The organism is Aureimonas fodinaquatilis, assembly GCF_008369445.1.
Classification (GTDB): domain Bacteria; phylum Pseudomonadota; class Alphaproteobacteria; order Rhizobiales; family Rhizobiaceae; genus Aureimonas; species Aureimonas fodinaquatilis.
The window spans coordinates 115,343-230,685 of sequence record NZ_VTWH01000004.1 but is presented as its reverse complement, the minus strand read 5'-3'; the positions used below and the strand labels follow the sequence as shown (position 1 = coordinate 230,685).

At 56.7% G+C, this 115,343-nt stretch carries 100 protein-coding genes and 2 tRNA genes (2 of these 102 running past the window's edge); 47 read left to right on the top strand and 55 right to left on the bottom strand.

Annotated elements, in window-relative coordinates:
* Positions 1–2,876, bottom strand: the 5' portion of a protein-coding gene (carB, locus tag FPY71_RS15925) for a carbamoyl-phosphate synthase large subunit (RefSeq protein WP_149301306.1). The gene continues 556 nt to the left of window position 1, outside the view; 2,876 of the gene's 3,432 nt are visible here — the first part of the coding sequence; it begins with the start codon at positions 2,874–2,876; the stop codon falls past the left edge of the window.
* 196 nt (positions 2,877–3,072) lie between these two features.
* Complete coding sequence (carA, locus tag FPY71_RS15920) at positions 3,073–4,251, bottom strand: glutamine-hydrolyzing carbamoyl-phosphate synthase small subunit (RefSeq protein ID WP_149301305.1); 1,179 nt, start codon at positions 4,249–4,251, stop codon at positions 3,073–3,075.
* Between the two features lie 239 nt (positions 4,252–4,490).
* Here carA and FPY71_RS15915 point away from each other — a divergent pair, with 239 nt between their 5' ends.
* The 4 genes from FPY71_RS15915 to FPY71_RS15900 all read left to right on the top strand — a co-directional run bounded on the left by FPY71_RS15915 (position 4,491) and on the right by FPY71_RS15900 (position 9,789).
* Entirely contained in the window at positions 4,491–4,940 is a 450-nt protein-coding gene (locus FPY71_RS15915; RefSeq protein ID WP_188052382.1) for a GatB/YqeY domain-containing protein, read from the top strand.
* Between the two features lie 99 nt (positions 4,941–5,039).
* Positions 5,040–6,965: a DNA primase gene (dnaG, locus tag FPY71_RS15910; protein WP_149301303.1), complete on the top strand. Its 1,926-nt coding sequence runs from the start codon at positions 5,040–5,042 to the stop codon at positions 6,963–6,965.
* 264 nt (positions 6,966–7,229) lie between these two features.
* Positions 7,230–9,200 carry an RNA polymerase sigma factor RpoD gene (gene rpoD / locus FPY71_RS15905; protein ID WP_149301302.1) on the top strand — a complete coding sequence of 657 codons (1,971 nt, stop codon included), beginning with the start codon at positions 7,230–7,232 and terminating at the stop codon, positions 9,198–9,200.
* Between the two features lie 214 nt (positions 9,201–9,414).
* Complete coding sequence (locus FPY71_RS15900) at positions 9,415–9,789, top strand: hypothetical protein (RefSeq protein WP_149301301.1); 375 nt, start codon at positions 9,415–9,417, stop codon at positions 9,787–9,789.
* A gap of 77 nt (positions 9,790–9,866) precedes the next feature.
* Here the strand turns inward: FPY71_RS15900 and FPY71_RS15895 are convergent, their stop codons facing one another.
* Positions 9,867–10,622: an SIMPL domain-containing protein gene (locus FPY71_RS15895; protein WP_149301300.1), complete on the bottom strand. Its 756-nt coding sequence runs from the start codon at positions 10,620–10,622 to the stop codon at positions 9,867–9,869.
* 131 nt (positions 10,623–10,753) lie between these two features.
* Between FPY71_RS15895 and FPY71_RS15890 the strand changes: the two genes are divergently transcribed.
* A tRNA-Ile gene (locus FPY71_RS15890) sits at positions 10,754–10,829 on the top strand.
* A 335-nt stretch (positions 10,830–11,164) separates the two neighbouring features.
* The gene (locus FPY71_RS15885) at positions 11,165–11,767 is read left to right on the top strand and encodes a hypothetical protein (protein ID WP_149301299.1); all 603 of its coding nucleotides are present in this window, start codon (positions 11,165–11,167) and stop codon (positions 11,765–11,767) included.
* A 216-nt stretch (positions 11,768–11,983) separates the two neighbouring features.
* Here the strand turns inward: FPY71_RS15885 and FPY71_RS15880 are convergent, their stop codons facing one another.
* The gene (locus FPY71_RS15880; RefSeq protein WP_281287504.1) at positions 11,984–12,691 is read right to left on the bottom strand and encodes a glyoxalase superfamily protein; all 708 of its coding nucleotides are present in this window, start codon (positions 12,689–12,691) and stop codon (positions 11,984–11,986) included.
* Positions 12,692–12,955: 264 nt separating this feature from the next.
* On the opposite strand from FPY71_RS15880, the gene FPY71_RS15875 reads away from it, so the two are divergent.
* Together FPY71_RS15875 and map are read left to right on the top strand one after the other, a co-directional pair.
* Complete coding sequence (locus tag FPY71_RS15875) at positions 12,956–13,162, top strand: ParD-like family protein (RefSeq protein WP_149301297.1); 207 nt, start codon at positions 12,956–12,958, stop codon at positions 13,160–13,162.
* 1 nt (position 13,163) lies between these two features.
* The gene (map, locus tag FPY71_RS15870) at positions 13,164–13,931 is read left to right on the top strand and encodes a type I methionyl aminopeptidase (RefSeq protein ID WP_149301296.1); all 768 of its coding nucleotides are present in this window, start codon (positions 13,164–13,166) and stop codon (positions 13,929–13,931) included.
* 59 nt (positions 13,932–13,990) lie between these two features.
* Here map and FPY71_RS15865 read toward each other — a convergent pair whose 3' ends face one another.
* Positions 13,991–14,545 (bottom strand): hypothetical protein, encoded by a 555-nt coding sequence (locus tag FPY71_RS15865; protein WP_149301295.1) that lies wholly within the window; start codon positions 14,543–14,545, stop codon positions 13,991–13,993.
* Between the two features lie 58 nt (positions 14,546–14,603).
* On the bottom strand, positions 14,604–15,629 hold the full coding sequence (locus tag FPY71_RS15860; RefSeq protein ID WP_188052381.1) for a LacI family DNA-binding transcriptional regulator: 1,026 nt from the start codon (positions 15,627–15,629) through the stop codon (positions 14,604–14,606).
* Positions 15,630–15,743: 114 nt separating this feature from the next.
* On the opposite strand from FPY71_RS15860, the gene FPY71_RS15855 reads away from it, so the two are divergent.
* From FPY71_RS15855 to FPY71_RS15835, 5 genes are all read left to right on the top strand, one after another.
* Positions 15,744–16,886, top strand: a complete 1,143-nt coding sequence (locus FPY71_RS15855; protein ID WP_149301293.1) for a mandelate racemase/muconate lactonizing enzyme family protein — start codon at positions 15,744–15,746, stop codon at positions 16,884–16,886.
* A 36-nt stretch (positions 16,887–16,922) separates the two neighbouring features.
* Positions 16,923–18,188 carry an ABC transporter substrate-binding protein gene (locus FPY71_RS15850; RefSeq protein ID WP_149301292.1) on the top strand — a complete coding sequence of 422 codons (1,266 nt, stop codon included), beginning with the start codon at positions 16,923–16,925 and terminating at the stop codon, positions 18,186–18,188.
* 77 nt (positions 18,189–18,265) lie between these two features.
* Positions 18,266–19,180 carry a carbohydrate ABC transporter permease gene (locus FPY71_RS15845; RefSeq protein WP_188052380.1) on the top strand — a complete coding sequence of 305 codons (915 nt, stop codon included), beginning with the start codon at positions 18,266–18,268 and terminating at the stop codon, positions 19,178–19,180.
* Positions 19,180–20,010, top strand: a complete 831-nt coding sequence (locus FPY71_RS15840; protein ID WP_149301290.1) for a carbohydrate ABC transporter permease — start codon at positions 19,180–19,182, stop codon at positions 20,008–20,010. The genes FPY71_RS15845 and FPY71_RS15840 overlap by 1 nt, the downstream gene beginning before the upstream one ends.
* 91 nt (positions 20,011–20,101) lie before the next feature.
* On the top strand, positions 20,102–21,181 hold the full coding sequence (locus FPY71_RS15835) for an ABC transporter ATP-binding protein (RefSeq protein WP_149301289.1): 1,080 nt from the start codon (positions 20,102–20,104) through the stop codon (positions 21,179–21,181).
* A gap of 39 nt (positions 21,182–21,220) precedes the next feature.
* Here the strand turns inward: FPY71_RS15835 and FPY71_RS15830 are convergent, their stop codons facing one another.
* From FPY71_RS15830 to FPY71_RS15800, 7 genes are all read right to left on the bottom strand, one after another.
* A complete protein-coding gene (locus tag FPY71_RS15830; RefSeq protein WP_149301288.1) occupies positions 21,221–22,294 on the bottom strand; it encodes an acyltransferase family protein in 1,074 nt (357 codons plus the stop codon).
* Positions 22,295–22,549: 255 nt separating this feature from the next.
* A complete protein-coding gene (locus FPY71_RS15825; RefSeq protein WP_149301287.1) occupies positions 22,550–23,572 on the bottom strand; it encodes an ABC transporter substrate-binding protein in 1,023 nt (340 codons plus the stop codon).
* Between the two features lie 42 nt (positions 23,573–23,614).
* Positions 23,615–24,448 (bottom strand): ABC transporter permease, encoded by an 834-nt coding sequence (locus FPY71_RS15820; protein WP_149301286.1) that lies wholly within the window; start codon positions 24,446–24,448, stop codon positions 23,615–23,617.
* Positions 24,448–25,305: an ABC transporter ATP-binding protein gene (locus FPY71_RS15815; protein ID WP_149301285.1), complete on the bottom strand. Its 858-nt coding sequence runs from the start codon at positions 25,303–25,305 to the stop codon at positions 24,448–24,450. Before FPY71_RS15815 ends, FPY71_RS15820 begins: the two co-directional genes overlap by 1 nt.
* 77 nt (positions 25,306–25,382) lie before the next feature.
* Entirely contained in the window at positions 25,383–26,240 is an 858-nt protein-coding gene (locus FPY71_RS15810) for an alpha/beta hydrolase (RefSeq protein ID WP_149301284.1), read from the bottom strand.
* Between the two features lie 374 nt (positions 26,241–26,614).
* Complete coding sequence (locus FPY71_RS15805) at positions 26,615–27,751, bottom strand: alginate O-acetyltransferase AlgX-related protein (RefSeq protein WP_149301283.1); 1,137 nt, start codon at positions 27,749–27,751, stop codon at positions 26,615–26,617.
* 3 nt (positions 27,752–27,754) lie between these two features.
* Positions 27,755–29,185, bottom strand: a complete 1,431-nt coding sequence (locus FPY71_RS15800) for an MBOAT family O-acyltransferase (RefSeq protein WP_149301282.1) — start codon at positions 29,183–29,185, stop codon at positions 27,755–27,757.
* Positions 29,186–29,347: 162 nt separating this feature from the next.
* Between FPY71_RS15800 and FPY71_RS15795 the strand changes: the two genes are divergently transcribed.
* A complete protein-coding gene (locus FPY71_RS15795; RefSeq protein WP_149301281.1) occupies positions 29,348–30,082 on the top strand; it encodes a glycosyltransferase in 735 nt (244 codons plus the stop codon).
* Here FPY71_RS15795 and FPY71_RS15790 read toward each other — a convergent pair whose 3' ends face one another.
* Positions 30,083–31,894, bottom strand: coding sequence for a glycosyltransferase family protein (locus FPY71_RS15790; protein ID WP_246160614.1), 1,812 nt, complete (start codon positions 31,892–31,894; stop codon positions 30,083–30,085).
* A 228-nt stretch (positions 31,895–32,122) separates the two neighbouring features.
* Here FPY71_RS15790 and FPY71_RS15785 point away from each other — a divergent pair, with 228 nt between their 5' ends.
* Complete coding sequence (locus FPY71_RS15785) at positions 32,123–33,121, top strand: NAD-dependent epimerase/dehydratase family protein (RefSeq protein WP_149301280.1); 999 nt, start codon at positions 32,123–32,125, stop codon at positions 33,119–33,121.
* Positions 33,122–33,180: 59 nt separating this feature from the next.
* Here the strand turns inward: FPY71_RS15785 and FPY71_RS15780 are convergent, their stop codons facing one another.
* The gene (locus FPY71_RS15780) at positions 33,181–34,503 is read right to left on the bottom strand and encodes a UDP-glucose dehydrogenase family protein (protein WP_149301279.1); all 1,323 of its coding nucleotides are present in this window, start codon (positions 34,501–34,503) and stop codon (positions 33,181–33,183) included.
* Positions 34,504–34,661: 158 nt separating this feature from the next.
* On the opposite strand from FPY71_RS15780, the gene FPY71_RS15775 reads away from it, so the two are divergent.
* From FPY71_RS15775 to FPY71_RS15750, 6 genes are all read left to right on the top strand, one after another.
* Entirely contained in the window at positions 34,662–35,420 is a 759-nt protein-coding gene (locus tag FPY71_RS15775; RefSeq protein WP_149301278.1) for a polysaccharide deacetylase family protein, read from the top strand.
* Positions 35,417–36,277, top strand: a complete 861-nt coding sequence (locus FPY71_RS15770; RefSeq protein ID WP_149301277.1) for a GNAT family N-acetyltransferase — start codon at positions 35,417–35,419, stop codon at positions 36,275–36,277. Before FPY71_RS15775 ends, FPY71_RS15770 begins: the two co-directional genes overlap by 4 nt.
* A gap of 28 nt (positions 36,278–36,305) precedes the next feature.
* Positions 36,306–38,162 carry a dipeptide ABC transporter ATP-binding protein gene (locus FPY71_RS15765; RefSeq protein ID WP_149301276.1) on the top strand — a complete coding sequence of 619 codons (1,857 nt, stop codon included), beginning with the start codon at positions 36,306–36,308 and terminating at the stop codon, positions 38,160–38,162.
* Between the two features lie 67 nt (positions 38,163–38,229).
* Positions 38,230–40,155, top strand: a complete 1,926-nt coding sequence (locus tag FPY71_RS15760) for an ABC transporter substrate-binding protein (RefSeq protein ID WP_210246312.1) — start codon at positions 38,230–38,232, stop codon at positions 40,153–40,155.
* 2 nt (positions 40,156–40,157) lie between these two features.
* On the top strand, positions 40,158–41,153 hold the full coding sequence (locus tag FPY71_RS15755) for an ABC transporter permease (protein ID WP_149301368.1): 996 nt from the start codon (positions 40,158–40,160) through the stop codon (positions 41,151–41,153).
* Positions 41,150–42,301 carry an ABC transporter permease gene (locus FPY71_RS15750; protein WP_149301275.1) on the top strand — a complete coding sequence of 384 codons (1,152 nt, stop codon included), beginning with the start codon at positions 41,150–41,152 and terminating at the stop codon, positions 42,299–42,301. Before FPY71_RS15755 ends, FPY71_RS15750 begins: the two co-directional genes overlap by 4 nt.
* A 6-nt stretch (positions 42,302–42,307) precedes the next feature.
* Here the strand turns inward: FPY71_RS15750 and FPY71_RS15745 are convergent, their stop codons facing one another.
* The 4 genes from FPY71_RS15745 to FPY71_RS15730 are packed head-to-tail and all read right to left on the bottom strand — an operon-like array spanning position 42,308 to position 47,603.
* Positions 42,308–43,531, bottom strand: coding sequence for an adenylate/guanylate cyclase domain-containing protein (locus FPY71_RS15745; RefSeq protein ID WP_149301274.1), 1,224 nt, complete (start codon positions 43,529–43,531; stop codon positions 42,308–42,310).
* Positions 43,528–44,376 carry an MBL fold metallo-hydrolase gene (locus FPY71_RS15740; RefSeq protein WP_149301273.1) on the bottom strand — a complete coding sequence of 283 codons (849 nt, stop codon included), beginning with the start codon at positions 44,374–44,376 and terminating at the stop codon, positions 43,528–43,530. Before FPY71_RS15740 ends, FPY71_RS15745 begins: the two co-directional genes overlap by 4 nt.
* A gap of 14 nt (positions 44,377–44,390) precedes the next feature.
* Complete coding sequence (locus tag FPY71_RS15735) at positions 44,391–44,858, bottom strand: cyclic nucleotide-binding domain-containing protein (RefSeq protein ID WP_149301272.1); 468 nt, start codon at positions 44,856–44,858, stop codon at positions 44,391–44,393.
* Positions 44,859–44,876: 18 nt separating this feature from the next.
* The gene (locus tag FPY71_RS15730; protein WP_149301271.1) at positions 44,877–47,603 is read right to left on the bottom strand and encodes an ABC transporter transmembrane domain-containing protein; all 2,727 of its coding nucleotides are present in this window, start codon (positions 47,601–47,603) and stop codon (positions 44,877–44,879) included.
* A gap of 147 nt (positions 47,604–47,750) precedes the next feature.
* On the opposite strand from FPY71_RS15730, the gene FPY71_RS15725 reads away from it, so the two are divergent.
* The 3 genes from FPY71_RS15725 to FPY71_RS15715 are packed head-to-tail and all read left to right on the top strand — an operon-like array spanning position 47,751 to position 52,083.
* Entirely contained in the window at positions 47,751–48,866 is a 1,116-nt protein-coding gene (locus FPY71_RS15725) for a glycosyltransferase family 4 protein (protein WP_210246311.1), read from the top strand.
* Positions 48,867–48,868: 2 nt separating this feature from the next.
* A complete protein-coding gene (locus FPY71_RS15720) occupies positions 48,869–50,758 on the top strand; it encodes a glycosyltransferase (RefSeq protein WP_149301269.1) in 1,890 nt (629 codons plus the stop codon).
* A gap of 2 nt (positions 50,759–50,760) precedes the next feature.
* Positions 50,761–52,083 carry a nucleotide sugar dehydrogenase gene (locus FPY71_RS15715; RefSeq protein WP_149301268.1) on the top strand — a complete coding sequence of 441 codons (1,323 nt, stop codon included), beginning with the start codon at positions 50,761–50,763 and terminating at the stop codon, positions 52,081–52,083.
* On the opposite strand, the gene FPY71_RS15710 is transcribed toward FPY71_RS15715, so the two are convergent.
* The 4 genes from FPY71_RS15710 to alr form a co-directional block, all read right to left on the bottom strand.
* Positions 52,073–53,332: a glycosyltransferase family 4 protein gene (locus FPY71_RS15710; protein WP_246160612.1), complete on the bottom strand. Its 1,260-nt coding sequence runs from the start codon at positions 53,330–53,332 to the stop codon at positions 52,073–52,075. The genes FPY71_RS15715 and FPY71_RS15710 overlap by 11 nt on opposite strands.
* A 15-nt stretch (positions 53,333–53,347) precedes the next feature.
* Positions 53,348–54,583 carry a glycosyltransferase family protein gene (locus FPY71_RS15705; protein ID WP_246160611.1) on the bottom strand — a complete coding sequence of 412 codons (1,236 nt, stop codon included), beginning with the start codon at positions 54,581–54,583 and terminating at the stop codon, positions 53,348–53,350.
* Between the two features lie 229 nt (positions 54,584–54,812).
* Positions 54,813–56,072, bottom strand: a complete 1,260-nt coding sequence (locus FPY71_RS15700) for a D-amino acid dehydrogenase (protein WP_149301266.1) — start codon at positions 56,070–56,072, stop codon at positions 54,813–54,815.
* Between the two features lie 3 nt (positions 56,073–56,075).
* Positions 56,076–57,233, bottom strand: coding sequence for an alanine racemase (alr, locus tag FPY71_RS15695; RefSeq protein WP_149301265.1), 1,158 nt, complete (start codon positions 57,231–57,233; stop codon positions 56,076–56,078).
* Between the two features lie 134 nt (positions 57,234–57,367).
* Here alr and FPY71_RS15690 point away from each other — a divergent pair, with 134 nt between their 5' ends.
* Positions 57,368–57,808, top strand: a complete 441-nt coding sequence (locus tag FPY71_RS15690) for an Lrp/AsnC family transcriptional regulator (RefSeq protein ID WP_149301264.1) — start codon at positions 57,368–57,370, stop codon at positions 57,806–57,808.
* Between the two features lie 80 nt (positions 57,809–57,888).
* Here FPY71_RS15690 and FPY71_RS15685 read toward each other — a convergent pair whose 3' ends face one another.
* The 7 genes from FPY71_RS15685 to FPY71_RS15655 form a co-directional block, all read right to left on the bottom strand.
* Positions 57,889–58,734 (bottom strand): carbohydrate ABC transporter permease, encoded by an 846-nt coding sequence (locus tag FPY71_RS15685; protein WP_425457906.1) that lies wholly within the window; start codon positions 58,732–58,734, stop codon positions 57,889–57,891.
* Between the two features lie 65 nt (positions 58,735–58,799).
* Positions 58,800–59,732, bottom strand: a complete 933-nt coding sequence (locus FPY71_RS15680; RefSeq protein ID WP_149301262.1) for a carbohydrate ABC transporter permease — start codon at positions 59,730–59,732, stop codon at positions 58,800–58,802.
* Positions 59,733–59,820: 88 nt separating this feature from the next.
* Entirely contained in the window at positions 59,821–61,140 is a 1,320-nt protein-coding gene (locus FPY71_RS15675; protein ID WP_149301261.1) for an ABC transporter substrate-binding protein, read from the bottom strand.
* Positions 61,141–61,249: 109 nt separating this feature from the next.
* The gene (locus tag FPY71_RS15670) at positions 61,250–62,317 is read right to left on the bottom strand and encodes an ABC transporter ATP-binding protein (protein ID WP_149301260.1); all 1,068 of its coding nucleotides are present in this window, start codon (positions 62,315–62,317) and stop codon (positions 61,250–61,252) included.
* Between the two features lie 176 nt (positions 62,318–62,493).
* The gene (locus tag FPY71_RS15665) at positions 62,494–63,261 is read right to left on the bottom strand and encodes an SDR family oxidoreductase (protein ID WP_149301259.1); all 768 of its coding nucleotides are present in this window, start codon (positions 63,259–63,261) and stop codon (positions 62,494–62,496) included.
* Between the two features lie 27 nt (positions 63,262–63,288).
* The gene (gene denD, locus FPY71_RS15660; RefSeq protein ID WP_149301258.1) at positions 63,289–64,278 is read right to left on the bottom strand and encodes a D-erythronate dehydrogenase; all 990 of its coding nucleotides are present in this window, start codon (positions 64,276–64,278) and stop codon (positions 63,289–63,291) included.
* A gap of 222 nt (positions 64,279–64,500) precedes the next feature.
* Positions 64,501–64,680: a hypothetical protein gene (locus FPY71_RS15655; RefSeq protein ID WP_149301257.1), complete on the bottom strand. Its 180-nt coding sequence runs from the start codon at positions 64,678–64,680 to the stop codon at positions 64,501–64,503.
* A gap of 233 nt (positions 64,681–64,913) precedes the next feature.
* On the opposite strand from FPY71_RS15655, the gene FPY71_RS15650 reads away from it, so the two are divergent.
* Positions 64,914–65,540, top strand: coding sequence for a hypothetical protein (locus FPY71_RS15650; RefSeq protein ID WP_149301256.1), 627 nt, complete (start codon positions 64,914–64,916; stop codon positions 65,538–65,540).
* Between the two features lie 40 nt (positions 65,541–65,580).
* On the opposite strand, the gene hemN is transcribed toward FPY71_RS15650, so the two are convergent.
* Both hemN and FPY71_RS15640 read right to left on the bottom strand, forming a co-directional pair.
* Positions 65,581–66,909, bottom strand: a complete 1,329-nt coding sequence (gene hemN / locus FPY71_RS15645) for an oxygen-independent coproporphyrinogen III oxidase (protein WP_149301255.1) — start codon at positions 66,907–66,909, stop codon at positions 65,581–65,583.
* Between the two features lie 152 nt (positions 66,910–67,061).
* Complete coding sequence (locus tag FPY71_RS15640; protein ID WP_149301254.1) at positions 67,062–67,808, bottom strand: Crp/Fnr family transcriptional regulator; 747 nt, start codon at positions 67,806–67,808, stop codon at positions 67,062–67,064.
* A 502-nt stretch (positions 67,809–68,310) separates the two neighbouring features.
* Here FPY71_RS15640 and FPY71_RS15635 point away from each other — a divergent pair.
* The 4 genes from FPY71_RS15635 (at position 68,311) to FPY71_RS15620 (ending at position 71,830) form a co-directional block, all read left to right on the top strand.
* Positions 68,311–69,072 carry an outer membrane protein gene (locus tag FPY71_RS15635; RefSeq protein WP_149301253.1) on the top strand — a complete coding sequence of 254 codons (762 nt, stop codon included), beginning with the start codon at positions 68,311–68,313 and terminating at the stop codon, positions 69,070–69,072.
* A 167-nt stretch (positions 69,073–69,239) separates the two neighbouring features.
* Positions 69,240–69,830, top strand: coding sequence for a biotin transporter BioY (locus FPY71_RS15630; RefSeq protein ID WP_425457902.1), 591 nt, complete (start codon positions 69,240–69,242; stop codon positions 69,828–69,830).
* Complete coding sequence (locus tag FPY71_RS15625) at positions 69,827–70,270, top strand: DUF1284 domain-containing protein (RefSeq protein WP_149301252.1); 444 nt, start codon at positions 69,827–69,829, stop codon at positions 70,268–70,270. Before FPY71_RS15630 ends, FPY71_RS15625 begins: the two co-directional genes overlap by 4 nt.
* Before the next feature lie 159 nt (positions 70,271–70,429).
* Complete coding sequence (locus FPY71_RS15620) at positions 70,430–71,830, top strand: sensor histidine kinase (protein ID WP_149301251.1); 1,401 nt, start codon at positions 70,430–70,432, stop codon at positions 71,828–71,830.
* Positions 71,831–71,834: 4 nt separating this feature from the next.
* Here FPY71_RS15620 and FPY71_RS15615 read toward each other — a convergent pair whose 3' ends face one another.
* The 5 genes from FPY71_RS15615 to phnD all read right to left on the bottom strand — a co-directional run bounded on the left by FPY71_RS15615 (position 71,835) and on the right by phnD (position 76,550).
* Positions 71,835–72,920, bottom strand: coding sequence for an HPP family protein (locus tag FPY71_RS15615; RefSeq protein ID WP_149301365.1), 1,086 nt, complete (start codon positions 72,918–72,920; stop codon positions 71,835–71,837).
* Between the two features lie 132 nt (positions 72,921–73,052).
* On the bottom strand, positions 73,053–73,868 hold the full coding sequence (gene phnE / locus FPY71_RS15610; RefSeq protein WP_149301250.1) for a phosphonate ABC transporter, permease protein PhnE: 816 nt from the start codon (positions 73,866–73,868) through the stop codon (positions 73,053–73,055).
* Positions 73,868–74,671 carry a phosphonate ABC transporter, permease protein PhnE gene (phnE, locus tag FPY71_RS15605; RefSeq protein ID WP_149301249.1) on the bottom strand — a complete coding sequence of 268 codons (804 nt, stop codon included), beginning with the start codon at positions 74,669–74,671 and terminating at the stop codon, positions 73,868–73,870. Before phnE (FPY71_RS15605) ends, phnE (FPY71_RS15610) begins: the two co-directional genes overlap by 1 nt.
* Positions 74,671–75,498 carry a phosphonate ABC transporter ATP-binding protein gene (gene phnC, locus FPY71_RS15600; RefSeq protein WP_149301248.1) on the bottom strand — a complete coding sequence of 276 codons (828 nt, stop codon included), beginning with the start codon at positions 75,496–75,498 and terminating at the stop codon, positions 74,671–74,673. Before phnC ends, phnE (FPY71_RS15605) begins: the two co-directional genes overlap by 1 nt.
* A gap of 98 nt (positions 75,499–75,596) precedes the next feature.
* The gene (phnD, locus tag FPY71_RS15595) at positions 75,597–76,550 is read right to left on the bottom strand and encodes a phosphate/phosphite/phosphonate ABC transporter substrate-binding protein (protein ID WP_149301247.1); all 954 of its coding nucleotides are present in this window, start codon (positions 76,548–76,550) and stop codon (positions 75,597–75,599) included.
* A 382-nt stretch (positions 76,551–76,932) separates the two neighbouring features.
* Here phnD and FPY71_RS15590 point away from each other — a divergent pair, with 382 nt between their 5' ends.
* Positions 76,933–78,015: a sensor histidine kinase gene (locus FPY71_RS15590; protein ID WP_149301246.1), complete on the top strand. Its 1,083-nt coding sequence runs from the start codon at positions 76,933–76,935 to the stop codon at positions 78,013–78,015.
* A 24-nt stretch (positions 78,016–78,039) separates the two neighbouring features.
* On the opposite strand, the gene FPY71_RS15585 is transcribed toward FPY71_RS15590, so the two are convergent.
* Positions 78,040–80,022 (bottom strand): BCCT family transporter, encoded by a 1,983-nt coding sequence (locus FPY71_RS15585; RefSeq protein ID WP_149301245.1) that lies wholly within the window; start codon positions 80,020–80,022, stop codon positions 78,040–78,042.
* Positions 80,023–80,251: 229 nt separating this feature from the next.
* Here FPY71_RS15585 and FPY71_RS15580 point away from each other — a divergent pair, with 229 nt between their 5' ends.
* Together FPY71_RS15580 and FPY71_RS15575 are read left to right on the top strand one after the other, a co-directional pair.
* A complete protein-coding gene (locus FPY71_RS15580; protein ID WP_149301244.1) occupies positions 80,252–80,542 on the top strand; it encodes a DUF4287 domain-containing protein in 291 nt (96 codons plus the stop codon).
* Between the two features lie 384 nt (positions 80,543–80,926).
* Positions 80,927–81,274, top strand: a complete 348-nt coding sequence (locus tag FPY71_RS15575) for a hypothetical protein (protein WP_149301243.1) — start codon at positions 80,927–80,929, stop codon at positions 81,272–81,274.
* A gap of 3 nt (positions 81,275–81,277) precedes the next feature.
* Here the strand turns inward: FPY71_RS15575 and FPY71_RS15570 are convergent.
* Positions 81,278–81,354, bottom strand: a tRNA-Arg gene (locus FPY71_RS15570).
* A gap of 112 nt (positions 81,355–81,466) precedes the next feature.
* On the bottom strand, positions 81,467–82,963 hold the full coding sequence (locus FPY71_RS15565) for a sensor histidine kinase (RefSeq protein ID WP_210246310.1): 1,497 nt from the start codon (positions 82,961–82,963) through the stop codon (positions 81,467–81,469).
* Positions 82,964–83,251: 288 nt separating this feature from the next.
* Here FPY71_RS15565 and rpmH point away from each other — a divergent pair, with 288 nt between their 5' ends.
* Genes rpmH through yihA form a run of 4 tightly spaced genes read left to right on the top strand, consistent with a single transcriptional unit; the run spans position 83,252 to position 86,250 of the window.
* Positions 83,252–83,386 (top strand): 50S ribosomal protein L34, encoded by a 135-nt coding sequence (gene rpmH / locus FPY71_RS15560; protein WP_149301241.1) that lies wholly within the window; start codon positions 83,252–83,254, stop codon positions 83,384–83,386.
* A 28-nt stretch (positions 83,387–83,414) separates the two neighbouring features.
* On the top strand, positions 83,415–83,798 hold the full coding sequence (rnpA, locus tag FPY71_RS15555; protein WP_149301240.1) for a ribonuclease P protein component: 384 nt from the start codon (positions 83,415–83,417) through the stop codon (positions 83,796–83,798).
* Positions 83,798–85,591 (top strand): membrane protein insertase YidC, encoded by a 1,794-nt coding sequence (yidC, locus tag FPY71_RS15550; protein WP_149301239.1) that lies wholly within the window; start codon positions 83,798–83,800, stop codon positions 85,589–85,591. The genes rnpA and yidC overlap by 1 nt, the downstream gene beginning before the upstream one ends.
* A complete protein-coding gene (gene yihA, locus FPY71_RS15545; RefSeq protein WP_149301238.1) occupies positions 85,588–86,250 on the top strand; it encodes a ribosome biogenesis GTP-binding protein YihA/YsxC in 663 nt (220 codons plus the stop codon). Before yidC ends, yihA begins: the two co-directional genes overlap by 4 nt.
* A 13-nt stretch (positions 86,251–86,263) precedes the next feature.
* Here yihA and FPY71_RS15540 read toward each other — a convergent pair whose 3' ends face one another.
* The 4 genes from FPY71_RS15540 to FPY71_RS15525 are packed head-to-tail and all read right to left on the bottom strand — an operon-like array spanning position 86,264 to position 88,997.
* Positions 86,264–86,701, bottom strand: a complete 438-nt coding sequence (locus FPY71_RS15540; protein ID WP_425457899.1) for an arsenate-mycothiol transferase ArsC — start codon at positions 86,699–86,701, stop codon at positions 86,264–86,266.
* Positions 86,702–86,706: 5 nt separating this feature from the next.
* Positions 86,707–87,186 (bottom strand): UPF0262 family protein, encoded by a 480-nt coding sequence (locus FPY71_RS15535; RefSeq protein ID WP_149301237.1) that lies wholly within the window; start codon positions 87,184–87,186, stop codon positions 86,707–86,709.
* An 11-nt stretch (positions 87,187–87,197) separates the two neighbouring features.
* Positions 87,198–88,493: a histidinol dehydrogenase gene (gene hisD / locus FPY71_RS15530; RefSeq protein ID WP_149301236.1), complete on the bottom strand. Its 1,296-nt coding sequence runs from the start codon at positions 88,491–88,493 to the stop codon at positions 87,198–87,200.
* A 30-nt stretch (positions 88,494–88,523) separates the two neighbouring features.
* Positions 88,524–88,997 carry a DUF2948 family protein gene (locus FPY71_RS15525; protein WP_149301235.1) on the bottom strand — a complete coding sequence of 158 codons (474 nt, stop codon included), beginning with the start codon at positions 88,995–88,997 and terminating at the stop codon, positions 88,524–88,526.
* 170 nt (positions 88,998–89,167) lie between these two features.
* On the opposite strand from FPY71_RS15525, the gene FPY71_RS15520 reads away from it, so the two are divergent.
* A complete protein-coding gene (locus FPY71_RS15520) occupies positions 89,168–90,787 on the top strand; it encodes a GumC domain-containing protein (protein WP_149301234.1) in 1,620 nt (539 codons plus the stop codon).
* Between the two features lie 23 nt (positions 90,788–90,810).
* Here FPY71_RS15520 and FPY71_RS15515 read toward each other — a convergent pair whose 3' ends face one another.
* The 4 genes from FPY71_RS15515 to zwf all read right to left on the bottom strand — a co-directional run bounded on the left by FPY71_RS15515 (position 90,811) and on the right by zwf (position 96,943).
* On the bottom strand, positions 90,811–92,775 hold the full coding sequence (locus FPY71_RS15515) for a polysaccharide biosynthesis protein (protein ID WP_149301233.1): 1,965 nt from the start codon (positions 92,773–92,775) through the stop codon (positions 90,811–90,813).
* Between the two features lie 108 nt (positions 92,776–92,883).
* Positions 92,884–94,731, bottom strand: coding sequence for a phosphogluconate dehydratase (gene edd / locus FPY71_RS15510; protein ID WP_149301363.1), 1,848 nt, complete (start codon positions 94,729–94,731; stop codon positions 92,884–92,886).
* Between the two features lie 26 nt (positions 94,732–94,757).
* A complete protein-coding gene (pgl, locus tag FPY71_RS15505; protein ID WP_149301362.1) occupies positions 94,758–95,459 on the bottom strand; it encodes a 6-phosphogluconolactonase in 702 nt (233 codons plus the stop codon).
* A gap of 8 nt (positions 95,460–95,467) precedes the next feature.
* Complete coding sequence (gene zwf / locus FPY71_RS15500) at positions 95,468–96,943, bottom strand: glucose-6-phosphate dehydrogenase (RefSeq protein WP_149301232.1); 1,476 nt, start codon at positions 96,941–96,943, stop codon at positions 95,468–95,470.
* Positions 96,944–97,304: 361 nt separating this feature from the next.
* On the opposite strand from zwf, the gene FPY71_RS15495 reads away from it, so the two are divergent.
* The 9 genes from FPY71_RS15495 to FPY71_RS15460 all read left to right on the top strand — a co-directional run bounded on the left by FPY71_RS15495 (position 97,305) and on the right by FPY71_RS15460 (position 104,355).
* Complete coding sequence (locus FPY71_RS15495; RefSeq protein WP_149301231.1) at positions 97,305–98,018, top strand: GntR family transcriptional regulator; 714 nt, start codon at positions 97,305–97,307, stop codon at positions 98,016–98,018.
* 30 nt (positions 98,019–98,048) lie between these two features.
* Complete coding sequence (locus FPY71_RS15490; RefSeq protein ID WP_149301230.1) at positions 98,049–99,041, top strand: KpsF/GutQ family sugar-phosphate isomerase; 993 nt, start codon at positions 98,049–98,051, stop codon at positions 99,039–99,041.
* A 131-nt stretch (positions 99,042–99,172) separates the two neighbouring features.
* On the top strand, positions 99,173–99,904 hold the full coding sequence (minC, locus tag FPY71_RS15485) for a septum site-determining protein MinC (RefSeq protein ID WP_149301229.1): 732 nt from the start codon (positions 99,173–99,175) through the stop codon (positions 99,902–99,904).
* 17 nt (positions 99,905–99,921) lie between these two features.
* Positions 99,922–100,737, top strand: coding sequence for a septum site-determining protein MinD (gene minD / locus FPY71_RS15480; RefSeq protein ID WP_149301228.1), 816 nt, complete (start codon positions 99,922–99,924; stop codon positions 100,735–100,737).
* Complete coding sequence (gene minE / locus FPY71_RS15475) at positions 100,734–101,015, top strand: cell division topological specificity factor MinE (RefSeq protein WP_149301227.1); 282 nt, start codon at positions 100,734–100,736, stop codon at positions 101,013–101,015. The genes minD and minE overlap by 4 nt, the downstream gene beginning before the upstream one ends.
* Positions 101,016–101,050: 35 nt before the next feature.
* The gene (locus FPY71_RS18540; protein ID WP_188052378.1) at positions 101,051–101,215 is read left to right on the top strand and encodes a hypothetical protein; all 165 of its coding nucleotides are present in this window, start codon (positions 101,051–101,053) and stop codon (positions 101,213–101,215) included.
* Positions 101,216–101,530: 315 nt separating this feature from the next.
* The gene (locus FPY71_RS15470) at positions 101,531–102,481 is read left to right on the top strand and encodes a 1-phosphofructokinase family hexose kinase (RefSeq protein WP_188052377.1); all 951 of its coding nucleotides are present in this window, start codon (positions 101,531–101,533) and stop codon (positions 102,479–102,481) included.
* Entirely contained in the window at positions 102,478–103,293 is an 816-nt protein-coding gene (locus FPY71_RS15465; RefSeq protein WP_149301225.1) for an inositol monophosphatase family protein, read from the top strand. The genes FPY71_RS15470 and FPY71_RS15465 overlap by 4 nt, the downstream gene beginning before the upstream one ends.
* 183 nt (positions 103,294–103,476) lie before the next feature.
* Positions 103,477–104,355 carry a DMT family transporter gene (locus FPY71_RS15460; protein WP_246160609.1) on the top strand — a complete coding sequence of 293 codons (879 nt, stop codon included), beginning with the start codon at positions 103,477–103,479 and terminating at the stop codon, positions 104,353–104,355.
* Between the two features lie 65 nt (positions 104,356–104,420).
* Here FPY71_RS15460 and FPY71_RS15455 read toward each other — a convergent pair whose 3' ends face one another.
* The 7 genes from FPY71_RS15455 to FPY71_RS15425 all read right to left on the bottom strand — a co-directional run.
* Positions 104,421–105,152: an SDR family oxidoreductase gene (locus FPY71_RS15455; RefSeq protein WP_149301224.1), complete on the bottom strand. Its 732-nt coding sequence runs from the start codon at positions 105,150–105,152 to the stop codon at positions 104,421–104,423.
* A gap of 172 nt (positions 105,153–105,324) precedes the next feature.
* Positions 105,325–105,750 carry a GlcG/HbpS family heme-binding protein gene (locus tag FPY71_RS15450; RefSeq protein WP_149301223.1) on the bottom strand — a complete coding sequence of 142 codons (426 nt, stop codon included), beginning with the start codon at positions 105,748–105,750 and terminating at the stop codon, positions 105,325–105,327.
* A gap of 39 nt (positions 105,751–105,789) precedes the next feature.
* Positions 105,790–107,046, bottom strand: coding sequence for an Hsp70 family protein (locus FPY71_RS15445; protein ID WP_149301222.1), 1,257 nt, complete (start codon positions 107,044–107,046; stop codon positions 105,790–105,792).
* A 3-nt stretch (positions 107,047–107,049) separates the two neighbouring features.
* The gene (lepA, locus tag FPY71_RS15440; RefSeq protein ID WP_149301221.1) at positions 107,050–108,861 is read right to left on the bottom strand and encodes a translation elongation factor 4; all 1,812 of its coding nucleotides are present in this window, start codon (positions 108,859–108,861) and stop codon (positions 107,050–107,052) included.
* 101 nt (positions 108,862–108,962) lie between these two features.
* Positions 108,963–109,868: a transglutaminase family protein gene (locus tag FPY71_RS15435; protein ID WP_246160607.1), complete on the bottom strand. Its 906-nt coding sequence runs from the start codon at positions 109,866–109,868 to the stop codon at positions 108,963–108,965.
* Entirely contained in the window at positions 109,865–112,129 is a 2,265-nt protein-coding gene (locus FPY71_RS15430; RefSeq protein WP_246160606.1) for a circularly permuted type 2 ATP-grasp protein, read from the bottom strand. The genes FPY71_RS15435 and FPY71_RS15430 overlap by 4 nt, the downstream gene beginning before the upstream one ends.
* A 1-nt stretch (position 112,130) precedes the next feature.
* Positions 112,131–115,343, bottom strand: the 3' portion of a protein-coding gene (locus FPY71_RS15425) for a transglutaminase family protein (protein WP_149301220.1). 111 nt of this gene lie beyond the right edge of the window; the window shows 3,213 of its 3,324 coding nt (coding positions 112–3,324); its start codon lies beyond the right edge, outside the window — the gene reads right to left on this strand; its stop codon occupies positions 112,131–112,133.

The window sequence follows — 115,343 nt, the reverse complement described above, 5'->3', positions numbered from 1 at the left end:
ACCGCAATGTGCTTGAGATTTTTCACATCCGGCTTTCCGCCATAGGCCGCGAAGGCTGCCTCCAGTGTTTCGCCCGCCATGATGCGCGCTGCAACCTTGGCCACCGGGGTGCCGATGGTCTTGGCCACAAATGGCACCGTGCGCGAGGCACGTGGATTGACCTCCAGCACATAAATCTCGTCGCCCTTGATAGCGAACTGCACATTCATCAGGCCGCCAACCTTGAGAGCAATTGCCATGTCGCGTGTCTGGCGCTCCAGCTCCTGCGTAATAGTGGGGCTCAACGAATGCACCGGCAAGGAACAGGCAGAGTCGCCAGAGTGGATGCCCGCCTCTTCAATATGTTCCATGATCCCGGCGACAAAGGTGTCTTTGCCGTCAGAAAGGCAGTCGACGTCCACCTCAATGGCATCGGAAAGATAGCTGTCGATCAGCACCGGCGATTTGCCGGACACAACGACCGCTTCCTTCATGTAGCGTTCAAACTGACTGTCACCGCGGACAATTTCCATTGCCCGACCGCCCAGCACGTAGGATGGGCGAATGACCACGGGATAGCCAATGCGCTCGACAATGGCGCGCGCTTCTTCAACCGAGCGTGCAATGCCGTTGTTGGGCTGCCGCAGTTCCAGTTCGTGCAGCAGCTTCTGGAAACGGTCGCGGTCCTCGGCAAGATCAATGGCATCTGGCGAGGTGCCGAGAATGGGAATTCCTGCTTCCTCCAGCGCATTGGCCAGCTTGAGAGGCGTCTGACCGCCAAACTGCACGATAACGCCCAGCAATTCGCCCGAAGCCTGCTCTGCCCGCAGAATCTCCAACACATCTTCCGCCGTCAGAGGCTCAAAATACAACCGGTCCGATGTGTCGTAGTCCGTCGACACCGTTTCCGGATTGCAGTTGATCATGATGGCTTCAAGCCCGGCGTCCTTGAGCGCAAAAGCCGCGTGGCAGCAGCAATAGTCAAACTCGATGCCCTGACCAATCCGGTTCGGGCCACCGCCCAGAATCACCACCTTGCGGCGGCTGGAAACTTCAGCTTCCGAACGCACCGCGCCGGCAAAGGGCCGCTCATAGGTGGAGTACATGTATGGCGTTGGCGAGGCGAATTCGGCAGCGCAAGTGTCAATGCGCTTGAACACCGGATGGACATCGAGCTCATTGCGCAGCTTTGAAACCGTTGCCTCGTCAACGCGTGCCAGCGTTGCCAGCCGTGCGTCGGAAAAGCCCATGCTTTTCAGATCGCGCAGATTTTCTGCATCCTGTGGCAGGCCATGCGTGCGCACCTTGGATTCCATATCCACAATTTCCTGGAACCGGTCCAGGAACCACGGATCGATTTTGCAGGACTGATAGACCTGTTCTTTCGTCATGCCCATGCGCAATGCCTGAGCCACCATCAGCAGCCGGTCGGGCGTCGGCCGCCCAAGCGCTTCCAGCACGGCATTCTTGTCTTCGCCTTCGCCAAGGCCCGGAATGGCAATCTCGTCCAGCCCGTCCAGCCCGGTTTCAAGGCCGCGCAGCGCCTTTTGCAGCGATTCTGCAAATGTGCGGCCAATTGCCATAACTTCACCCACCGACTTCATGGCCGTGGTGAGCGTTGGTTCAGCACCGGGGAATTTTTCAAATGCAAAGCGCGGAATTTTGGTGACGACATAGTCGATCGACGGTTCAAAGCTGGCTGGTGTTGCGCCGCCGGTGATGTCGTTCTGCAATTCATCCAGCGTGTAACCCACCGCCAGCTTGGCGGCGATTTTGGCAATCGGGAAGCCGGTTGCTTTGGAGGCAAGGGCCGAAGACCGCGACACGCGCGGGTTCATTTCGATAACAACCAGACGGCCATCGGCCGGGTTGACGGCGAACTGAACGTTGGAGCCACCGGTTTCAACACCGATTTCCCGCAGCACCGCAATCGAGGCATTGCGCATGACCTGATATTCCTTGTCGGTCAGCGTCAATGCAGGCGCTACGGTGATTGAGTCGCCGGTGTGCACACCCATCGGGTCAATATTTTCAATGGAACAGACAATGATGCAATTGTCGGCCCGGTCGCGAACGACCTCCATTTCATATTCTTTCCAGCCGAGCACTGATTCCTCGATCAGCACTTCAGTGGTGGGCGAGGCATCCAGCCCGCCCTCGACAATTTCAAAAAACTCCGAGCGGTTGTAGGCGATGCCGCCGCCGGTGCCGCCCATGGTGAAAGACGGGCGGATAATGGCCGGCAGGCCCACATGCTCCAGCCCTTCTGCCGCAGCGCCCAGCGCCCGCGCCATATAGCGTTGCTTGCGGTCGCTCTCGCCCAGGTTCCAGTCATTCTCAAGCTTGGTCAGGGCCGCTTCGCGCGCTGCGCCTGCCTCAATCGAGCGAATGATATCGCCACGCTTTTCTTCATGTTCCAAACGGTCGGCATGCTTGGCCTCAGTTGCATTGGCCAGAAATGAGCGCGGCGTTGCCAGGCCAATGCGGGCCATGGCCTCGCGGAAGAGCGCGCGGTCTTCCGCCATGTCAATCGCGGCTGCATCCGCACCGATCATCTCGACATTGTATTTTTCCAGAACGCCCATGCGCTTGAGCGACAAGGCTGTGTTCAGCGCAGTCTGCCCGCCCATGGTTGGCAGAATTGCATCGGGCCGTTCCTTGGCAATGATCTTGGCAACGATTTCCGGGGTGATCGGCTCAATATATGTGGCGTCGGCCAGATCCGGGTCGGTCATGATCGTGGCCGGGTTGGAGTTGACCAGAACGATCCGGTAGCCTTCTTCCCGCAAAGCCTTGCAGGCCTGCGTGCCGGAATAATCAAACTCACATGCCTGCCCGATAATAATCGGGCCGGCACCGATGATGAGGATGGTTTTCAAATCGGTGCGTTTGGGCATAGGACATCCGTCTTTTGTTCGTGCGTGATGAAACCCCGGGCGGAAGGCGACCGGGTTTCGGGAACATTATTTCAATGGCTAAGGCTGCCTTATAGGCGAGCGCCGCATGGGATGAAAGCGTAAATATCCGGCAGCGGCCCATGATTCAGAAGCAATTTTGCCTGAATGGGCCGCCGCGGCCATGTGGTATGCCTGTTCAGGCTGCCTTGCGGTGCGCGTCGATCAGGCCAAAGAACCGCGCAAACAAATAGTGCGAATCCTGTGGGCCGGGCGATGCTTCCGGGTGATGCTGCACTGAAAACACCGGAGCATCTTTCAACCGGATGCCGCAATTGCTGCCGTCAAACAGCGAAATGTGGGTTTCCTCGACATTTTCAGGCAGCGAATCACGATCCACAGCAAAGCCATGGTTCATGGAGACAATCTCGACCTTTCCGGTGGTGAAATCCTTGACCGGATGGTTGGCGCCATGGTGCCCCTGATGCATTTTCAGAGTTTTGCCGCCAAGCGCCAGCGCCAGAAGCTGATGGCCAAGGCAGATGCCGAACATGGGAATGCCCGTGGCAGACAAATCGCGGATTGTCGCGCTGGCGTAATCTGCCGTTGCCGCAGGATCGCCCGGGCCATTGGACAGGAAAATACCGTCAGGCTTGTGCGAGAGAACATCGGCTGCCGTTGCCGTGGCTGGCAGAATAACCACGCGCGCACCATGGCCGGACATCAGGCGCAGAATGTTGCGCTTGGCGCCGTAGTCGATGGCAACGATTGTGTAGGCCGGTTCGCCATTGTCGGCGTAGCCGGCGTTCCATTCCCAGGGACCCTGTGTCCAGACCTCGGCCTGTGCGGTCGCTGCGTCCTTCGCAAGGTCCAGCCCTACAAGCCCGCTCCATTCGGCGGCCTTTTGCTTCAACGCCTCAATGTCAAATTCGCCATTCGGATTGTGGGCAATCACCGCATTGGCCATGCCCTTGTCGCGGATCAGCGCGGTGAGGGCACGTGTGTCAATGCCTGTCATGGCCACAACGCCGCGCGCCTTCAGCCATTCATCCAGCCCACCGGTCGAGCGGTAGTTGGAAGGGGCGGAAATTTCGGCCCGGAAAATTGCGCCGACGGCGCCAACGGAGTTTTCCGGAACCAGATCTTCCAGATCCTCGGCATTGGAGCCAACATTGCCAATGTGGGGAAAGGTGAAAGTGACAATCTGGCGCGCATAGGACGGGTCTGTCAGGATTTCCTGATATCCTGTCAAAGCGGTGTTGAAACAAACCTCGCCCAGAGCCTCACCCGTAGCACCGGCACCCTGTCCTTCAACCACCGTTCCATCCGCCAGCACCAGAAGGGCTGTTGGTTTCCTGCGTATCCAGCCATCGCTCATCGCAAGCTTCCTTGATTTCGTGGCACAGCGCGCGGGCCGCGCACCATCATCCGGCGTCAGCCCCTATCGATCTTTGCCCATCGTTTCGGTTGAGCCATGCATATCGCGCGTAGCAGCCTTCTGCGCAACCCCTCTTGCAGTGCACAATGGGCAGTATTAATCATTATGGCAATGAGATGGCAGCAGACGTGCCTTTTATGCACCGCCTGCGGGCCGCAATATTGTACCGGAATTTCACTATGCGTGAACGCATTAACGCAGCGTTGCAGGAAGCCCAGAGTGGCGACAACCCGCAACGGTTGTGTTCTCTTAGACTGATTGTTGCCGCTATCAAGGATCGGGACATTTCCTTGCAGGCGCGCGGGCAGGCACGGATGGCTGACGACCACATCTGCAATCTGTTGCAGACATTGGCACAGCAACATGAGGCGCAGGCAGTGCAGTGTGAACTGCACGCAGATATGGCGGGTGCCGCTAGGGAGCGCCGCCAGCTTGATGTTGTGGCCGAGTTTTTGCCGCGAGCGCTGGATTCCGGCTCGGTTCTGGCCGCATGTCGTGCTGCCGTGGAAGAAACGGGGTCCAATGGCCTGCGGGATATTGGCCGCTGCATGTCGTTTCTGAAGCAGCGCTATGGCGCTGAACTGAATGTTACAGCAGCCGGGGCGGTGGTTAAAAATCTGCTGCAATAGGCGGGCAGGGCCTGTGGATTGCTGTGGAGAGCGGGCGGCACGGCAATGAAACCGCGCTCATGGCTGGCGCGAAGGGCTCTGAACGCCGATATAGGTGACATGAGATTTCCCCCGCATTTTCTTGAAGAGATTAAAAGCCGCATTCCGATTTCCGATGTTGTCGGACGTCGCGTGACGTGGGACCGCCGGAAAACCCAGGCTGGCCGGGGAGATTTCTGGGCCTGCTGCCCGTTTCACGGCGAAAAGACACCTTCCTTTCACTGCGAAGACAGCAAAGGTCGCTACCATTGCTTTGGCTGTGGCGTTTCCGGTGACCATTTCCGGTTTCTGACCGAGCTGGATGGCATGAGTTTTCCTGAGGCGGTGGAGCGGCTTGCCTCTGAAGCGGGTGTGCCAATGCCCGAACGCGACCTGCAGGCAGAAAAACGGGAAGAGGCGCGTGGTACGATTCTGGATGCGCTGGCGGCGGCGGGCCAGTTTTTTCGGCAGTCGCTGCAAGAGTCCGAAGGTGCAAAGGCCCGCGCTTATCTGCGCGATCGCGGACTCAGCAGTGCCGTGCAGGCCGAGTTTGGAATTGGCTATGCACCCGATTCCAGAGCACGGTTGAAGGAATTTCTTGTCGGGCGTGGCATAGGCAAAGCGGAAATCGAGGCTGCCGGGCTTGTGGTGCATGGGCCCGACATTCCAGTTTCCTACGACCGTTTCCGCGAACGGATCATGTTTCCGATCAGCGACACGCGAGAAAAGATCATTGCTTTTGGTGGCCGGGCTCTTTCACCCGGGGTGCCTGCCAAATACCTCAATTCGCCTGAAACCGACGTGTTTCACAAAGGCTCGACACTGTACAATATTGCCAGGGCCAGGCGCGCCGCGCGCGAGGCCGGCACGTTGGTTGTTGTTGAAGGCTATGTGGACGTTATCGCCCTGCATCAGGCCGGGATAGCCCATGCAGTGGCGCCGCTGGGAACTGCACTGACGGATCGCCAGCTTGATTTGCTGTGGCGCAGCGTTGCCGAGCCGGTGCTGTGCTTTGACGGTGATGCCGCCGGCATCAAGGCGGCACAGCGGGCTGCGGATGTTGCGCTGACCCTGTTGAAGCCCGGTCGTTCTTTGCGATTCGCACTTCTACCGGAGGGCAAAGACCCCGATGATCTGGTGCGTGAAGGTGGCGCTGGCGCCTTTGGAGAAATTTTGCAGAGCGCCCGCCCGCTGGCGGATATGATCTGGGCGCGGGAAACCGCGGGCGGCGTCTTTGACACGCCGGAGAGACGCGCCGAGCTGGAAACCCGAATCAAGGCACTGACCCGGCAGATCGCCGATGAAAGTGTGCGCCGACATTATCAGCAGGATATGCAGGAGCGACTGTCTGCCTTCTTCAAGCCGGGCATCAGCAGTGGCCAGAGGCATGAGCGAAGAGGTTCCAGGGGCGGGGGTGCGCGGTCGGGTGCTGCTACAAAACGCTCTGCGGTGTCCGACAGACTGATTCGCTCTGGCCTGACATCATCCGCCGGACGGGCTTCGCCCCCAACCATGCGTGAAATTGGCATTGTGGTTGGTTTCATCAACCATCCGCTGCTTCTGGGCGAGGCATTCGACTATTTTGCCGAGCTGGAACTGCCGGACGGCGACATATCAAAACTTCGCTCCACCGTTTTGGATGTGGCTGCGCATGATCCGTCTTTTGACAGGGCTGCCATCATGCAAGCCTTGGAAAAGCTTGGTCTTCTGCCGGTTTTCGACGCGTTTGAGGAAAAAGTGCGCCTCCACCGGGACTGGATGTTTCTGGCACATGCGGCGGTAGAGGATGCACGGGAAGCTTTGCGGCAGGCGCTTCACTTGCAGCATCGGCAACGCTTCCTACATAGGGAGTTGCGGAATGCGGAAGCCGCCTTCGCCGTTGAACAGACAGAGGCGGCCTATGTGCAGATTATCGAGATCAAGCGTGAGATAGACAATCTGGCAGGAACGGAGGCGCTGATCGACGGATTTGGGCTGCTTTCGGGCCGGCCAGCGCGAAGCTTTTGAGGTCGGCGGCTTATTTTTTCACGTAGAGCCTTGACTCCTAAGGCCGAAATGGAAAGACACGGATGCCAGAAGCGGCATCGCTAAATGAGTTTGGTATAATATACCGGTGTCGAGCGGCTCAGCCGGGCTATCGGCACGGAGAGATTGGGCGCGCAGTGCCGGTTTTCGGCCTCCGGCAGGATTCATTGAGAATTTACCCCTTTGCTTTATCGAGCACAGAGCGGTTTGCCGGGCACGACCGACGCGAATTGGAGAGATACGCGAATGGCGACTAGGGTCAAGGAAAGCGAAGCGGCCGTCGAGGAGCGTCCAGAGACGCCGGACAGTCCTCTGCTGGACCTGTCGGATGACGCCGTCAAAAAGATGATCAAGGCCGCTAAAAAACGCGGTTTTGTGACAATGGAGAAATTGAACTCCGTTCTCACTGCGGACGATGTCACATCCGAGCAGATCGAAGACACGATGGCCATGCTGAACGACATGGGTATCAACGTCGTTGAAGACGATGAAGCCGAAGACGGGGAAGAAAAGGACGAGGAAGCCACTGGCACTGATGTTGCCGAAGTGGGTTCCGGTGCCGTTGCAACAACCCCAAAGCGCGAGGCGGGCGACCGCACCGATGATCCTGTGCGCATGTACTTGCGCGAAATGGGCTCGGTGGAACTGCTTTCCCGCGAGGGCGAAATTGCGATTGCCAAGCGGATCGAAGCTGGCCGCGAAACCATGATCGCCGGGCTGTGCGAAAGCCCGCTGACCTTTCAGGCCATCATCATCTGGCGTGACGAACTGAACGACGGCAACATCATGCTGCGTGAAGTTGTTGACCTGGAAGCCACTTATGCCGGACCGGAAGCGCGCATGCCTGCGGCTCCGCCGGTGGAAGAGGGCAGCGAGCCGGAAAAGGCCCTCGACGCAGACATGCGTGAAGAGGACGACGACGAAGACGAGGACGACCTCGAGAACAATCTGTCGCTGGCCGCCATGGAAGCCGAAATCCGGCCCTTGGTCATGGCAACGTTCGATCTGGTTGCCGACAATTACAAGCGTTTGCGCAAGTTGCAGGACCAGCAGGTTGAAAACCGGCTGGCTGCACAGGGCACCTTGTCGCCTTCTCAGGAGCGCAGCTATCGCAAGCTGAAAGAAGACCTCATCACGTCGATGAAGTCGCTTTCCCTGAACCAGAATCGCATCGATGCGCTGGTTGCCCAGCTTTACGACATCAACAAGCGGCTTGTGGGTAATGAAGGCCGGTTGCTGCGCTTGGCGGAAAGCCACGGCGTCAAGCGCGAAGAATTTCTGAAAAGCTACCACGGCGCTGAGCTGGATCCCAATTGGACCCGGCACATCGGCAATCTTTCCGGCAAGGGCTGGGCAAAGTTTGCGCAGGGCGAAAAGGAAGCAATCAAGATCCTTCGGCAGGAAATCCAGAATCTGGCAACCGAAACGGGTCTGGAAATCACCGAATTCCGCCGCATTGTGCACATGGTGCAAAAGGGTGAGCGGGAAGCGCGTCAGGCCAAGAAGGAAATGGTGGAGGCCAACCTTCGACTGGTTATCTCCATCGCCAAGAAATACACCAATCGCGGCTTGCAGTTCCTGGACCTGATTCAGGAAGGCAATATCGGCCTGATGAAGGCGGTGGACAAGTTTGAATACCGCCGCGGGTACAAGTTCTCGACCTATGCAACATGGTGGATAAGGCAGGCGATCACCCGGTCGATTGCCGATCAGGCGCGCACGATTCGCATTCCGGTGCACATGATTGAGACGATCAACAAGATCGTGCGCACCAGCCGGCAGATGCTGCATGAAATCGGCCGCGAGCCGACGCCGGAAGAACTGGCCGAAAAGCTTGCCATGCCGCTGGAAAAAGTGCGCAAGGTGCTGAAAATCGCCAAGGAGCCGATCAGCCTTGAAACGCCGGTTGGCGACGAGGAAGATTCGCATCTGGGCGACTTCATTGAGGACAAGAACGCGATTCTGCCGATTGATGCTGCCATTCAGGCCAATCTGCGGGAAACGACAACGCGGGTTCTTGCATCTCTGACGCCACGTGAGGAGCGGGTTCTGCGCATGCGCTTTGGCATTGGCATGAACACCGACCACACGCTGGAAGAAGTTGGCCAGCAGTTTTCGGTAACGCGTGAACGCATTCGCCAGATCGAGGCGAAGGCCTTGCGCAAGCTCAAGCATCCGTCCCGCTCGCGCAAGCTGCGCAGTTTCCTGGACAGTTGATCCGCCTCAAAACAATCGCAAAAAAGCCGGGCCAAAAGCCCGGCTTTTTCAATGGGAAATCCTTCGCCCGAAAATCTTAAGCCTCTCGTCTCTTTTGTCTGGCGGCCTGAACGCAATCTGAATGCCGGCTTCCGGATCGGTTCAGTTGCCGAGGGCTAGGTTGTCTTTAACGAGCCGGACAATTCGGTTTGCAGAAGATTTCTGGAGGTATCTCATGTTTGGTAAATGGACCCGCACCGCCCTAATCGTTGCCACTTTGACCGCCGGTCTGGGCGGGTTCGCTGCAACGGGTGCGCAGGCACAGGAATTGCGCATCGGCATTCAAAACGGTCAGCCATCGGTTCAGATGATCGATCACCGCCAGGATCGCTGGCGGGGCAATGACCGTCACAACCGTTGGGAAGACCGCCGCGACCGTGGATGCGATGCACGGCAGGCAGTTCGCAAGGCCAGCCATATGGGTGTGCGCCGGGCGCAGATCGTGGATACCAATCGCCGCAGCCTGACGGTTGCAGGTCGTGATCGTGGCGGCCGCACCATGATCCGCTTTGCCAATGCGCGGGGCTGCCCGGTGATCGGCCAGCGCTAAGACAGGCTGCCGCCTGGAAGCAGACATAAAAATGCCGCCGGAGACATCCGGCGGCATTTTTTCATTTTCGAAGCTGGCTATTCGGTATCTGGCAACAATTCATAAACAACGCGTACGCTGGCAAACACGCTGTTCTCGCCGGCTTCAATGGATACGCTTTCATCGGTGGAAGCGGTCATCCGCATGGCAGCGCCCATCGGCATTGGCGGGCGAGGGCTTAGTCCGCCATCTTCCGACATGCTGATAATCTGGCCGAGTTTCACCCCGGCGGCTTCTGTCAGTGTTTCGGCTGTGGCTTGTGCCTTTGCCACGGCGTCGCGGCGTGCATCATTTTGCAAGGCGGCGGAATCCTCGAACTGGAAGGAAATGTCTCCACCTTGGTTCACGCCAAGCTTGATCGACTGGTCCAGGAGATCGCCAAGCTTTGAAATATCGCGCACGCGCACTGTCAGCGAATTGCGCACTTCATAGCCGACAATCTTGGGCGGATTGCCCGGACGTCCATCCTGCGGATTGTCAAACTGGTATTGCGGATTGATTGAGAAGCCGGCGGTTTGCAGATCGCGATCGGCAATTCCAAGTTCCCGAAGGGCAGCGCTGACGGCATTGGACGCGGTGTTGGCTTCTGCCAGGGCTTCAGCCGCAGTTTCGGCAGTTCTTAAAACTGTGAGCGATGTTACGGCAAGATTTGGCGCAGCGTTTGCCCGGCCTTCGCCCACAACTGTGAGGGTTCGTTGTGCGCGGTCTGCTTCCTGGGGGGATTGCGCCATTGCGGCTAGTGGAGTTGCGATGAAGAGGGCAGCGAGCGGCAAGGCCAGAGTTTTTAGATGCATAGTGACGTATCCCCGTAGGTTGCTCTGCATTTGGGTTTGGCAGGCAATTGAGGCGAAACCCGGTTAGAGATGCAAGAGTATTTATGATTTGCTGGCTTGAGGTCTTTGCGGCTTTGGGTTACGAGCGTTGCGGGCCTGTAGCTCAATGGTCAGAGCCGGCGGCTCATAACCGCTTGGTTGGGGGTTCGAGTCCCTCCAGGCCCACCACTCACCTTTATTCCATTAAAATCAATGACTTAAAGTGCGAAAAGAGCGCTAAACATAACGGTTTTGGGGGCGGCGGAAGTACGGGATAGGATAGCCCAACGTTCGGGTGCCGCGTTGCCCGAAAGGGCTTCAGTGCTAACAATTGCATTGAGCGATCGACTACAATATTCTACTTTTCGATCATGGACTTAGTAGCTTTGGTACAGCGCTCCGATCCAAACTGTAGATGCTCCTGTCTTAACCTGCTCGGTTGCCCATTTCGCTCGTGGTGAGTTCCTGAAGATCAGCGAATGCAAGCAGGCGATTCCTGCAGACCTTGAGGGTAACGACTAAGAATGAGCAACGGCTTCAAAGAGGGTTTTCAGAAGTTAACCGACCTCGCTAAACAGTATGGGTATGCTGCTTGCGTCTTGAACAAAGAGATCCACCGGCAGCACACCACTCCTGCGGATAGTCGTCCGTCTGTCGAGCACGATGCCTACTCATACCTTTGGGTGCCATCACTTCAGCTATCGGCCCATGCGCTCGAATGCATGGTCAAGGCATGCGCATATTTGAACGATGTCAAACCTCCTCGATCTGCGAAAGACGGGCACGACCTGAGCGCGATGCTAAGTCAGGCATATGCTGAATTGCTACGCGGTCGCTTGTTCGCCAATGCGGAAGTCGCCGCTAACGCGCTGAGGCAGGATCGAGCCTACGACCCGGCTATCCACGATCAGCTTGGTTTTAACAATCCGGCCAAGTGGGTTGAGGTGGCCATATCTGACCTCGGCAAACTTCACTTACAAGGAGGCAGCAAACTGCGCTATGGGAGCGTTGACCCGAATGAAAAAGCACCCTCGTCACCATTGCTGGCTGATGCCGTGTATCTGACGACCCAAGACCTGGGACGAGCGAAGCATCTCTTCGCAAACACTCCCAAGGAGGGCGTGTAAAATAACTCATATCCAGTCCACACAATGGGTAGGATCTAGAGGGCGCAAACCGAGATCGGGTGCGAAAAGGCCAAGAATAACGAAGGTCTCCCGTTGCTGCCAGGCTCACCACCATCTTGTGATCTGAGTAGCTTCGAGCCGCTTTAAACCCGGAGCTTCTCCGCCAATGGTTCGGGCGGTTTTCCGTTGAAGCGGTTACGCTCCAACGGAAAGACACTAGGCAGCGGGCTGAAAATCAAGGTTCGATGGCTGCGATAAAATTTTCTGCCTTTCACCCGTCAGCTCGGCGTCAGGATAGGCTTCGTCAAGACGCAGATGTTTCACTCGCATTTCACCATAGCCCTTGAGAATAACGCCATAGTGGATGCTTTTTGCGGTGGTTGGAATGGCGAGAACCACAACGCACTCTGTCCACCCGTGGCTTCCCTGAAGAGCTCGCTGCCTTGGGCCGGACATCATGTTGTCAAAGCTCAATACCTGCCCAGGTGAATGGTCCACTCTCATCCAAATGGCAGCGCCGTCGGCGTTGCTCGTTTCGATCAATGCTCGCAGCTTCAGTTTCCTGCCATGATAAGGCGCGGCCAGAATGCTTTGCATGAGGCTGCCATAGCTGTCTGATGGCAGAGTTGCGCTGTCGCCCCGTCCCAGACGGCACGCGATCTGCACCACGCCGGGCGACTGGTTGTCGATCCCGATTCTGTAATGCGAGAGATCCGTCTGCCGCGTGCAATGCCAGTCGCGAGGTAAATTCTGCTTCGTTTGCGGCACGGGCTGCCCGCTGGCAGAAATCCGCGCTGAAAGTTGATTCCAGCTTTTCATTCCAAATTGCCGTGCCACCAACTCCAGGCAGTCACCGTGCGACTGCTCCACACCTCTGCTGCCGAGCGCCTTTCGCAGATTTTTAGCGAGAATCTTTGCGTCCATATAGTTGTACATGCCTCTTACCTATCACCGCGGAATATGAATGTGCGGGTGCTCGCATTGCCGACAGTCCGCCGGTTGGATCAGAGATCACGCTTTGAATAGTGCATTCACCGATTCTTGAAAGAACGCGAGCGGCAGGCTGCACTGGCTCTGACTTTGATTAGCAAAACGATATGTGCCCGGTCAATTTCATAAACACGGCGCAGGATGATTGACACGATCGTATATGGAACGCATATGTTTCGTATATCAAAGGAGACTGCTGTGGGAATTGTGAAAATTGATGAAGACCTGCACGAGGCTGTCCGCCAAGCTAGTACCGTCATGTGTCGGTCGATCAATGCGCAGGCGGAATTCTGGATGAAAATCGGCATGCTGGCCGAAGCCAATCCAACCTCGTCTTTCAATGAAATTGTGAAGAAACAATACGAGGCAGCCCAGGTTCATATTCCGGTGCAAACGGCAGCCTGACATGGTGAAAACACCCGATGAGCTGGGGCTCATGCGCGTTTCAGGCCGGTTGCTGGCGTCCGTATTCGAAATGCTGGACGAACAGAACCTCATCGGCATGTCGACCCTGGCGGTCAACGATCTGGTGGAACGCTACATCTGCGTTGATCTCGGCGCGCGTCCGGCCAGCAAAGGGCAGTATGGCTTCAAATATGTCCTGAACTGCTCAATCAACCATGTCGTCTGCCACGGCGTGCCGGATCCTGATGTGATCATTTGTGACGGGGATATCATCAACCTCGACATCATGCTGGAAAAGAACGGGCTGCTGGCGGATTCAAGCAAGACATATGTGGTTGGCAATGTTTCGCCCGCGGCAAAGCGCCTTGTGCGGACCGCGCAGGAAGCGATGTGGAAGGGAATTTCGCAGGTCAGACCCGGTGCGCATGTGGGCGATATAGGCCATGCGATCGAACGTCATGCCAAAAGGAACGGCTATTCCGTGGTCAGGGAATATTGCGGGCACGGCATTGGGCGCGACATGCATGAGGAACCGCAAATCTTGAATTTCGGTCGCCCCGGCACCGGTCTGTGTCTGCGCGAAGGAATGGTTTTTACCGTTGAGCCGATGCTGAACCAAGGCACCCGGCGAGTCGCCACCGCTGATGATGGATGGACAATCGTGACCACCGATGGAAAGCTATCTGCCCAGTTTGAGCATACAATTGCCGTGACCAGCATAGGCTTCGACGTTCTGACCCTGCGCAATGATGAACGTCGCATCGCTTAGAAATGGAGGGTTTACGCGCCATGCCCCGCATCTTTGCCAAGGGTTCGAGGCTCTGCAGGTCAAACTGAGCGCAGTTTGCCGGCAACCTGAGTTGGGTACCATTTGGTGAATTTGACTGCCCCAACCAGCGCAACCACAATGGCGATTATGCCAAAATGATGCGGAATGTCCGGTGCATAGAGCAGAACCAGTTCAGCGCAGACCATCACCAGAAATGCCAGTGCCCATGCCGATGTGATGACAATATTGGTTTTACGGAATTTGGCAGTCTGGCTTATTTCTGGCGAGACATTTTCCTTCGCATATTCCAGCGTGAAGGGTCTGCCGATCACCAGCGAAAACAGAATGATGGCCAGAAGCCCGAGGTCAACAATCAGGCGCGCACCGATGACTGAAATCGCTTGTCCGGTGAACATGATATAGCCCGTCAGGGCCGCAAAGAGCAGCAGCGTGCCGCCCTCCAGAATCTTGATGCTTTTGCCCGGTGCCAGAACATCTCTCGTTACCAGAAAAGCCGAAACAGCAGTGCCTGCCACAAGACCTTCCGTAGTGCCGATGAAACGGTCTGTCATTGCAAAAACAAGAAATGGCAGGAAAGCCAACATGATTCCCATGGACTGAACCTTTCAATGAATCGGATAGCTGACGTTGGACCAGAATTAATGCCTGCGATTAATTGTTCGGCGGTGCCGGGCCAATCGAACCGCGCATATCCAGAGTCGCCATCATTCGTTCATCAACCGGTGCGCGATCCGCCTCGGCCAACCGGTCGACAAGTGCCTGCCAAACCCGCTCTGCCATAGCTCTTGTCGGTGCCGCGATGGACGCAACGGGTGGGGAAAGCAGCGATGTCCATTCTGGCTCGTCAAAGGTGACCAGCGACACATCATCTGGCCAGCGCCTTCCAAGCTGCTGCAGCGCCTCAACTGTCCAAAGTGCCACGCTGCTGTTGCCCGTGACGATGGCCGTTGGCGCCATGTCTTTCGCAAGCGTCATGCGCAACGCTTCGACGAAGTGTGGTTTTTCCTGACCCCGCTCCAGAATTTCAAAGCTGAATTCGGCGCAGGTTGCCGCGGCATCTTCCAATGCTTTGATGCGCTCTTGTGTCGTCATGACCCACCGGTTCTGCGGTATGAACAAAAGTCGGCGATGGCCAAGCGCACGCAGCCGCTTGACCACCAGACCCATTGCTGCATGATTTGCCACCGTGATCGTATCAAAGCGGGGGTCCACCCGCCGGTCAACAATGACCAAGGGCGTGCCAGCCTCTCGCACGGCCTCCAGCGCCGCCGCAGGCTGCAAACTTGGAAGCAGAATGAGCCCATCCACCTGTCGGGCAATGAGGCTGCGCACGCGCCGAAGTTCCAGCTCCGGATCTTGCCGGGTGAACACCTGGATCAGGTCATAGCCATTGTCGGTCGCCATTTTGTCCAGCTCATCCGCAAGCTCGCGCAGATAGACCGTTGTTGCATATGTGGTGCAAAAGCCGATCACGCCTGAGCGGCGGCGGCGCAATGTTGCGGCAACTGTGTTGATGCTGAAGTTGAGGCGCGTCGCCGCTGCAAGCACCTGCTCACGCAGCTTGCGGCTGACAGGGCGCGTGCCGTTCAGAACGTTCGATACCGAGCCGACGGAGACGTTAGCCTCGCGGGCCACGTCCAGAATCGTCGCACGTCCATTCTTTCCTGCCTGTGTCATGCCGATCCCAAACATCTGACGCTACCGTTCAATACCCCCTTGCGAAGATTGTGCCAACTGTGTATTGAAACGTTTCAATAATTATCAACAGTGTAGATCCCGGGGCTTTCGTTCATGAGCACACCGACCATCACCCGTATTGAAAGTTTCCGGTTTTGCATCGGTTGGGTGAACTGGGTATTTGTGCGGATCGAAGCGAGCGACGGTTGCTATGGCTGGGGTGAAGCCTCGCTTCATGGGCCTATTCGTCCGGTTCTGGCAGCGATTGACGATTACGCGACCCACCTTGTAGGGCAGGAGGCGACGGGCGCGGAGCGTCACTGGCACCGCCTCTACAATGCATGGCGCTGGCGCGGTGGCGCGGTTTATATGAGCGCGCTGAGCGGCATCGATATTGCACTGTGGGACATGGAGGCCCGGCGGTTGGGTGTGCCGCTGCATCGGCTTTTCGGCGGGCCACATCGCACCTCCATGCGCGCTTATGCCAGCCATTGGCTACAGGGCATTGAAACGCCGCAACAGGCATTCGACGGCGCGCGTGAAATTCGCCGGCGCGGATTTTCGGCCTTCAAATGGTGCCCGTTTCAGCACGATCTGTTGCGCAACGATCCGGTCGGCTCAGTTTCGCGGGTGGGTGAACTGATGGCCGCAGCGCGTGAGGGTGCCGGTCAGGATGCGGAAATCTTCATCGAATGCGCCGAACTTCTCTCTCCGCGCTCAGCCCCTGCCATGCTGGAAGCGCTGCGCCCGCATCGCCCCGGCTGGATCGAAGAGCCGTTTCCTTTCGAAAATGCCAAGGCCATTGCTCAGCTTCAGCAGTCAACCGACATACCCGTTGCGGTGGGTGAACGCTTGCTTTCGCGCTACGAGTTCCGCGAGTTGCTGGAACTGGGCGGTTGCCGGATAGTGCAACCTGATCTGATGCATGGCGGCGGATTTACCGAGCTTCGGCGGATTGCTGCGCTGGCCGAAACCTATCAGGTCAGCGTTGCACCCCACAATCCTGGCGGGCCGCTTTGCACCGCGGCGTCCATTCAACTTGCCGCCTCGATTCCGAATTTTCTTATTCTGGAGCAGATCGAGCCGGACCGCGTGCTGCGCAATCAGGCCAGCAGTGTGCCATCGCCGCTTGCAGACGGCATTTTCACGCTGCCGGACGGTGTGGGGTTGGGGTTGGAGCCAAATCTGGAAGCGCTTGCCGATTACACCGAAGGCGACCAGCCGCGGAAAGAGCGAACAGGATCACTTTTCTACTGAGGCGCGACAGATGCCTCATGAACGGGAGGAAAACGCATGTCCAAGCTGAAATCCATTAAGGCGTTGCTGGCCGCAGGCGCGCTGCTGGCGATTCCCGCCAGTGCCAATGCGCAGGATGTTGTGCTGCAATGGCAGGCCACGGCCTTGGGTGAGGCACAATATGAGCCAATCTGGCGTCAGATGGTGGCTGCTTTCGAAGCTGCCAATCCCGGTATCAGGATTGAGCCAATTCTGGTTCCGCGGGCGGACAACTGGACAAAGTTTGTCACCGCCGCACAAGCGCGCCAGGCTCCCTGCGTCGTATCCGTGCCAGTGCCAACCGCCGCCTTCAATGGCTATCTGATGCCACTTGACGAGATGTGGGACGCGGAAAGCGAAGACTATCGCAATGTCTGGTCGCAGAGCGCCATTGAAGGTTTGCGCTTTGAAGGTGAGCTCTACGGTCTGCCCTTCTATGCCGGTATCTACGGTGAGGTTTACAACCGAGCATTGGTTGAGGCCGCGGGGCTCGACCCGGAAAATATTCCAACGACATGGGATGAATATTTCGTCTGGGCCAAGGCGTTGACCAAAAATGACCAATGGGCCACCACCGTGCTGGCCGGTCCGACAGACACGACAACGCGCGTTCTGCTGTCGTGGATTTACTCCAATGGCGGACGCGCTTTCAACGAAGACCTGACAGAGGCGACTTTTGCCAGCGATCCAAAATCTCTGGAGGCCATTGAGAAGTACATTTCCCTGTTTACAGATGGTTATGCGGCTCCAGCCCCGGCGACGCTGAACTATAACGAGCAGACCATTCTGTTTGCGCAGCAGCGCATTGCCACCATGCGCAATGCCTATTGGGGGCTGGCGAAGGTGCGGGGCGACAATCCCGATCTGGCAAAAGACATGATTGTTGCCGCACCACCGGCCAATGACCCCGATGCGCGAACCGTTGCGACCATTACCGCAATGAGCATTTCCGGCAATTGCGAGCATCCCGAAGAAGCCTGGTCTTTCATCAAATTCATGAATGAACCTGAATGGACTGTACAGATGGTAACGGCGGCCAACTGGATGCCGCTGCGCAATGATTTGCTGGATATGCCGGAAGTTGCTGATGACCCGATTATCCAGTCATTTCTGGAGATGGGCCAGACCGCGCTGACCATTCCGCTGTCTACGCCGGCATGGGAGCAGATTGCCTCACGCGATGTTGTGGAAGCCATGCAGCGCGCACTTCAGGAGCCTGCCCGCACCAAGGAAATTTTCACCGAACTGGACACCGTGGTGACCCAGCGGTTGAACGACCTTTAAGCGGCATATGATGGTTCGGTGCGGCTGACGATGCCGCGCCGAACAGCCCTGCGGCATTTTCAGGACATGACATGACAATGAGCGCATTTTCAAAACGCAAACCATGGCGCGGTCTCGGCCTTCGGCGCGAGCGGCTGCATGGTTATTGGTTCATCATGCCAGCCGTGGTGCTGATCCTGCTGCTCATTGCTGTGCCGCTGGGCCGCGCCTTCTGGACAAGCCTGTTCCGCACACGCGGCCTGCGCTCGACATTCGTTGGCTTCGACAATTACATGCATCTTTTGACGAGCCCGGGTTTCTGGGACAGTCTGCGAATATCACTCGTGTTCACCATCTCATGCGTTGCCGCCCACATGATTTTGGGGCTGGCGCTGGCGCTTTTGTTGAACCGTGTCGTTTTTGCGCGCCGCCTGCTTCGCATCGGCTTTCTTGCGCCATGGATCGTGGCTCCATCAATCGGCGCGATTGTCTGGGTCTGGCTGCTGGAACCACAATTTGGTGTCGTCAATTATCTTCTGGCCAGCGCCGGTCTGATCGATCGCTATCAGGCATGGCTCGGTTCCCCCGGCCTGGCGCTGACATCCGTAATTCTGGTTGATGTCTGGCGTGGTACGCCCTTTGTCATGCTGCTGCTGCTGGCAGGCCTGCAAGGCATTCCGAAAGATCAGTATGAGGCTGCGGAACTGGATGGGGCGAGCGGCTGGCAGCAATTCAAATGGGTGACATTGCCCAATCTGCGATATCTTTTGATCGTCGCCTCCACACTCGACATTATCTACACCATCCGCCACTTCGACATCATTGCGGTGATGACCGGTGGCGGCCCGATTGGCGGTACCGAAGTTCTGCCCGTCCTGATCTACAACACAGCTTTTACGCAGAATGATTTTGGCCGGGCATCCGCAATCGGCATTCTGCTTCTGGGCATCATTCTGATTTTTTCGATCTTCTACCTGCGAATGACAAAGCCCGGCCGGGCTATGGAGGCCTGATGCGCGATACGCCCTTTGTCATGGTACTTCGCTGGGTCTGCCTGATCCTTGCACTGGTGGTGATGCTGTTTCCAATTTACTGGATGCTGAACACGGCCCTTAAGCCCTCGTCCGAGATCTTTCAGTACCCGCCCACCTTCTGGTCTGCCAACTGGTCGCTGGATGCTTTCTGGACCGTGCTGACAGAACGCCCGATTGGCCGTTACTTTCTGAACAGTTTGATTGTGGCGACGGGAACAACCGTCTTGTCCCTGTGCATCGCATCTCTGGCTGCCTACGGCCTGACGCGGTTTCCCATCCGCATTGAGGCTCTGATCATTCTTTCGCTGCTGTTCATAAAAATGCTGCCGGAAGCGTTGCTGGTCGTACCGTTTTTCCAGTTGATCGCCGGGGCAGGGCTGTTGAACAACTACATTGCCCTCATTCTCGTCTACTCGTCTTTTGCACTGCCCTTTGCGGTATGGATGCTGGTCGGATTCTTCCGGGCCATTCCACGTGAGCTGGACGAGGCTGGCATTATGGATGGTGCCAGCCGGATTGGCACCTTCGCGCTTGTTGTGCTGCCATTGGCCAAACCCGGTCTGGTCGCGGTGGCCATGGTGACATTTCTGACCGCTTGGAACGCGTATCTCTGGTCACTGGTGCTCACGACTGCGCCGTCGATGTATGTGCTGCCCGTCGGAATAGCCACGCTGAAGGGTGAATATCAGGTGAACTGGAATGAACTGATGGCGGCTGCCGTAATTGCCGTTGTTCCCGTTCTGGCAATCTACTCCATTCTTGAACGCCACCTTGTCGCCGGAATAACCGCTGGCGCTGTGAAGGGCTGAAGCTTTGTCCTGCCGTTGAAGCGTTTCAGGTGATCGGATGATTACCGGAAACGCTCTCAGGCCCAATCCTTTCCTCTGAAGAGGCACGCTTATGGCATCCGTTCTTATTGCCGATCTGAAAAAATACTATGGCGATGCACCCGTGCTGCACGGGCTGTCCTTTGACATACAGGACGGCGAGTTTGTCGTCCTCGTCGGGCCATCGGGGTGCGGCAAGTCCACGCTCCTGCGCATGATTGCCGGCCTGGAGGAAATATCGGAAGGGACAGTTTCCATAGACGGAACCGTGGTCAACGATCTGCCGCCCAAGCGCCGCGACCTTGCGATGGTGTTTCAGTCCTATGCGCTTTATCCGCACATGACAGTTGCAGAAAACATGGGCTTCAGCCTGCGGGTCGCAAAGCGGCCAAAGCCGGAGATCGCTCAGAAAGTCGAAGAGGCGGCGCGGGTTCTGGACCTGACAAACTACCTGCATCGCTATCCCCGGCACCTTTCTGGCGGGCAGCGTCAGCGTGTGGCCATGGGGCGGGCAATCGTGCGCGATCCGAAGGTGTTTCTGTTTGACGAACCGCTGTCCAACCTTGACGCCAAATTGCGGGGGCAGATGCGTGCGGAAATCCGCTCGCTGCATAAGCGGCTGGGTGCAACAACAATTTATGTAACCCACGACCAGACGGAAGCCATGACCATGGCAGACAAGATTGTTGTGCTGCGTGATGGGCGCATCGAGCAGGTGGGCTCGCCCGCCACAATCTACCGCGAACCCGCAAACGAATTTGTGGCTGGTTTCATCGGCACCCCGCCCATGAACTTCTTTGATGGCCGGGTTGAAAACGGCGCTGACGGGTTCGGGGTCAGTATTGCAGGGGTTTTCGTTCCCTTTTTCCCGACAAGAGACGTGCAGGCAGGCAGCGATGTGCGGATGGGGGTGCGCCCGCGCCACTTGCGCATTGCCGGCACTGGCGAGGTAGCATTTGATTTTACAGTCGAGGTGGTTGAGCCCACGGGCGACGAGGTGGAGGTCCGTGGGCAATTGTTCGGGCAGGTCGCAACGCTGGTCATACCGATGCAGGACGTGAAGGAGGGCGAAATTCTGCCTGTCACGTTCGACACGCACACGGCCCACCTGTTCGACGGGCAAACGCTGGAGCGTATTGCCAAGGCGGGCTAGCCCTTCGCCCTGATGGTCGGATGCATGCTCTGATATTGCCTAACGCCGCAAAGCCAAAGGCTCTGCTGCTTCTGGCGATAAGGGAAGGGCGATCTGCAAACGCTTGCGGAAGTAAGACGCCTCAAACAGTTTGAAGGACACAAAGGCCATAAGCACCGACAGACAGAACGTCAGAGGCAGCATCAGCGCAATTGTCAGTGCGGTATCAGTGCGGGGAACGCCAAAGAATGGCAGCAGGATGAACGTTCCAATCGATATCCCCATCGTGTGCCAAAGATAAAATGAGTAGGAAATTGTGCCGAGAAACCGAAGGGGTTCTGTTGAGAACAGCCGGTTGAGCCAGTTCGAGCCAAACACTGAACTAATAAAAATCAGCGCAATCCCCGGCAGCATCAGGCTGTATGCCACCGGATATGGCAGCGAGCCGCGACTGAGAAGATAGGCGGCATAAACCGCCAGACCCACCCATAATGGAACCCTGTCTGCTATTTTTTGCAGCATGTTGCGGTCAAGGCTGGCAATCCAGAGGCCCAGAAACAGGCCTGTCATGCGCAGCAGCCACGTCAATTCCGGAACGCTGAACGTGACGGCGTAAACAATGACAACAGCAATTGTTGCCTTGGTAAAACTGGAGAAGCGGGCAGGCAGGAACAGCAACGCAGGAAAAACCAGATAGAACAGAAATTCAAACCCGATCGACCATGAAACATAATGATAAGGTATGACGTCCAGCGCGGGCACCGCATTGAGAAAAAACAGCCCGGCAATGAATGAGTTGAACGACCACGCCCAGCCAAAGTGCATGTTGCAGACCATAACAACCAGGTATGAGGCCAGAAATGCCGGGTAAATTCTACTGAAGCGACCCTGTATGAAACGCCCGTAGGAAAAATTTCCTCGGCTTCCAAAAAACTTCACCCCCATCAGATAGCCGCTTAAAACAAAGAATATGTCGACGCCGTGATTTCCATCAGCAAAAAAATACAAGCTGCGAGATATAAGCCCCGCGTCAACTGCTGGTACAGGTGGATAGGACAACAACGCTGTTCGGATTGTTCCCAGACAATGCGTCATGAAGACCAGTAATGCGGCATAGAAACGGAGCCCGTCCATAGCCGGAAGATCAACGGGCCTGATTGTCCCTGCAATTAGTTTCGCTATCAATGATTGAAATACCAGTTGGTCGCTTCAACCACTATTCATCATTGAAAAATGTCGCAAGTGACAAGTTGTAGCACCTGCACTTTTACGCTGTTGACTTTGTCAGCCTCATTTTCCTTGAGAATGACTTCTTTTGTTACTATCTCGCAAGGCTGCAATTGCCCGGGCGGGGCCGTATCGACCCGGCCCGGGCAGGTTGGCCAAGCGTCAGGACTTCGGAACCATCCGCTCTTCCACAGGAGGAAGAAAGTCGTTGCTGTAAACCTCAGACGCAGCGATCGGCTCCCAGTCAAAAACCTCGCGCATGAGGTCGACTGAATGCTGCATACGCGCGTCGTCAACAGCGCCAATGCCCTTTTCCTGGACTGATTCCGTCAGCATATGCTGGCGCAGCAGCCCCATGCGGTACTCTTCTGTCGTCGGCACCATCAGCGGGTCAAACGTCTGCAACGCATCGTAAGCTTCCTGCGGGTTTGACAGCATGTCCAAAGTTCCGCGATTAACTGCCTTGACGACGGCTTTGACGGTTTCCGGATTGGCCTCTGCATAGGCTCTGGTTGTGAACAGCGCCGGACCATAAATATCAACGTTGTAATCGCTGTACTTTATGATCTTGATGTCATCGGCCTTCAGGCCAGCATCCAGCAAAACCGGTGCCTGTGTGAATGTATAGCCGGTAGTGCCATCCATATCCCCGCGCACGATCATCGAGGGTATCAGCTCAGGACTGGCTGTAACCCATTCCAGCTTGACATCAGGGACACCCGCTCCATCCAGCAGCAAGCCGATTGTGTCGAAGCCAACACCGCCTGGAGTTCCGTTGATTTTTTTGCCGTTCAGATCCGCGGGGGTTTCGATACCGCGGTCACCGGCCGCTACAACAGCAAGCGCCGTTGCATCAACGCTCTGATAGACGATGACCAGCTCGGAACCAGGATTTTCGACGTTGAATTTCAACATCGTTGTCAAATCGCCCCAGCCGAAGTCATAGACGCCATTCGCGGTATTGATTGCTGCAAAGCCTGACCCTTTTCCCGGATCAATTTTTGCAGTGATACCTTCTTCCTCGAAATATCCCTTCTGGTCGGCAATCAGAAACGGAGAGTGCTGAACGGCGATGATCCAGTCCATCAGCATGCGCACGTTCGACTGTTCCTGCGCTTGGGCGCCGGTCATCAGCAAAGGCGTTGCGAGCAGAGCGCCAAGAAAAATCTGACGTCCAAAAAGCATGACTTCCTCCTCAATTGTTACTGTTGTTTCTGTATCGGATATTCAGCCATTGGCTCCGATGCCGCTTTGGCTGTCTCTTATTGTCCATCCTGTCAGGCGCTTTTCGAATGCGCTTGAGATCGCATACATGCCCACACCCATCAGCGCGGTGACAAACAGCCCGGCAAAGGCCAACGGCACCTGAAAGCGCGAGGACGCGACAAGCATGAGGTATCCGATGCCCTGATTGGAGGCGATCGACTCGGCCGTGATTGAGCCGACAAAAGCCAGCGAGATAGCCACCTTCAGCGACGCAAAGAAATAGGGCATTGAGCGTGGCAGCCCGATCTTGCGAATGATCTGGACCTGCGAGGCACCAAGCGCCCGCAAGACATCCTTCAGCTCCGGTTCCACAGTGGCGATGCCGGTTGCGACATTGACCAGAATTGGAAAGAAGGAAATGAGAAAGGCGGTGATGACCGCAGGCACCGGGCCGATGCCCACCCAGATGACCAGAATGGGGATGATTGCAACTTTCGGTATCGAATTGAAGCCGATCAATGTTGGGTAAATGCTGTCGTAGATCACCCGTGAACTGCCAACAATGACACCGGCTACCAGCCCGAAGGCTACGGCAAGCGCAAATCCCAGAAGCGTTGTCAGCAACGTCTGGCCAGCGGCACCCAGAATGATGCTGCGCGTGCGCCATCCGACTGAAAATACCTCTGACGGGGCTGGCAGCATGAAGGACGGAATGGCGAAAATTCGCACCACCGCTTCCCATATGGCCAGGATGGCGACAATGACGATCAGCGGCGCCAGCTTGCGGGTCAGTCTGCGCAAACCCAATGACTTGCGTTCTTTTGGTGCGGTTGCCGTTACGGAAGGAATGCTCATCAGCTTACACCCTCCGAAACTGCGTTCGCTGGTTTCTGTTGCAGCGGGTCGTTAATGGCTGCACGCGCAGAGCTGATGTAGCTGCGAAGTTCATGCACTGCTTCGACCGAAGACGCCTCATAGGTGGTTTCAAGATCCCGCGGGCGCGGATTGTCGATCTGTCTTTCGAAGATGATTTTGCCGGGCCGTGCGCTCATGACGAGGATACGATCGGCGAGAAAAACGGCCTCGCGCAGATCATGCGTTACCAGCACCACAGTTGGCCGACGAACCAGCCACAATTTCTGCAGCACCTGCCAGAGTTCTTCCCGCGTGAACATGTCAAGCGCGCCGAACGGCTCGTCAAGCATCAACAATTTCGGATCGTGAATCAAAGAGCGGCAGAGCTGGCAACGCTGCTGCATGCCACCGGAAAGCTGCCAGGGAAATGCATTTTCGTAGCCGGAAAGGCCAACCAGGGCCAGAAGCTCCCTCGCGCTCTGCTCGTATTCCGCGCGGTTGGCTGCCAGTCTGGATGCGTGTGGCTGCACAATTTCCAGCGGCAGCATGACATTGTCGAGGGTGGTGCGCCAAGGCAGCAATGTGGAATTCTGAAAGGCCATGCCGACAATGCTCAGGGGACGGTCCACAACCTTGCCTGAAACACGAACTGTGCCCTTGGATGGTTTCCACAGGCCGGTTGCCGCCTTCATCAATGTGGATTTTCCGCAGCCGGAAGGCCCGACCACCGCTACAAATTCCCCCGGTTGCGCCGTCAGGCTTGCATCCCGCAAAGCAATGGTGAACTCGCTTTCTCCGTATTGAAGAGAGACATTTTCGAGTTCAACGAGAGCGCCCCTTTGATCCGATGCTTCCATGCACTGCTTTCCCTTCATGCGATTGAAAAAGATGGCTTAGCTGAGGTGCCGCACAATCAGACGCGGGCAGGCAGTACTTATGGCTGGCTCATAGTCTGTCTCAGCCAAGGGGCGACGAGATCTGTCACGGCAGTTTCGCGCCCGGCATAGAAGTGGTTGCAGTTTTCAATGATCTCGACCTGGGTGCGGCCCTGTCTTTCAGCAAATACCTCTGCGGGGTAGATTTCCGCCGACTCCTGATCTCCGCGAATGTACAACACGGGGCAGGCAACCTGCGGTGCAACGTCCAGCATCTCCGGCAATCGGCTGGAATAGTCGATCAGTGAACCAGCGGAAATGACGTGCCACCAGTTCGGCAGCAGCAGCAAATCCCTTCCGCGGCCTTCTGCAACCATTTGTTCAGCGGTGCTGATCCGCTCATCGAGCTTGTCTTCGGCAAAAAGTCCTGCCGCACTGATTGCGGGCAAGATGCCGAGCCCCCCCTTGTGAGCGGAAAGCAGCACCAGTGCAGGTGTGTCAGGGTGGTCTGCAACATGCTGCACAGCCAGCATGCCGCCATTGCTGTGGCCAATCACCGCCGGAGTGCCAAACCCACGATTGGCAAGCCATTGTGATGCCAGGCGGTTATCCTCGCGCGCCTCATCAATCAACTGATACGCGCCACCGCTTGCTGCGCGGTGAAGCGGGGTTACCAGGATATCGTGCCCGCGCCGGTTATAGGCAAGGCAGGCAAAGCCCTGTTCAACAAGCACTTTCGGCAGAAAACGCGCCGGTCCGGAATAAAAGTTCATGCAATTGCCGTGCATGATGAGCACTGCACCCGCTGTCGCGCCGCCCTCCGGCTCGTAGAACAGCCCGTCCAGGGGCTCACTTGAGGTCGGAATGGAAACCAGTCTGGCTAATGGGCTGTCTGACCGGGCGGTGCTGTCGCTCATCTTCTCTCCAATGCGGCCCTGCCGAACTGCGTCGGCGCCGGATGCGGTTTTGAAGTGGTGCTTTGGTCAGCAAACTGCGCTGCTGAAGCCACTGATCATAGAAGTAAGCTTTAAAATTTTAAGTTGGCAACGAGCACAAACACCGGTTGACCTATTGCAATGCAATATGTTTCTGCATCTTTTCTTGTGCAATGCGGTTTTCGATACAGTCAGCCGAAGCGGAGGCAACAGCATTTAAAGCTGTTATCGCTTTGAAACCTGTAAGACATGATTGTGTTGCCTTGCACAAAATCTGGGCGAGGCACGGGGGTACAATATGTTCTGATCGAAACTATCAAAACATATTATCCTTGCAGCGTCCGTAGCGGATTTTCTTATGGCAGCTTCATGTGCCGCATATACGGCGTGCCTGCTTCCTGAAGCTCGAAAACAACGACATCCGGGTCATACTGCTCAATCAGGTCATCGCGCAAAAAGCCGTCGTCCAGATGGGCAATGACGAGTTTTGAAAAATGGCTTTTCAGAAGCGGCAGCATTTCTGTCGAGAAAGAGTCACGAACCAGAAGCAGGGTCAGTCCGGATGGCGCGTCCGTTTCCCAGACCTGGGCCGCGGCCCAATCTGTTCGCTCGCTCAAAAATGTGGTTCGGGCCGGATCATGCGGCGGAAACGTAACTTTTGACGGGTGGCTGCCACTGACCCAGTTGGCAATACCCAGCATCAAAGCCAGATCGCGCGGTATGGCCGCTGCCGGCACCGAAGCCGTGTCCGGGGTTTCCATTGGCGCGGGCGCTCCGACCGCCGGAACCTCTTTTGCAATAGTCTCAATCAGCTTTTCATACGCAGCGTAGGCGCCATAGTAATTCCAGTGCGTATCATTGGGGCTATAGCTCAGTTCATCCGTCGATTGCACTTCCTGCACCGGATAGATGAAGCGATTCTGCTCATTTGCGTCGGCAAAGGCTTTGGCCACGCGCGCGGCATCCACCTCACTCATTTCAAGCCAATTCGGCACTTCCTGCGGAAATGCCGAGGATTTCACCGGCGCTGCCATGACATAAAATCGCCGGCCGTTTTCCTGGAGCTGACGATCATAGGCGACAACTCCGGAAACCAGCCGCTCTGTTTCAGACTCTGACAGATTGGGGATACCCTGCTGATAGGCAAAAGTGGCCGCGATGTCGTAAAAAAGCCAGCCGTTCGGGCCGACAATCACCCTTGGCACGCCGCTGTACCGCAAATGGTAGCGAAGGAAATTCAGCCCGGATATCGCAAATCTGCGGGGTGGAAACTGATCTTCGATATAGCTGTTCAACTCTTGCGGAAAATGGACGATGCCCCTTAGGGATGCGGGAACAGCAGGTGCCTCCGCCAATACGCGGTTTTCCGCCAGTCCCGGTTCCGGCAATTTCAGCCAGGGCGTTGCCCATGCAAAAACAAGCACAATGAGAACGCTGCCACAAAGGGCTGTGGCCCAACCGCGATATCCTCTCTGATCAGGCTTTGCGATCATGTGTCAGAACCGAAAATAAAGGAAAGGGTTGAGGCTGCTGGCCGCAAGGGCGGTGACCGACACCACGAAACCCAATGCCAGAACGCTGACCGGTATCAGCCGGATGATAACACGGACATCCGGCTGATTGGGATAGGCCAGTGCACCTTCAACCTCGATGCGCCCGGCCCAGCGCAACAGCAAGGGCAGAAGCGGTGTTGCAAAGGCCGGCCCCAGAATGAGCGCAAGAATGATTTCGGGGTTGAGCCACAGACCCAGCGGTGATGATGCCTCGGCGCCAAAACCTGCCATGGCGGTCAGAATATCCAGGGTTTGCGGCATGCTTTCGGCGCGGAAGATGACCCAGCCGACCAGCACGACGAGCAACGCGTAACCATGTTGAAGCGCCGATGGAAGCCGATTGAGGACGGCTCCGAAGCCGGCTCTTTCCAGTGCAACAAATGCGCCGTGGTAAAAGCCCCAGACAATGAAGGTCCATGCTGCGCCGTGCCAAAGGCCGGTCAGAGTGAACACAATCAGCACATTGCGGATGAGCTTTGCCCGTGAAACCCGGTTTCCACCCATTGGAATATAGACATAGTCGCGAAACCAGAACGACAGGGAAATGTGCCAGCGCCGCCAGAACTCGCCGATGGATCTGGAGATATAGGGATAGTTGAAATTGCGCGGGAAATGGAACCCCATCATGAAAGCCAGGCCGATGGCCATGTTGGAATAGCCGCAAAAATCAAAATAGATCTGCAGCATGTAGGAGACCGAGCCAATCCAGGCCTCCAGCATGGAAACCGTGCCGAGTTCCAGGCCGAACACGTAGTCTGCCGGGCTGGCCAGGGTGTTGGCTATCAGCACTTTCTGGCACAGGCCAACTATAAAATACTGCAGTCCGACTGCAACCTTTTCCACTCCGACAGAGCGGTGCTTCAACTCGTCATGAATGTCTGCATAGCGGACGATGGGCCCGGCGATGAGGTGAGGGAACAGGAAAATATAGGTCGCATAGTCGCGCAATGTGCCCTCGCGCTTCTGCGAGCCGCGATACACGTCGATGATGTAGGATATTGCCTGAAAGGTAAAAAACGAAATGCCGAGCGGCAGGCCGAATTCAAACGACAGCGAGGTTTTGCCGATAATTTCCTGCAAATTGGAAAGGACGAATTCGGCATATTTGAAAATGATCAGCGGTGTCAGATTGGCAATGATGGCAAAGTACAGAAACCAGTCTCTGGACCTGCCTTGCAGGCGGCTTAACAATGCTGCTGCATAAAAATTGAAAACAATGGAAAGACCAAGCAGTGGCAGCCATTTAAGCTCGCCCCACGAGTAGAAGAGCGCACTGCCGATGAGGATCGCCAGATTTTTGCTTCTGGAACAAAACAGCAGAAGAAAGAAAGCCGGGGCAAAATAGAATATGAACGGTATAGAGCTGAAGACCACGGATTGCCTACTCTGCTAGCTTGGGGTTGCAACTACCACGTGGTTGGCGGAAATCAAAGCGCGCCGCCTGCTGAAATTGATTGTGGCGGCACAGGCATTTTTCACTGGATTGCGCCGCCCAGAGCCTGATATCGAACCAGGTGACAGGAGAATTGCTTTTCCATGATAACAGTGTCCATCGTCAGCCATTTGCATGGCCATATGCTTGCGCCACTGGTTGCGCATTTGCTTGGCTTTGCGCAGGTGCAGAAAATTGTGCTGACGCTGAATGTGCCTGAGGCTTTGGAACTGCCGCAGTCCAGCCGCATCACACTTGTGTACAACGATGCCCCTAAAGGGTTCGGGGCCAATCACAACGCAGCTTTCAGGCATTGTGAAACGCCGTTTTTCTGTGTGCTGAACCCGGATGTGCAGTTTCTGGATAATCCATTACCTGCACTGTCAGAGCGTTTCGAGCAGAACAATGTCGCGCTGGTTGCGCCGCTGGTTTTAACGCCCGACAAGCAGGTGGAAGACAGTATCCGGCATTTTCCTCATCCCGTGTCGCTGCTGTTGAAAGCCTTGAAACGGGACAATGGCGCTTACCCTCTGCCCGCAGACAGGCAGGATTTTGAGCCCGATTGGGTGGCCGGAATGTTCATGCTGTTTCGCGCCGATGATTACCGCCGCATCAACGGTTTTGATGAGGGCTTCTTCCTGTATTACGAAGATGTGGACATTTGCGTGCGGGTACACGCCGCCGGTCGGCGGATTGTGGCATGCCCAAGCGTGCAGATTGTGCATGCGGCGCAACGGGCCAGCCATTCGGACACCGGCTTTCGCAAAATGCATCTTGCCAGCATGCGGCGCTATTTTACCCGCGACTGGCGGCGTCTGTTTGCGTTTCGACTGCGCTGATCAATGGACCTTGGCTATTGATTGCGCGTCTTGCGCAAGCTGCCATTCATCCACCAGACCTTGAATTCTCGCTTCCGCCCCGGCGATCATTTTTGCATAGCGGTCATTTTCAAAGCCCCACAGGGTTGAGCGCACATCCTCTCGATGCCCGACCAGAAACGGCAGCGCGACAACCACATGCAGGTCGTTCTGCTTTTCCAGATAGCGGTCTATGGCATTGGTATCGACATTGAGATCCAGCGGATTCCAGCCGGCCAGCATTTCCAGCGCATGCCGATTGTAGATATTGAACACCATGCTGGTCATGTGATCCAGCGTGACGAATGTCATTCCCTGCCGATGCTCGACATTCAGCACGCGAGCATCGGGGTGCACGGAAGCCATCATGCCGGAAAAAATGTCCCAGCGTGATGCCTGGGCAAGATAGTCGCGCACGACCTGTATATTCTCATCAAAGTTCTGCTTGAACAGCACGTCATCCTCGAAGACCGTCAGTTCCTGCCGGCCATCGGCCAGGGCCAGCCGCGCCAACGCGCTGAAGCTGGAACCGCAACCCACCCAGCCGCGCACATTGCGAATCCCGTCAAACACGGCGCAATCAACCGGCACATCGCCTTCAAACGTGCGCCGTCTGGCGATGGTTTCCGGCAGGGAAAGTGCAATCAGATCCTGGGACCCCGCCACATAGACTGGTTCGCCCAGCATCGCCGAGGGTGATATGATGCGAAGCGCCAGGAGAAACCGGTCGAACATGAAGGAAAAGCGGCGGGCGCTGGCGTTCGCAGCCTGTGAAACCTGCTCGTGCAGGCTGTCGGCCTGTTTCAGCATGGCCGATGCCGCCCGCAGCATATCTTCGATATTGTCCTGTTCAAAGAACTGCACGCCGCCGCCAAGTTCGGGATATTCGGCCTGGTCACGCGAGCTTTCGGAAAGGACAGGCACTCCAAGCGCCAGACATTCCTGAATGCGCGGCATTTCCAGCAGCGCATTCTCATAATAGTGGATGTTGATCACCGCGCGCGCCTTGCGAATGAGCGCATGCATTTCATCATCAAAGGCATTGTTGCACAGCTTCACCGTGAAATGCTTCTGCAACTCCTCCAGCATTCGCTCACGCCTGGGTGAACTGTAATAGTCACCGTAGAAGATGAAGTCATAGTCTTTTGCAGCCGTGTCCGGCGCCTGAATGAGCGAAGGGGCAATGCCAATCGGCAGATAGTGGACATGCGGATAAGCAATATCCTTGCCGGCCAGAAACTCGATGTTGACCAGGGAATAGTCCAGCACCGCCAGCGAGCTTGCAAGGGTTTTCAGATATTCGGGTGTGAACCAGCGCGAACTGACAGACTGCTCCAGTTGAAACACCACGCGCTTGTCATTTGGCGGCAGCCGGTCAAACATCTGCGCGCACAGCACGATGTAGCAATCATGATTGAACTTTTCCGGCGGGGTCAGGAATATTTCGCTTTCAATGCCGTGTTCCGCCAGTCTTTCGCCGATGCAGCGGGCAATGAACAGCGTGTGCGGCGTGGTCATGATGCCCCAGACAAAACCGGTTGGGTTGGCAAGATTGCTTTGAATCCGCAACACCTTGGCCTCGCGCCGATAGTGCCGCGCGCGGCCCATGAAGCCACGCATGTCGCCGCGCCGCATATAGCCGAGCGCGTTTTTGACACGCAGGAAAAAGCTGACCTGACCGCCATTCAACGATTGGCCGGTTGAAAATGGCGAAAGGCTGGACAGGAGCTTTTGCAGCTTTGTGGTCAACCGACCTTTTGGCGGGGTTGAAGGCTCCGGCGTCTGATTTTCCATTATGGCCTGTCCATCTGAGCTATTCCAAGCCATTCGCTGGTTTAATGGCACCCTCTCAATTTATGATTGCGGCTCAGATTTCAAGCCTTTCTGCGCCGCTTGCTGCGATGCCGCTGCTTTCTGCCGTTGCCACGACACAAATAACTGGCAAACCGGAGCTGAAAATGGTTCCCCTTAGCTGATTGCGCAAGAGCCAGATGAGTTTCAACAGAGGGGTGCAGGCTTCCCATGCGAGTTCTGATCACGGGCTGTGCCGGTTTCATAGGCTTCCACCTTGCACGTCGCATGCTGGCAGATGGCCATGTGATCTGCGGGATAGACTCCCTGTCTGCTTATTATGATGTCGGGCTGAAGCGGCGCCGGCTGGCTCTGCTGCAAAAAGCCGAAAGCTTCGAGTTTCTGCATCAGGACATTGCGGACAAGCCCGCGCTTGACGAAGCGTTCAAGCGTTTTGCGCCTGAAATTGTTGTGCATCTGGCGGCGCAGGCAGGTGTGCGGCACTCCATCACCCACCCGCAGGACTATGTGTCGGCCAATATCTGCGGTACGTTCAATCTGTTGGAAGCATGCCGGGCATTTCCAGTGCGCCACCTGATGCTGGCTTCCACCAGCTCAGTGTACGGCGCCAACCCGGACATGCCTTATCAGGAAACAGCCTCAGTCATGCAGCCGCTGACCCTGTATGCGGCCAGCAAGGGCGCTGGCGAACTGATGGCGCATTCCTACTCGCATCTTTTCAAAATTCCGATGACGGCCATACGGTTCTTCACCGTGTACGGGCCGTGGGGCAGGCCCGATATGGCCTACTATATTTTCACCCGGCAAATTCTGGCGGGCCAGCCGATCGACATCAACAATAATGGCCAGAGCAGCCGGGACTTCACCTATATCGACGATCTGGTGGAAACGCTCTGCCGCCTGACGGTGGTTACGCCAGATGGTGTGGCGGTTGACGGCGACACGCTCAGCCCGGTCGCGCCTTACCGTGTGGTGAATGCCGGTGGTGGCCAGCCAATGCCATTGCTGGACTTTGTCCGGGAAATTGAGAAGGCCACCGGCAAAACCGCGATCCGGCAGATGAGGCCATTGCCTGCAGGAGATGCCACGGGAACCTTTGCCTCAAGCGCATTGTTACAGCGTCTTGTCGGTTATAAGCCGCAAACCCCGATTTCAATTGGCATTCCGCGCTTCGTTGACTGGTATCGGCGCGAGATCGAAACGATCTGACTTATGGTTTCGTCGCATTGTCCTGACGTTCAAACTCTGCCGGTTCCACGATAAAGGCCTCAGCCGCGCTCGCCCGGAGCAGCGCGGCCGATGCCGTGGTAGGTAAAGCCGTACTCGGAAAGTTCTGCCCGGCCATAAACATTGCGCAGGTCAATAAAACGCGGGTTTCTCATGCGTTTGGCAAGTTCGGCAAAATTCAACGCGCGAAACTCGTTCCATTCCGTGACCAGTACCACAGCCTCCGCGTCCTCAACCGCGCGATAAGGGTCGGGGGCAAATTCCAGATCCGGAAGCAGACTGGCGGCATTTCTCATTGCCTGCGGATCGGTGGCAACAACCGTGGCACCAGCCGCCAGCAACATTTCTGCCAGTGGAATGGAAGGGGCTTCGCGCATGTCGTCCGTGTTGGGCTTGAAGGCCAGGCCCAGCAGCGCAATCCTTTTACCGGCAACGGTGCCGCCACACGCTTGAATGACCCGTTGTGCGAGGGCCTGCTTGCGCGTGTTGTTGATATCGATTGTGGTTTCAATCAGCCGCATGGGGCTGCCAAATTCCTGAGCGGTGCGCATCAGTGCCAATGTGTCTTTGGGAAAGCATGACCCGCCATATCCGGGTCCCGCATGCAGGAATTTGGGCCCGATACGATTGTCCAGCCCGATGCCACGCGCCACCTCCTGCACATCGCCGCCAAGGCTTTCGCACAGATCCGCCATTTCATTGATGAATGTGATTTTCATCGCAAGAAAGGCGTTGCCCGCGTATTTGATCAGTTCTGCGTTGCGACGGCTGGTGAACAGCACGGGCGCGCGGTTGATGGAGATTGGCCGATAAAGATCGGCCATGATGCGTTTGGCTGCTTCATCCGCCACACCCACCACAATTCGGTCCGGGCGGCTGAAATCCTCGATCGCGGCGCCCTGGCGCAAGAATTCCGGGTTGGAAACCACGAACACTGGATATTCAGGCCGGATTTCGCGGATGATTTCCTCCAACCGGTCGCCGGTGCCAACCGGAACGGTGGATTTGGTTGCCACAACAGCGCCTTTGCGAAGATGCGGCGTAATCTCCCGGATCGCGCTTTCCACATGCGAAAGATCCGCATGGCCATCACCACGGCGCGACGGTGTGCCGACAGCGATGAAGACTACATCGGCCTGTGCAACATTGCTGGCAATATCGGTGGAAAAGCCCAGCCGCCCGGCTGCGACATTTTCAGAAACCAGCCTGTCCAGCCCGGGTTCATAAATCGGCAACTGACCACGCTGCAGATCGGCGATGCGCGTTTCATCCTTATCAATACAGGTGACGCTGTGCCCGAAGTCGGCAAGGCAAGTTCCGGAAACCAGCCCGACATAGCCGCTTCCTATCATCGTAACCCGCATTGCCGACTCCTGCTGCTCTGCTGCATCAATTTCAAGAAATTCGAGTTTAACTAACCCGGTATTTGTTTACGCAATGTGACACTTTCCAGTGCTTGCAAGCTTTGCCTCGTCGTTGCATTTAATCTTCCGGATATCAACGCTGGGGCGGAACAGGCACTTTGGACGATTTTTTTTCGCAGATTGATGCCCTGCTGGCTTTGCGGCCCAAGGCCGAGCCGCTGAAGGTCTGGTGGCGGGACGATGATGCCACGGAGCCGACTGCGGCACTGGACAGACTGCTGGAAATTTCTGCAAACCACAGAGCGCCTTTGGCATTGGCCGTGGTGCCGCAGCCGGTGCAGGCCCGATTGCTGCACGTGCTGAGTGCCCGGCAGGCAACCGTGCTGCAACATGGCTTTGCCCACACCAACCACGCCGCCGCCGGTGGCCGTGCAGTTGAGTGCGGCGGGAGCAGACCCGCCCAAACAGTGATGGACGAGTTGCGCCTTGGCAGCACACTGCTGCAAAGTTTGTTCGGGTCGCTTTATCTGCCCGTCATGGTGCCGCCGTGGAACCGCATTGAGGCGGAAATTGCCGGGCAGCTTTCGAAGGCCGGCTATATCGGCCTGTCCTGCTTTGGCCCGGAACCGGAAAAGGGCCTGCCGGGTCTGGGCATCCATAACGCCCATATTGATATTCTGCGCTGGAAAGGCGGAGCGCACTTCGCCGGGATGGAGCGGATGCAGCGCGATTTTGCCGAAGAACTGGCGTTGCGCCAGCAACATCTGGACAAATCCCTGTGCATTCTTTCGCACCATCTGGCGCATGATCATGAAAGCTGGGAGTTTCTGGACCGGTTGGTGCAGTTTTTTGCCAGTCATCCTGCAGTCGCATTCCAAAGCGCACAGCAAATTTTCCGGCAGGGAGCGCCGCAATGACAGAGGCTTTCGTGCGGCCGGCTGGTGGAAGCGACATTGATCCGGTTGTCGAGCTTTTGCATGCGAATATGAACATGCGGATTTCACGAGAAACCTGGCGGCGTATTCTCGACTATCCATGGCGGCCGTCGGAGGCCGAACGTGGCTGGCTGGTGGAAGATGCCGGCGCCATTGTCGGCTTCATGGCAACGATTTACAGCGAGCGACCAACAGCCTCCGGCATGCGGCGTTTTTGCGATCTGGGTGCGTGGTATCTGTTGCGGCCGTATCGCGGCACCGGAATAGGCGACAGTTTGCTGCAGGCGGGCATGGCTGTTCCTGGCGTAACCTATGCAACGATGACTGCGCGCGCTGCCACCGGTCGGCGGATAAGGGCGCTGGGCTTTGAAATTCTTGACAACAGCCGCCAGATTTTTAGTCCAGCAGGTGCGTCGGATAGTGCTAAGCTGGAAATGCTGAACCCGGCGCAGGTGGATTGGACCGCGCAGAACCACCAGATTCTGCAGGACCATGCAGGTCTTGGCCTGCATGTTGCTGCCTTTGCCGCAACCGGCCGCCCACCGGTTTTGTTTCTGTTTCAGCGCAAGCTTAAAGGTGCAGATATTGCCTATCATGAAATGGTTCACTGCAGTGATCTGGAGTTTCTGGCGGCAAATGCACAGGCAGTTGCCAACTGCATTGTTGTTGAAAACAATGCAGTTCTGGCAATAGACAGCCGGTTTCTGCCAGCCAACGGCACGGGCGAAGTTGAAAAACTGCCATTGGCCCGCTGGTTTCGGGCAGCGGAAGGTGTCAAAGCTAGTGAGGTTGACCACCTCTATTCCGAAACCCTGCTCCTGGATATGAAGCTTCCTTGAAACCAGTGACATTGAAGGCGCGCTAGCAATGCTCCGGCCGCCGCTGCTGCAAGTGGACGATCTGTCTGTTGAGTTTCGCACCGAGGAAGGTCGGTTGCGGGCCGTAGACCACTTGTCTTTTCAGGTGGATGCAGGAAAAACCCTTGCGATCATCGGCGAGTCCGGCTCCGGCAAGTCCGTGACCGCTATGGCCATCATGGGCCTGCTGCCACCTCGGGCTTTTTTGCTGAATGGTCGTGCGCGGTTTCAGGACGGTGCCGGGCCAGCCGTGGAACTGGCCGGACCAGAGGCACGGGAAAGCGCCATTGCACCCTTGCGCGGCGACCGGCTGGCCATGATATTTCAGGAACCGACCGCAGCCCTGTCGCCCATGCACACATTGGGCGACCAGATTGGCGACGTGCTGCGCCAGCACCGCGGGTTAAGCGGTGCCGCGGCCCGGCAAGTGGCAATAGAAAGCCTGGCGGAAGTGGGCTTTCGCAAACCGCAGGAGGCAGTGGACAGCTATGCATTCCAACTGTCTGGCGGATTGGCGCAACGGGCCATGATCGCCATAGCCATGATCTGCCGCCCGGCCCTGATCATTGCAGATGAGCCCACAACCGCGTTGGATGTAACGGTTCAGGCGGAAATTCTGAACCTGCTGAAAAAGCTGCAATCTGACCATGGAACGGCAATTCTGCTGATCGCCCATGATCTGGGTGTGGTTGCCAATATGGCCGATGATGTTGTGGTTATGCGCTATGGCGAAGCACTGGAAAGCGGCCCGATGCGGGAATTGTTCGCCAATCCGCAGCACCCTTACCTGAAGGCGTTGATGGGTTCTGTGCCCAGGCTGGGCATGCCGCGTGACGAACGGTTGAAACCACTGCGTGACATTGCAAGTGTTGATGTGCCAGCGGCCCAACCGCAGCACACGGACACTCAGCAGGACCTCATTCGTATTTGCGATGTTTCAAAAAGCTTTGCCGCCCGCGGTGGCATGTTCAGTCAGGGCGGCGTCGTGCGTGCGCTGGTTGATGTCAGCCTGACAGTGCGACAGGGCGAGTGTCTTGGCCTTGTGGGCGAAAGCGGCAGCGGCAAAACCACTCTTTCACGCATGATTGCGCGGCAGGTTCTGCCCGACAGCGGCAGCGTGGACATGCGCGGGCAAAACGGCTTCGATAATATTGCTCTTCTGGCGGGAGCCGATTTGAAGCAGTTTCGCCGCCGGGTGCAATATGTGTTTCAGAACCCCTATCACGCATTGAACCCACGCCAGTCGGTGGAAAGCATCCTGACCGAGCCGCTGGAAATTCATGGAATTGGCGACAAAAGCTCGCGACGCCAGCGTGCTCTGGAATTGTTGGAAATGGTTGGGCTGGACCGCCGCCACCTGAACCGATTCCCAGCCGGATTTTCCGGCGGTCAGCGGCAACGCATCGGAATTGCCCGTGCGCTGGCGCTTGAACCTGACCTGATCCTGTTTGACGAGCCGGTGTCAGCACTCGATGTTTCCGTGCAGGCGCAGATCCTCAATCTCTTGCGAGATTTGCGCGCGGCGCTTGGACTGACCTATCTGTTTGTTTCCCACAATCTGGCGGTGGTGGACTATCTGGCAGATCGCATTGCCGTTATGGCCAACGGGCTTCTGGTGGAACTGGCACCGCGCGAAGCGCTGTTTGAAAACGCCATGCATCCCTATACCAAACGGCTGGTTGCCTCGGTTCCGGAACCGGATCCGGACCGTGCAATGGATCTGTCATTATTTTCTGTCATGCACAGAAAGGGCTCCGGGGACTGGCCAGCACCCTATGCGCCGGTAGCGGGGCAAAGCGGTACTATGGAAGAGGTCTCATCGGGGCATTTTGTTCGCATCTATCCGCAGCAGACATCCACACTGTAAAAGCCTGTTGCCAGTGCGATATTTGAGGTGCAAGTTCGGTCAGGATTCCGGCAAAGGCAGATCGCTCATGGCATTCAGGTCCGCGCTTCACGCAATGACATTTGCCGTTGGGCTTATGGCTTGCGCGCCGGCATGGTCTGTGAGCGCGTTTGTCGGCCCTCCCAGCCTCGATGCCCAGGTGGAAGCGGGGAAATTGCCGCCTGTTGCTGAACGCCTGCCCACAGAGCCACTGGTGGTGGACTTCACAGCCTTGGGCCGCAAGATTGGCAAATATGGCGGTACTCTGCGCACACTGGAGCCGCAGGTTCGCGACACACGGCGAATGGTGGTCTTCGGCTATTCCCGGCTGGTGGGCTACACGCCGGATGGTGTCATTGAGCCCGACATTGCGCGGTCGGTGGATGTGGAAGAGGGTCGCATTTTCACCCTTCATCTGCGGCCCGGACACCGATGGTCAGATGGTGAGCCATTCACGTCGGAAGATTTTCGCTATTACTGGGAAGACGTGGCCAATGACCCCGATCTGGGCCGAAATGGCTTGCCACGCCCTTTGCTGGTGGACGGGCAGGGGCCAAAGGTCAGTTTTCCCGACGCCTATACAATCCGTTATGAATGGGAAAACCCCAATCCGTATTTCCTGCCAGCACTGGCGGGCTCCATGCCTTTCGATATTTTTCGCCCGGCACATTATCTGCGGCAGTTTCATGCCCGCCATGCAGAGCCGGAGGAGTTGAAGAGGCTTGTGGACAAGGCAGGGCAGCGCAATTGGCAGGCGCTGCATTATCGGCTGGACCAGGCTTATAAAAATGCCAATGTTGATCTGCCAACTCTGGAGCCATGGGTTCTGGCAACAAACCCGCCCGCTGACCGGTTTGTTTTCAAGCGCAACCCGTATTTCCATCGGGTTGATCCGCTGGGGCAGCAGTTGCCTTACATAGACACCGTTGCCATGACCATTGCCAGTGCCGGGTTGATACCGGCAATGGTGGGGGCAGGGGAAACCGACCTGCAATCCACTGCCATGACCATGAGCAATTATGCTTTCCTGAAACAGGCAGAGCAGCGCTCTGACTATGATGTCCTGCGGTGGAAAAGCGGCAAAGGCTCAAGACTGGCCCTGTTTCCCAACTTCAATGCCGCAGACCCCGTGTGGCGGCAATTGTTGAGCGAGGCGGATTTTCGCCGTGCGCTGTCACTGGCCATCAACAGGGACGACATCAAGGAGGCCGTGTATTACGGCCTGGCTCGGTCTTGCAATGATACGGTTCTGCCGGGGTCGCCGCTTTATCAGCAGGCGTTTTGCGACCAGTGGACGCAATATGACCCTGCACAGGCAGAGGCACTTCTGGATCGGATTGGGCTGACCGAGCGCGACGGCGCGGGCATGCGCCTGTTGCCCGATGGTCGGCCCATGAATCTGGTGGTGGAAATTGCCGGAGAAGACGGCGAGCAGACCGATGTATTGCAACTGATTGCTGAAGATTTTCAGAAGATTGGCATCCGGCTGCTGTTCAAGGCGGTGGAGCGGGACTCGCTGCAAGCGCGCCTCGCCTCCGGCGCAACATTGATGTCTGTCGGCTCGGGTCTTGAAAATGGCCGGGCCAAGCCGGTGGACAGTCCGGCCGAACTGGCCCCTACGCTTTCCGCGCAGGCTCAATGGCCGGCATGGGGCCTGCATTATGAAAGCGCCGGCCAGCTTGGTGCGGCACCTGACCTGCCTTTTGCGCAACGCCTGATTGATTTGACGGAGGAGTGGCAGCAGACACTGGATGAACAGGAGAAAGCGCGGATCTGGCAGCAGATGCTGCAAATTCGCGCTGATGAAATGCCGACCATCGGCATTGTTGCCGATGTGGATCAGGTGATCGTTGCCTCCCGCCACCTGCGCAATCTGCCAAAGGACGGTGTTTACAATTGGGAACCCGGCGCCTTTTTTGGATCCTACCGCCCGGAAACCTTTTTTCTGGAAGCTCCCGAAGTGGCCGGTAAATGAACATGTTGCGGTTTATCGGCTATCGAACGCTGGTCATGCTGACGACGCTGCTGGTGATCAGCCTGCTGGTTTTTGTGATCATCCAACTGCCTCCGGGGGATTATCTCACCACCTACATGGCTGAATTGCAGGCCGAGGGCGAAACCAACACAGCGGAAAAAATCGCTTTTCTGAAAGAGCTTTACGGGCTGGATCGACCTTTGCCCGTGCAATATCTGAGCTGGATTGCCGGGTTTCCCTTCGGCAATTTCGGTTATTCGTTCGAATATGGCCTGCCGGTTGCCGATGTCATTGGCGACCGGTTGTTTCTGACCCTGCTTCTGAATTTCGCAACGGTGCTGTTTGTTTATCTGGTGGCATTTCCAGTTGGCATGTTTGTGGCAGTGCGACAGCACACTTTATGGGACCGAGGGCTGACATTCGCCGGCTATCTCGGCCTTGCTACGCCGAATTTTCTGCTGGCGCTCATTCTGCTTTATCTGGCAAATGCCCTGTTCGGCGTTTCCATTGGCGGGCTGATGGACCCGGCCTATGCCGATGAACCGTGGACAAGCGCCAAGATCATTTCCGTGATGGCGCATCTGGTTGTGCCGGTATTTGTCATTGGCCTTTCCGGCACGGCGGCCATGATACAGCGATTGCGCGCCAATCTGGTGGATGAGTTGCGGCGGCCGCATGTGGTGGCAGCACGCGCCCGGGGCCTGCCGGAGCGGAAAATCATTCGCAAATATGCGTTGCGTCCGGCGCTCAACCCTTTCATTTCCGATATTGGAGATCTGCTTCCGCAGATTGTCTCTGGCTCGGTGCTGATATCCGTCATCATGTCGCTGCCAACCACAGGGCCGATGCTGCTTTCCGCCTTGCGCTCGCAAGACATGTATCTGGCCGGTTCGTTTCTGATGTTTCTGGCATTCCTGACGGTTGCAGGCATGCTGGTTTCCGACATTGTGCTGGCGCTGGTGGACCCGCGCATCCGGCTGACAGGACAACGCCGATGAGCACCCATTGGGTCAGCGACAAACCATTTGACCCGGAGCGCACGACCGCACAGGGCACAGAACCGTTTGCGGCCTATGCCAATGCCTCGCAAAGGCGGCTGTTCTGGTGGCGGTTTCGCCGGCACAAGCTGGCGGTTCTTTCCCTTGCAATTCTGATCCTGGCCTATCTGGTTGTGGTGTTTGCCGAAATGATTGCCCCCTCCAGTGCCGGCAAGCGCGACACGCAGCACATTTTCATGCCGCCACAGCGCGTGCATCTGATGCATGAAGGCCAATGGGTCGGGCCCTTTGTCTATGACATGCAGGGGCGGCTGGATATGGACACGTTGCAGAGGCATTATGTTGCCGACACGACGACACCAATGAAGCTGCGGTTTTTCTGCCGGGGTGAGCCATATCGGTTCTGGGGGCTTGTTCCGGGCGACAGGCACCTGTTCTGTGCGCCGGAAGGCGGTACCGCTTATCTTGCCGGAACGGACCGGCTGGGGCGCGATATTTTCTCCCGCCTTGTGCATGGTGCCCGCATATCTCTGACCATTGGCCTGATCGGAGTCAGCCTTTCGCTGGTGCTTGGGCTTCTGCTGGGCGGAATGGCGGGCTACCGTGGCGGGGCGTTTGATTTCTGGCTGCAGCGGGTAACAGAGGTTCTGCGCTCTCTTCCTCATCTGCCAATATGGCTGGCGCTGGCTGCCGCACTGCCGGTCACCATGAGCCCGCTGACTGTGTATTTCTGCATCACCGCCATACTGGCATTGCTGGAATGGCCTGGTCTGGCGCGGGCAGTGCGTTCCAAATTCCTGTCACTGCGGGAGGAGGATTTCTGCGCCGCTGCGCAGATGATGGGGGCCAGCGACGGTCGCATCATCTTCCGGCATCTTTTGCCGAATTTTCTCAGCCACATCATCGTTTCAGCCGCGCTGTCCATTCCCACAATGATACTTGCCGAAACCGCCTTGTCCTTTCTGGGCCTTGGGCTTCGCGCGCCGATAACCAGTTGGGGAGTGATGCTGACGGAAGCGCAGAACATTGAGGCCGTGGTGCTGTATCCGTGGCTGATGCTGCCGATGGTGCCGGTGATTGTGGTTGTGCTGGCCTTTTCGTTTCTGGGTGATGGCATGCGCGATGCGGTGGACCCGCTTTCTGGCTAGAAAGCCCTATACCGCCGCAGCCAGGGCAAACAACTCGACCTCATTTCGCAGTCCACGCAAAGGATAGGCACCCATAGGCCGCCAGAGCGCCGGGCTCTGGCGTGTTATTTCCTCGGTTACCAGCACCTGAACATCCAGCTCCTTGGTCATTTTTTCTATGCGCTCAACCTCGTTGGCACTGGGGCCGATGACCGAGAATGACAGGCGTTGACTGATGCCGATGTTTCCAAGCCGCACTTCGCCAATGCACATGGCGATGCCAAAGCGAATGGCTGGCTCGCCAAGGGCCACGCGGCGCTCATTCACAACAAGCCGGGCGGCGAGGGCGGCTTGCGCTGCCATTATCGCCTGCTCCGTCGCCCTGTCTGCCGCGGTTGGATCATCGGCCGAAATCGGAAATATGGCCATGACGGCATCGCCGACAAAGGCCAGAATCTCACCACCGGCTTCCACCACCGCGCGGCCGGTGCAGTCGAAATAATCGTTCAGCAAAGCCAGATAAGGCTCGCTGCCCATGCTTTCAGCCAGCCCGGTTGAATCTCGCAAATCTGAATACCAGACCAGCGCTTCGATCTGGCTGCCGCTGCCCAGGGTAATTCGACCGCCCAGCACCTCACGCGCGATTGTCGGTCCAAGATAAGTGTTGGTAACGCTGAAAATCAGCCGCGGGAAAACAATGAGCTTGCTGAGCAACGCAACATAGGGCTGCAACTGATTGAACAGTTCAATCGCGTGGGTGTCGAAGCCGCCCGGTGCCTTGCTGCTCCATGCAATATAAATTCCAAAATCGCCACCATCCTGTCGGAAAGGTGAGTCAGTTGAGAAAATCTGTGTGCGCAGGGCCAGCATGTCTGTGTAACCCTCGTCCCGCATCTCATCATAAAGCGGAAATGTCGGCTCCAGATCGGCCTGTGTCAGACGCGCACGCAAGGATGACTGTTCATTGTCCAGCATCCATTTGATTGTGCTGCGCAACCAGCCTTCATGATCGTGAACCTGCCGGTCAAAGCGCTGGGTGGAAACGCCATCCGTTGACGTCCATAACATGGTTTCTGCTTCAAACAGCGGGTGCAACGTGGGCCAGGTCAGGCGGCACCTGTCCACCGGAACTCCATGGGCGCGCAACCTTTCTGCAAGCTCGGCCAGAACAAGCTCCAGCTTTTCCTCACGCAGGGCAGCACCCGTCAGCCAATCACTCAGCGCAAAAAGCAGATAGCGATTGCCCGTCATGTGGCACCAGCCGGCAAGTCCGCCCCGGGCAGCGTCAACACCATGCCGGCGCGTGCGGAAACGGTGTTTCTGAACGCCTTCTGCGCTTCCGCCTCGATGGCGCGCAGTTGTTCATCAGAATGTTTGAATGAGTGGTGGAAGAGAACAAGTCTGCCGACATTGGCAGCCTGGCACAGGCGAATTGCCTCTTGTGGTGAAGAATGGCCATAGCCGGCATAAGGGGTCATATCTGCTTCTGTATAATTGGTGTCATAGACCATCAGATCGGCATTGCGGACAAAATCTTCCAGTGCCGGATCGGTATTTCCCGGCTTGTGCTCATGATCTGTCACATAGCAAATGGACTGGCTTGCACTGGAAACCCGGTAGCCAACCGCGCCGTTCGGGTGGTTCAGCCGGTGGGTGGCAATGCTGACCTGCGGACCAGCCGTTAGAAGATCGCCCGGGCGAAATGTGACAAAGTTCAACTTTGCCCGAAACGCTTCAACCCCGACCGGGTGAAATGGCGGGCGCAGAAAGTCCCGGATCACAGTTTCGCATGTGGAACCGTCCAGCATATGCCCGGCATGAATGGTGACTTCAAATGCAGGGTCATACAAAGGTGCAAAATAGGGCAGACCAATGATGTGGTCGTAATGCGCGTGCGACAAAAACATTAAAATCTGCCGATGCGGGCCCTGCAACAATTTGCGTCCAAGATCGACAAGGCCGGAGCCGGCATCAAAGACCAGCAACTGCCCGGAAATTTCAAGACTGACACAGGATGTTCGTGCGCCAAATTCTGATGGGTCGTCCGGTGCGGAGGGTATGGAGCCACGCGCGCCATAAATCGTCAGCCGCGTCATGGCGTCAGCTTCCGTCAGTGCTTTTCTCCCGCTGCTTCCGTGCGAAGCTGCACCAGCTCTGAGGACGTGTGACTCAGGCGAAACGCAAGTTCGCGCAACATGGCCTGTGCCATGGTTGGAAAGGCATCCAGCATTTCAGACAGGCATTCCTTGCCAATGCGCAGGGTTTTCACCTCGCCGCACGCCCGCACCGTGGCAGTGCGCGGCACATCGCACAGAATGCCGATTTCGCCGACAATTTCCTGCTCACCCAGCCGGGCAAGCTCGATTTCGCCCACAGGAGATTGTGCCAGAACCGCCACTTCTCCAGACAGAATGACATAGGCGCTGTCGCCCATTTCTCCCTGTCGAAACAACACATCACCCGGTGCAAACAGGGCGGTTTCAGAAGTGAAAGCAATCAGTTTCAGGCGTGCGGGCTCGATGCCCTGAAACAACGGACTGCGGCGAAGCACTTCGACTTCATTGCTCAACAGGCTCATGGCTTTTCTGGCCTTTGGTCATTGCGCGGCTCCGGGAAGAGCTTCTTCAGAAGATAGGCCGGTTTGTGGCTCGCTCGCAAGACCGGTATCTTCGACAATTTGACCGCCCTTGAATTGCAGGCTGCGGTCAAACGCAGTTGCAAGTGATGGTGTGCCGAGAACCCAGTAAATGCCGAATGGACGTTCGCCCAGCCGTGCACGCAGCAATGTGGCGTCCAGAACGATTTTCTGCACGCCGGAATCCAGCGCTGACAGGCAGCGATTGGCAATCAGATAATCGGGCTGTTTCAAAAGTGCGCGGGCCAGTGCAAGCCTTTGCTGCTGGCTGACGGAAAGCCGCTTGGCACCAGAGCCGATGTCAAATTCCAGTGCGGCATCCAGCACCATCATATCCAGGCTGTTGCGGGCAATAGCATCTGCCATATGGGTTTCAACCGCTTCTGTGGCACCGGTTGTCGTTTTGGCCATGCGGCCAAAAATGATGTTGTCCTTGATCGAGGCCGCGGGGTTGAAGGCGGCTTCATCATAAAACACAATTTCGTCCCGTACTTTTGGGGATGCCTGCGTCCGGAAAAGCTGACGGGCAGTTACAATCTGCTCCTGCAGATCGGCATCAATCAGGCCCATGCGGTGCTGCGGTTCAATGTAACGCAATGCCAGCCGTGCGAGCTGAAACTTGTCATCATTTGTGGCTTCTGCCGTGGGCCTTCCCTCAAGCCTGCCCAATATCTGCCGATAGGAGTCGATTTCCTCTGGCTGGATCAGGCTGATACGCCGCAGAAGCGGGCTGGACTGCCCCATATCGCCAAACAGTTCAACCAATGTTTCTGCAATTTTGCGCCCCATATCCAGCAAGGGCCGGTCCAGCCCTGTCTGGAACAGCACACGGCGCGCATCGCCGCGCACAAGCGCCATTGTGGCCGCGCTTTCATCATGCCGGGAGGCGCCAAAGACGATGTTCTCCAGAATGCTGGCATTGGTCAGATATGCATTCGTGTCGAACCGCTCGACCGTGCTTTCCAGCCCCGATTGGCGCAGCATGTGCCAGAAATCACCCCGCGCGCGCAAAACCTTGTCATGGGCCTGTTCAGCCAATTGCTCGGGCAGGCGGGCAGCAAGGCCAATGCGCCGAATGTCTCGCCCCAGTTGCACAATCTGCAACACGCTGTTGATGGCACTCAGCCGATCTTCTGATGTTATGCCAATGGCTGAATGATCAACCCAGTCGCCAGCCGGATCATCCAGACTGTTGCCGGATGCGGCAGATTCATGCCGGGCCAGCTTTTCACGCTTTGTTGCCGGTGGCGGGCTGGCCGTTTCCAATTGATGCATGAGCGGGAACAGCAAAGCCTGCCGCAATGTCGATTGCGGGAAATAGGTGGTGGTGTCGACAAAGGCGATGCGCCTGCCAAGAACGGATTCGGGAATGGAGGCCAGCCGTTGCCCGCCAAGTGTTACGCTGCCTTCTGCCGGGGCGGAAAGCGACGACAGGATCTCTGCCACGGTTTCTGCGCCGTCGCCCACCGGACCAATGGCGGCGACCAATTGCTGCAAGGGCAGATCCAGATCCAGATTGTGGATGAGGTTGATGCCGGACTCATCGCGGACGGTGACACCTTCCAGCCGAAACTCGCCGGAAAGTGGCAATGCGCTGCCTTGCATTGGCGCCTGCCGCGTGGTTTCAACCAGCCCTTCCACATCAAACTGCTCGGCCACCTGCTCATATTTGACATTGACGTCCAGCCGCATCAAATCCCAGTCAATCAGGTCTTTCAGCGGGCCAGGAAGTTCACGGTAAGCAGCAATCACCGCCACCAGCTCGCCAATATTCAACTGCCCGGTCACCGCGAAATAACCACCAAACATGTAGAAAATGAACGGTGTGGCCTGCGACAGAAAATTGTTGAGAAATTTTACAAAGAACTTCCACTGGTAAATGTCGAACCGGATGAGGAAGATTTTTCCCAGATCATCCGACATGCGGGCGCGAATATAATTCGATCCGTCATTCGTGCGTATGGCCGGCATGCTCTCGATGATTTCGCCGACGCTGCCGGCCAGTTTGCGGGCTGCAAGCTGGCGTTCACGCCCCAGCACCAACAGCCGTCGGCGCATGCGCGGAATAACGGCAACCTGAACAAGCATGACGGCCAGCGCCACAAAGCCCAGAGTGATGCTCTGGAGAAAAATGAACACCATTGCCGTTAAAATCTGGCTGCCCAGATAAACCGGCTGAATAAAGGCATCGCCAATGAAGCCGCCGACCGGCTCCAGCTCATCCTTGATCATGCTTGCGATTTCCGCCGGTCTGACCCGGCGAAAACGCCGCATCGGAAAGCGCAGAATTTTATCAACCAGTTCATAGCGCATGCGCCGCAGCATGCGCTCGCCCAGTCGGCCCTTGTAGATATTGAGGTAGAATTTAAACGCGCCGTTGATAACCACCAGCGTGAGAAACAGCATCGAAAGCACAAACAGCGCCTGCAACCGCTCCATTTCCAAACCGGGAAACAGAATACGCTCGGAGGCGTCGGCGTTCATGCCGGGCAGGGCTATGCGAAAGAAAACATCGGTGTCGCCCACGCCCTCTTCAAAGCCGCCGCCTTGAATTGGTCCATTGATGATGAGTTTGGGCAGGTTGAGCGAAAAATACAGCGGGATGGTTGAAAGCACGACGATCACCAGCATCCAGATCTGCTGGCGGCGGGTATGATCCCAGACATAGCGGTATAAGGATGGGCGCATTAGGCAGTCCGGTTGGTGGCGCTTTCGAAGCTTTTAAATCAATCTATAGCGATTTTGCGTCCGGATATCGATTTTGTCGCAATGCTGGAATTGCTATATCGGGGAACAGGCGGTTTTGCACGGCAACGGATTCGACATCCTGATAAAATGCGCATTTTGACATCCTCTTCCCGGCCAATAGCTTTTTATGCGCCGCTCAAGCATCCCGGTCACGCCATCCCGTCCGGCGACAGGGAAGTTGCACGCATGCTGTTGCGAGCATTGAGCCAAACCCGTTTTGGTGCACAAGTGGTATCCACATTCACCAGTCTTGATGCCAAAGGCAATGCGGTTGATGAGGCAATCATCGAGGCCGCAGCGGAAGCCGATGTGCAGCGCTTGCAAACCGCACTGCCCTGCAGGCCGGCTGCATGGGTGACGTATCACAATTACTACAAGGCGCCGGACCTGCTTGGGCCTGCCATGTCCCAGGCATGGGGAATCCCATATGTGCTGGTGGAAGCATCCCACGCAGAAAAGCGAATGAGCGGGCCATGGGCGCGATTTGCCGCCCGCTCGGCGCAAGCATCACGATCAGCGAATCTGCATATAGTGCTGAACCGGGGCGACATTGCCGGTTTGCAAAAAGTCGGTGCAAGCAGATTTTTGCATCTGCCGCCATTTCTTGCCCCGGATGAATGGCCACAGAAAACAGCATCGCAAGCCAACAACCAGATGCGGTTGCTGGCCGTTGGCATGATGCGGCCCGGTGACAAGCTGGCATCTTATGCCATGCTGGCCGAAGCATTGCGGGGGCTGGATGGCGACTGGCTGCTGGACATTGTTGGCGATGGCGCGGCGCAGGCCGAAGTGCATGCGCAGTTTGAACCCTTTGAAAGCCGAATTCGGTTTCACGGCAAAATCACCGATCGTTCGCGGCTGGCGCAACTTTATGCTCAGGCGGATGTGCTTGCTTGGCCCGGCGTGAATGAGGCCTTTGGAATGGCATATCTGGAAGCTGCGGCCTGTGGCCTGCCTGCAGTTGCCGGGGCTTATGGCGGTGTCGCCGAGGTGGTGGAGAACGGAATTTCCGGCATGCTTTCGCCAGTGGGCGATGTTGCCGCCTATCGGCAGAATCTGGCTCTGCTGCTGGGCGATGCAGAATTGCGGCACAGGCTCGGCATCAATGCCCGCGAAAAAGTGTTGCAGCACCACTCGCTGCCAGCCGCGGCACATAGGCTGGAACTACAGATTGCCGGGCTGCTGGCTGAACAGGAGGCGTGAGTTTGCGGGTTTTTATAGCGGTGACTCATCTGCTTGGCGTTGGCCATCTGGCCCGCATGGCTGCGCTGGCAGATGGGCTGGCTGCAGCCGGACATTCTGTTCTGGTGGCCAGTGGCGGGCGCGCGGCGCCCACCGTGATGCCTGGCGCGAAGGTTGAGTTCGTCCAGCTTCTTCCGGTGCACTGCATCGACGCAGATTTTACACGTCTGTATGATGCGGAAAACCAGTTGGTAACCCCGGATTATCTGTTGCGACGGCAACAAACAGTTCTTGCTGAATTTGAACGGTTTCAACCGGATGTTTTGATAACCGAGACCTTTCCGTTTGGTCGAAGGCAATTGGCACAGGAGTTCCACAGCCTGTTGCAGGTGGCAAAGAACCGTCAGAATCCGCCTGCCATTCTGGCTTCGGTGCGTGACATTCTGAACCCGCCGTCGCGCCCGGAAAAGGCCGAACGTGCAGACAGGCTGCTGGATGAATTTTATGATGGCGTGCTGGTGCATGGCGATGAGCTGACAACGCCCTTGCAGCTTTCGTGGCCGGTCGGTGAAAAACTTGCCGGGTTGTTGCGCTATACGGGCTATATCAACCGTGCCGCGGCATGCGAAACGAGCCCGGTGCCAACGAATGAGGTTGTGGTTTCCGGCGGCGGCGGAGTTGCAGGGCTGCCGTTGTTTGAGGCCGCCATCGCCGCAGGTGCAAGCGATGATGTTCGCGGCTGGCGAATTTTAATTGGCGACACGGTGCCGGAAGCGCAATTTGCCACCCTTGTTGCGAAAGCCGGTGCCGGGGTGGTGGTTGAACGCGCCCGACCGGATTTTCGGCAGCTTCTGGCAGGTGCGGCGGCTTCCATCAGCCAGGCCGGTTACAACACCATGCTTGATCTGGCCGTGAGCAAAGTGCCTGCCATTCTGGTGCCATTCGCGGCACAGGGCGAAGAAGAACAGACGCTGCGGGCGCAAGGCGCTGCCAAGGCGGGTGTGGCCGTGATGCTGAAGGGTGAAGAGTTGACGGCCGAGGGTCTGCTGGCGGCAGTGGATGAGGCCATTGCCCTGCCGCCACGCTTGTCCAGCCTGAGCCTGAACGGCATTGAACGGAGCATTGGCGTGATTGAGGCGGGTGGGGCATTGGCTCAGGCGCATGCTGCAGCATTCGCCCGCTTGTCGAAGCATCTTGACGCAATGGCTGGAAAGGGACAAAGCCTGCGCTTCTGGTGGCGCGATGATGATGCGGCGGATGACACAGCGCAGTTGCACCGCATGCTGAACCTGCGTGAAAAACTGGGCGTGCCGCTTGCCATTGCCGCCAGCCCAAGGCTGGTAAAGGACGGCTTGGTTTCCGCCCTGCGTGAACAGAAGAATGTTTGCGTGCTGATGCACGGGCTGGACCACCGCAACCACGCACCTGCGGGCGAGCGCAAGCAGGAACTCGGCTGGCAGCCGCAGCCAATGTTGCTGGCCGCGCTGCAACAGGGCCTTGCCGACCATATGCAGCGTTTCGGCGCCCAGGCGCTTTCGGTGCTGGTGCCGCCATGGAACCGAATTGACCCCAACCTGCTGCCGCATCTGTCCGACGCTGGTTTCACCGGGCTTTCGGTGTTTAAACCGCGCAAGGCTGCGCGCATGCACGGGCTTGCCGTCGTCAACACCCATTGCGACCCGATTGACTGGAAGCATGGCGGTGGGCTGGTGCCGGTAGGTGCCTTGATCGACAGGCTGATTGAGGAGGCCGGGTCTGAACCGCTGGGCCTGCTGACGCACCATCTGGTGCAGGATGGCGCCACCTGGAGATTTGTCGAGCAGTTGCTTCGGCTTATGGTACTGCATCCTGCAGTTGAATTTACTGCCCCGACACTGCTATTTGCCGCGGATGAGGGTGAGGTCAAAGGGTAAGCATGACACCTGCCGCTGAAAGCCTGCTCGACAAAATTGAAAACAGAACCGCCCGCATTGGCATTATCGGCCTTGGCTATGTCGGCCTGCCGCTGGCTCTTGTTATGTGCCGCGCCGGTTTTCCCGTGCTTGGCTTTGACATTGATGTCAACCGCGTGGCGCTGTTGAATGCGGGGCAAACGGGCATAAGCCACATTCCCGCTGACGCGATTGCGCAGGCGCTGGAGCAAGGGCGTTTTGAAGCCACGGTTGATTTTGACCGGCTGGGGGAGCCGGATGCTATTTTGATCTGTGTGCCCACGCCACTGACACCGCAGCGCGACCCTGACCTATCCTTCATGCGGCTGGCCACCAGCCAGATTGCCGCGCACTTGCGTGAAGGACAGATGGTGGTTCTGGAATCCACCACATGGCCCGGTACCACGCTTGAGGTGGTCAAGCCGATGCTGGAGGCCAGTGGCAAGGAGTTTTTCCTGGCATTTTCGCCCGAGCGGGAAGATCCGGGCAATGCCGCCTTTACCACCCGTGATATTCCCAAAGTCGTTGGCGGCGATGGTGTCGATGCTTTGACATTGGCCAATGCGCTTTACGCCGCAGCCATGCAAAGCACCGTGCCGGTTTCGAGCCCTTCGGTGGCAGAGGCCGTAAAGCTGACCGAGAATATTTTCCGCTCCGTCAATATTGCCCTGGTGAATGAGTTGAAGCTGATTTACGGCGCAATGGGCATTGATATCTGGGAGGTGATCGAGGCGGCCAAATCAAAGCCATTTGGGTACATGCCATTCTACCCCGGCCCGGGGCTTGGCGGACATTGCATTCCGATTGATCCGTTTTACCTGTCGTGGAAAGCGCGGGAATATGACATTGCCACGCGGTTTATTGAACTGGCAGGTGAGATCAACACAGCCATGCCCGCCCACGTTGTCGAGGTGTTGGCACTGGCATTGGACGCACGCTTTCAACGCGGGCTGAACGGTGCCCGCATTCTGCTGCTTGGTGTAGCCTATAAGCGGAATGTCGAGGATACGCGGGAGAGCGCGTCACTGCGCCTGATGGATATAATGGAGCAACGCGGCGCGCAAGTGGATTACCACGACCCGCATGTGCCGACAATTCCGGTAACTCGCGAGCACAAGGCCCTTGCTGGCCGCCAATCCGTAACCATCACCGCACAGACCGTTGCAAGCTATGATGCGGTGCTTGTTGCCACGGATCACGCTGATGTGGACTACGCCACCATTGCCAGTGCCATGCGGCTGGGCGTGGACACGCGCAATGTGTTTGAACGTCTTGGCACGGATACCAGCCGGGTCATCAAGGCCTGACGCCCTGCATTTGCAACAGGGCGGAAATCGTGGTGATGCCGGACTGAAACTCGAAGTCATTTCGCACGCGGGCATGGGCGTTCTGGCCAAGGCTGCGCCGCAGCGCAGGGTTGCGGATCAGCCTTTCCAGCGCCAGAGCAAATGCTGCCGGGTCGGCAGGGGAAACCAGAAGGCCGTTCTCCCCATCATTGATCAGTTCGGGCACACCAGCATAAGCGGTTGATAGCAGCGCAAGTTCCTGAGTGGCGGCTTCCATCAACACATTGGGCAGGCCGTCGCGGTCACCACCGTCGCCCTCCCGGCATGCCAGAGCAAAAATATCCGCGTCTCGCAGTGCGGCGATAACTCCGCTTTGCGCCATTGCTCCACGCCATTCCACCCGGTCTGAAAGACCCAGCGCTTCGGCCTCCTGCTGCAGGCTTTGCTTCAACTCTCCCGAACCGATGTGAACCATCTGCCATGCAAGATGTTCCGGCAGCATTGCCAGAGCCTGCAACAAATCTGAGAAGCCCTTTTTGGCCACCATTCGGCCAACGGTGACAATTCGCACCGGACTTTTCGGCTGATTGCCATCCGTTGAAGTCGCACGAACCGGAGGTTCGGGAAACCGCGACAAATCCAGACCATGATAGACCAGCCTGATCCGGTCCGGTGCATCCGGCGGAGTGAGGCGGCGCAATTCGTCATAACCTTGCCGCGTGCACGTGACACCCCACGCTGCATCGGCAATTTTTTCCCGCTTTTCCCAGTCCTGCGTTGTCCAGATATCTTTGGCATGAGCGGAAAAGCCGAAGCGGTTGCCGCGCAAAATTGCGGCATAGCGAGCCACGGATGCTGGTGTGTGCAGAAAATGCACATAGAGCTGCGCAATCTGCGGGTTCAGTTCGCGCGCAAGCACCAGTGCCTGCCCGATGCGTCGCATGCGGTTTGGCGTCGGGTCACGGCGCAGGTCGCGCCACGCCAATGCGCAGAACCGGCCAAAGCCCGGTCGCCTCATTGCAGCAAAAAGCCCTTTCGCCACGCGCAAAGGTGCCTGATACAAATATTCCGGCAGATAGTTTACCGCTGCCTGTATCTGGTGGTTCAGCGGGTGTTTTGCGCTGTCTGTCGGGTGGCGGAGCGACCAGATTTCCAGCGTGAAACCTGCCTGTTCCAGCCCCAGGATTTCCTGCGCAATAAAGGTTTCCGACAAGCGCGGATAGCCTTTGACAATAACGGCTATGCGCGGCTTTCCGCGGTCTTCACTCAATCTCATATCCATGAATCAGCCGGCAATCGCTGTTATGGCCGGGTCTTTGCCCGTTAGCCAGGCACGGGCAGTGATTTCAATTGTTTCCAGCCCGTCCAACAGCGACGGCAATGCGGATTCCAAGGGCTTGGGCCGGTTCTGTAACTGGCGTATTGCCTGCGCCATTTCGTGCGGGTCGCGGTTGACGCCGGTTTCCAGCTTGGTGCCATCCAGTACCGAAACCAGCCCAAGTTCCGCCGCACGCTCTGCGCGGATGGCCTGCTCCATGCGCGGGCTTCGTCGAGGCACGATCAGAGCCCGTTTGTTGAAGGACAGAATTTCGCAGAAAGTGTTGTAGCCACCCATGGCAATAACACATTCCGATCGGGTGATCAGATGCTCGATCTTGGAATCAAAGGTAATGGCATCAACATTGGGCAGTCGGGACATGCGTTCCAGAAACGAGCCGCGCCGCGCATCGGGGATGAACGGACCGAACACAAACAGCGCACCGATGCCGATATCTGGGTCGTGCTCATAGGCAGAAAGCACCCAGTCTATCAATTGCTCGCCATCACCTCCGCCGCCGGTGGTTACCAGGGCAAACGGTTTGCGCGTAAGCCTGGGATAGCGGGTGCTGCGGGATTCTGCGGGCAGTTCCCGGCGCAGATAGCCGGTATAGATAATCTCGTTGCGCAAGGTTTCCGGCAGATCAAAAGGCGCCAGCGGTTCATGGATTTCCGGCAGCCCATAGACCCAGACATGGTCGTAAAACTGGCGAAGCGCTTCAATAGCGCCCTTGCGCTCCCATTCCGGCACGATCACACTGGTTTCATCCAGCACGTCGCGCAGGCCCAGCACGATTTTGGTGCCGGTGGCCCGAAGATGGTGCAGGGTTGGCAGCAACTCATCACGAAAACCGGTCGGCTCCTTGTCCACAATCAACAGGTCGGGTTTCAGGCTGCGCGCCGTGGCCATGATGATAGCCCGGCGCATCTGCACCGTTTCTTCCAGATCCAGCGACATGTTGGATGTGGCATAGGTGCCATCCGGCTGTTTGACCACGCCGGGCACCCGCACATAGTCCACCCCGTCGGCAAAATCGAACCGGCCGATAATGGGAGAGCCGGAGATTATGACGACAGAAGCGTTCTCGAACGTTTCAACCAGCTTGTGGGCAATGGCGCGGCACCGCCGCAAATGGCCAAGGCCGAACGTATCGTGACTGTAAATCAGAATGCGCTGGCGATGCCCTTGTTCAATTGGCGCCATTTTGTAACCCGCTTTAGCACCCATGCATCGGCACATGATGAACATCCGACTTTGCATAAATGCATGACAAACAACTGTTTTAAGTGGCGACCGACTTTAAGGGCCGCAGTCGCCACTTCATTTCAGGTGAGAATATAGCATGCCAATATTGCATTGCGCACGCGCAAATCCTGTCTTTGCGTCAGAACAAAACGCAAAACAACCTGAACCAGTTTTGCCGAAATTGCTTTCAGCCATTTGCCTTATATCGGTCGGCAGACAGACTATCGATGCTGATGTCTGTTGGTTTGCCGCTGACAATGTCTGCCAGAAGCCGGCTTGAGCCGCAGCTCATGGTCCAGCCAAGCGTGCCATGCCCGGTATTGAGATACAGGTTTTCAACTTTGGTCTTGCCGATAATCGGTGTTCCGTCAGGTGTCATCGGGCGCAGGCCTGTCCAGAACTGCGCCGCCGCCACATCACCACCGGGAAACAGGTCTGTCACCGAGTGCTCCAGTGTCTTGCGGCGTGCCTCTGGCAGGTCTTTGGTAAAGCCGGAAATTTCCGCCATTCCGCCCACCCGGATCCGATCACCCAAACGGGTTATCGCAATCTTGTAAGTTTCATCCATGACGGTGGATTCAGGCGCCAGCGCATAGTCGCGGATGGGAATGGTGAGCGAATATCCCTTGACCGGATAGACCGGAATTCGCACGCCGAGGGGGCGAACCAGGGCCGGGGAGTAACTGCCCAGCGCGACCACCACCGCATCAAATTTTTGCGGGCCTTTGTCCGTCAGGACCCCGGTTGCGCGTCCGCCTTCGGTCAAAAGCGACTTGATCTCGCTGCCATACTGAAATGTAACGCCCGCTTCAGCGGCCATTTGCGCCAGTGACTGGGTGAATTTGAAGCAATCGCCGGTTTCATCATTCGGAGTGCGCAGACCACCGGCAATTTTATCGCGGGAGCGGGCCAGGGCCGGCTCTGCCTTAATGCACTCGTCCCGATCCAGAACCTCAAATGCCACACCGTCTGCCGCCAGCGCCTTGATGTCCTTGGCCGAGGCTTCCACCTGCGACTCATATCGGAAAAGCTGCAAAGTGCCCTGTTGCCGGGCATCATAGGTGATGCCTGTTTCATTGCGCAGTTCCATCAGGCATTCGCGGCTGTAATTGGAAATCCGCAGCATGCGGCTTTTGTTCACTGCGTAAGCTTCAGTTGTGCAGTTTGCCAGCATGCGCACCAGCCAGTTGAGCATGGCCGTATCGAAATTAGGGCGCAAAATCAGAGGCGCATGCTGCATGAACAGCCACTTCATCGCCTTCATCGGTATGCCGGGCGCCGCCCATGGCGAACTGTAGCCGAATGAGACCTGACCGGCATTGGCGAAGCTGGTTTCCAGCGCCGCGCCTTTCTGCCGTTCGATCACCGTGACCTCATGTCCGGCCTTGGCCAGATACCAGGCCGAAGTGACACCGATGACGCCGCCACCAAGAATTGCAATTTTCATTTGTCAGGCTCCATCGACAAAATACCGGCTGAACCGGTGACCGAGCGAGGTCAGGACTTCGTAGGAAATCGTGCCCGCTTCAGCGGCAACATGTTCAAGTGTCTGGTGCTTGCCGATGACTTCCACCCAGTCTCCGGCTTGCAGATCAGGCGCGTCGGTTGCGTCCAGAATGATGCTGTCCATGGAAATCCGGCCGGCAAAGGGCAGCCGTTTGCCATTGAACCAGACTGCCCCGCCGGCAAGCCTGCGATGCCAGCCATCCGCATAACCCATGCCAAGTGTGGCAAGGCGCATCGGGGCATCAGCCATGCGGGTGAAACCGTAGCCTATGCCAACGCCTGCGGGCACCTCGCGAATTTGGGTGATGCGGGTTTCCAGCCGCACCACGGCACTCATGGGGTTTGGCCTGTGGTCGAAGGGCGCGCCGCCATACAGCGCAATACCGGGCCGCACCAGGTCAAACCGCCAGTCCTGTCCCAGGAAAATGCCGGCGGAGTTTGCCAGCGACCGCCGCGCCGCCGGAAATGCTTGTTCAAGGGCACGAAAAGCCTGCAACTGCGCATGATTGGCGCCGTGGTCCGGCTCATCAGCACAGGCAAGATGGCTCATGATCAACTGCAAATCCATGCCGGAAAGAAGCTCCGGGTTCTGGCGCAATGCATCAACATCCGCCGGCGGCATGCCAAGGCGTGACATGCCGGAATCCAGTTGAATGGCAGCGGGGAGGGGTTTTCCACGCCGTTGGCCCTCTCGCGTCCAGGCCGCAATGTCTTCCAGCGAATTCAGCACGGGAATGACGCCGGCATCAGCCGCAAGGCTTTCTGCGCCAGGCCGAACACCATTCAGAACGAATATTTCCGCTTCTGGCGGCAATATGGGCTTGAGCGCCAGCGCCTCGCACAATTGCGCGACAAAAAAGCTTCTGCAGCCTTCATCCCAGAGAACGGGCGCAATTTTGCCGGCACCAAGCCCGTAGGAATCCGCCTTGACCACGCCACCGACGGCAGCACCTTTCGCCTGCGCCCGCAGCAGCCGGTAATTGTGGCGAACCGCCGCCAGATCGACAATCAGCAGACCGGCACTGGCAAGCGTTTCGGGCGACGTGCGCCACGCAGCGTCGTTGCCGGGCGTCACCGCTGTGGAAGGGCCGGAATCGATCATTGGCGAACATCCCGTCGCAAAAGGAAAGCTATAGGAAGAATGTCCGAAGAATGGCCGAATGTACGTGAATTTTTCGATGATATATGCTAAATATGACGTCATTTTCGCATATAATTCGAATTGGTGGCAGATTCATGCACAGCGTTGACAGACTTGACCGCGCAATATTGCGCGCCTTGCGGCGCAATGGCCGCCTGACCAACCTGGCATTGGCTCAGGAAGTCGGGCTTTCACCCTCCGCTTGTCTGCGCCGGGTGCAGATATTGGAGCAGAACCGCGTTATTCGCGGTTACACGGCGCTGGTGGCTGGCCCCGGCACAGACGAAGTGCACGTGGTCATCGTGCGGATCAGCCTTGAGCGGCAAACAGAAGAGGTGCTGAACCGGTTTGAAGCGGAGGTTTTGAAACATCCGGAAATTCGTGAGTGCTATCTGATGACCGGCGAGGAGGACTACCTCCTGCGGGTGGAAGTGGGCGGTGCTGGTGACTATGAGCGGGTGCACAAGGAAATATTGTCCAGCCTGCCCGGCGTGCTGCGCATCAATTCCAGCTTTGCCATTCGCAGCGTGTTGTGAGGCAATTCTTCCGGTGATCAGGCAATAAAAAACTCCCGGCAGTTGCCCGCCGGAAGTCTTCCGCTCCCATGCGGGTAAAGCTATTCTTTCACGGCACCGGTCATGGACGATACGTAGTAATCCACGAAGAATGAGTAGAGGATGACCACTGGCAGCGAGCCAAGCAGCGCACCCGCCATAAGCGATCCCCATTCATACACGTCGCCACGCACAAGTTCCGTCAGCACGCCAACCGGAATGGTCTTGTTTTCCGACGATTGAATGAATGTCAGTGCGTAGATGAATTCATTCCAGGACAGTGTGAAGGCAAAGATACCTGCCGAAATCAGACCCGGCACCGCCAGTGGCAGGATGATTTTGGTCAAAATCTGCCAGCGGGTTGCACCATCGACCAATGCACTCTCTTCCAGCTCAAACGGAATGGAGCGGAAATAGCCCATCAGAAGCCATGTGCAGAACGGGATCAGGAATGTCGGGTAAGTCAGGATCAATGCCAGGCGAGAGTCGAAGATGCCCGCCTGAAACACGATGAAGGCCAGTGGAATGAACAGGATGGATGGTGGCACAAGATAGGCCAGAAAAATCATCAATCCGGTTACACGTGCGCCGCTGAACCGCACCCGTTCAATGCCATAGGCGGCAAAAACCGAAGCTGCGAGTGAGATGAAGGTGGAGGCAACCGCCACGATCATCGTGTTCCACAGCCAGCCGGGATAGGAGGTTTCAAACAACAGGTAGCGAATGTGGTCCAGTGTTGGCTGCACCACCCAGAAAGGGCTGTAGGTGTTGTAGTCCGTCAACTGATTGTTGGGTTTTACTGCGGTGATTGCCATCCAGTAAAATGGAAACAGCAGCACGAAGACAAACACCGCAAGTGGCAGATAGATGACGAGTATGCGCCTGGCCAAAGTGTCGTGATGCGCCATGCCAACAATGTCATCGACTTCCGGAGATGCGGTGGTCTGGGTTGTGTTTGTCATAATGTTGATCCTCAGTCCGTACCGCCCTGCTGCCATTTGCGGCGTTGCAGGCCAAAGAAGCTGAATAGAATGGCAGCGAGCAGGAAGGGTATCATCGCCACGGCAATGGCCGCGCCTTCTCCCAACTGCCCACCGGGAATGCCGCGCTGGAATGACAGCGTTGCCATCAGGTGTGTTGCGTTGACCGGGCCGCCGCGTGTCAGCACATAGATGAGCTGGAAATCGGTGAAGGTGAACAGCACCGAAAATGTCATGACAACCGCGATAATGGGCGTCAGAAGCGGCAGGGTGACATTGCGGAACCGCTGCCACGATGTTGCGCCATCCAATGCCGCGGCCTCATGCAGGGATTGCGGAATGGTTTGCAGGCCCGCCAGAAGCGAAATGGCAACAAAGGGAATGCCGCGCCAGACATTGGCGGCAATAACGGAAGCGCGTGCGGTATTGGGATCGCCCAGGAAGTTGATCGGCGCATCCAGAATTCCCCACTGCATCAGCACCCATGAGATGATCGAGAACTGACTGTCGAAAATCCACCAGAATGCCAGCGCCGAAAGCACTGTCGGCACCACCCAGGGCAGAAGGATGATGGCTCGGAACAGGTTTTTGAACGGCAGATGCTCATTCAGCAGAATGGCCAGCCAGAGGCCCAGGCCAAATTTCAGAACCGAGGCGACCGTTGTGTACAAAAGCGTGTTGAACACCGAAAGCCAGAATACGGAATCTTCGAAGAGATACAGATAATTTTCAAGGCCGATAAAAATTCCAGGCCTGCCGATGCGCGTATCCGTGAAACCCAGCCAGACGCCAAGCGCCAGCGGGTATGTTAGAAAACACAGAAGGAACACTGCCGCGGGAAGCATGAACAACAGCCCGAGGCCGTTTCGGCTTTGCGAAAGCCGGTCTAAGAAGGACGGTTTTGACGCCGTTTTAATACTGGACATCTTTTGATCCCCGGGTCTCGCTGCGAATTTGTTTTACGCTTTTGAGGGAGCCGCAGACTGGATCTGCGACTCCTTCAAATGATGCCGCTTAGCGGTAGTAGCGTGCCGTACGGCGTTCAGCGCTTGCAATCGCGTCTTCCGGAGAGCTGCGACCTGTTACTGCCTCGGCGAACATGTCGACCAGCACATAATCTGCCATTGTGCCGGCAGAGGCGGCGCCCAGCGGACCGGCATAGCCGTTTGGACGCAGGCTGGCGGAAGCGCGCGAGTAGGACTCGTGGATCGGATTCGAGGTCCAGACCGGGTTGCTTTCGTAAACCCGCAATGGCTGGCAGCAATAGGCGCTGGCGCCCTCGATCCAGTCATTCATCGCATCATTCTGATAGATGAACTTCAGATAGGCTTTTGCAGCTTCCGGGAACTTGGTGTGGCTGAACACCGAGATGGTTGAGGTCTGGTGCAGTTCCACCGATTCACCAACCGGGCCGATGGGCAGGTTGACGCTTCGCATGTCTTCTGCAAGCTCGGCCATAGCCGGATCGTTGGTTGCGGCGTAGTACATGGAAACGCCGTTGGCTGTCAGCGAAACCTGACCGGCCAGGAAGGCGCGGTTGTTGTTCACGTCGAGCCAGCTTTCCGTACCCGGAATAAAGGTCTTGTACAGTTCCTGAGCATAGGCAATTGCCGCCAGTGTTTCAGGGCTGTTGATGGTGACATTGCCGTTTTCATCGACCATTTTGCCGCCATGGCTCCACAACAGCCAGTGGGCGTAGTTGTTGCCATCGCCCACCGCTTTACCATGCGGGAAGCCAGCGGGCGTGCCATTGGCCTGCAGCGCCTTGCAGAGTTCAAGGAAGCCTGCAGTGTCATTCGGAAATTCGCTGAAGCCTGCAGCCTTCATGTGGCTGTCGCGGTAGCAGATGGCGTTGCCGATTGCGCAGAGCGGCAGGGCGATGAATTTGTCATCGCGCTTGGCATAGCCTTCCAGGCCCGGATACCAGCCACCATCACGGGCGCCCAGATATTCGCCAAGCTCGGTCAGATCCACCAGCTTGTCAGGATATTGCTGCGGGTCATCAAACCAGCTCATGACAAGGTCCGGGCCGGAGCCGACATTGGCCGCAACGGCCGCCTTCGGCCGCACATCTTCCCAGCTTTCCTTGTCGATGCGCACTTCAACGCCGGTTGCTTCAGTGAACCGGCGAGTGTTGGCAAGAAAGGCTTCTTCCTCACCCGGAACAAAAGGCACCCAGCGCAGAACACGCAGGCTGGCGCCTGCTTCCGGTGTATATGTGGGTTCGGCAACCTGCGCAAAGGCGTTGCCAATGCCGAATTTTCCACCGCCAAGCGTTAATCCGGCGGCAAGACCAGCCGAACCTGCAAGAAGCTTTCTGCGTGTAATACTCATGTCATTTCCTCCCAACATTCGGGATTTGCGGATTTACTGCCATGATCGCTCCCGAACGCGAGCATGGCCTGGAGTGTGAAAGGGCAGGCGGTGCTGCCCCTGCAGTCAATCAGTCCACCAGACGCTGACCACTTTGCGCGTCAAACAGGTGAATGGCCTGTGGGTCGATTGCCACGTGCAATGTGTCGCCGGGCGAAACCATAACTCGCTCACGGAACACGCAGATGATCTCGACACTGCCGAGCATCGCGATGACCTGACTTTCGTAACCGGTGGGCTCAATCACAACCACCCTTACCGGAACACCGCTGCTGGTCAGCGTCATGGCTTCCGGGCGAACGCCGTAAACAAGGTCTTTGCCCATAGCCGAGGCAGGCACGCGACCAACAGGCAGAACCCCGCCATCCTTCGTGATGAATTTTGTCGGATCCTGCGGATCAAGACGACCGGGCAGCATGTTCATCGACGGGGAGCCGATAAAGCCCGCAACAAACAGATTGTTCGGCTTGTCATACAGTTCCAGCGGAGCGCCGATCTGCTCAACCGAGCCATCATTCATGACCACGATCTTGTCGGCCATGGTCATGGCCTCGATCTGATCATGCGTCACGTAAACGGTGGTGGTCGTCAGGCGCTGATGCAGGTTTTTGATTTCCGCACGCATCGAAACGCGCAACTTGGCGTCCAGGTTGGACAAGGGTTCATCGAACAGGAACACCTGCGGATCACGAACAATGGCGCGGCCCATGGCAACGCGCTGCCGCTGCCCACCGGAGAGCTGGCGCGGAAACCTGTCCAGAAGATGCGACAGGCCCAGAATTTGCGCTGCTGGCTTGACCCGCTCTTCAATCTGCGCCGACGAGGCGCCTTTGAGCTTGAGCGAGAACGCCATATTGTCGGCGACCGTCATATGCGGATAAAGCGCATAGTTCTGAAACACCATGGCAATGTCGCGGTCTTTGGGTGGAAGGTCGTTCACCACCTTGTCACCGATCCGGATTTCGCCGGACGTAATATGCTCCAGCCCGGCAAGCATGCGCAGAAGTGTTGATTTTCCGCACCCGGATGGACCTACCAGAATGACGAACTCGCCATCCTCAATGCCAATATTGACACCTTTGATGACCGGATGTGAGCCGTAGGATTTCCGTATGTCGACGATATCGACAGATGCCATATTGTTTCCTCCTGCAGGTACCGCAGAGTTTCACCGATCCTGCCTGCTATCGTGCTTTTTCAAGCACTTAATCTTTGGTTTCTTATAATTTTTGGCGCAAGCTGCCCTGCACTCATGCTTGCATCAGCTTCAACACGTCTCTGGCGGACGTCAGGCTTCTGGCATTTACTGGCGGTTCAGCCGCGTCCCACAAAGGGCATTTTGTTGGCCATGACAGTCATTGTCAGTACATTGGCTTCCAGTGGCAAGTTTGCCATGTAAAGCACGGCTTCAGCAATAATGGTCGGGCTGATGGTGGCCTCGGCAGCAAAGCTGCCATCTGCCTGCAGGACACCTTTGGAAATGGTGGTCGTCATTTCACTGGCTGCATTGCCAATGTCGATCTGCCCACATGCAATGTCGAAGGCGCGCCCTTCCAGTGAGGTGGCCTTTGTCAGGCCGGTTATTGCATGTTTGGTTGCGGCGTAAGGTGCGGAGTTGGGCCGCGGAGTCGTTGCCGAAACTGAACCATTGTTGATGATACGGCCACCTTGTGGCGACTGGCTTTTGAACAGGCGCACGGCGGCCTGCGTGCACAGAAACGCACCTGTCAGATTGGCGGCGACCACACCGTTCCACTCGTCAAAATTCACATCTTCCAACGGCTTTGCCGGTGCGTTGATACCGGCATTATTGACCAGAAGGTCCAGACGGCCGAATTTCTCGACGGTTTTTTCAAAAAGTGCAGCGACATCGTCGGGCCGGGAAATATCTGCGGCGATGGCAATGACCGTGCCTTCGCCGCCCAGATCAGTTGCAGTCTGCTCCAGAACATTCAGTCTGCGGCCGGTAATAACAACATTATAACCTGCAGCAGCAAGCTCTGTGGCAATCGCTTTGCCCACACCAGTCCCGCCGCCCGTGACGATGGCCGTTTTGCCCTCGCCCTTTCGTGTATTGCTCATGAGAATGCCTTTGCTGCGTGCGTGAGTTCAGCCGCCGACGCGACCTTCCAGTTCATCTTCAATGTGCGCGCGAATGATGTCGTCGAAGTCGGTTTCGGCAGTGAAACCCAATTCGCGTGCGCGCCGCCCCTCAAAATTGGTTGCCCATCCGGCAACAATGGCCTGAATGGCCGGGTCGGGTACGCGGCGGATAAGCTTGACCGTATCGTCGCCTGCAACGCGGCGCAATGCTTCAATTTCCTCGCCAACCGTGGCGGAAAGGCCCGGCATGCTGAGATTGATGCGCGGCCCTACGGGCCCCAGATCCATTGTGGAAGCATGCACAAAAAAGCCGACTGCAGAGCGTGGGCTTGTGAACCAGTGGCGCACATTCTCGTCCACCGGCAGAACAGCTTCCTGACCAACGAGGGGCTCGCGCAGAATGTTGGAGAAAAAGCCGGAGGCTGCCTTGTTCGGCTTGCCGGGGCGAATGCAGATTGTGGGAAGGCGGATGCCGATGCCTTCCAGAAAGCCCTTGCGTGAATAGTCGGCAAGCAACAATTCTCCGATTGCCTTCTGCGTGCCATAGCTGGTCAGCGGATAGAGGGCGAAATCGTCGGAGATGGTGGGCGCGAAGGGTGCGCCATAAACTGCAATCGATGAAGCGTAAACAAGGCGCGGTTTGTAAGGCGCGTTACGGCCTTCCAGCCGGATGGCTTCCAGAAGCGCCTGCGTGCCTTCCAGATTAACACGATAGCCTTTTTCAAAATCCATCTCGGCTTCGCCGGAAACCACAGCGGCAAGGTGGATGATCAGGTCCGGGCGTGTGGCAATCAGCCGGGCGGCGACACCAGCATCGGCAAGGTCAGCAGCTTGACTTGAAGTGATTGATTCAAACTCGGGCGGGGCAGTGGGGGCAACAACATCAACCAGCGTTAGCTTGTCAATCTCCTGCCCAAGTACATCCGGTTCAGCAGATATGCGATCCAGAAACTTGCGGCCGATCATTCCAGCCGCGCCAATAATCAAAACATGCATAAATGGTTTCCGTGCATTTCTGACTGTGCAGAACACAGTTCCGATGGTTCGCCTAATGCTACAACTGCTTCCATAGGTCTTGAACGACCTTTTTATACTGCGCCGCAAGGTTGCGTTGGTATAAGGCGTAACCAATTGCAAAGGGTCTGCCAAGGGCATTTCGGCAGGTAAGCCGAAAAAAAGTAATACTAATGCCGCGAGTGTACCGTTAGCCCGTTGAATTCAATGATAAAAATGCGCCAGACGCGCCCCCTGGTTGTGGGCAACTGCGGCCGTTGCGGGGCTCGAAAATGGCCACAAAACCCCATTCACAACTTTTGGATAACGCGCAAAACAAATTTCGTTCAACCGATTTAATTGATTCATAGGCACCAGCTTCAGTTTGGAAATCCTGTTCTTCATGCCGGGTTTTCCGCGACCAGCCGCAACTGGCATTAACGCGCGTTCAAGTTGGCTCCTGAGCCGCAGACTGCGATTTTTCAGACGATTGGCGAGAGTTCAAGATCCCTGTCCAGGCTTATTGTTACCTTACAAGACGTTAGGAATTTTGATCGCCGGCTAACGAGAATTTGCTCGTTTCCTATTGATTTATTTACCACTCGTCGTTCATAAGGCTGACATACTATGGAGGGCATATGAACAGGTTCATTGTCGGCGTGCGGTTTATGAAACTGCTGCTTCCCACCTTTATACTGACGGGATTGTGGGCGCTCTATCTGGCGTTCTTGTACGGCTTTCTGCCAACCGCCCTGGAAGAAGGGCCGCTGGAGCGCATGCAGGAAGCCATTCTTGTGTTTGCCGCCTTGCTTTTTGCGGCGGCGGCGTTTTTCCAGCGCGATGCCGGGCGGATGGCCAGCGTCGGTGTATCGATATTGTGCGTGGTGTTCTTTCTGCGTGAGCTGGAATTGCCGGTCACCGGCCCGGTGACCGAATATCTGAATTCCGACCTTTTCCGCCTGCATGAAGCCTTGGTTGTTCTGGCTGTAGCCCTGCCTTACATTGTCTTGCGCTGGCAATTGATGCCGCAATTTCTCGACTATCTCCGCAAATTTCAGGCTTGGCCGTTTTTGCTGGCAGCCGCATTTCTTTTCGCTGGCGAGATTGCAGAAAAATTCGCTCCGACCATGGCGCGGCCGGAACTGGGCATGTTCTTCGAAGAGTTGCTGGAAACCTTCGGCTATCTGGTTCTGGTCTGTCTTGCGGCGCATGTTGTTTGCGCCGTGTTCGCAGCCTCTGAATCTGAAAAAGCTGTCAGCCGGTAGACAAATTCTGAAAGCCGACCCTTGTCGGATGAAGACTGCGTCAGACAGCGCCGCTGAATGGTTCGGTTTTCTCGGTGCGGTAGCGGTCGAAAACTGCTGCAATCAGCCTCGTATAAGGACGCCCGGCAGGCAGTATTTCCAACACGGTGCCATGGATTTCCACCAGCCGGTCTGCCGCAAAAGTTCGCAGCAAGGCCAGCTCATCAACAAGGTTGGCCGCGGCATCCGCCAGGTCAACGCGGAAATTGCACATGATCTGTTCGATGACTGAGGCGCGCAGCCGGTCATCTTCTGAAATAGCATGTCCGCGTTTGGTTGGAAGTTGGCCCGCTTCCACCGCTTTGCGATAGGCTGCAATATCCGCTTGCGACTGCACAAACCCACCAGGCAACTGCGAAATTGCCGAAGCTCCAAATCCCAGCAGCGTTGGCCTGTCGTCGTCTGTATAGCCCTGAAAATTGCGGTGCAGCCGACCATTTCTTGCGGCGCTGGCCAGCGGATCTGCAAATCTGGAATAGTGATCAATACCAATAGGCTGGTAACCGAAGCGGCTTAATTCGTCGGTCACCGCCTGTGCCAACTGGAGGCGCTGGCGTGGGCCGGGCAGCTCCGCCTCATCAATCAAGCGTTGATTGGCCCGCCGCTTGGGCAAGTGGGCATAGCCGTAACAGGCGATGCGGTCTGGCGTCATGGCTGCAACAGCATTGCAGGTTTCTTTCAGGCTCTCTACCGTTTGTTGGGGCAAGCCGTAGATCAGATCGAAGTTGATCTTTTGTATTCCAGCCGCTCGCAAGGTGCTGACCGCCGTTTCCACCTGTTCTATGGGTTGCACACGGCCAATAGCCGCCTGTACCGCCGGGTCTGTGTCCTGCACGCCAAGGCTGACGCGGTTTACGCCCATTGCCGCCAGACTGTCGCAAAAATCCATGTCGATATGGCGGGGGTCAAGTTCGATCGAATGTTCCGTCAGCTGCGCCAGACAGAAATGCTGCCGCAGTTCTGCAAGCACTTTTGCCAGCCCGTCCGAGCCCAGAATGGAGGGTGTGCCCCCGCCCCAGGCAATGCGGGATATCGGCATACCACGCGGAACAATGGCGCAAACCAACCGGATTTCTTCCAGAAGTGTGCGGCAATAGCCATCGATAATGTCCTGCCGCCGAGCCACTTTTGTATGGCAGCCGCAGTAAAAGCACATGCTCTGACAATATGGCACGTGCAGATAGACCGAAACAGGGACGCCGGGTTCCAGCGTACGTAACCAGCGCGCGTGATCGGCCGGCTCAATCGTGTCAAAATCAGCAGCCGTTGGATATGAGGTATAGCGAGGCACAGTCTGGCCAGCCAGCCGTTCAATCAAATCGCTACTCAATTCATCACTTCCTGTACAAGGAGGTGCCAAAGAAAGCCGTGGATAGCTTTGGCCCGTCTTTCGGGCATGAGCACTCTCTTGCTTCTGACAAACTCGAACTATCTGATGCGTTTGTCAGTAGAAGCGATTGCGCGAGGCGGCATTGATTGCAATCAATGCCGTTCGATGCCGGCCACCGCAGCCAGTGCCCGTCTGTCGAGAATTTCCACTAGATGTGCGTCTTCGAGACGGATCAAGCCCTGAGTGCGCAGTTTGGTGAAACTGCGGCTGACGGTTTCAATGGTCAGGCCAAGATAATCTGCAATATCGCTGCGCGACATGGGCAATGGCACCGGGTTGTCTGGCTGCTGGTGAGACTTGGCCCGGGCCGAAAGCAGAAGGAGAAAACTGGCGAGCTTTTCCACCGGGGCAAGCCGGCCAAGCATGATCTGATCGTCACGGGCCTGCCGCAAAGCCGCCCGTGTAAACAGGTAAAGCCGCTCTTTCAGCTTGGGAAAGCGCTGCATCAGATTGTCCATGTCCTGCACAGAGAAACTGCAAAGAACAGATGGCGCAACCGCCTCGACATTAGTGGTGTAAACTTCTTCGTCGGCCAGGCCGAGATAGTCACCCGGCATTAGAAAACCGGTGATTTGTCTGCGCCCATCAAACAGAATGGTGGAAAGGCGCAACATTCCGGATGTCAGGCTGTATACACGCCGACGCTTGTCACCCTCATGCAGCAGCGTTTCTTCTGGCGCCAACTCGCGCGAGGTCATGATGCTTTCCAGCGCGGCAACCTCGTTTTCCTGCAAAGCTGCACAGATTGCCAGAGATCGGATTTCGCAACGAGCACATACATTGCAGATTTCCCGCAACATAACGACTTCGCTTTCAGCCCGTGCGTTTGAATTCCTCATGATAAGCTTCCAGATTTATTCGTAGTGGCCGGAGCATAAAAATCACTATAAACCACACAAACGTGAATAGGAAACCTTCTTGATCAAGGGCAAGGATTAACTTTTTCGGCCAGTTTTTTACTAATATGGTTGTTGGTAGACCTGTCGCGAGGCAAAGTAATGTTTGCGCGAATCGTCATCGAATCTAGCCAGGGCGTTTGAACTCCCACCTGATCATGCGAATACGGTCTTTTTCCTCGGCGTTATTGTTAATAAACATTTACCTTTGGGCTGACTGCGGCGTTCGGACGCATGAAATATCATCTTTGTGAAACTATTTTTTAACATTCACTACATGCTGCCACTGCTAATTGTGCTTTGACTGCAACACTACACTTTGAACTCCCCATTTTGTGTATTTTGAACTGGCGGTTTTTCTCGTTTGGTTTTAGTCAACAACCAAGAGTAATTGATCCGGTGGCGGGGAGTTTCCGCAGTCCTGATCCCATTAGGAGGTTTCGACATGAAACGCATCGCACTTCTTCTCGCTTCTGCCGCAATGATCACACCAGCTGTTGCTGCGGACGTCATCTATGAAGAGCCAGTAGTAGCAGCTGTTGTTGCTTACGAGCCAGCTTTCACCTGGACAGGCTTCTACGTTGGTGCGCAGGCCGGTGTTGCTTTCAACCGTGACGCAGGCGACTTCACCAGCACATCGTTCGTTGGCGCCAACAACGACAGCGAAACATCGTTCATCGGTGGTGGTCACATCGGTTATGATTACCAGATGGGCAACTTCCTCGTCGGTGCTGTTGCTGACCTGAACTACATCAACGCTTCGACAACTTCGACATACGTATTCCCAGGTGACACCATTGTTTACGGTGCAACTCAGGACATCGACTATGTTGGTACAGTTCGCGCCAAGCTTGGTTATGCTGCTGATCGCTTCGCGATCTACGCAACAGGTGGTCTGGCTTACGGCGACACCAAGAACAACTACCTGGGCAGCGCAACGACAACAATCGGCGGCACCCTGTACAACGTTTCGGTTACCGAAGACACCGATGATGTTGGCTATGCAGTTGGTGCAGGCGTTGACTACCTCGTCACGCAGAACTTCTCGATCGGTGTTGAATACCTCTACACCGACCTGGGCGATTCCAAGCTGAACGTTGACTACTCGCTGCCAGGCCTGCCAGGCGTTGCAGCATTCTCGAACTCTTCGTCTTCAGATCTGGATTTCCACACGATCTGGGCCAAGGCTTCTTACCGCTTCAACTAAGACTTGCAGAATTGATAAAAAGGCCGCGACATGTTCGCGGCCTTTTTGCGTTTGGACAGGCCTTTGCGCTTGAGTTGGCCGACCCGTCGTTAAGGCAACCACCGCCCGCCACATTCATGCCCTGATTTAAAAATAACGAACGTTCGTTCGTATTTTTGGAGGGGACTGTGAAACTCAATCAAACCTTATCAGCCGACACACATGATGTTTTGCGAATAAGCACGCGGCCAGCGGCCGTTCAGCTCTTTGCCATTCTTGCCGGAACGGCGTTGCTGGCGGCATCATCCTACATTCAGGTGCCGATGTATCCGGTGCCAGTCACCATGCAGACATTGGCAGTAACCATGGTCGGCGCGTTGATGGGCTGGCGGTTAGGCGGCCTGACCATTATAGCCTGGCTCGCTCAGGCGGCACTGGGTCTGCCGGTTCTCGCAGGCGGTTCCGGCGGGATTCTGCCCTTCATCGGGCCAACGGCAGGTTATCTTTTTGCATTTCCTGTCATTGGTGCATTGACTGGGCTTCTTGTTGCGCATGGCTGGAACGGTTACCGCCCGGTCATGGCATTTCTGGCCCTATTGCTGGCCAATGCATTATGCCTGGCTCTGGGCGCAGTTTGGCTCGCGGCAAGCATCGGTCTTGATCAGGCGATTGTCCATGGTGTCACGCCATTCATAGTCGGCGGTGTTCTGAAATCTGCTCTCGGTGCGGCTCTTCTGGCGCCGGTTGCCAGTCGGACGAAAAGACCCGCCAGGTCATGACCCTTCGTCTTCGCCCCCATCATTTGCTGTGCATGCTCAACTATGTTGGGCTTGGCTATAACGACGCCTTTGTCGCGAATTATGATCAGGTTATAGCGCGTGTGAATGCGGGTGAAGACATCGAGATAGTGGCGGGGCCGGATGATATCTGTGCTCCGCTGCTGAAAGAGGGCAGAGAAGCCCATTGCCTGACGCAAGGTGTGAAGATCCGGGACGCAGCTGCCGCCCGGGACATTGCCGCGCTGGTTGGATTGCCGACAGAAGAGGGCAGTCTGCTGATCGTTACACTCGATATGGCGCAGCAATTGCGCGGTAGCTTTGCTACGAAACTTCGTCGAGCCTGCCATGGATGCGAATGGTCAGCATTATGCAGCACAATAGCCGGCCGGGATTTTACCGGGGCCCACTTACACAGTAAAGTAATACAAAACACAGTATAGAGTGCAATAGTGTCGATATTAAAATCAACCTGTAATCGAATTTATCATAAAAATATTTCGCGTTTTCAATAAAATATCAAAACCAGTTGAGATTTGTTTGCGGTGCCGCAATAGTATTGCTTGTTGCGTATTGGGCGTAAGCATGAGGAAAAGTCTCTGATGGAGTCTTCAGAATTCACAATGCCTCACGGGCAGAATCCGCTGGCCTCCACGGGTGAGTTTCTCACGCTATGCGCAATGTTTGACCTGCTCACAGATCCTGTAGCGGTGGTCAGCGCGGAAAATGGCAGAACCTTTTTCAATCATGCCTGGCTCGACTGTGCCCATAGAAACAATGCGCAACTGGCATCTGTCCACTGGGCCACGCAGTTGCGCAGTTTTGACCGGGAAAAACTGTCGAACGCACCAGCGCAAGTTCGGCAATTGCACGGACAGTCTGAGAGGGAAGTGCGTTTGAAGACCGATCGCGGGCCTGACAGGTGGTTCACACTTTCCACTCGCCTGCAGTCAGTCGACGGCAGCTATTTCTGGCTTCATGTTTTGAAAGATATTCACGAACAGAAATTTCTGCAGCGGGAGCTGGAGAGAAAAAACCGATTGCAGACTGGCGTGATGAAAGCCAGCGTCGATTGCATTGCGGTTATTCGACCCAATGGCGCGCTCAGTCACATGAACCAGGCAGGATGTGAGGCGCTGGGTCTCGAACATGATTCCGGGTTTGGCATGAACTGGCTTGAACTGTTCCCGGTCGATATGCAGGAAGAAGCCAGCAAAGCATTCACGATCGCCAGGCGCGGGGAGTCGGCCCGGTTTCTAAGTGTAAGCCGGTTGCCTGGCGCTGACCCGGTTTACTGGGACAATATCCTGACCCCGCTGAAATCGCCGGACGACAGGGTCACGACGATTTTGTGCGTGTCTCGCAATGTCACAGATCAGCGCAAGAGTGAATTGCGTATCCAGCTTCTGATGCGTGAAATGCACCATCGTTCAACCAATCTTCTGGCGATTGTTCAGGCGCTTGTTCGAAAAACCGTGCCCGATCCATCCGCAGATTATGTGCGCACGCTTGATGCTCGCATCGCCGCAATTGCGAAAAACCAAAACATTTTACTACAGGGGCAGAGCAGCGGGGCATCTGTGCTGGAAATTGTGATGTCGCAGACAGTTGGTGCAGGCAGTGTCGAGCCGGAAAGGCTGCTGATCCGCGGCGATGCCGATGTGCGATTGCGCGGCGAGGCTGCAGAAGTGATCAGTCTGGCTGTACACGAATTGACGGTCAATGCGCTGAAATATGGCGCGCTTTTCAACGAATGTGGAACCGTGGCTATTGGATGGAGCGTTTCTGACCAGGCTGGCGGCCGGGTGTTCACCATGCACTGGCAGGAGAGGGATGGCCCTGTTGTTGCACCGCCTGCAAGACGCGGATTTGGGTCCGTGGTGATTGAGCGACATCCAAAATCTGTGCTGGGTGCCGCTGTTTCATTCCGCCAACTTCCATCCGGTGTCCTGTGGGAACTTCAGGTTTCTGCCGATCGAGTGCTTGCGGCGTCTGCCCTGTGAGCCTTCAAGGTTGAAACGGCATGACGACGCAGGATCCAAGTGCAGCCAGAAGATCTGTCTGAGTGACGAGCCCGACAACCGTCTTGTCCGGACCCAGAATCACCACCGCATGGGTTTTGCCTTCCGTCAGCACAGGCAGAAGATCAATGGCCGGATCAGTGATGCTTGCGGTTTGAGCTGGCGTCAGCACTCGGGAAACAGCCGCGCTGGATCCTACGGTTTCCCGCAGGCCAACCGTGCCCATCAAGCTGCCATTGCCAGCAACAACAGGTATCGTGCGAATATTGTGCTTGAACAGGAGTTCGCGAGCATGATCCGTGGTTGCATCGGGAGAAACGGCGACGACGTCTTTGGACATGATGTCACCGCAGCGAACCAGACTGCCAATTCGGGATAGTCCCTGGCGTTCAACCTCGCGCACCAGATTGTACAGATCATCGCGGCCAATATCAAAAGCTTCGCCAATGTTCGCCAAGGCCGCGTCAATATCGTCCGGTCCAACTCCGAGCCGCTGAGATGGCGGAATGTCAGCAGTCTGGTGCTGATTTTGAGGCGCCGCTTGTGGAACATGCGGATAATCGCGCCGCATAAGGGCATGAAACGCATATCCCAACCCAACCAGCACAGCAGAGTTCAACGCAACCGGCACCAGCGGAAACAAGAGATCCGTGAAGCCGGAATGAAACCCCAGAACCGCGGTCAACGCCACCGCGCCGCCGGGCGGGTGCAGAGAGCGGGAAAGGGACATGGCGATAATGGCGGCTGCAACCGCCAGGGATGCAGCCAGAACCGGCTGTGGCACCAGATAGGCCACAACAATTCCGGCAAGAGCGGAAATCGTATTGCCACCGATAATCGGCCATGGTTGCGCCAATGGGCTGGCGGGCACGGCAAACAGCAGGACGGCAGATGCACCAATGGGGGCAACAAGCCAGGGCAAAGCTGGGTCAAGATACAGCGAAACTGTGCAGATCAGCGCGGTGGCGGCGATGCCCAGCATGGCGCCAACGGCAGCCATCAGACGCGCGGACAACGTTGCGCCGGCGAGGATCGGTCGGAAACCGAATTCCGGAATGTGAAATTTCAGCATGCGCCACTCAGCCAAGGCATTGTCAGGAGCCTTTGGCTTTAGCAGCGGCATGCCCATTCACGTAAGGTTGAATGCCCTAAAAAACGCGCCGTCACCAGAATAGTCTTCCCGACCGGGCTGAGCGAACGTCAATCAGATAATCGCGTGGCGCACTTTGCCCGATATCCATTCGGAAAACACAACAGTGACGAGAATAACCGCAAAAATGACGGTGATTTCCGACCATGCCAGCCGCGCGAGGGATGATTCCAGCTGCACGCCAATACCACCTGCGCCCACAAGGCCCAATATTGTCGACTCCCGGATATTAATATCCCATCGAAACACCGATATGCCTGCAAAGGCCGGAAGTATCTGCGGAACGATGGCGTAATCCATGGTCTGCATTCGCGATGCGCCTGTTGCCGCCACGGCCTCAACTTGTGATGTGTCGACCTCTTCAATCGCCTCATAAAGCAGTTTGCCGATGAAGCCGATGGAGCGGAACGCAATGGCCATGATGCCCGCCAGCAGGCCCGGGCCGATGATTGCCACCAGCAGCAATGCCCAGATCAGCGAATTGATGGACCGGGACGCAACAATGACAAACAGTGCGAAGGGCCGAAGCAGGCTTTTGCTGGGCGTTGTGTTGGAAGCCGCCAGAAACGCAATCGGCACGGCAATAACGATGCCCAGCAAGGTGCCAAGTGTCGCTATGTTGAGGGTGTCCCACAAAGGCTGCCACAACCGATCCATGTAAGACCAGCGTGGCGGCCATGCGCGAGACAGAAGATCGCTCGCCTGTCGGGGCGCATCATCCACAAAAGCCCAGATGGTGCCGCGGTTCATCACCTGCCAGCACCAGACGGTGGCCAGCACAAGGGCGAACCAGCCAGCCCATATGGCCCATTGCTGTGTTCTGGTGTGGCGTTGCCAGACCGGACGGGAATCGACAATTTGCACTGGCATTACTGCACCCACTTCCGCAAGCGGCTGGACCCGTATTCGGAAGCCATGACAATCAGAATGATGAGGATCAGGATTGCGCCCGCCGTGTCATATTCATAGCGGTCCATTGCGGTGTTAAGCGTGGCACCGATGCCGCCCGCACCGACAATGCCTATGACCGCGCTCTCCCGGAAATTGATGTCGAGGCGGTAGACGCTCAACCCGATTAGCCGCGGCATGACCTGTGGCTGGACGCCATAATTGAGCTTCTGAAGCCAGCTTGCACCCGTGGCCGAGACCGCCTCGACCTGCGAGCGGTCGATATCTTCAATATCTTCGGCCAGCAGCTTTGCCATGAAGCCCACCGTGGCAAAGGTCAGCGTCAAAAAGCCGGCAAATGGGCCAAAGCCGAACATCGCCACAAACAGAATTGCGACGATGATTTCCTGGAAGGAACGGGAGACTGCAATGATGGACCGGCAGACTGCGTAAACGGGCAGGGGAGCGACATTGCGCGCCGCGCCAATTCCGATCGGAATGGAAATGATGATTCCCGCGACTGTCGACGTCAGGGTCATCGTCAGGCTTTCCACCATGCCTTTCCAGATATCGTTGCCACGTGTGGTGAAGTCCGGCGTCAGAAAACCCATGACGAAGCGCTGACCGCGCTCCAGACCCTCATAAATACGCAGCCAGTTCACTTCCACGCTGGATATAGCCAGCACGAGGTAGACTATGGCAGCGCCGTAAATCGCATAACGAACCCGCGCATCGGGAATAAGGACCGGCGGTCTGCGCCAGCGCCGTGATTGTGCCGCCTGCATCAGACAACCGCCTCCAGCCGCTGCAGATCCGGATGCTTTACCAGGATGGTTGGATCGCCATCCTCCTCTTCCGACGCAGAGTGTTTCCAGTCTTCCTCGCCATAGATCCGCGTCAGGGCGGCGTTATCCAGCTTTGCCGGAGCGGCATCGAACACGATTTCACCGGCGCGCAGACCGATAATCCGGTCCACAAACATGCGCGCCAGTTCCACATCGTGAATGTTGATGACAGCAGGAAGGCTACGCTCGCGGCAGATTTCAAGAATGAGCCGCATGATCTGGCGGGAGGTTTTCGGATCAAGCGAGGCAGTCGGCTCATCCACCAGCAAAAGCTCAGGATCCTGCTCCAGCGCGCGGGCAATACCGACGCGCTGACGCTGTCCACCCGAGAGCGCATCGGCGCGTTTGTCTGCATGGGTGCTGAGGCCAACTCGCTCAAGAAGCATGAACGCCTTGTCGACATCTGCCTGCGGAAAGCGCCGCAGATAAGAGCGCCAGAAGGGAACATAGCCCAGTCTGCCTGACAGGACATTCTCCATGACCGTCAATCGCTCGACCAGCGCATATTCCTGAAAAATCATACCGATGCGGCGGCGAATGCGACGCAACTCACCACCACTTGCACTTGAAATCTCGCGGTTGTTCAAGGAAATGCTGCCGGAAGTTGGCTCTACCAACTTGTTCACACAGCGTATCAGAGTTGATTTTCCTGCCCCGGATGGGCCAATGAGCCCGACGACCTGACCACCGGAAATCTCGAACGAAACGTTCTTCAATGCCTGGTCGCCGGTCTTGTATCGCTTGGTCAGCCCATCTATCCGCAGCATGGAAGCCCTTTGTGTTCGCTGGCGCACGTCTGCGCAAATGCCGGTTCAGGCGACCACGCCTGCGCGCGGCCGCCTTCCATTCTTCGAGTTTGGAATGCCTACTGGCAGTCGTAGGAAACGCCGTTAGCCTCATCGATCTGGCGGATGACCGACCAATGATCCTTGAACGAGATCGGGATGAACTTTTCCTGAGGCGGCTCGGAGCTCTGGAACTCTTCAAGCAGCGCTGAACCTTCCCAATTGAAGGTAAAAAACGCTTCCTGGATTTTTTCCTGCAATTCGGGCGTCAGATTGTAGACAACGCCGTAGCCGGTGGTCGGGAAAGTCTGTGACTTGTAGATGGAAACCAGTTGATCCTGCTTGACGACATCACGTGCCAGCATGCGGTTCAGAACCGAATTGGCAATGGATGCTGCCGGGTAGTCCTTGTTGGCGACGCCCAGAATCGAGTTGTCATGCTTGCCAGAGAACACCGGTTCGAAATCGGTGTTGGCAGCCATGGCAAATTCCGCCTGCAGAATGGCCGAAGGCGCCTTGTAGCCGGAGTTTGACGTTTCAGAGGTGAAGGCGAGCTTTTTGCCCTTGATGTCCTCAACCTTTTCAATGCCGGAGCCGGGATAGGTGATGATTTCCATTTCATAGCCGAAAGCGTCTTCGTTGGACGCCATCATGGTGAAAGGACGGAAACCGGCACAGGCGACTGCAAGCGGGTTGCCACCGGTGTTGAAGCCCGCAACATGCAGGCGGCCAGCGCGCATTGCTTCAATTTGAGCAGCATTGGACTGTACGGGGAAGAACTGCACTTCCTTTCCGGTCACTTCCTTCATGTGGTCGAGAAAGCTGGCCCAGACCTCTGCGTAAACGGCTGGATCCTCAACGGGTGTGTAAGCGAAGACCAGCGTATCCGGATCGATCAGCTGTGCCGGATCAGTTGGAATATCGGCCACCAGGTCGCCATCAGCGTCTTGATAGCGGCTGTCGAGTTTGAACTCGGCGGCGGCTGGTGCCGTGAACGCTGCCGAAAGAGCAAGCGCAAGTAGCAGTTTTTTCATGAAGTGGTTCCCCTGCAACGGTAAGTAGCGGTGGGGAGCCTTAGAATGCACGTGTAACAGTCGCATGACATTACGGTGCTCGTTCCGTATTAAGCTGATGTCTGCCCGGCAACTGCAATGATCACTTAAATGCGATCAAAATGTCATGTTAATCTTTCTATTGCGCCCGGTGGTTTGAAAACTTCAAACCCGGGTCCAAAAGTGTGGAGCGGTGGCAGGCTTCCTTGAGGCTTCAAATCTCTGGCGAGAATTACATTTGCAGGTTGCGCCATCCCAAACAGGGCAATCTCGATTGCTCGATCCAACTCGGTTTTCAGCAGATCGACTTAGCAACCAGTAGGCGATAAGAATTCGATAATCCTTGTTTTGAAAGCGACTCTTCTTGATCACGGACGATACGCCCAGGCAGCAGCCCGATGCGGCGCAGAGTGTCGAAGCTCTGCTTTTGCAATGTGTCTCACTTCAGGCAGAGCTGGACGCGCTGCGCCTTGAGCGCTCAACCGAAAAGCACAGGCTGCTCAAGCTGACCGCCCAGCTTGACGCGCTTGTTCGTTCATCCTCAGAGGTGCGTTACAAGATCAACGCTGATTGGTCGGAACTGGACCAACTTCAGGGTGGCGGCTTCATCCCAGACAATACACAGTCCAACAAACACTGGATCGAGACATACATTCCCACTGTTCATCAGGATCTGGTGCGCGGAGAAATCCAGCGCGCCATTGCCGCGAAAGACACTTACAATCTCGAGCATATGGTCAATCGTTTGGATGGCGCAGTCGGGTGGGCACTTTCGCGCGCGGTGCCCCTGTTCGATGAACAGGGTGAGATTGAGAGCTGGATGGGCGCGGCATCGGACATTTCAGACCGTAAGATGTCCGAGGAAGCGCAGCGGCTGCTCAATTCCGAGTTGGCCCACCGGATGAAGAACACCCTGACCATTGTTCAGGCCATTGTTTCACAGACCCTGCGTGTGGCGGGTTCGATTGACACGGCACAACAGGTTATCAATGACCGGCTGCAGGCGCTTGCCGGTGCACAGGACATTCTGACCCTGACACAATTCACAGAGGCGGACGCGCGCGAAATTGCACAAGCGGCGCTTGGTGCGCATCAAGGGCCGGACGGACGGGTTGAAATCATCGGGGAAAGCTTCCGATTGACCCCTCAACAGGCTCTGGGCCTTTCTCTCTCGATCCACGAACTGGCAACAAATGCCGTTAAGTATGGCGCGCTTTCCAATGAGTTTGGACGTGTGGTGATCAATTGGCGGCAGGCGGATGATTTTTTCGAATTTCAGTGGGTGGAAAGTGGTGGTCCGCCCGTCGCAGTGCCCACTCGGCGCAGTTTCGGCACTTTGCTGATTGAGCGAGTTGCCGCCAATTACTTTGGCGGCAAAGGTCTGCTGGAGTTCAGGCCAGAGGGTTTGCACTTCACACTAAGCACGTGCAGTCAGGCAACTGACTGACAGGCGAAAATCACAAACCGTATTTCAAATCTGGCCGTGTTCAGGCGCTTCAAGGACAAGCGCAGTTTCACGCGATATGACCAGAGCCAGATAGCGTTCGAATTGTACGAGAACATCGGTGATGATCTGATCTTTCGAAAGACCCATCACATCATAGCCCTTGCTGCCGTCCGAGAAAAACGTGCGCGCCTCGTAACGCAATTCCATCTTGGTTGCCTCAAACGCTGAAAAGGCTGGAAGCTTGTGGCTGGATACCTGAACCCCGTAGACAAAGTCGCGGACACCCTCCGCCGGCGAAGTCAGCGTCAAGGTTCCATCGGCGTCTGAAACCGAGGCGGGCCTGTCGCGGTTGGACAGTTCAGCCGCTACCTCTTCAAGCGCTTTGCGCACGGTAGTATGGATGAAGGTGCTGACTTCCTTTTCAGTCGGTGTATTGAGCGCTAAGGCGAGTCGGCGTTGCCAGGTTAACCCCACTGCCGGATGGGCATGACCGTGCGGCGGTCCGCCGGCTGTGAGGCGCTGTGCCACGTCGGCGCGCATCCCTTTGAACAGTCCATAGACCAACGCCAGCATGATCAGAACAAAAGGCAGGGCTGAGGCGATTGTTGCTGACTGCAGAGCTGTCAAACCACCAGCCATCAGCAGCACAATGGCAACCAGACCCTCTATCGTGCACCAGAATACGCGCTGGGCAGTTGTGGTTTCTGTCTCGCCGCCGGCAGCAATCGTATCGACAACAAGAGAGCCGGAGTCTGACGAGGTTACAAAGAAAACCGCGACAAGAGCGATAGCAAGTGTGGAAGTGACCGCCGGAAGTGGCAGATATTGGAAGAATTCAAACAGACCCACCGAGACGTCGTTGACGACGGCAGCGGAAATCTGGCCGCCAGCGACCGTCTGGTCAAGGATCATTGCGGTGTTTCCGAACACGGTCATCCAGAAAAAAGTGAACCCGGTAGGGATAAACAGAACCGCGATAATGAACTCTCTTACGGTGCGCCCACGGGATATCCTGGCAATGAACATGCCGACAAATGGCGACCAGGAAATCCACCATGCCCAGTAAAACAGGGTCCAGGCATCAATCCACGGGCGCGGTTCATAGGCGTAGATGTTGAAAGTCCGAAGCAGGATATCATCGAGATAGAGGCCGATGTTCTGCACGAAGTCGCGCATCAGCTCTGCCGTTGGCCCGACCACCAGCACAAACAACATGAGGCCAATGGCAAGCAGGATATTGATTTCGCTGAGGATGCGAACGCCCTTATCAAGACCTGTAATGACCGAGATTGTCGCAACCAGGGTGATAATCGCAATCAGCGCAACCTGCACAGTGGTGCTGATTTCCCAGCCCAGAAGATAGTTGAGTCCGGCGTTGATCTGCAGAACGCCAAAACCGAGCGAGGTTGCAAGCCCGAACACCGTTCCGCAGATCGCGAAAATGTCGACGGCGTGGCCTATCGGTCCGTTGATGCGTTGCTTCAGGATTGGATAAAGGCCGGAGCGAATGGTCAGCGGCAGGTTGTATCGATAGCCGAAATACCCAAGAGAAAGGCCCACGACGGCATAGATTGCCCAGGCATGAATGCCCCAGTGAAAGAAGGTCACGCTCATCGCTTCGCGCTGGGCGGCGACAGACATCGGGTCAGCGTCGGGTGGGGAAACGTAGTGCGTCATCGGTTCGCCAACAGCGAAGTACATGAGGCCGATACCCATACCCGCCGCAAACAGCATTGCTATCCAGGACGTGTAACGAAAATCAGGCTCTGAATCATCCGGGCCTAGCTTCAGATCGCCGTATCTTCCAATGCAAAGAATGAGCACAGAAATCAGAAAAATGCCGACTGAAAGAAGGTATAGCCAGCCAAAATTGGCCAGAATTCCGGATTGCAGACCGGCGAAAATTGCTTCGGCGTGACCGGGAGCCAGAACTCCCAACGCCAGAAAAAGAACAATCAGACCAATCGAGCCAAAGAAGACCGGCGGATTGATGACAAATCCGAACAAGGCGATAATTCTCCTGGTAAATTGAATATTCTGGATCAGCGATGTGTGAGGGTGTCACACAAAATGTCTGTTCGTGTGCCTCGGGAAATAGAAAGCCCTCCGAAGAAAGCAACCGGTCGGCTTTCGCGTCCGAAAGCATGGCGTTTGCCAGGTTGTGTTATGCCATCGAACATATCAGGATCGGGCTGTCCGTGATCGCCAGATACACTTCAACAAGAGAGCCTGACCTATGTCCTTCCAAGCCTATCTCGACACTATCGAAAAGAAGACCGGTCTAACTCCGCGCCAGCTGCTGACAATCGCCCAGGAAAAAGGCTTTGCTGACCCGGCCGTAAAAGCCGGGACCATACTGGATTGGCTTAAGACAGATTACGATCTTGGCAGGGGGCACGGAATGGCACTGGTTCACGTTATCAAAAAAGGACCGGAGATTGACGCAAAGCACGTGGGAACAACGGGACCGCACCGGGATGAATCCAACATGCTGTGGCTGGACGGTGTCGCCAGTAAGCCAGTCTGATTGTCGCTTATTCTGTCAATTTCAGTAACTATACTTTTGCAGGACTTTCCCCCGCCCGCGAACAGTGATTATCATTGGATTTGAGCTGGACTGATATCGATGATTGGGGGATGAAATGGCAAATCCCGAGCAGGACATTCAGTCCTAACAATTGGTCGAGGAATATTGTGGCCGGGATGTAGCGCTGTCCCTCGTCAGCGATCCCGCAATGGCGGACATTATTTTCACCGGTGCCGATCCAATCAGCCTTCTGTCGATCAAGCCGCTAATCCAGCCTGTTATACTACAGCAGCAATCTGGATTGTTGATGGATGGTATGCTGAAGGAAACCGATAATCTTGATGCTATGGGCCGATTTGGTGCTGCATTGGCAAAGCTGACGCAGTGGTCCAGAGCTTTTACCAGACTGGCATCAGTTACAATATCAGCCTTGAAGTGCTTGCCGAAAGACTTGAGTCGTTTCGCGACCGGATGTTTGCGATTGCGCGCGGTCTCGGCGCGCACAGTTTCAGTATTGAATTCTCAATCTCGGCACCACCGGGGCTTGTCTTTTGCTTTCACTTTGAAGCGGCGGCGTTTCCGTTGACGCGCCACCCGCGTGAGATTGGCAGGCGGTTTGACAGCGAAAGTGAGTTTTACGGGTGTGCGCTTTTCGAAACGGTCTGGCGCAACCCAGCCCGCATTCGCTCGGCAGAAGATTGCCACACATATCTCAGGGTCGAAAAATTTTGAGAATGGCGCGCCCGAAAGGATTCGAACCTCTGACCCCCAGATTCGTAGTCTGGTGCTCTATCCAGCTGAGCTACGGGCGCGCAAACCGGAAGCGCAATTGACTGCCAACCGGATGTGAGCGGTTCCTAACGGCTCGACCTGCCGAAAGCAAGACACTCAGACATAAAAAATCCATCTGCCGACGGATTCTTGCTACTCGCTCTTGAATTCATTGTGCATTTCATCACCCGGCAGAACAATCTCAAACCGCGTTCCCGGCATATGGTCCTCAACATGGCGAATGCTGCCACCGTGCGCCTGCACAATCTCCGCTGCGATTGCCAGCCCAAGGCCCGTACCACCCGCCCGAGTCGAACCGCGAAACGCCTTGAACAGATTCTCCCGCGCACGTGGCGATACGCCAGGCCCTGTATCCTCGACGCCGATCGTTACCGTGCTGTCTTCGCCGACCCGAGCATCCACCTGCACACGCCGCACCAGTGCCTCGTCAACCTCGCTCTCGAAAGACTGAATCGCATTCCGGACCAGATTGCTCAGCGCACGATGGAAGTGGTCCGGATCCACCTTCATTTCCACATCCGCCGAAACATCGTTGCTGCACGTGACACGGCTGTCCATGCCACCCACCGTTTCAAAAATATCGTCCACGAGCAAACGAAGTCGAATCACCCGCTTTTGCGGATTGCTTTCAACTGCGCGGCCATAGGTGAGCACCGATTGTGTGTAGTGAAGCGCACGGTCCAGACTGCGGATGAGGGTAGGGGCAAACCGTTGCACCTGCGGGTCCGGAATATCGGACAGTCTGTCTGATACGAGCTGGGCAGATGCCAAGGTGTTGCGCAGGTCATGATTGATCTTGGAAACCGCAAGTCCGAGGTCTGCCAGATGCTGCTGTTCCCGCAACATGCGCGCAAGCCCTTTCTGCATGTCCGCCAGATGGCGCTCGGCTATACCTATTTCATCGTCCCGGTTGCTGGCCTTGATAATCCGGTAGGGGTTTTGAGGATTTTCGCTGAAGGCAACCATTGATTCGGTCATTGCCCGCATGGGGCGCAGCAGGTAACGGCTGATTGCGACATAGACCAGCAGCCCGGCAAAGCTGGCAAGCAGCAGCGACACAGTGAAAATGTTGCGCGAGTAAACAAGCATCGCCCGTCTCAGCGGCTGCTCGATAAGGACGATCTCCGCTGTCAGCCCGTTGCCGCCACTGCCCGCAGGGCCGAGCACGCGGATGAAGCGATCGCCACCGAAAACCAGAGTTCCAAATGCCGCGCCAATGGAGCCGAAAATTGATTCGGTTGCCAGATTGACCTCCATATCAACCGGGGCAACCTCGGATGTGCGCGCCAGAAGCCGCGAAACGCCGTCTGCCTCAACTGCGATGAGCTGCGCGTTCAGCGCCTGCAGCAGTTCCGCCTCATCTTCCGGGCTGATAAACCCGCCATGACCCGCTGGGCCGCCGCCTGTAACAAGACTGGCGGCCGCGACAATATCGATTTTGCCGTGCAACCAGTCACGCCGGAAATTGGAAACGGATGGAACAAAAATAGCGATTTCTGCCAGCATGATAGACAGCATCGTGAACCACAGAATGCGCGTGGACAGGCGACTCGGCAGGTTAGGACGGTGCGCCAGAGGGCCGGCCCCGTCACCTTCCACATCCTTGTCAATCAATTGGCGTCCTCCCACATCCACACACTCTCCTGCTGTTTCAAATCAGCTTGGGTTGATATGTGCAAATATCCGATTGTTTGCACAGTGAGCTTTTGCCTCTGCCGCCACTTTTTCAATCATCCGGACAGGATGAGGAAGATTGACGGGCGCAATTGACTTTTACTGCTGTCTTTACCTATAAGCGGCTCATCCGAGCGGGAGGTAGCCCGCGTCAGAATGCTTGCGCATGTCCGACGCCCCTGTCCGCCTAGTTTTTAGATTGCCGAACAAGGGGTCCGCGACGTTGAGCGCGGAAGTGTCAATATGAAGCGCACCTATCAGCCGAGCAAACTCGTTCGCAAGCGTCGTCACGGCTTTCGTGCGCGCATGGCAACCACCGGCGGCCGCCGTGTCATCGCTGCACGCCGGGCCCGTGGTCGCAAGCGTCTGTCGGCCTAAGTCAGTAGCGGCCTGAAGGCCGGTCTGCTTGTCAGCCGAACGTCTCAAAAAGCGGAAAGAGTTTCTCGCCGCACGCAAGGGTCGTCGTTTGAACGGCCCTTTGTTCTTTGTTGAAGTGCTTGAACGTGCCGACCAGGTCAACGCCAGATACGGGTTGACCGTTACACGAAAAGTCGGAAACGCGGTCGAGCGAAATCGCATACGCCGACGACTTCGTGAAGCGATCAGAGTGCGTTCCGGGGCTGACATGGCGGCGGGCTTCGACTATGTGATCGTCGCACGCCGTGAACTTTTGGTGGTACCATTTGGGCGGATTGAGGACGAATTGTCGAACCGCTTCAAAAAAGTTGCCGACAACAAGGCAAACGGCGCACGAAACGGCGAGAAGACTCGCCCATCGGGACGTGAGTGATGAATAATAACCGCAATTTTCTCCTGGCGATGGTTCTGTCTATCGCAGTGCTTGTCGGATGGCAGTTCTTTTTTGTTAATCCGCGCATGCAGGCTGAACAGGCCGAGGCACAGCGTGTGCAGCAGGAAAACACTGCTGCGGTCGATTCGCAGAATGCAGGCAGTTCACCTGTTGGCGGCGGCGGCGGAGCAATTCCGCAGGCTGGCGCACCGGCCGTTGTGTTGAGCCGCGATGCTGCACTGGCCGCTTCGCCACGAGTTGCAATCGATACGCCTTCGCTTTCCGGTTCGTTGAACCTGCAAGGCGCACGCATCGATGACCTGCGGTTGAAAAATTACCACGAAACGGTGGATGACAGCTCGCCGACCATTATTCTCTTGTCGCCCGAAACTGCCGGTCCGGAAGCCTATTTTGTGGAATTCGGCTTTGTCGGCGACAATCTTGGCTCCTTACCCGGCCCGCAGACTGTATGGCAGGCAGAAGCCGGACAGGTTCTGACGCCGGGAACACCGGTTACGCTGACATATACCAACGATAGTGGCATTGAATTCAGCCGGCAGATTTCGGTTGACCCGAATGCCATGTTCACCGTGACCGACAGCATTGCCAATTCGACAGAGAGCGCAGTTGCCCTGCAGCCTTACGGCCGTGTTGTCCGCCATTCCAAGCCGGAAGTTGCTTCTGCCTGGGTGGTGTTTGAGGGTTTGATCGGCTTTCTGGGTGAGAACGGGCTGAACGAAGTCACCTATTCCAAGATTGAAGACGAGGGGCGCATTTCGCCGCCCGCCGTAAATGCCGGATGGTTGGGCATAACCGACAAATACTGGGCGACGGCGCTGATTCCCGATACCACAACCGGCTTTCAGCCTTCCTTCCGTTTCTCGCCGGATAATGGCGGCCGCTACCAGACCGAATATCTGGGCGATGCCGTGCAGATCGGCGCAGGCGAAACCAGAGACTTTCTGTCCCGCACATTCGCCGGGCCGAAAGTGGTTAGTCTGGTGGATGGCTACGAAAGCAGCCTCGGCATTCATGAGTTCAGCCGCCTGATCGATTGGGGCTGGTTCCGCTTCCTGACCCGGCCTCTGTTCTACGTCATTGACTGGATTTACAATTTCACCGGCAATTTCGGTGTCGCGATTCTGGTCGTGACCGTTCTTCTGAAGCTCATCTTCTTCCCGCTCGCCAACAAGAGCTACAAGTCGATGGCGAAAATGAAGAATGCTCAGCCGCAAATCGCCGAGCTGCGTGAAAAATACAAGGATGACCGCGTCAAGCAGCAGCAGGAAATGATGCGCATCTACAAGGAAGAGAAGATCAACCCGGCGGCCGGCTGTTGGCCTGTACTGGTGCAGATTCCGGTCTTCTTTGCCTTGTACAAGGTTCTTTACGTCACCATCGAAATGCGTCATGCGCCGTTCTTTGGCTGGATTCAGGACCTTGCCGCGCCGGATCCTACCAGCCTTTTCAATCTGTTTGGCCTGATCCCCGTTGATCTGCCGCAGTTCCTGATGGTTGGCGTGTGGCCGATCCTGATGGGCATTACCATGTTCATCCAGATGAAGCTGAATCCGACACCGCCAGATCCGGCCCAACAGATGATCTTCACCTGGATGCCGGTTCTGTTCACCTTCATGCTTGCAGCTTTCCCGGCTGGTCTGGTCATTTACTGGACATGGAACAACTTCCTTTCCATCATCCAGCAATCGGTGATCATGAAGCGCAATGGCACGAAGATTGAGCTCTGGGACAATATGAAGGGCCTGTTCCGGCGAAAGCGCAAAGAAGCATGACCGAGGAACAGGTCGCAGTACCCGCAGTAGAAAGTTCCTTGATGTTCAAGCGGCCCTGGGTGTTTATCCGGGGCGTGCCTTCCATGAACTTTCTGCCGCCGGAAGGCCCGCCTGAAGTTGCATTTGCCGGACGTTCCAACGTTGGCAAGTCTTCCCTCATCAACGCCCTGCTGGGCCAGAAGGGCCTTGCACGCACGTCCAACACACCGGGGCGGACGCAGGAGCTGAACTATTTTGTGCCGGATGGATATTCCGGGGCGGAAGGGGAGCTGCCACCCATCGCGCTGGTGGATATGCCCGGCTATGGGTATGCCAAAGCACCCAAAGAAAATGTCGATGCCTGGACGAAGTTGGTTTTCGATTACCTGCGAGGGCGCGCGACTCTTAAAAGAGTGTTTGTGCTGATCGACTCTCGCCACGGTATCAAGAAAAACGACGCTGAGGTGCTGACGCTTTTGGACAAGGCGGCGGTTTCCTACCAGATCGTGCTGACCAAGGCCGATAAAATTTCTGCGCTGGCAATGCCAAAGCTGATTGAATCGACGAAAGAAGCCATTCGCAAACGTCCGGCAGCCTATCCGGAAATTTTGGCGACATCGTCAGAGAAGAGCGCTGGACTTGGCGAAGTGCAGGCGACGATCGCCTCTTTCGTCAGCTAGACCGCCTCAGGCTTCAAGAGCTGCGTTGGCGCAGCTCTTTGATCTTAACCTCAATGCGATGAAAAACATCGCGATATGCCGCCAGTATCTGATCCCGGCTGCCCGTGGTGGCAGATGGATCTGGAATTGGCCAGAACTCGACATCAACCGCATCCCCCATAGTGTGGTTGAGGGTATAATGATGCGCCTCTGGTGACATGGTGACGATCAGATCAAAGTAGCCATCGCCCAGATCATCCAGTTTGCGCGGCTGCCTGGCGATAATCGGCAGGCATTCTTCCTTCAGAATTGCATCCACAAACGGATCTGATTCACCGCCCTTGACCCCGGCGGAAGCGATGTAGGTCGTTTTCGGCAAATGTGCTCGTGCCAGTACCTCCGCCATAGGTGAGCGAATGGCATTGAGGCCGCACACAAACAAGACCGAACTGATGGGGCGTTTGGAGTTCAACTGGTTCAACTCCGCCAATGCAGCACGCAGATCAGCGTGAACAGACGCCGTGCCGTATCCGTGTCCAGAACGATTTTGCCGTTCAACCTCTCACGCAGCAGTTGCGAGCCATCATTGTGTACACCACGTCTTCCCATATCGATCGCCTCGATCTGGGAAGGTGTGGCGGAACGTATCGCCTCATAATAGCTGTCGCAGATCAGGAAATAGTCGCGGATGATTCTCTTGAATGGGGTAAGCGACAGAATGTGGGTTGTCAGCTTCTGCCCCTCTGCACTGCGTATATCGAACACAAGGCGCTTTTCCACCAGCGCCAGCCTCAACCTGTAGTCCGTGCTGGTGGGCAAGCCCACCGGCTCGAAAACATTATCTTCAATCAGGTCAAATATGGCCACCGCCCGCTCATGTTCAACATCGGGTGTTGCCCGGCCGATCGTCTCGTCCAGTTCAATGTCGATCAGTTTGCTGCGGGTTGCCTCTGACATATCGGTACCGTTCAGAGGTTCAGCCGAACGGCGACAGAGCGGCCATGAGCGTCCAGCCCCTCAACGCGTGCCAGCTCGATGGCGGCGGGGGCAAGCGCACGCAGGCTTTCCGGTGTGAGCTTGAGGATAGAGGTGCGCTTCATGAAGTCCAGAACTGAAAGGCCGGAGGAAAAGCGCGCAGATCGCGATGTGGGCAGAACGTGATTCGACCCGCCGACATAATCGCCGATGGCTTCCGGCGTATGGCGACCGAGGAACACCGCACCGGCATCATTGATCAGCGCAAACAATGCTTCGGGCTGGTCCGTTGCTATTTCCAGATGTTCCGGTGCTATGCGATTGGTCAGTTCCGGTGCCTGCTGCATCAGATCGTCAACCAGAATAATGGCACCAAACTCTTCCCAACTGGCACGGGCGGTTTCCTGGCGCGGAAGGCGGCGCAACTGCCGCTCCAGCGCGTCTTCCACTGCAGCGGCCAGAGGCGGAGAGTCGGTTATGAGAATGGATTGTGCTGCCGCATCATGCTCTGCCTGAGCCAGAAGATCGGCGGCCAACCATTCGGGGTTGTTGTCTTGGTCCGCGATGATCAGAACTTCCGACGGACCGGCAATCATGTCGATGCCGACTGTACCAAAGACCTGCCGTTTGGCAGTGGCGACATAGGCATTGCCGGGGCCGACAATTTTTGAAACCGGTGCGATGGTTCTGGTGCCAAAGGCAAGTGCAGCAACGGCCTGCGCGCCGCCAATCCGGTAAATTTCCTCCACGCCAGCCAGTTGTGCGGCTGCCAGAACCAGCGGGTTCAACTCGCCCGCACGTGCCGGCACCACCATAGCAATACGGCTGACGCCTGCCACCTTGGCCGGAACCGCGTTCATCAGCACAGAGGAGGGGTAACTGGCGGCTCCACCGGGAACATAAAGGCCCACCGAACGAATGGGTGTCCAGCGGCCGCCCAGCGTTGCACCGATTGAATCCGTGTAAAGATCATCCACCGGCTTTTGCCGCTCATGGTGGCGCAGAATTCGCTCATGGGCCAAACGCAGCGCCGACATGGTTTCAGGGTCGGTCCCGGCTGTTGCCTGTGCGATTTCTTCCGGGCTGATGCGCAGGGTATCGGGCGTCAACTCCAGCGAGTCAAACCGGCGCGTCAGGTCAATCAGCGCATCGTCGCCTTCTGAGCGAACGCGAGCGAGAATGACACGTACGGCCTCTTCAACATCAATCGACCCTTCGCGTTTGGCGTCGAGAAAATTGTCAAAGCGACTGGCAAAGTCCGGATCGGCGGCATTGAGCCTGAAAGGCACTTGCGAATTCTCCTTGCAAGGTGAAGCCGGTTAAAGCTTGGCAGCGGGGTTTGTCAGATAATGGTTCGGCTCGGAGTCTGTGCTCCATGCTGCGCCAAGGTCTGTCAATTGCGCTTCAATACATTCAACCTCAAGCCTTATTGTAGCGTTGCCCGCAAAGACAAGCTCGACTGTACCCGATGGCGCATCTGTTTCATGAAAGGCAATAGCCAGCAGGTCAAGCACCTCGTCGCTGCTTCCCGCTGCAACCCCCTGTTGCTGCACCCGCACAACGCGGTCAAAATGCAGCACCGCACGCCGTCGCTGCCGGATTCTGCGTTGAAAAAACGCCCATTTTCCCTGACGCGCGCGATCTTCCCAGACGAAACGGTTCACCTGCAGGACAAACCGCCCGGCCTGCGGTTCGAACATCAGATCTTTTGTTTTCATAACCGCGTCCTGACAGTGGGCGGAAATGATTTGCAGGTCTTCGGCATCAAGCGCCATCAGGCGAAGGTCGGTCATGTCGCTGTTTTGATTCCAGTGAATGGTTGCGTATCATTTATGGACTATGCGGCAGGCTGCAACAATATTCGGGAAGAAACCTGCTCACTATCAATCAGTGGTTTACTTTTGCCGAATGATAAGGCGGGATGGTTCGGCAATCGACTTCGCTTGCCAGCAGGACAGGGTACATGCAGCGCAACAACAGCATTCCGGCGGGCAAGCCAGAAGGGCAACAGAACGGGCCGTCTGGTGTTGCCGCCGGCTTGATTGTGCTTTTATGCGGTTTGTTTGGTGCAGGTGCAGGGTTGGCACATGCAATCTGGCAGCCGCAAAGCCATCAGGCAAGTGCCAGCCTGCTCATGGATCCGCGGGCGGCAGATTGGCTGGGTGAGGATATGGCCAGCGCTTCCGGTCTGGCGCTGCTGCGCAGCCGATTTGCGGAAGTGACCAGTGACAATGTGCTTGCGCACGCGGATGGCGACGTGGCCGCCTTGCGAAACTCCGTTTCGGTTGAGACACAACCGGGTGACCTGACGGCACGAATTACTGTGTCGGCATCGCCATCGGATCTTGCTGTCAACCGCGTGAATGCCATCGCTCAAGGTTTCGCCAGGCAAGAAAAGGCGCTGGCGGAGGTTGAGACCAAACGTCGATATGACGAGCTCAAGGCGGCTGTTGACGCGGCTGAAGCGGATTTGAGTGCGGTGCAGGATACGCAGGGAGATGTTCCCGTGCCTGCCGGCGTGATGGCAGATGCTCAAACAATCAGCCGGACGCAGCAGGATATTGCCGATATTGAAGAAGAACTGGTGCAGAGCAGAAATGCTGCTGCAAACTGGCAGTCTGTTGCCGAATCTGGCACCCGCAGCCTTGAGGAACTGGCGCAACCATTACCGCAAAGCATCGCTGTGCTGAAGCAGAGGCAGGATTCTGCCGCCGCCGATCTGGCGCAACTGAGCCGAACTTATGGTCCGCGGCACCCTCGCCATATAGATGCAGTCAACCGCCTGACCAGCGCGCAGAGGGCCTTGCGTGGTGAGATTGCCACCTACGCTGCCAGCGCTGAGGACGTGGTGCGTGAGCAGGAAGCGCAGTTGGAACAATTGCAGGCGCAATTGGCGGTTCAGGAACAACATGCACCGGTCTTCAACCAGCGGGCAGAAGCCCTGGAAACTGCGCGCGCACGCACACAGGCTGCAGTGGAAAATCTGCAATCTGCCACTGCAACCGTGACACGGGAGCCGGTGCAGATAACTGCCCTTGCCACCCAGGCTCAGCCCATCGGGCTTTCACTTCAGGCACGGCTGGTGATTGGCACGGCTGCCGGATTGCTGGCCGGATTGTTTTTGCTGCTGCTGCGCGCCTTGCTGCAAATTGCGGCTCGCCCGGTTTCGCCGCCAGTTGCCTTGGCTCGGGAACACAACGCACTTGATATCGAGCCGGAAAGAAAGGTTCTGCAGATTGCCGCTCCGGTCGTTGAAACAGAACCGACCCCGGATGTTGCCGAGCCGCCAGTTGCTGCGGCCGCTGCCGAGCCGGAGGCTGTTGATGAGACTGACACTGAAATGGAAGCTCTTGCAAAAGCAGTCCGGGCCGCTGGTGCTGGCCGTGAAGGCCCGGCAATCAAACCGGAAGCGGAACGGCGCGACGCCGCGCTGACCGATAAGCGGGAGCGACTGCGGCGGGAACTGCGCGCGATGATCGCCCGAAGAAAAGCACAGGGCGGTGAAAGCCATTCAGGACCACGCAGGCTGACATTGGAAGAGGTGCAGATGCGACGGTCCGGGAAACCGGACGCTGAAATCTGAACGCTCGGCTTCGCAATCTGACCTTACGACGCGGGCGGTATTGGCAGGTTGGGTGAGAAACCGGACTGCTCAGGCGTTGGCTGGGCGATCGCCGCAGGTTCCTGCCGGAAGTCCGGAACAATATGCTTCAGCAGGTCTATTGCGCGGTCAGTGTCGCTGGCGGCGAGGGCCTTTTCCATCGCTTCAAAATTGCGTCGCAGAAAAGAGGAGTCGCTGACGCTGGAATTTGCGGTCAAAAGCCCTGGCCGTGCAGTTTTCTCGACAGTTTCGCCTTCTGCAAACAGCTCCTCATACAGTTTTTCACCAGGCCGCAGTCCGGTATATTCAATTTTGATGTCCACATTTGGCCGAAGTCCGGCCAATTGTATCAAGCGCTCTGCAAGCGTGGTGATGAGAATTGGCTCGCCCATATCGAGGACGAAAATCTGGCCACGTGCCGTACGACTGGCAACGCCATGTCCGGCTGCATGCAGAATCAAGCGGCAGGCTTCCGGAATTGTCATGAAAAACCGGGTGATTTTGGCATGGGTGACCGTGAGCGGACCGCCACGCTGCAATTGGCTCTGAAACAGCGGAATAACCGAACCCGCTGAGCCCAGTACATTGCCAAACCGCACCGTCATGAAGCGGGTGCGGCTGCCTGAAAGATCCAGCGACTGGCAATAGGCTTCGGCTGCGCGCTTGGTTGCGCCCATGACATTTGCCGGGTTCACCGCCTTGTCGGTGGACACCATGACAAAGGCCGTTGCATCGCAGCTAAGCGCGGCATCAGCCACATTGCGCGTACCGAAAAGGTTTGTTTCAATGCCCTCAAGCGGATTGTCTTCCACCAGCGGCACATGCTTCAGGGCTGCGGCGTGAAACACGACATCGGGCTTGAAGGCCGCAAAGGCAGCCTCGATCCGGTCTTTGCGGCGCACATCGGCAATACGCTCAACGATGCTGATTTCCGGATGAAACGAAGCCAGATGCCGGCCGATCGCGTAAAGATTATACTCGCAATTGTCGATCAGCAGCAGTCGTCTGGGCTGAAAGGCCGAGATTTGCTTGACCAGTTCCGAGCCGATAGACCCACCAGCGCCGGTGACCGCGATACACCGGTCGTTCAGAAGCTGGGCTACTTCACGAATATCCAGATCAACCTCGTTTCGACCGAGAAGATCTTCCAGTGAAACGGGCAGGGCTTCAATCGGCGCCTCGCCATCCACACCGCCGGCGCGGGAAATATCCGGCAGTCGCTTGACGGCGATTTTCAGCGGAGATGCTGCCTCAACCACCTGCGAAATTTCCTGCGGAGGCAAATTGGTCTGGGTGATGATGATCTGGGAAATCGGTGTTGCCGAAAGCTCATTCTTGCGTACGAGAAACGAAAGCGACGTCAGATCGCCAATAACTTTGACGCCGTGCAACCGCCGCCGCCAGTTTTTGGCGCGTGGGTCCAGAATGGCGACAATGTGTGTGTTGGGCTGTGATCTCCGTGCATTGCGCAAAAACAAATCCGCATTGTCGTTAAACCCGTAGAGCACGACATGCTGCACTTTTCCGGGAGCAAGCCGCTGCGCCGTATCGCTGAACCCGCGTTCCTTGGAAAGGCGGTAGAGAAGTCGCGGCCCACCCAGCCCGACAATCATGATGAACCAGGTGATGATCAAAGCCGAACGTGGCAGAAACGCACCGCGAAAAAGAATGAAATGGCCGATCAGGAAAACCGCAATAATGGCCGTGACAGCTTTGACAATGGAGGCGACGTCCAGAAGCGATGCATAGCGCCATGCGCCACTGTTGAGGGAAAACAGCGGGAACATCACAGCGGAAAGCAGGGTGAAGCTGCCGATGATGGCCCAGAGCTGCCAGTAGATAAACAAGCCTTGAAAATTCCACGCCAGGCCGAGCGCAAGCGTCATCGACACTGCAGCAACAGCCACATCATGCAAGATACCAAGCGAACGCAGCGATCCGCGGGGCAAATGAGGTTTGTTAATTGGCATGGGCCCCGCCGTTGTGTGGTCGAACCACGGCTTTTTAGAGCAGTTCTTCTTCAAATTCAAAGCTGCTCTGTTATCTAGACCATATTACGGCGTGGGCAAACTGGCTGGTCAGCGATGCTGTGGCGTTTGCCCATTTTGGTTGAAAACGCTGGCGCCAAGATTGGCTGGGCCGACGGCCTGGCGAAACAGCGCAAACAGCTCTCGGCCCATGCCAAATTCATGCGGGGTCGAGTCCACATTGGCAGGGGCGCGCGCCGCCAGTATGTCCGCATCAACCAGCAAGGAAATCTCACCGGTTTCAGCATTCAGCCGAACCAGATCGCCATCATGAATTCTGGAAATCAGGCCGCCATCATGCGCTTCCGGCGTGACATGAATGGCCGCAGGCACTTTGCCGGATGCGCCTGACATGCGGCCATCGGTGACCAGCGCCACTTTCTGCCCTCTGTCCTGCAACACGCCCAGTGTTGGTGTAAGCTTGTGCAATTCAGGCATGCCATTGGCCCTTGGGCCTTGAAAGCGCACCACGGCTACAAAATCTCCGGTCAACTCTCCGGCACGAAAGGCGCGCTGCACCTCTTCCTGCGCATGGAACACCCGTGCAGGGGCTTCAACTATCCGGTTCTCCGGTTTGACCGCCGAGGTTTTAATAACTGCATGGCCAAGATTTCCGGACAGCATGCGCAAGCCGCCATTGGCGGCAAAGGGACTGTCCATCGTTGCCAGAATGCGGCTGTCATGGCTGACTGCCGGAGCGGGGATGCGGGTTACGCCCTGACCCTGCGGGCCCATCAGGGCTTCACTGGCATAGGCGCGCAGTCCGGTTCCAAAAACCGTGCGAACATCTTCATGCAGCAGGCCGGCATCCAGCAGTTCACGGATCAGAAAGCCCATGCCGCCTGCGGCGTGGAAATGGTTCACATCCGCCAGTCCGTTCGGGTAAACCCGTGCCAGAAGCGGCACGATTTCGGAAAGATCGGATATATCCTGCCATGTGAGCGAAATGCCTGCCGCTGCAGCCATGGCAACAAGATGCATGGTGTGGTTTGTCGAGCCGCCAGTGGCATGCAGTCCCACAACACCGTTAACCACGGCCCGCTCATCCACCACCATTCCGGCGGGCGTATACTCATTGCCCAAAGCCGTGATGGCCAGAGCGCGTTTTGTTGCCTCACGTGTCAGCGCATCGCGCAAAGGGGTGTTCGGGTTGATGAAGGATGCGCCGGGCATGTGCAGGCCCATGATTTCCATCAGCATCTGGTTGGAGTTGGCCGTACCGTAAAAGGTGCAGGTGCCCGGTCCGTGATAAGAGGCGGACTCGGCCTCCAGCAGCACGTCTCTTCCAACCTTGCCCTCAGCATAAAGCTGGCGTGTGCGGGCCTTTTCATCATTGGGCAAGCCGGTTGTCATGGGGCCAGCCGGCACAAAGATCGCCGGAAGGTGGCCAAATGTCAGCGCGCCAATCACCAGTCCCGGCACAATCTTGTCACAGACACCCAGATAAACCGCGGCGTCAAACATGTCATGGCTCAGACCAACGGCAGCCGCCATTGCAATCACATCTCGTGAGAACAGCGAAAGCTCCATGCCGGCCTCGCCCTGCGTGACACCGTCACACATGGCTGGAACGCCGCCTGCCACCTGCGCTGTCGCGCCCACATCCCGGGCAGTCTGGCGAATAAGCTCAGGATAGCGTTCAAACGGCTGATGCGCCGACAGCATGTCATTGTAGGCGGTGATAATGCCGAGATTGGGCGTGATGCCATCCTTCAAGCGCGCCTTGTCTTCCGGTCCGCAAGCGGCAAAACCATGGGCCAGATTGCCACAGCCGAGCGTCGAGCGCTTTGGTCCGGCCTCTCCCTTGGCAAGAATGCGGGCAAGATAAGCCTCTCTGGCTCGATAGGAACGCTCGCGAATTCGATCGGTAATCGCCTCTATGCGACGGTCGGCACACATCATCGAACCTTTCCAGTCGGGCGGCGTCAGCGCGCCCAGAAAATTTGCAGATCGGGTCGCTCACTCTGGTTGAGAACAGCCCTGACCGGCATTGCTTCTACCGGACCGCCCGCCAGAGCCGCCCGCAGCGTTTCGCGCTTGTCATCGCCCTCTATGTGCAGCGCCAGCAAATGGGCAGATAGCAGCACAGGCAATGTCAGTGTCATGCGAGGCTCACCTGCACCCGGCGCCTCAATGGCAGCCAGAATGCCACGCTCATTCGGCGCCAGTGCGGCTGCCAGATTGTCCGCTTGCGGAAAAAACGAGGCGGTATGACCGTCATTGCCCATGCCAAGTACGGCAACATCAAGCGGCTTGACCAATGGAGCCAGCCTCTGTGACAGAACCTCCACCGCTTCCGGCGCCGTCAGTTCCGGCAAAAACAACGGTTCAAAATGCGCGTCCTTGGCAGCGTTCTGCAACAGATGTTCCCGGAGCAGCCTTGCATTGGAACGAGGGCTGTCAGCTTCTACCCATCGTTCGTCAACCAGAAGAACGCTGACACGGTTCCACTCAATTTGCGCATGGGAAAGTTTTTCAAAGAACAATTTTGGAGTTGAGCCGCCTGAAACCGCCAAAGTGGCGCTGCCGCGTGCCTGAATGGCATCGGTCAGAACCGACGCCACCCCCATGGCCAAAGCTTCTGCAAGGGCGGCCCGGTCCGGATATTCGTGAAAACGCAGGTCCATATCTCTGCTCACTCCGGTTCGTGCCAGGTGCGACCGTCCCGCTCAATCAAGGCGATGGAACTGGATGGCCCCCACGTACCCGATGTGTAGCCTTGCGGACGGATATTCTTTTCTTCCCACGCGGTCAGGATGGGGCCAACCCATTCCCAAGCCGCCTCAACCTCGTCACGTCGCATGAACAGTGTCTGGTTGCCTCGAATCACGTCCATCAGCAATCGTTCATAGGCGTCCGGGTTGCGCGTCGGGAAGGACTGGGCAAAGCTCATATCCAGAGGGACATGCCGAAGACGCATGCCGCCTGGGCCAGGATCCTTGATCATCAGCCACTGCTTCACGCCCTCATCCGGTTGCAGGCGCAGCACAAGCTGGTTTTGCTGGATATGACCGGCATTGGTGAAGATGGAATGTGGAATGGAGCGGAAGGTCACAACAATCTCGCTCATGCGCTGTGTCAGGCGTTTGCCTGTGCGCAGGTAGAAGGGCACGCCTGCCCAGCGCCAATTGTTGATTTCCGCCTTGATGGCGACAAAAGTTTCCGTGTCGCTTGTGCTTTCGCCCAGATCGTCGAGATAGCCTTTGGCCGGACCGCCATTCGATGCCCCTGCGCGGTACTGCCCCCGCACGGTGACATGCTCAACATTGGATTCATTGATCGGTTTGAGCGCTCGCAGAACCTTCAACTTTTCGTCACGCAGCGAATCCCCGTCAATTGCCGAAGGGGGCTCCAGCGCAACAAGGCACATCAACTGCACAATATGGTTCTGCACCATATCACGCAGAGCGCCGGCCTTGTCATAATAACCACCACGCCCTTCCAACCCTACGGATTCGGCGACGGTGATCTGGACGTGATCCACATAGGCTGAATTCCAGAGCGGCTCGTACAGCATATTGGCAAAGCGAAGCGCCATAAGGTTCTGCACCGTTTCCTTGCCAAGATAATGGTCGATACGGAAAACCTGCTGCTCTTCGAAATGCTTGCCAATATTGTTGTTCAGCTCGCGGGCGGAGGCCAGATCCCGGCCAACCGGCTTTTCGATAACCAGCCGGGTGCGGGGGCCGACAAGTCCATGCTCGCGAATGCGGCTTGCCAGATCGCCGAAAAGGCCCGGGCCTACGGCAAGATAAAAAGCACGTATACGGTCCTGCGGTGCGGCATCCAGCATGGCTTTCAGCTCTGCCCACCCCCCATCGCTTCGGGCATCCACCTTCAGGTAAAACAGCCGCTCCAGAAAGCGGGCCAGCGATTTTGCGTCCCTCTGCTCTTCCGGCACGAATGTTTCAATCGCCTGCCGGGCAAATGCACGATACTCTTCGTCCGACAAGGCCGTGCGTGATGCGCCGATGATGCGCGCGTCGCCCGGAAGCTGGTTGTCCTTGTCTCTGTGGTAAAGCGCAGGCAGCAGTTTTCGCTCTGCCAGGTCGCCGTTACCGCCGAAAACAACGTAGTCAAAACTCTCTACCGGGATGATGTGACTGGTCACGAAATTTTCCTGAAAATCTCTGCTATCATATCGAATGGCGGGCAAGCCGCGTGTGCAAATGCAGTATAATCTAATCGATTAAAAATAAAAATCTCTAATTGCGGTGCGTCGCTCTAACTTTCCTTTCCTGGTTGGCTGTTGCTGCATGCCCGGAAACATATGACACGCGAAATGCGGCATAATTCATCACACGCAAAATTCAATTAAGGGATGGTTGAAAACATTTACATTGAAATATTCATACTTATATATCTGGTTATTGATAAGCTTAATCTTCGTAATTCATTGAAATATATGCGCTTTCATCACGTCGGTGACGTGCTATAAGGCGCTTTGATATTGGCCGCGTGTAGGAAGAAAGATGAGCCTTAAAAATTTTGATCTGAGGCCGCTATATTTGCAGGTTGTGGACGACTTTATCGGTCGGATCATTTCCGGTGAGTGGCCGGCTGGTCAATTCATTGCCAGTGAAACAGAAATCTCACGCGAACTTGGCTTGTCTATAGGTACTGTCAGGCGTGCATTCGATATTCTTGACCAATACGGTCTTCTGGACCGTTCACAGGGCAAGGGAACATTAATTCTGGATGCATCGGGCGAAGAGGCTTCCAGGAGATTTGTCACCTTTGTGGACGAGGATGGTGAAAAAATCTCCGGTACGCTGGAGCTGCTGGACACCAAACTGACCAAAGCTCCACCGCAAATTGCCAAGACGCTGATGCTGGAAGAGGGTGCGGAAATTCTGCAGCTTACCCGGCAGCGGGTTTACAACGGCCGCGTGTTTCTGACTGAAAAAGCCTACAGCCCGTTTGTGCCCCCGGCTGCCAGCCAGACAGCCAGCGGATTGAAAGAGGCTGGGCAGAACCGCTGGTTCGCGCACAGCCTTGCCACGCGCATGCAGGAAAACCTGCGGCCCATTCTGGCCGACAAAGCCGACGCAGCCGCTTTCGGCATTGCGGTTAACTCGCCTATTCTGGAACTGCAGCGGGTCATTTACAGCTATAACAACAAACCGCTGGAACAAAGAACGGCGCACTGCTATCTCGGAACGGATTTGAGATACGAAAGCGTCTAAAGGGTATATTTTGCGGTGGGAGATTTTCCGATGACCGATACCGTCAAGGTGCCGGCGTCGTTGGTCGTTCAATCGGCCTTGCGCTCTCTTTCTCTTGCTGAAGAGGCACTGGCGCTTTTGCAGCGCGAAGTGCGCGATGGCGAATTGGGCGGGACGCTTTCCCAGGCTGTTGGCTTGATTCGTCAGCGGCCGGGGCGGTTGATTGTTACCGGTGTTGGCAAAAGCGGCCACATTGCGCGCAAGCTGGCAGCCACATTTTCGTCCACCGGCACGCCTGCTTATCACCTGCACCCGACCGAAGCGAACCATGGCGATCTGGGCATGGTCGACCGTGATGACGTGATTCTGGCTCTTTCCTGGTCTGGCGAAACAAGCGAACTGGCGCAGACGGTGACGTATGCCAAGCGCTTTGGTGTGCCGCTGATTTCCATCACCGCGGCTTTGGAGTCCACCCTGGCCAAGGCCTCCAATGTGGCATTGGTTCTGCCCAAGGTGCGAGAGGCCTGTCCCAACAATCTTGCGCCGACAACGTCCACTCTTCTGCAACTGGCGGTTGGCGATGCGCTGGCGGTCGCGTTGATTGAAGATCGCGGCTTTTCCGCCGACGACTTCAAGATTTTCCATCCGGGCGGCAAGCTTGGATCTCAGTTGCTGACTGTCGCTGACGTTATGCACCGGGGCGAAACCGTACCGCTGGTTGGTATTGGCCGCACCATGGAAGCGGCAATAGCCACCATGACCGCACACGGTTTCGGCGTTGTTGGTGTAACAGATGCCGACGGAGTGCTGGTGGGTGCGGTAACCGATGGTGACTTGCGCCGACACATGTCCACAGACCTTTTGACCCGCAAGGTTGAAGAGGTCATGAGCCGCGCCCCTGTGACCATTTCCCCGGGGGCAATTGCTGGCGAAGCATTGAAGATATTGGAAACCCGGCGCATCGGTGCGTTGTTTGTGGTGGAAAATGACCGTCCTGTCGGGCTGATCCGCACGCTGGACCTGTTGCGTGCCGGAATCGCATAAACAGAGTTTCGCGCTGCGCGCCGCAAAATAATTTAAAAAAATCGGTTTTCGTCAAAAGACGCAAGGTTCGGGAATTAACCGAATGTTAAGGCTAATAGCCGTAAATCGATGGAAACCACTCGTTAACCAAGATGAATGAAGAATTGACAACCCGCAAAGCGGTTCGCCTACGCGGACGCTCATTCCTAGCGCTCGTGCTGTCTCCGGAGCTGCCAATTGCAGACTGGCTTCTGGAACTGGACGATCTTGCCCGGCGTTCCACCGGCTTTTTCCTCAGCCGGCCGATTGTGCTGGATGTTGCCGGTTTGCCGGTAACGCGTGATGAGTTGGCCAGGCTGATTGATGAACTGGCCAAACGCAATGTCCGGATTATGGGGATTGAGGGTGCGCGTCCGTCGATGCTGGCGCCTGGCATGCCACCTGAAATGCGCGGCGGCCGCCCGGCAGCAGACATTGAAGTGCCGGAAGACGGGCCTGCCGGCAGCGGCAAACCCGCAGAGCGTGGGCAAGCCAGCGTTGCCACCCCGGCGGGCAATCCCAACCTGATTGTCGAGGAGGGGGTTCGCTCCGGGCAGTCCATCATTCATCCCGAGGGGGATGTGACCGTGCTTGGCTCTGTCTCTTCTGGCGCGGAAATTGTGGCGGGTGGTTCGATACATGTTTACGGGGCGCTGCGTGGCCGCGCTCTGGCCGGCTCTGCCGGAAACTCTAATGCTCGCATTTTCTGTCGCAAGCTTGAGGCCGAACTGATTGCTATCGATGGCCTCTACAAGACAGCGGAAGATATGGAACCCAAACTCCGGGGGCAGGCTGTTCAGGTCTGGCTGGATGGGGATGTGTTGAAGGCAGCCGTTCTGGCTTGAACGAAAGGACGTCGAATATGGCAAAAGTACTGGTGGTGACGTCGGGCAAGGGCGGGGTTGGCAAGACCACCTCAACTGCGGCTTTGGGCGCAGCCTTGGCACAGAGCGGCAAAAAGGTTGTGGTCGTCGATTTCGACGTTGGCCTGCGCAACCTCGATCTGGTCATGGGCGCCGAGCGTCGCGTGGTATACGATCTCATCAATGTGGTGCAGGGCGATGCCAAGCTTTCGCAGGCGCTGATCCGCGACAAGCGCGTGGACACATTGTATCTCCTGCCTGCTTCTCAGACCCGGGATAAGGACAACCTTACCGCCGAGGGTGTGGAGCGGGTGATGAACGAGCTGAAAGAGCAGTTTGACTGGGTCATCTGCGACAGCCCCGCTGGCATTGAACGTGGCGCCACGCTGGCCATGCGCCATGCAGATGTGGCTGTGATTGTTACCAACCCGGAAGTATCTTCCGTTCGTGACTCGGACCGCATCATCGGCCTGCTTGATTCCAAGACAGAAATGGCCGAACGCGGCGACCGCATGGAAAAACACCTGCTGCTGACCCGTTTTGACCCGGTTCGTGCAGAGCGCGGAGACATGCTGAAGGTTGAGGACGTTCTCGACATTCTGTCAATTCCGCTGCTGGGCATCATTCCTGAAAGCGCAGAAGTTCTGCGTGCATCCAACCTGGGTACTCCGGTTACCCTTTCAGACGCTGCCAGCGCGCCTGCTCGTGCCTATCAGGACGCAGCGCGCCGTTTGAACGGTGAAACCGTGCCGATGAGCATTCCATCCGACAAGCGGGGATTGCTGGGCAAACTGTTCGGAAGGAGGGCCGCATGAACCTTTTCAGTATGTTTTCCCGACGCAACACCGCCCCTGCGGCGCGTGAACGTCTTCAACTTCTGCTTGCGCATGAGCGGGCAGTCAGCGGTCAATCCGATCTCCTGGCCACACTGCGCGAAGAAATTCTCGCGGTTATTGCCAAGCACGTCTCCATTGACCCTGAAAAGGTGAAAGTCACGCTGGACAAGGGTGACGCCATATCAACGCTTGAGGTGGACATCGAGCTGCCGCTTGCCGACATCACCGCGACCCAGATGAAGGCCGCCAACGGCTGATTGCCGGAATTTGAATAACGGGAAAGGAGACCGATATGAGCAGGGCAGAACTTCTGGTGCGTTTGCAGAAAGTGCAACAATGTCCGGAAATGCAAGGGCGGAATATTCGCAGTATAGCTGCTATCCTTTCCAACGATGCGTTGGAAAAGCATGTCGAAGTTTGCGAGCAGGCTGTCGAAAAAGCTCGGAGTGTCAACTGAGCATTTCCCGTTGAAGCGGAAACGCTTCAACGACAGGACAATGCGATAAAGCGGGAAGCCTTCGCATTTCCCGTTGAAGCGTTTTCGCTTCAGCGGCAGGACAATGCGGCAAGTGGGAAGCCTTCGCATTTCCCGTTGAAGCGGAAGCGCTTCAACGACAGGACAATGCAAGGAGCGCTCCAGGCGCACAGATTGAAGCCCCGATCCCACCGATCGGGGCTTTTTGATGACATTTGCCTGATTTCGCACCGGCAAGCGCAACCAAATGAAGCCGACCAGCCTTGTCATATCAAAATGGTACAAGGTGAGTGGTTCATGCCTAAAGACAATATTGCTTCGCTGAAACGTCTGTCTCCTGAAATCGCGGTGTTCTCCCCATGGCCGCTGTTCACAATCACAATTGAAAAATTGAGCTCCGGTGAGGACGAAGTCTATTTCCACGCCGGCGGACAAGGCGTCTGGGCCGCGCGAATGGCGGCAGAACTGGGCGGCAAGGTGACGTTGGTCGGGCCGGTTGGGGGTGAAGCCCGCACGCTGATAGAGGCGATGGTGCGCGCCGAAGGCCTGGACCTGCGCGCAGTGCCCATTCGGCATGCCAATGGCGGGTACATCAACGACAGACGCAGCGGCGAGAGGAAGGAAATTGCCACCGTTCCACCACCGCGCATGGACCGGCATGAGGTCGATGACCTTTACAATGCCACGCTGGCTGAAGGCATTCGTGCAAAAAGCATGATCATTACCGGCATTCCAGACGGGGAAGTCATGCCTGTCGAAATCTATGACAGGCTGACCCGCGACCTGAAAGCCAATGGTGTTGCATCCATTGCCGATATTGCCGGAACAGTGCTGGATTCTGTCACCGAAGGTTTGACCATGCTGAAGGTCAGCCATGAAGAGTTGATGGCAGCCAATATTGCCAAGGATGACAGCCGAAAGTCCTTGCTGAAGGCAATGGACAGTTTGCAGAAAAAGGCTGAGAATATTGTGGTTTCCTGTGCCGGGGCGGGCGCGCTGGCACTGATGCACGGCGAGTTTCTGGAAGCCAAGGCCCCGCAATTGACGCCGCGAGACCACACGGGTGCGGGGGATTCGATGACCGCTGCACTGGCTGTGGGTTGGGCCGGCGGGCTTGAACCGCATGATGTGTTGAAGCTTGCCACTGCTGCTGGTGCGATGAATGTCACCCGGCACGGGCGTGGCACTGGCAACTTGCATGATATTGAAATTCTTGCCGGCCAGGTTGAAATCGAGACAGTCAAATGACCGCTCAACCTGATCTGCGCGATCTTGAACTGCTGGCGGTGGAACTGGCTCAACTGGCCGGGGATCGCATCGTCGCGTCGCTTGGGCAGACGCTGGCCGTCAAGTATAAGAAACTTGGCAAGGAAGAAGAGGCCGAGTTCCGAGATCCGGTTTCCGAAATTGACAGCGCCGTTGAGGCCGTTTTGCGTGAAAGACTGGCGGAGCACTACCCGACGCATGCGGTGATTGGCGAGGAAGAGGGTGGATCTGCGCCGACAGCAGAATACACCTGGGTCATCGACCCGGTGGACGGCACCAGCAATTTCGTCAACGGCTTTCCGATTTTTGCCGCCTCCATTGGCATATTGCACCATACCAATCCTGTTGTGGGCGCTGTCTGGTGTTCAACAAGCCATGCGCTGCGCCCCGGCGTTTATCACGCGTCGGAAGGCGGGACGCTGTATTTTGACGGATCACGGATCGAGGCGGTCGAGCGAACACATGTCAAACGGCGCATAGTGGGCATGCCGAATCTGATGACGGACATGAGTCTCGGCTATGAAGCCCGCCAAACCGGGTCTGCAGCCGCGGAGTGTGCCTTTGTCGCCGCCGGGCTTCTGGCAGCCGCCCGGTTTGACTCCCCGAATATATGGGACGTTGCCGGTGGAGTGCCTCTGGTGCGCGCCACCGGAGGCTCGATCCTGACCCAGTCCGAGGGTGTGCCGGAATGGCAGACCTACGAAAATTTCGACACTGGCTCTGACAGGCTGTGGCGACAGCCAATGATTGTGGGAAGTGCCGAGGCAGCCACTGCTCTGGCCTTGACGGTATAGAACACCGCAGCGCCGCTTGCGACAATCCTGGGTTTGGGGCTAAAGCAGTTCCTGCTAGAGCATATTCGCTTTGCATCAGCTCAGGTGATCCAATGATCACCTGAAATCTACTAACAACAAGCAGTCATTCATGCATTCCGGAACAGGCTCGTTGTCTGCCGGTCGCGGGCAGTTGGGTTCATAATGTTTCGCATGCCTGCCAAGAGCGATATTCTTTCAGGGATTCTGCTGACCATCATTGTCGGCATGTGCTTTGCCAGCATGGATGCTTTGGCCAAAGCCATGACCGCATCCATTTCAGTGTTGTTCGTGGTGTGGGGCCGCAACTTTTTCCACACATTGCTGGTGACCGCTACTCTGGCTTACCGCGAAAAGGGTTTCGGCTTTGTGCGGACCCGCCATCCCATGCTGCACAGTGTGCGCAGTCTTTGCCTGCTGACAACCGGGCTGCTGATGTATTATTCGCTCAAATACATTCCACTGGCAGATGCCACGGCAGTGCTGTTTTTCGCTCCGGTGTTTGTCACGGCTCTTTCCGTTGTTTTCCTGAAGGAAAAAATCGGTTGGCACAGGATTTTTGCGGTTATTGCAGGCTTTATCGGTGTTCTTCTGGTGGTGCGGCCCGGACTGGCAGGCACCAACCCATACCTACTGCTGCCGCTGGCCGGTGTTGGTTTTCATTCCATCTATCTTTTGATGACGCGTCGGCTCGTGGTTGAGGAAAAGGCTGCCACCACGCAATTCTACTCAACGATTGCCGGAGTTATTGTCATGACGGCAGTGGTGATACCTATCTGGCAGACCCCATCGACCGAAAATTGGACCCTGCTGTTTTTGATTGGCGCTATTGGCGCCGCGGGCCATTCGTTCCTCGTCAAGGCTTTTTCATACGCGCCAGCATCGCTGCTGACGCCATTTCTCTATTCTCAGGTCATTTTCGCCAGCGCCATCAGTGTCATATGGTTCGGCGACGACATGCACCCTCTCACCATAGTTGGAACCTGTATTCTGGTTCTCAGCGGGCTTTATATATGGTGGCGGGAAAACCGACGGAAAATCTAGAACATTTCCCGCTGAAGCGCTTCATGGACCACAGACCAGATGAAGCGCTTCAGCCACGAAAGTTATTAGGCAGTCCAACCGCCATCGATCACGTGGATCTGGCCGGTGGTGTAGGTGGCTGTGGCCAGATGCAAAGCCAACTCGGCGATTTCTTCCGGCTGGCCAATGCGTCCGATTGGCTGGCGAGCAATGAAGGCAGCCCGTGCGGCTTCATAATCACCCTGCGCGCGCAGTCTTTCCTGCAAGGACGGGGATTCGACAGTGCCAGGACAAATTGCGTTGCAGCGGATGCCGCGAGCCACGTAATCCACCGCAACTGATTTGGTAAGGCCAATCACCGCCGCTTTGGTAACGCTGTAAGCAAAGCGATTTGGGACGCCTTTAACGCTTGAAGCCACGGACGCCATGTTGATGATGGCGCCATCTCCGCGTTCCAGCATGCCCGGCAGAACCGCCTGAATGGCATAGGTTTGAGCCCGGACATTGAGATTGAAGGCAAAATCCAGATCTGAATCCGTGCAGGCCATCACATCACCGGAATGAACCACGCCGGCACAGTTGAACAGAACATCCACGGCGCCGATTTCGCCGACGGCAGCTTCTATTGCCTGTTTGTCCAGCACGTTCAGAACGCGTGTTTCGATACCCGGAATTCCGGCAAGCTCAGCAAGTTTGGCTTCATTGATATCGGTTGCGATAACGCGCGCACCCGCTTTTGCGAAAAGTTCCGCGCTGGACCGCCCAATTCCTTGAGCGGCCGCCGTAATCAATGCGGTTTTGCCCTGCAAACTTGCCATTGCAACTTATCTCCATCCAGAATGATTTGGCGACTATGTACTGTGTTTGGCAAGTTTTGGATAGACCATTTCATGCGATGCAATATTCGCCCGAAATGGTCTAACTCCTTGTTTTGTCGTCTTGTCTGGCGGTTAAAACATTTCTGCTTTAACCAGATATGCTAGAGTTCAATTAGCCGGCGTCTGCAACCAGGCCAACAGCCGCAATGCCAGCAAGGGCAGCAGCTTCGTCATTATCGGATGTATCACCCGTAATACCGACCGCACCGATGATCTGGCCGTTCTGGCGGATGAGAACCCCGCCCGGCACCGGCACCAGCGAACCACCGGCCAGGCCGTTCATTGCCTGAATGAAATAGGGTTGTTCTTCCGCCCGCTTGAACAATGCGCGTGAACCCAGACCCATGGCAATTGCGCCATTGGCTTTACCAATTGCAATTTCCGGGCGCATTCTGGAAGAACCATCCTGACGTTCCAGCGCAATCAGCGCGCCGCCAGCATCCAGAACGGCAATGGTCAACGGCTTGAAGTTAGACTTTGCAGCCTGTTCAAAGCCGGCAGCAACGATTTTACGAGCTATTTCAAGTGTCAGCGTCATGGTGAACCTTTTTGCTGGTGTGAAGTGAAGATCTTGGTGTCAGGCAAAACGCCTTGCCGCATCCAGCGCAAGGCCAAGGCCAACGCTGCCAAACGCATCTGAACGCACAATGCGCGCTGCTGGAAAGCGACTTGTGGCCACAGCCTTGACTGCAGGCACTTCGGCGCCGCCGCCGGTAAGAATGACGGTTTGAATTTCCTGAGCAGTCACGGAAGATTGCAACAGCGCTTCGTCAATTGCCGTGGAAATTCTGGTGATGAGTTCGGAAGTTGCCTCTTCGAATTCCTGGCGGGAGATTGTGGTCGTCATAGTCAGCTCTGGTTCGCTGAATGTCAAAGCTGTCTCGGCCCGCGCGGTCAGGTCGATTTTTGCAGCCTCGACTGCACCGGCCAGCCGATGCCCTGAGCGGTGACGAAGCAGATGCGAAAATCGCGCCAGCTTTTCCGGCTCGGCTGCCTGCTTTGCCAGGCCGGCAATGTCACGGGCAATAGCCGCCGTGTATAACTGATTGATGCGGTGCCATGTTGCCATGTCGTTGAAATACCAGACAGGCATCATCCGTTTGCCGTCAATGGTCGGCACGCCGAGCCCGAAATATGGCATCACCTTCGCAATGTTCAGCCTGCGATCAAAATCCGTGCCGCCAACATGCACGCCCGAAGAGGACAGAATATCTTCGTCCCTTCTGCCCTTTAATGCGCGCTCCGGTGACAGCCGGACAACCGTGAAGTCAGACGTGCCGCCGCCAATATCCACCACCAGTGCCAGCTCTTCCCGCTGCACCGATGCTTCATAATACAAGGCTGCTGCCACCGGTTCATATTGAAACTCGATGTTGCCGAAGCCCTCAGCTTTCGCGGCAGCGGCAAGCTGGTCCTGTGCGGCGCGGTCTGCCACGGCATCATCATCGACAAAATGCACTGGACGCCCCAGCACCACTCCGTCGGCCATGTGCCCTTCCGCTTCCAGCCGAATGCGCAAATGCCGCAAGAACCTGCCGATCAACTCCTGAAAGCTCAATCGTTCCCGGCCGACCAGCGTGGTTTCCTGCATCAGGCTGGTGCCGAGAATGCTTTTCAGCGCTCGCATGAAGCGGCCTTCTGCGCCATCGACATATTCGGCTACCGCCTTGCGGCCAAAATAGGTTTCGCCGTCTTCCAGGCTAAAAAACAGCGCCGACGGAATGGTCAGTGCGTCGCCTTCAACAGGCAACAACCGGGGTGCGCCACCGGGCGCAGCCAGCGCCAGCGTGGAGTTTGTTGTGCCGAAATCCAGTCCGGCGAAATATCCTGACAAAACTTAACTATCCATTTTCAATGCGGCAATGAACGCTTCCTGTGGAATTTCCACCTTGCCGAACTGGCGCATGCGCTTCTTGCCCTCTTTCTGCTTGTCGAGCAGCTTGCGCTTGCGGCTGGCGTCACCACCATAACATTTCGCAGTCACATCCTTGCGCAGTGCAGAAATGGTTTCACGCGCAATGACCTTGCCACCAATGGCGGCTTGAATGGGAATCTTGAAAAGATGCTGCGGGATCAGTTCCTTCAGCTTTTCACACATGACGCGGCCGCGTTTTTCCGCCTGCGCCCGGTGCACCAGCATCGACAAGGCATCCACCGGCTCGGCATTGACCAGAATGCCCATCTTGACCAGATCGCCCTCGCGATAGTCGACCATCTGGTAATCGAACGAGGCATAGCCTTTGGAAATGGATTTCAACCTGTCGTAAAAATCGAACACCACTTCGTTCAACGGCAACTCGTATGTCACCATCGCTCGTTTGCCGACATAGGAAAGATCGATCTGGATGCCGCGGCGTTCCTGGCAAAGCTGCAGAATATTGCCGAGATAGTCATCCGGCGTCAGAATTGTCGCCTTGATCCACGGCTCCTCAATGGAATCAATTTTCACCACATCGGGCATATCCGCCGGATTGTGAAGCTGGATTGTGCGCCCATCCGTCAGCTTGATGTCGTACACAACGGACGGTGCAGTTGCGATCAGATCGAGATCAAACTCGCGGCTCAACCGCTCCTGAATGATTTCCAGATGGAGAAGGCCAAGGAAGCCGCAACGGAAACCAAAGCCCAGAGCCGCGGACGATTCCATTTCAAATGAGAACGACGCATCATTGAGCCGCAACTTGCCCATGGCGGCGCGCAGATCATCAAAATCTGCCGCATCAACCGGGAACAGACCGCAGAACACCACCGGCTGTGCAGGCTTGAAGCCGGGCAGCATAGTCGCTGTCGGCCTCTTGTCTTCGGTAATCGTGTCGCCAACCCGAGTGTCAGCCACCTCTTTGATGGAGGCAGTGATAAAGCCCAGCTCGCCCGGGCCCAGTGTCTCAACAGCAACCATTTTCGGGGTGAACACGCCAACCCGGTCCACCGGATATTTGGCGTCTGTGCCCATCATGCGAATGGTCTGGCCCTTTTTCAGCTCTCCATCAATCACCCGCACCAGCACAACGACGCCCAGATAGGCATCATACCAGCTATCCACCAGCATTGCTTTCAACGGGGCAGTTCTGTCGCCCTGTTTGGGGGCGGGCAGGCGGGTGACAATGCCTTCCAGCACATCTTCAATGCCGATGCCGGATTTGGCCGAAATCATGATGGCTTGCGAGGCGTCGAGGCCTATAACTTCCTCGATCTGCTCTTTAACGCGGTCGGGCTCGGCTGCGGGCAGATCGATCTTGTTCAGCACCGGCACAATTTCCAGATCCGCGTCGAGGGCAAGATACACATTGGCCAGGGTTTGTGCTTCAACGCCCTGTGCGGCATCCACCACCAGAAGTGCGCCCTCGCAGGCTGAAAGCGAGCGCGACACCTCATAGGCAAAATCCACATGCCCCGGCGTGTCGATAAGGTTCAGCACATAGGTTTCGCCATCATGCGCCTTGTAAAGCAGGCGCACCGTCTGCGCCTTGATGGTGATTCCCCGTTCCCGCTCGATATCCATCGAGTCAAGGACCTGATCCTTCATCTCACGGGTATCCAGCCCGCCGGTGAACTGAATCAGGCGGTCGGCCAAGGTGGATTTGCCATGGTCGATATGGGCGACAATGGAAAAATTGCGAATGTGGGTCAGGGCGATCTTCGTGCTCATGCCACCGCATATATTCAATCGCGCAATAAACTGAAACTGCTTTTCGGCTTAAACCAGCAAACCTTTAGAGCATTTTTGGAGAATGACGCGTCGAGAACTCATCAAAGCTGCATCTGCCATGCTGCCTGAGGCTCGTTTTCTGGTACAACATCCACACCATGCCGTGCGATTTGCGGTCCTGTGGTGGTGAGAACACCATCCACCGGCGCAACATCCGCATAGTCACGGCCAATGGCCACCACAATGTGACCATTGCCCGCCGGACAGCCATTTGTCGGGTCGAAACCAACCCAGCCGAACTGTGGCCCAAGCCACACCTCTACCCAGGCATGCATGGCGTCCACCCCCTCGATACGCGCCGCGCCGGGCGGCGGGTCCGTGCGCAGGAACCCGGACACATAGGCCGCCGGAATACCAACTTCCCGCAGACCGGCAATCATCAGGTGCGCAAAGTCCTGACATACACCGCGTTTTGTACTCAGCGTTTCAGCTACGCAGGTATGAATGGTGCTGAAACCCGGCTCATAGGCAAAGTCACGCTGGATATGTTGTGCAACCGCCAGCGCCAGATCACCTGTGGTGCCACTTTCCCCGCAGTCACGCACAAACTTGCCCGCCTTTTCAAACGGAGCAACCATGCGGCTGGCGGATAAGAAGTGAAGAGGGCTGTTGCCATCGGTCTCCCGAACATCAAGTACGGTCCGGGCCAGGACCAGCGGGTCAGGCGTGTCGCTCAGGTCCGGCACAGAACGATCGACCGTCAGCCGTGCCAGCATTTCCACCGACAATTGTGAATGCGCACCCAGCAGCATCAGATGCTCTGTGCGGTTGTCGAAAAAGCATGTTTCAACCGCGTGTTCAGTGGGATGCGGCTGGAGTTTGAGGGCAAAGCTGTGAAGCATCTGCCCCCTGTCCTGACGAGGGGCCACACGCAGAATATGCCGGGCGTCTTTGACAGCAAAGATGTAATCATAATCGATCGCAAGGCGGATATCGTAGCGCATCATTCAACCATTCGCCCCTGCGCGGCCTTGCCCATGCTGGTGGCCGTGAAATAGCGTTCGGTCAGAAGCTCTGAAAGATCAGCAAGGTCGCCTGCAATGCGTTGCAGAAATGCCGGGTCAACCTCTCTGGCATCTGCGGTGCGCAGCCGCACCGCCAGCCGCGCAATGCGCCGCGAGGGCTGTGACAAGGTTTCGCCGGCATGCACACCGGGCAGCAGTTCCACGATGTCTGCCAGTTCCTGCACCGCTGCCATGATCGAGCGTGGGTTCAATGGGTCCAGTACCGCCAGATCCAGCACGGCCAGTGGCGATAATTCGACCGAGTAACGGCGACGATAGGTCAGCCGGCTGTCCGCCAGCTCCAGAATTGCATCCAGCGCGCCGGAACTGAAGTCCGGCCCTGCCAGGGTGGCCAGTGTTCGGGCAGACGTGATCCCTCGCTCTATCCGCCGCCCGCACTGCAAAAACTTCCAGCCATTCAGCCGGTACATGTTTTCGTCCACCAGCCCGATAAAGCCCGCCAGCCGGGTCAGAATCCGGCTGGCAAGTCTGGCTGCATCTTCTGCATCCGTTTCCGGCGATGCCTTATCCAGCAGCGACAGAATTTCGCTGAGAACCCGCCAGCCATCAGGCGAAAACCGTTCCCGTATGCGGGAGGCTGTGTCATAGGCGGCCTGTGCCAGCTGATGCAGCCCCGGCACGGGCATTTGCGGTTGCATCCCGTAAGATGCAAGAACCGTTTGAAGCTCGCTTTCCAGTGCCCCGGCAGTGCCATCAGCGGCGCGGCTGTGCAGCAGGCGAATCAACCGGGTAGCCTGCTCCATCCGCTCGGTATAGCGCCCAAGCCAGAACAGATTGTCAGCCGCGCGTGAGGGCAGGGCACCGGACAACAGGCGCTTGAAATCACGGACCGGGGCCAGCAGGCTGATTGGCGGCTGTACAGTCTGCGCCGGTATCCACACATCAACGGAATGCCCGCCCGCCCGAATGGCCGCCGCTTCCAGACCGCGACCCCCGGCAATCCGGGCAAATCCGCCCGGCATGACCCGCCATCCATCGGCGTGCCGAGCCAGAAACACCCGCAAAGTAACGGGGTGCGGCTCCAGCCGCCCATCGGCAAAAATTGGTGCGGTGGAAAGTTGAACCTCCTGCGCCGCCTCTGTTCCGTCTGCTTCCATTCGGACATGGCGCACCGGAAGTTGAAGCTCTTCGCCCAGAAGAGCCCGGGCCATTGCTGGCTGAAACGCCCGCAGTTCCGGCGTTTCAAGAATGCCTGCACCCAGCGCGTTGGCAAAGTGCACTCTGCCAGACCGAACGGCCCGCAGCAGGCCCGGCGTTCCAATGCGCGAGCCGGAATATAGCTCAAGCGGGTCTGCATAGTCCGCGTCCAGCCTGCGCCACAACACGCAGATCGGTCGTGCGCCTTCCACCGTGCGCACATGAAGGGCGTCGTTTTGAACAAACAGGTCGCCGCCTTCCACCAGTTGAAAGGCTAGGTAGCGCGCCAGATAGGAGTGCTCGAAATAGGTTTCGCTCATTGGCCCCGGTGTCAGAACGCCAATGCTTTCCCCACCCATGGCCTGATTTACACGCTGCAGCTCATCGCGAAAGCCGATGAAAAACTCGGCCAGCCGCTGCACATAGCCGCCATGCACAAGCTCTGGAAATGCCTTGCCGCTGGCCACCCGGTTTTCCAGCGCAAAGCCTGCACCCGATGGAGCCTGTGTGCGGTCTGACAGCACGTGCCAGCGTCCATCGGTCATGCGGCCAAGGTCAATGGCAATGAAGGACAGAAGCGGATTTTTGCCAGTTCCCTGTTCTGCCAGCGGGTGCATGAATTCTTTATTGCCGGCAATCATCCTGCCGGGAATAACGCCCTGCTGCACGAGCTGGCGGCGGGAATAGACGTCCGCCAGCAGTCGCTCCAGGAAAGTTGCCCGTTGCAACAGGCCGGTTTCAAGCTTCGTCCATTCTGCCGGGTCGAGAATCAAAGGCGGAAATGCCAGCGGCCAGCTGTGTTCGGCAGCCACGGCTTCACCATTGGCGGCGACATCCCGGTAGTAAACCCCGGCTTCCTGCAAATATTGTGCGGCACTGGCAACCCGGCCTGGCAGTTCACCGGCCTGCATTGCCGAAAGCTGGTCGAACAGCCGCCGGTAATGCGGCTTCAGATCACCATTGGCCGCCAGCATTTCATCATGGCCATCCGGACGGTAATGCCGCAGCATTTCCGCCGGTGACACCGCAGACGACAAGCCATTCATCTCAACCGCCCAGCCAAGCTGGACGCCGCAAATCCAGCGTCAGCGGAAATTCCGGATCCGGCAGGTCGCGGCTTGGTGCAAAATGGCCCGGCGTATGGCCAATATTTTCGAAACGCGACAGCCGCCGCGCCTCAGCTTCATAGGCATTGACCGGAAAACTGTCGTAATTGCGCCCGCCCGGATGCGCGACATGATAGGTGCAGCCGCCAACCGAGCGACGGGACCACAGGTCATAAATGTCGAAACGCAGCGGCGCGTGTGCAGGAATGGTTGGATGCATGCCGCTGGCCGGTTGCCATGCCTTGAAGCGCACCCCCGCCACAGACTCGCCAGCAACCCGGGTCTGTGTCAGCGGCACCAGCCTGCCGTTGCATGCCACTGCATGGCGGGTCGCATCATGGCCGGAAAGTTTGACCTGCAGCCGCTCGACCGATGAATCGACGAACCTGACTGTGCCGCCAATCGCTCCGGTTTCGCCCATGACATGCCATGGCTCAAGCGCCTGCCGCAGTTCCAGCGCCACTCCGTCGGCCTCAACCCGGCCGCAGAATGGAAAGCGGAATTCTGCCTGTGCCTCAAACCACTCGGGCCTCAGCGGGTAACCTGCCTGTTGAAGGTCGCTCAGCACTGACAGGAAATCTTCCCAGACAAAAGCGGGCAGCATGAAGCGGTCATGCAATGTCGTGCCCCAGCGGGCAAATTTGCCTTCCTGCGGCTGTTTCCAGAACCAGGAGATCAAAGCGCGGATCAGCAATTGCTGTGCCAGCGACATTTGCGGGTCTGGCGGCATTTCAAAACCGCGAAACTCCACCAGCCCAAGCCGCCCGGTGGGGCCATCTGGCGAATAAAGCTTGTCGATGCAGATTTCCGCCCGATGGGTATTGCCCGTGACATCCACCAGCAGATTGCGGAACAGCCTGTCCACCAGCCATGGTGCCGGGGCGGGGCCAGTGCCCGGTTGTGGCACCTGGGACATGGCTATTTCCAGCTCATAAAGGCTGTCATGCCGCGCCTCATCCATGCGGGGGGCCTGGCTGGTCGGGCCGATGAACAGGCCGGAAAACAGGTATGAGAGAGAGGGGTGCCGCTGCCAGTAAAGGACCAGCGATTTTAAAAGGTCTGGCCGGCGGAGAAACGGGCTGTCATGCGGCGTTGCTCCGCCAACGACAACATGGTTGCCGCCGCCCGTTCCGGCATGTTTGCCATCAATCAGAAACTTGTCTGTTCCCAGCCGCGTCTGCCGTGCTTCTTCATAAACACCGGTGGTGATATCCACAGCCTCGCGCCAACTGGATGCCGGGTGAACATTGACCTCGATGACGCCGGGATCGGGTGCAACGCGAATAACGTTGATGCGTGGGTCAAAGGGGGGCGCATAACCTTCAATCCGCACCGGCAGGTCAAGCTTTTCGGATGCGTTTTCCACCGCTGCCAGCAAATCCAGATAGTCCTCCATGCTGCTGACGGGCGGCATGAAAACGCACAGAACCCCATCTCGTGGTTCGATGGACAAGGCGGTACGCACAACGCCGGACACTTCATCATCTGCAAAATCCGGCGCTGTCCAGACCTGCGGATTTTCGGCAGTGAACTGCTTTTGCCGTTGCGCCGGTGCTGCCGGTTCCGGCAGGTCCGCAAAATCCTGCATCGGATCCGCCGGGTGAACATAGGGAAACTGCCCGGCCGGGATGTGCGACAATGAGGTGAGAGGAAGGCGATAACCCACGGCACTGTCGCCGGGTGCGAGAAACAGCTTTTCACGCCGTGTCTGCCAACGCTCGGACATCCAGCGCCGTCCGCCGGCAATATCGGCCCCTTGCCAGGCCTGAACCGGAAGGACCATGCCCGATGGTTGCCCAAGCCCCTTGTCGAACACCCGCGCCATGCGGGCGCGCGCCTCCTTGTCGTCCAGCCGGGAGTCCTGCGGGCTGACATTTTCCGGCAGTCGCGCCTCCTGCACCAGCCAATAGGCCGGGTCTTCATATGCGGGTACCGCATTGCCGGGGTCCACTCCCAGTCCGGCGGCAATGGTTGTTATCAGCGCTTCAGCCTGCGCAATTTCAGGCTTTGCCTGGTCTTCCGTGCGGGCAATCAGAGCGGCATTGCGCCAGATCGGCCTGCCGTCCTTGCGCCAGTAGAGCGAATAGGTCCAGCGTGGCAATGTTTCACCGGGATACCACTTGCCCTGTCCGAAATGCAGGAAGCCCTGAGGGGCAAACCGCTTCTGCAGCTTCAATATCAGCTCTTCCGCCAGCGCCTGCTTCTGCGGACCGGTAGCCTCGGCATTCCATTCTGCTGACTGGAAATCGTCAATCGACACGAAGGTTGGCTCGCCGCCCATGGTCAGGCGCACATCCTGCGCCTTTAACTCCCGGTCAACCGCATCGCCCAGCCGGTCCAGTTCTTCCCAGCTTTCCTGTGAAAATGGCATGGATACGCGAGGGCGCTCAGCCACGCGCGAAACGCGCATGTCGAACTCGAATTCGACATTGGCAAAATCGACGCCGCCGCTGATCGGAGCGGCCGAACTGAAATGCGGCGTTGCCGCCAAAGGCACATGGCTTTCGCCTGTCAACAGACCCGATGTCGGGTCCAGCCCGATCCAGCCAGCGCCCGGTATGTAGACTTCTGCCCAGGCATGCAGGTCGGTGAAATCATGGTCTGTGCCAGCCGGGCCATCCAGAGCCACCTTGTCCGGCTTAAGCTGAATGAGATAGCCCGACACGAAGCGAGCCGCCAGGCCCAGATGTCGCATCAACTGCACCAGCAGCCAGGAAGAATCGCGGCATGAACCGGAACCAGCCTGCAAGGTTTCTTCCGGCGTCTGCACTCCCGGCTGCATTCGGATGAGGTAGTCGACCCGTTGTTCAATCCTGCGGTTGGTGTTCACCAGAAAATCGATAATCGGAACGGGCGCTCTGTCGGTCTCATCCACCAGCGCCTGGAACAATGGCCCCGCTGGTTCCGCCGCCAGATACGGGGCAAGCTCGTCCGCCAGCGTTGCATCGTAGGCAAAGGGCCATTTTTCCGCATAGGCTTCGGTGAAAAAATCAAACGGATTGTACACCGTCATATCGGCCAGAAGATCCACTTCCACCCGAAATTCTGTTGTTTTTTCCGGAAAAACCAGCCGGGCAACATAATTTCCAAACGGATCCTGCTGCCAGTTGATGAAATGGTTTTCCGGCAGAATCTTCAGACTGTAGGCGCTGAC

Bases quoted from the DNA above. Each gene is read 5' to 3' on its own strand.
- carA (WP_149301305.1), bottom strand. From the start codon at position 4,251: ATGAGCGATGGCTGGATACGCAGGAAACCAACAGCCCTTCTGGTGCTG.
- FPY71_RS15915 (WP_188052382.1), top strand. From the start codon at position 4,491: ATGCGTGAACGCATTAACGCAGCGTTGCAGGAAGCCCAGAGTGGCGAC.
- dnaG (WP_149301303.1), top strand. From the start codon at position 5,040: ATGAGATTTCCCCCGCATTTTCTTGAAGAGATTAAAAGCCGCATTCCG.
- rpoD (WP_149301302.1), top strand. From the start codon at position 7,230: ATGGCGACTAGGGTCAAGGAAAGCGAAGCGGCCGTCGAGGAGCGTCCA.
- FPY71_RS15900 (WP_149301301.1), top strand. From the start codon at position 9,415: ATGTTTGGTAAATGGACCCGCACCGCCCTAATCGTTGCCACTTTGACC.
- FPY71_RS15895 (WP_149301300.1), bottom strand. From the start codon at position 10,622: ATGCATCTAAAAACTCTGGCCTTGCCGCTCGCTGCCCTCTTCATCGCA.
- FPY71_RS15885 (WP_149301299.1), top strand. From the start codon at position 11,165: ATGAGCAACGGCTTCAAAGAGGGTTTTCAGAAGTTAACCGACCTCGCT.
- FPY71_RS15880 (WP_281287504.1), bottom strand. From the start codon at position 12,691: ATGGACGCAAAGATTCTCGCTAAAAATCTGCGAAAGGCGCTCGGCAGC.
- map (WP_149301296.1), top strand. From the start codon at position 13,164: ATGGTGAAAACACCCGATGAGCTGGGGCTCATGCGCGTTTCAGGCCGG.
- FPY71_RS15865 (WP_149301295.1), bottom strand. From the start codon at position 14,545: ATGGGAATCATGTTGGCTTTCCTGCCATTTCTTGTTTTTGCAATGACA.
- FPY71_RS15860 (WP_188052381.1), bottom strand. From the start codon at position 15,629: ATGACACAGGCAGGAAAGAATGGACGTGCGACGATTCTGGACGTGGCC.
- FPY71_RS15855 (WP_149301293.1), top strand. From the start codon at position 15,744: ATGAGCACACCGACCATCACCCGTATTGAAAGTTTCCGGTTTTGCATC.
- FPY71_RS15850 (WP_149301292.1), top strand. From the start codon at position 16,923: ATGTCCAAGCTGAAATCCATTAAGGCGTTGCTGGCCGCAGGCGCGCTG.
- FPY71_RS15845 (WP_188052380.1), top strand. From the start codon at position 18,266: ATGAGCGCATTTTCAAAACGCAAACCATGGCGCGGTCTCGGCCTTCGG.
- FPY71_RS15840 (WP_149301290.1), top strand. From the start codon at position 19,180: ATGCGCGATACGCCCTTTGTCATGGTACTTCGCTGGGTCTGCCTGATC.
- FPY71_RS15835 (WP_149301289.1), top strand. From the start codon at position 20,102: ATGGCATCCGTTCTTATTGCCGATCTGAAAAAATACTATGGCGATGCA.
- FPY71_RS15830 (WP_149301288.1), bottom strand. From the start codon at position 22,294: ATGGACGGGCTCCGTTTCTATGCCGCATTACTGGTCTTCATGACGCAT.
- FPY71_RS15825 (WP_149301287.1), bottom strand. From the start codon at position 23,572: ATGCTTTTTGGACGTCAGATTTTTCTTGGCGCTCTGCTCGCAACGCCT.
- FPY71_RS15820 (WP_149301286.1), bottom strand. From the start codon at position 24,448: ATGAGCATTCCTTCCGTAACGGCAACCGCACCAAAAGAACGCAAGTCA.
- FPY71_RS15815 (WP_149301285.1), bottom strand. From the start codon at position 25,305: ATGGAAGCATCGGATCAAAGGGGCGCTCTCGTTGAACTCGAAAATGTC.
- FPY71_RS15810 (WP_149301284.1), bottom strand. From the start codon at position 26,240: ATGAGCGACAGCACCGCCCGGTCAGACAGCCCATTAGCCAGACTGGTT.
- FPY71_RS15805 (WP_149301283.1), bottom strand. From the start codon at position 27,751: ATGATCGCAAAGCCTGATCAGAGAGGATATCGCGGTTGGGCCACAGCC.
- FPY71_RS15795 (WP_149301281.1), top strand. From the start codon at position 29,348: ATGATAACAGTGTCCATCGTCAGCCATTTGCATGGCCATATGCTTGCG.
- FPY71_RS15790 (WP_246160614.1), bottom strand. From the start codon at position 31,894: ATGGAAAATCAGACGCCGGAGCCTTCAACCCCGCCAAAAGGTCGGTTG.
- FPY71_RS15785 (WP_149301280.1), top strand. From the start codon at position 32,123: ATGCGAGTTCTGATCACGGGCTGTGCCGGTTTCATAGGCTTCCACCTT.
- FPY71_RS15780 (WP_149301279.1), bottom strand. From the start codon at position 34,503: ATGCGGGTTACGATGATAGGAAGCGGCTATGTCGGGCTGGTTTCCGGA.
- FPY71_RS15770 (WP_149301277.1), top strand. From the start codon at position 35,417: ATGACAGAGGCTTTCGTGCGGCCGGCTGGTGGAAGCGACATTGATCCG.
- FPY71_RS15765 (WP_149301276.1), top strand. From the start codon at position 36,306: ATGCTCCGGCCGCCGCTGCTGCAAGTGGACGATCTGTCTGTTGAGTTT.
- FPY71_RS15760 (WP_210246312.1), top strand. From the start codon at position 38,230: ATGGCATTCAGGTCCGCGCTTCACGCAATGACATTTGCCGTTGGGCTT.
- FPY71_RS15755 (WP_149301368.1), top strand. From the start codon at position 40,158: ATGTTGCGGTTTATCGGCTATCGAACGCTGGTCATGCTGACGACGCTG.
- FPY71_RS15750 (WP_149301275.1), top strand. From the start codon at position 41,150: ATGAGCACCCATTGGGTCAGCGACAAACCATTTGACCCGGAGCGCACG.
- FPY71_RS15745 (WP_149301274.1), bottom strand. From the start codon at position 43,531: ATGACGGGCAATCGCTATCTGCTTTTTGCGCTGAGTGATTGGCTGACG.
- FPY71_RS15740 (WP_149301273.1), bottom strand. From the start codon at position 44,376: ATGACGCGGCTGACGATTTATGGCGCGCGTGGCTCCATACCCTCCGCA.
- FPY71_RS15735 (WP_149301272.1), bottom strand. From the start codon at position 44,858: ATGAGCCTGTTGAGCAATGAAGTCGAAGTGCTTCGCCGCAGTCCGTTG.
- FPY71_RS15730 (WP_149301271.1), bottom strand. From the start codon at position 47,603: ATGCGCCCATCCTTATACCGCTATGTCTGGGATCATACCCGCCGCCAG.
- FPY71_RS15725 (WP_210246311.1), top strand. From the start codon at position 47,751: ATGCGCATTTTGACATCCTCTTCCCGGCCAATAGCTTTTTATGCGCCG.
- FPY71_RS15715 (WP_149301268.1), top strand. From the start codon at position 50,761: ATGACACCTGCCGCTGAAAGCCTGCTCGACAAAATTGAAAACAGAACC.
- FPY71_RS15705 (WP_246160611.1), bottom strand. From the start codon at position 54,583: ATGGCGCCAATTGAACAAGGGCATCGCCAGCGCATTCTGATTTACAGT.
- FPY71_RS15700 (WP_149301266.1), bottom strand. From the start codon at position 56,072: ATGAAAATTGCAATTCTTGGTGGCGGCGTCATCGGTGTCACTTCGGCC.
- alr (WP_149301265.1), bottom strand. From the start codon at position 57,233: ATGATCGATTCCGGCCCTTCCACAGCGGTGACGCCCGGCAACGACGCT.
- FPY71_RS15690 (WP_149301264.1), top strand. From the start codon at position 57,368: ATGCACAGCGTTGACAGACTTGACCGCGCAATATTGCGCGCCTTGCGG.
- FPY71_RS15685 (WP_425457906.1), bottom strand. From the start codon at position 58,734: ATGGCGCATCACGACACTTTGGCCAGGCGCATACTCGTCATCTATCTG.
- FPY71_RS15680 (WP_149301262.1), bottom strand. From the start codon at position 59,732: ATGTCCAGTATTAAAACGGCGTCAAAACCGTCCTTCTTAGACCGGCTT.
- FPY71_RS15675 (WP_149301261.1), bottom strand. From the start codon at position 61,140: ATGAGTATTACACGCAGAAAGCTTCTTGCAGGTTCGGCTGGTCTTGCC.
- FPY71_RS15670 (WP_149301260.1), bottom strand. From the start codon at position 62,317: ATGGCATCTGTCGATATCGTCGACATACGGAAATCCTACGGCTCACAT.
- FPY71_RS15665 (WP_149301259.1), bottom strand. From the start codon at position 63,261: ATGAGCAATACACGAAAGGGCGAGGGCAAAACGGCCATCGTCACGGGC.
- denD (WP_149301258.1), bottom strand. From the start codon at position 64,278: ATGCATGTTTTGATTATTGGCGCGGCTGGAATGATCGGCCGCAAGTTT.
- FPY71_RS15655 (WP_149301257.1), bottom strand. From the start codon at position 64,680: ATGAAGAACAGGATTTCCAAACTGAAGCTGGTGCCTATGAATCAATTA.
- FPY71_RS15650 (WP_149301256.1), top strand. From the start codon at position 64,914: ATGAACAGGTTCATTGTCGGCGTGCGGTTTATGAAACTGCTGCTTCCC.
- FPY71_RS15640 (WP_149301254.1), bottom strand. From the start codon at position 67,808: ATGAGGAATTCAAACGCACGGGCTGAAAGCGAAGTCGTTATGTTGCGG.
- FPY71_RS15635 (WP_149301253.1), top strand. From the start codon at position 68,311: ATGAAACGCATCGCACTTCTTCTCGCTTCTGCCGCAATGATCACACCA.
- FPY71_RS15625 (WP_149301252.1), top strand. From the start codon at position 69,827: ATGACCCTTCGTCTTCGCCCCCATCATTTGCTGTGCATGCTCAACTAT.
- FPY71_RS15620 (WP_149301251.1), top strand. From the start codon at position 70,430: ATGGAGTCTTCAGAATTCACAATGCCTCACGGGCAGAATCCGCTGGCC.
- FPY71_RS15615 (WP_149301365.1), bottom strand. From the start codon at position 72,920: ATGCTGAAATTTCACATTCCGGAATTCGGTTTCCGACCGATCCTCGCC.
- phnE (WP_149301250.1), bottom strand. From the start codon at position 73,868: ATGCCAGTGCAAATTGTCGATTCCCGTCCGGTCTGGCAACGCCACACC.
- phnE (WP_149301249.1), bottom strand. From the start codon at position 74,671: ATGCAGGCGGCACAATCACGGCGCTGGCGCAGACCGCCGGTCCTTATT.
- phnC (WP_149301248.1), bottom strand. From the start codon at position 75,498: ATGCTGCGGATAGATGGGCTGACCAAGCGATACAAGACCGGCGACCAG.
- phnD (WP_149301247.1), bottom strand. From the start codon at position 76,550: ATGAAAAAACTGCTACTTGCGCTTGCTCTTTCGGCAGCGTTCACGGCA.
- FPY71_RS15580 (WP_149301244.1), top strand. From the start codon at position 80,252: ATGTCCTTCCAAGCCTATCTCGACACTATCGAAAAGAAGACCGGTCTA.
- rpmH (WP_149301241.1), top strand. From the start codon at position 83,252: ATGAAGCGCACCTATCAGCCGAGCAAACTCGTTCGCAAGCGTCGTCAC.
- yidC (WP_149301239.1), top strand. From the start codon at position 83,798: ATGAATAATAACCGCAATTTTCTCCTGGCGATGGTTCTGTCTATCGCA.
- yihA (WP_149301238.1), top strand. From the start codon at position 85,588: ATGACCGAGGAACAGGTCGCAGTACCCGCAGTAGAAAGTTCCTTGATG.
- FPY71_RS15535 (WP_149301237.1), bottom strand. From the start codon at position 87,186: ATGTCAGAGGCAACCCGCAGCAAACTGATCGACATTGAACTGGACGAG.
- FPY71_RS15525 (WP_149301235.1), bottom strand. From the start codon at position 88,997: ATGACCGACCTTCGCCTGATGGCGCTTGATGCCGAAGACCTGCAAATC.
- FPY71_RS15520 (WP_149301234.1), top strand. From the start codon at position 89,168: ATGCAGCGCAACAACAGCATTCCGGCGGGCAAGCCAGAAGGGCAACAG.
- FPY71_RS15515 (WP_149301233.1), bottom strand. From the start codon at position 92,775: ATGCCAATTAACAAACCTCATTTGCCCCGCGGATCGCTGCGTTCGCTT.
- edd (WP_149301363.1), bottom strand. From the start codon at position 94,731: ATGTGTGCCGACCGTCGCATAGAGGCGATTACCGATCGAATTCGCGAG.
- pgl (WP_149301362.1), bottom strand. From the start codon at position 95,459: ATGGACCTGCGTTTTCACGAATATCCGGACCGGGCCGCCCTTGCAGAA.
- FPY71_RS15495 (WP_149301231.1), top strand. From the start codon at position 97,305: ATGAGCCTTAAAAATTTTGATCTGAGGCCGCTATATTTGCAGGTTGTG.
- FPY71_RS15490 (WP_149301230.1), top strand. From the start codon at position 98,049: ATGACCGATACCGTCAAGGTGCCGGCGTCGTTGGTCGTTCAATCGGCC.
- minC (WP_149301229.1), top strand. From the start codon at position 99,173: ATGAATGAAGAATTGACAACCCGCAAAGCGGTTCGCCTACGCGGACGC.
- minD (WP_149301228.1), top strand. From the start codon at position 99,922: ATGGCAAAAGTACTGGTGGTGACGTCGGGCAAGGGCGGGGTTGGCAAG.
- minE (WP_149301227.1), top strand. From the start codon at position 100,734: ATGAACCTTTTCAGTATGTTTTCCCGACGCAACACCGCCCCTGCGGCG.
- FPY71_RS18540 (WP_188052378.1), top strand. From the start codon at position 101,051: ATGAGCAGGGCAGAACTTCTGGTGCGTTTGCAGAAAGTGCAACAATGT.
- FPY71_RS15470 (WP_188052377.1), top strand. From the start codon at position 101,531: ATGCCTAAAGACAATATTGCTTCGCTGAAACGTCTGTCTCCTGAAATC.
- FPY71_RS15465 (WP_149301225.1), top strand. From the start codon at position 102,478: ATGACCGCTCAACCTGATCTGCGCGATCTTGAACTGCTGGCGGTGGAA.
- FPY71_RS15460 (WP_246160609.1), top strand. From the start codon at position 103,477: ATGTTTCGCATGCCTGCCAAGAGCGATATTCTTTCAGGGATTCTGCTG.
- FPY71_RS15455 (WP_149301224.1), bottom strand. From the start codon at position 105,152: ATGGCAAGTTTGCAGGGCAAAACCGCATTGATTACGGCGGCCGCTCAA.
- FPY71_RS15450 (WP_149301223.1), bottom strand. From the start codon at position 105,750: ATGACGCTGACACTTGAAATAGCTCGTAAAATCGTTGCTGCCGGCTTT.
- lepA (WP_149301221.1), bottom strand. From the start codon at position 108,861: ATGAGCACGAAGATCGCCCTGACCCACATTCGCAATTTTTCCATTGTC.
- FPY71_RS15435 (WP_246160607.1), bottom strand. From the start codon at position 109,868: ATGATGCGCTACGATATCCGCCTTGCGATCGATTATGATTACATCTTT.
- FPY71_RS15430 (WP_246160606.1), bottom strand. From the start codon at position 112,129: ATGAATGGCTTGTCGTCTGCGGTGTCACCGGCGGAAATGCTGCGGCAT.